The sequence below is a fragment of the Pelomonas sp. Root1444 genome, from assembly GCF_001426885.1.
Classification (GTDB): domain Bacteria; phylum Pseudomonadota; class Gammaproteobacteria; order Burkholderiales; family Burkholderiaceae_C; genus Pelomonas.
Map to the genome: position 1 here is coordinate 14,220 of NZ_LMFP01000008.1, position 111,723 is coordinate 125,942.

Genomic DNA, 111,723 nt, shown 5'->3' on the forward strand with positions numbered 1-111,723 from the left:
ACTGACCATGGACTGGATCCTCCTCACCGAACAAGCCCTCAACGGCCTCCAATTCGGCCTGATGCTCTTCCTGCTCGCCGCCGGCCTCACCCTCGTGTTCGGCATCATGGACATGATCAACCTGGCCCATGGCTCGCTCTACATGGTTGGCGCCTACCTCGCCGCCGCCGTCGCTGCAGCCACCGGGTCCTTCCTGCTTGCCGTCCTCGCAGCACTCGTGGGCACCGCCGTCCTCGGCATGGCCCTCGAAGTCACGCTGCTGCGCCGCCTCTACGCCCGAGACCACCTCAGCCAGGTTCTCGCCACCTTCGCCCTCATCCTGATGCTCAACGAAGGCGTGCGCATCCTCTGGGGCGACCAGCCGCTGATGCTCAACACACCCGCCGCGCTGTCCGGCCCCGTCGAGCTGCTGCCCGGCCTGCACTACCCCGCCTACCGCCTGCTCATCATCGGCGTGGGCCTGGCCGTCGCGCTGCTGCTGTGGGTGCTGGTCACGCGCACCCGCTACGGCGCGTGGGTGCGCGCCGGCGCGTCCAACCGCCCGATGGCCACGGCCATGGGCGTCAACATCCGTGCGCTGTTCACCGCCGTGTTCGGCTTCGGCGCGGCGCTGTGCGCGCTGGCCGGCGCGCTGCTCGGGCCGCTGCTCGCGGTGCAGGTGGGCATGGGCGAAAGCATCCTCATCCTCGCCTTCGTCGTCATCGTCGTCGGCGGCATCGGCTCCGTGCGCGGCGCGCTGGTCGGCTCGCTGCTGGTCGGCGTCGTGGACACCGCCAGCCGCACGCTGCTGCCCGCCGCGCTGCGCCAGCTCGCCTCGCCCGACGTCGCGTCCAACCTCGGCCCGGCGCTCGCCTCCATCCTCATCTACGTGCTGATGGCCGCCATCCTGTTCTGGAAGCCGCGCGGCCTCTTCCCTGCGCATGGCTGACACACGCGCCCTCCACCACCGCGGCCTCGGGCGCTGGACCTGGGCGCTGCTGGCCGCGCTCGCCGCGCTGCCGCCGCTGCTGCAGGCCGCGGGCCTGGAGTTCTACACGGTGGTCGCGACGCGCATCCTCGTCTTCGCCATCGCCGCGTCCAGCCTCAACCTCATCCTCGGCTTCGGCGGCCTCGTGAGCTTCGGGCATGCGGCCTACATCGGCCTGGGCGCCTACACGGTCGGCGTGCTGATGGACGCTGGCATCACCTCCGCCTGGATCGCCTGGCCCGCGGCCATGGCGGTCAGCGCGCTGGCCGCGGCCGTCATCGGTGCCATCAGCCTGCGCACGCGCGGCGTGTACTTCATCATGATCACGCTGGCCTTCGCGCAGATGTTCTATTTCCTCGCCGTGTCGCTGAAGGCCTATGGCGGCGACGACGGCCTGCCGCTCGCGCAGCGCTCGGTGCCCGGGTTCGGCCTCGACCTGAAAGACGACGCCAGCTTCTACTGGGTGGCGCTCGCGCTGTTCGCCGCCGTGATGCTGGGCCTGCAGCGGCTCGTGAACTCGCCCTTCGGCTGGCTGCTGCAGGGCGCGCGCGAGAACGAGGTGCGCGTCGCCGCCGCCGGTGGCCGCGTGTTCGCCGTGCGTTGGCAGGCCTTCGTGCTGGCGGGCGCACTGGCCGGCCTGTCGGGCGCGCTGCTGGCGAATCTCAACGGCCTTGTCACGCCGCACCTGATGCACTGGTCGCAGTCCGGCCAGCTGATGGTGATGGTCATCATCGGCGGCGCGGGTGCGCTGTGGGGCGGGCCGCTGGGCGCGCTGGCGCTGCTGCTGCTGGAAGAGCTGTTGTCGGGGGTCACGCTGCACTGGCAGCTGGGTCTGGGCGCGTTGCTGCTGCTGGTCGTGCTGTACGCGCCCCGTGGCCTCGCAGGAGTGTGGCGCCGTGCTTGAGGTCAAACAGCTCGTCAAGCGCTTCGGCGCGCTGGCCGCGACCGATGGCGCCAGCTTCGACGTGCGGCCCGGCGAACTGCATGCGCTGATCGGCCCGAACGGCGCCGGCAAGACGACGTTGATCCACCAGATCTCCGGCGCGCTGCAGCCCGACGCTGGCGCCATCGTCTTCGACGGCCAGGACGTCACGCGCCAGGGCATGGCACGCCGCGTGCAGGCCGGCCTGGTGCGCAGCTTCCAGATCACCAGCCTGTTCAAGCCCTGCACCGTGCGGGACAACCTCGTGCTGGCGGTGCTCGCGCGGCGCGAGGGTGCGCCGTCGTGGTGGCGCAGCGCACGCACCGATGCGGCGGCGCAAGCGGAGGCCAACGCCTTGCTCGCGCGGGTCGGCCTGCACGCACAGGCGGACCGCATCGCCGGTGAGTTGGCGCATGGCGAGCAGCGCCAGCTCGAAGTGGGCCTGGCCCTGGCCGCACGGCCGCGCTTGCTGCTGCTGGACGAGCCGCTGGCCGGCATGGGCCCGGACGAGTCCGCGCGCATGGTGGCGCTGCTGCAGGCGCTCAAGTCGCAAGGCCTGACGCTGCTCCTCGTCGAGCACGACATGGACGCGGTGTTTCGCCTGGCCGACCGCATCTCGACGCTGGTCGGCGGCCGGGTCATCGCCAGCGGCTCGCCCGCGGCCATCCGCGAGCACCCCGAGGTGCGCCGTGCCTACCTGGGCGATGAGCTGGAGGCTGCGTCGTGAGCGCGCTGCTGGAGGTCGACGAGCTGCAAGCCGGCTATGGTGCCAGCCAGGTGCTGTTCGGCATGCAGCTGACCATGCGCCCCGGCGAGGTCGCCACGCTGCTGGGCCGCAACGGCATGGGCAAGAGCACGCTGCTGCGCTGCCTGTGCGGCTGGCTCCAGCCCACGGGCGGGCGCATCCGCTTCGCGGGCCAGGACATCACCGGCTGGCCGGCCGACCGCATCGCGCGGCTGGGCCTGGCGCTGGTGCCGGAGGGGCGGCAGGTGTTCCCCAACCTGAGCGTGCGCGAGCACCTCGACGCCTTCGCCGCCAACCGCAGCGGCGCGCGCGAGCCCTGGACGACGGCGCGCGTGTTCGAGCTGTTCCCGCGCCTGGCCGAGCGCGCCGGCCATTCGGGCCAGCAGCTGTCGGGCGGCGAGCAGCAGATGCTGGCCATCGGCCGCGCCCTCGTCACCAACCCGCGGCTGCTGGTGCTGGACGAAGCGACCGAAGGCCTGGCGCCCTTGGTGCGCGAGGAGATCTGGCGCTGCCTGGACCTGCTGCGCGGCGCGGGGCAGACCATCCTCGTCGTCGACAAGTACGTGCAGCGGCTGATCCGCCTGGCCGACCACCACACGCTGGTGGAGCGCGGCCGCGTCGCCTGGGCCGGCCCGTCGGCCGCGTTGGCTGCCGAACCGGCGCTGTGGCAAAAGCATCTGGGGGTTGGACCATGAGCGGCTTCGCCTACCAGCGTGAACAGCTCGTGCGCTTCGGCCATTGCGATCCGGCCGGCATCGCCTACTACCCGCGCTATTTCGAGATGCTCAACGAGCTGATCGAGGACTGGTTCGCGCACGACCTCGGCCTGCCGTTCGACGTGCTGATCGGCCAACGCCAGGTCGGCATGCCCACGGCGCAGCTGGACACGCGCTTCCTGCGCGTCAGCCGCCACGGCGACCGGCTCGTGCAGCGCATCCGCATCGAGCGCCTGGGTGGGGGCTCGATGACGCTGCGCGTCACGTTCGACGGTGGTGACGGCATGCGCGTCGAGTTCACGCAGGTGCTGGTCTGCACTTCGCTGGCCACGCACAGGCCGCAGGCCTTTCCCGACGACCTGCGTGCCGCGCTGCAGCGCTCGCTCGCCGCACAACAGGAGACAACCCCATGATCAAGCAAATCCTGCAGCCTGCCGGCTGGACCCAGCCGCGCGGCTATGCCAACGGCGTCGCGGCCAGCGGCCGCCAGGTGTTCGTCGCCGGCCAGATCGGCTGGAACGAGCGCTGCGAGTTCGACAGCGACGACTTCATCGCCCAGGTGCGCCAGACGCTGCTCAACATCCGCGCCGTGCTGACCGAGGCGCAGGCCCAGCCCGAGCACATCGTGCGCATGACCTGGTACCTCATCGACAAGCGCGAATACATCGCCCGCGGCCGCGAGGTGGGCCAGGCCTACCGCGAGGTGCTGGGCCGCGACTACGGCATCGCGATGAGCGCCGTGCAGGTGGCGGCGCTGATGGAGGACCGGGCCAAGGTGGAGATCGAGGTCACGGCGGTGGTGCCCGCCGCGGCGCCCTGAATCGCATGCAGCGCGGGAGCGCCGGGCGGCCTCAGCCCTCGGCGGCCCGCACGAGGGACCGCGTGTAGGCGTGCTGCACCTCGCCGGCGATGAGCGCGTCGCGTTGCAGCGTCTCCACGATGCGCCCCTGCTGCATGACGGCCAGCCGCTCGCACAGATGGGCCACCACGCCCAGGTCGTGGCTGACGAGCAGGTAGGTCAGGCCGTGCCGCCCGCGCAGGTCGGCCAGCAGGTTCAGCACCTCGGCCTGCACCGACACGTCCAGCGCCGACGTCGGCTCGTCCAGCAGCAGCAGCGGTGGCCGCAGGATGAGGGCGCGGGCGATGGCCACGCGCTGGCGCTGGCCGCCCGAGATCTGGTGCGGGTAGCGGAAGCGGAAGTGCGGCGGCAGGCCGACCTGCTGCAACGCCTCGTCGATGCGCTCGTCGATGCGGTCCAGCCCGTGCACGCGCAGCGGCTCGGCCAGCGTCGTGCGCACGGTGTGGCGTGGGTGCAGGGAGCCGTACGGGTCCTGGAACACCATCTGCGCGCGCCGTGCATGCGCCCGGCTGCGTTCGCCGCGATAGGCCTCGCCATCGATGGCGACGTCGCCCTGCCAGTGGTGGTACTGCCCGGCCAGGCAGCGCAGCACGGTGGTCTTGCCCGAGCCGGACTCGCCGACCAGGCCGAAGGCCTGCCCCGGCGCCACGTCGAAGCTCACGCCATGCAGCACGGTGCGCGCCTCGCCGCCCTCACCGAAGGCCAGGCGCAGGTCGCGCACGGACAGCATCGGCGCGGTCATGCGGCGCTCCACGCGGCGTCGCGCTGCAGTACCGGCAGCACGGCGCGGGGGTGGCGCAGGCTGGGCAGCGACGCCATCAGGCCCCGCGTGTAGGGGTGGCTGGCCTGCGGCAGGTCGGCAGCGGCCAGCGTCTCGACGATGCGCCCGGCGTACATGACCAGCACGCGGTCGCAGAAATGCTTCACCAGGTTCAGGTCATGGCTGATGAAGAGCAGGGCCAGGCCCTGCTCGGCCACCAGTTCGTCCAGCAGGCCGAGCACCTCCTGGCGCACCGAGACGTCCAGCGCCGAGGTCGGTTCGTCGGCGATCAGCAGTTGCGGGCGCTGCGCCAGCATCATCGCGATCATCACGCGCTGGCCCATGCCGCCCGACACCTCGTGCGGGTACTGCGCGGCCACTCGCTTGGGCTCGCGGATGCGCACGCGCGCCAGCAGGGCTTCGACGCGCTCATCGCACTCCGCGCGCTGCACCTTGCCGTCGCGCTGCACCGCCTCGCCGATCTGGCGACCGATGCTCATGACCGGGTTCAGCGAGTATTTCGGGTCCTGCATGATCATCGACAGCCGCCGGCCGCGCAGGGCTTGCATGTCGCGCTCGCCGGCCCGCAGCAGGTCGATGCCGTCGAACTGCAGCCGCTCGGCGCTGATGCGGGCCTGCTGTGGCAGCAGCTTCAGCAGCGCGCGGCCGACGGTCGTCTTGCCCGAGCCGGATTCGCCGACGACGGCCAGCTTCTCGCGGCCGAGCGTGAAGGACACGCCGCGCACCACCGGCACGGGCGCTGCGGGCGTGCCGTAGGCCACTTGCAGGCCCTGGACCTGGAGCAGGGGGGCGGCAGTCGTCATGAACTTTGGCGCGGGTCGAGCGCGTCGTTGAGGCCGTCGCCGAGCAGGTTGAAGGCCATGCTGACGGCCAGGATGGCCGCACCCGGGGCGGCCACGGTCCACCAGCTGTCCAGCATGTAGCGGCGGCCTTCGGAGATCATCGAGCCCCACTCCGGCAGCGGCGGCTGCGCGCCCAGGCCGAGGAAGCCCAGGCCGGCCGCCGTCAGCACGACCGAGGCCATGTTCATCGTCAGCCGCACCAGCACTGAAGGCAGGCACAGTGGTGTGAGGTGGCGCCACAGCACGCGCAGGTGCGAGGCGCCCTGCAGCTGGGCCGCGACGATGAAGTCGGCATGGCGCAACGTCATGGCTTCGGCGCGAGCCAGGCGCGCGATGGCCGGCCAGGCGGTCAGCGCGATGGCCAGCACCGCGTGGTCCAGCCCCGGGCCCAAAGCCGCAACGAAGGCCAGCGCCAGCACCAGGCTGGGGAAGGACAGGAACACGTCGGCCACGCGCATGCACAGCACGTCGACGCGGCCGCCGAAGTAGCCCGACACCACGCCGATGGCCATGCCCAGCGGGCCGACGACGACCGTCACCAGCGTGACGATGAACAGCGTGATGCGCGTGCCGTGCACGAGTCGGCTGAAGACGTCGCGGCCGAACTCGTCGGTGCCGAACCAGTGCGCGGCGCCCGGCGGCAGCAGGGCGGCGTCCAGCTGCTGGCGCAGTGGGTCGTGCGTGGCGATCCACGGCGCGAACAAGGCCACCAGCACCAGCAGCGCGATGACGGCCACGCCGATCGCCGTGAGCGGGTTGCCGAGGAGCTTGCGCGCGGTGGCGGCGGCTTCCACGCGCCAGGCCTGCCAGGGGCCAGCCGGCGCGGGGAGGGCGGAAGTGGTCATGAGCGGGCCCTCGGGTCGAAGACGCGGTAGAGCGTGTCGGCAGTCAGGTTGAGCGCGACGAAGAGCAGGCCGATGACCAGCACCGAGCCCATCACCGCGTTCATGTCGCCCAGCAGCAGGCTGCCGGTCAGGTAGCTGCCGAAGCCGGGCCAGCCGAACACCGTCTCCACCAGCACGGCGCCTTCCAGCAGGCCGCCGTAGGCCAGCGCGAGGATGGTCAGCAGCTGCACGCGGATGTTCAGGAAGGCATGGCCCCACACCACCTGGCGGCGGCTCAGGCCCTTGACGCGCGCGGTGGTGATGTATTCCTGGTTCAGCTGCGCCAGCATGAAGCTGCGCGTCATGCGGCTCAGATACGCCATCGAGTGCAGCCCCAGCACGCAGGCCGGCAGCAGCAGGTGGCGCAGCGCGCTCTGCAAAGCCGCGGTGTCGCCCGCCAGCAGCGTGTCGACCAGCATCAGGCCGGTGAGGCGCGGCACCGCGCCCTCGAAGCCCAGGCCGATGCGGCCGATGCCGCCGGCCCAGCCCAGCCAGGCGTAGAACACCAGCAGACCCATCATGCCGAACCAGAACACCGGCGTGGAATGACCTGCCAGGCCCACGACGCGGGCGATGTGATCCGGCCAGCGCTTGTGGTGGCTGGCGGCCCAGACGCCCAGCGGCACGCCCAGCAGCGCGCCGAGCAGGATGGCCAGCGTGGCCAGCTCGATGGTGGCGGGCAGCACGCGTGCGAGGTCTTCGGTGACGGGGCGGCCAGTCAGTAGCGCGCGGCCCAGGTCGCCCTGCACCAGGTCGCCGAGATAACGGCCGAACTGCACCCACAGCGGCCGGTCCAGGCCGAGCTGCCTGTAGACCTGCTCGTAGGTCGCGCGGTCCGCGTCGGGGCCGACGATGGCCAGCACCGGGTCCAGCGGCATCACGCGGCCGATCATGAAGGTCAGCAGCAGCAGGCCCAGCAAGGCCAGGCCGGCGCTCGAACCGCCGCGAATCCATTTCACGCTCATGAGCGGCGGCCTTCCTTGCAGACCTCGCGCAGCCGCGTCGCGCCGCTCGGGTGGCCGTGGTAGCCGCGGACCGCGCGCCGCAGCACCTGCGTGTCGAGCATCTGCGCGATGGGCTGGATGGCGCCGACCTGGGCGTCGAAGCGCTGCTGCGCCTGGCGATAGAGGTCGGCCTGTGCGGCGGCGTCGGGCGTCAGCAGTGCGCGCTCGATGAGGCCGTTCAGCGCGGCGTCCGCATAGCCGGTGCGCCAGCCCTGGAAATTGCTCAGGCGCGCGCTGTCGCGGTTGTCGGGGTTGTAGACCAGTGCGCGCAGGCTGGAGTGCGGATGCGCCTCGGCGCCGCCGCCGCCGCGGCCCACGACGATCTCGAAGCTGCGCTCGCGCATCGAGCCGTACACCTGGTTGCCAGTGCCCGGCAGGATGCTGGCGCGGATGCCGCCCTGCGCCAGTGTGGCCTGCAGGCTGGTGGCGATGCCGGTGAAGGGCGCCTCGGCGACGACGCGGATGGTCGTGTCGAACCCTTCGGGCAGGCCCGCCTCGGCAAGCAGCTTGCGCGCGGCTGCAGGGTCGAAGCGGTAATCGGGCTGCGGCAGCGAAGCGGGCAGGCCGGGCGGCACGGGCCGCATCTGCAGCTCGCCGTAGAAGGGCAGCACGCCGCTGGCGACGCCCTGGAAATCGATCAGATGACGCAGCACCGCGCGGCGCACGCGCTCGTCGGCATAGCGCGGATGGCGGGCGTTGACGGCCACGTAATACATCGTGGCACGGCGCACTTCCTCGACGACGAGGTCGGGCCGCTTCGCCAGCGCGCGCACGTCGGGCGCCGACATGCCGCCGGCCACGTCCAGGTCGCCGCGCATCAGCATCAGCCGCAGCGTCTGCGACTCGGTCATGTGGCGGAACACGACGCGGCGCAGCTTGGCGGCCGGCTGCCAGTGGTGGGCCGCGCGGCGCATCGTCAGCAGCTCCTTGGGCCGCCATTCCTCCAGCTCGAAGGCGCCGGAGCCGGCGGCGTGCGTGGTCAGCCAGGCGTTGCCGAGGTCGCCGCGCTGCTCGTGGGCCAGCACGGCCTCGCGGTCGATCACATAGCCGCTCATCGAGGTGGCCAGCGTCATCAGCACCAGCGTCGGGTCGGTGGGTTGGGGCAGGTCCAGCACCAGCGTCTGGGCATCCTCGGCGCGGATGTGGGTGGCCGCATTGGCGGCGGTGAAGCCGTAGCTCTTCCAGACCGAGGCCAGTGCGAGGTTGAGCTTCAGCACCCGGTGCAGCGACCAGGCCGCATGCGCCGCCGTCAGCGGCCTGCCGCTGGCGAAGCGCACGTCGGCGCGCAAGTTCAGCGTGATGCGCCGGCCGCCTTCGCCGACGCTCCACGATTGCGCGAGGCTGGGGCGCAGCCGCGTCGCATCGGCGGCCTCCACTTCGAGCAGGCTGTCATACAGATTGCAGGCGACGGTGGCCGCATCCAGGCCCGTGGCGGCCGCCGGGTCGAGCGAGAGCAGGTTGTTCATGCTCATGCCGATCAGCAGCTGGTCGTCGGGCGAGCCGGCGTGCGCGGTGCCCCAGCCGGCGGCGAGCAGCGCGGGCAGCGCGAGCAGAGGGCGGCGGCGCAGGGGCCGCTGGGATGCCAGGAACATGGCGGCGCGCTCAATAGGTGGCGACGGTGTGGCGGGCGATGTAGTCGAAGTTGATGTCCTCGCCGAGGCCCGGGCCCTTGGGCAGCGCGACGAAGCCGTCGGCGTCCATCGGGTCGACGATGGCGTTCAGATAGGCCGGCACCTCGTCGTAGTCCAGGAACGGGTGCAGCAGCCCGCGCTCGTACCAGCGGCAGTTGCGGATCGCACCACAGACGGCGAGGTTGGGCGCGCCGTTGCCGTGCACCTCGCAGTTCATGCCGAAGGACTCGGCCAGGTGGGCGACCTTCATCGTCGGGCCGATGCCGCCGCAGCCGGTGACGCCGGCGCGCAGGATGTCGCTGGCGCCGGCCTTGACCCAGTCGGCGCGCGCGTAGTGCTTGCCCGACAGGCTCTCCGGGCCCAGCAGAGGCACATCCAGCTGGCCCGCCAGCCAGGCGTAGGACGCCGTGCTCTGCTCGTTCATCATTTCCTCGAACCAGGCGAACCCCAGCTCCTCCAGCGCGCGGCCAATGCGCAGCGCGTCGGTGCGGCTGTACTCGTGATAGCCGTCGAGCATGAGCTCGATGTCCGGGCCCACGGCCTCGCGCACAGCGGTGCAAGCCTTGATGTCCATGCCGGGGTTGGGCGCGAAGGACACCGGCGGCATCCAGGTGTGCAGCTTGATGGCTTTGTAGCCACGCTCCACCAGCCGCAGCGCAAAGGCGGCGTACTCCTCGGGCGTGGACAAGCCACCGGCCAGCTCGTCGCCGCACATGGTGCTGCCGTAAGCCGGCACCTTGTCGCGGTAGCCGCCGAGCAACTGGTGGACCGGCACACCCAGCGTGCGGCCGATCAGGTCGAACAGCGCGCTGTCCACCGCGCCCAGCGCGCGGTCGGTCAGCTGGCCGGCGCTGCCGCGCTGCCAGTGCTCCAGCTCGCACCAGAGCTTCTCGCGCTGCAGCGCGTCGCCGCCCACCAGCACGCGGCGCACGAACTGGTCCAGCACATGCGGCCGCACGACCTGCGGCGGGGCGAAGCAGTGGCCTTCGACACCGTCGGTGCTGCGGATGCTCAGCAGCGCCAGCCTGGCCTGGCTCAGCGGGCCCGGGTGGGAGTGGCCGGCCGCGTCCACCGAGCGGCGCGTCGGGTGGGTGAACTCGACGGCGCGGATGCTTTCTATCTTGATCATTTGATTATCAACGTCAGTCGTCTGATGACTTGCAGTGTAGGGTTGCTCGGCACGGATGCCAATGCACATTGGGGAAATTCGCCTTAGTTCAGGGTTTCCGATGATTCGCATGATTTTTCGGCTCATATACTGAAGTCAGTCGTCAGACAACTAGGCGAACTCCAACGAACTGCCGTGACCACTTCCGCCCAACCCGCCAGCCGCTCCACCAGCTTGTCCCAGCGCATCGTCGACGCGCTCTCCGAGCGCATCGCCAGCGGCGTGCTCAAGCCCAACGAGAAGATGCCCACGGAGCCTGCGCTGATGCAGGAGTTCGGCGTGAGCCGCAGCGTCGTGCGGGAGGCCATGTCGCGCCTGCAGGCCGGCGGCCGGCTGCGAACCCAGCAGGGGGTGGGCAGCTTCGTGCTGGCGCCCAAGGTCGAGAACCCGCTGCTGCAACCGGTGGCGGCCGCCGAGCTGAAGATGCAGCAGAAGCTCGCCATGCTGGAGCTGCGCCTGAGCCTGGAGCCCGAGGCGGCCGCGCTGGCGGCGCAGCGGCGCACGCCCGAACAGCTCGCCGCGATGGAGCGGGCGCTGAAGGACTTCGACATCCAGCGCAGCACCGGCGAGGCCACGGCCGAGGCCGACTTCCGCTTCCACGAGCTGCTGGCCCAGGCCACGGGTAACGAGTACTTCGCCCATGTGCTGCATTCGCTGAGCAGCGCCACCATCCCGCGCCATCTGGCGGCGGCCGCCACGCCCCGCCGCGGGCGCCCGCCGAAGGTGGCGCGCTTCGGCGAGCCGTCGCCCGAGCTCCGCCCGGGCAAGGACATCACCTCTCGCGAGCACCACGCGGTGCTCGAGGCCATCCGACGCGGCGATGCCGCAGCGGCGCGCGCGGCCATGTTCATCCACCTGAACAACAGCCGCGAACGCATGAAGAACGCCAGCCGTTGAGCGCCGCGCCGAGCGCGCGGCCGACCCCATACCTACAGCCCACCGGAGACAAGACGTGCGCCACCTCACATCCCGCCCCACCGCCATCGCACTGGCCTTGGGCAGCCTGATCGCAACCGCGCCGCTGGCCCAGGCGCAGACCGCGCAGACCCAGGTCGTCGAGCGCGTCGAGATCACCGGGTCCATCATCCGGCGCTCGGTCAAGGACGAGAGCGCGCTGCCGGTCTCGTCCATGAAGGCGGTCGAGCTCGACCAGCGGCTGAACACCGAGCTCAAGGACATGATGCTGGAGCTGCCGCAGGCGAGCTCGCTGGGCAGCTATGCCGGTACGGCCGGCCCCATGACCAGCCTGCGCGGCTTCGGCCCCATGCGCACGCTGACGCTGCTGAACGGCCGCCGCCTGGCCAAGGAGCCGCTGACCAACCAGTACGTCAGCGTCAACGTGATCCCGCGCATGGCCATGAGCTATGTGGACATCCTGCGCGACGGCGCCTCCTCCAGCTATGGCTCCGACGCCATGGGCGGCGTGCAGGCCTTCTACACGCTGGGCAGCTACAAGGGCGTGGGCATCAAGCTCGAGACGGTCCGGCCGGAGCGCTCCGGCGGCGGCGCCAGCCGGGCGCTGGGCCTGATCGGCGGCATCGGCGACCTGGCCACGGACGGCTGGAACGTCTATGCCGCGCTCGACAAACAGCACCGCGACGTGCTGCCGCGCTCGGCCCGCCCCGAGCTGACCGACGGCTCGGCGCTGACGCAGCTGGGCATCAGCACGGCCCCCGGCCTGGGGGCCAACGCCACGCCCGGCAACTTCACCGACCCGACCCACCCGACCGCCGCGCTGCGCACCGTCCGCTACAACCCGATGTACGCCGGCGGCTGCCTGCCGCCCTACTCGGTGCCCAGCACCTCGGGCGGCCGCCAGACCTGCTTCCTGGACGCCAACACCCAGTACACGGCCTTCAACAACCGCAACGACATCTTCAACTTCTTCACCCAGGGCAAGCTGCAACTGCCGGGTGACCACCAGCTCACGGTCGAGTTCAACCACAGCCAGTACGAGGTCGACCAGTACAACAACCCCGCCGCGCCGACGGTGCGCCTGGCCAGCACCCATCCCTACTACCCCGGCAACGGCAAGGTGCCGGCGGTGCCGGGCCTCAACCTGGCCGGCCGGCCCATCGACGTGCTCTGGTCGGTCGCCGACGCCGGTGCACGCATCCGCAACGACGTGCACACCAACGACCGCATCGTGCTCACCGGCGAGGGCACGATCGGCGCCTGGGACTACCGCGCCGCCGTCAACCATGGCCGCTCGCAGCGCGAGACGCAGGCAGGCGATGGCTGGCTGCGCGTCAGCGGCATCGCGAGCGTGCAGGGCACGACCTCTCGCACGCTCTTCCTCGACCCCAAGCTCAACCCCTTCGGCCTGCAGGACGCCGACGGCCTGGCCCTGCTGGGCAAGGCGTCGATGACGGGCCAGACGCTGCGCCTGCACAAGGCGGAGAACACCAGCATCGACGCGACCTTCTCGCGCAGCCTGATGAAGCTGCCGGGCGGCAGCATGATGCTGGCGCTCGGCGCCGAATTGCGCCGCGACGCCTGGAAGGCCGTCGGCCTGGCCAGCAACGACGTGTCCCCGGCGTTGAACGGCCAGATCGACCTGCTGGGCGGCGACAACCTCGCCAGCGGCGCCACGTCCGCCACCAGCACCCGCATCAGCCGCGACATCACCTCCCTGTTCGCCGAGCTGGACGTGCCCATCCGCAGCGACCTGACGCTGAACGCCTCGGTGCGCGGCGACAAGTACGGCGACCTGGGCGAGACCACGGTCAACCCCAAGCTCAGCGCGCGCTGGACACCGGTCTCCAACCTTGTGCTGCGCGCCTCCGCCAACACCGGCTACCGCGCACCCAGCCTGCCCGAGATCTACACCAAGGAAACCGAGCGCACCGCCATGGCGGTGTTCAACGACCCGCTGCTGTGCCCGACCGTCAACGGCGTCGCCACGCCCAAGCCAGGTTACGCGCCGGAGCAGGTCTGCAGCCTGACCGGGTACACGCAGATCACCAAGGTGCCCAACAACGCCGGCGTCAAGCCCGAGACCTCGCGCAGCCTGACCTTCGGCGTCGCCTTCGAGCCGGTGAAGGACCTGACGATGACGCTGGACTACTGGCGCACGCAGATCGACAGCGTCATCGGCAACCGCGCCATCGACTACATCCTGGCCAACCCGTCGGTCTATCCGGGCCTGTTCCTGCGCAACCCCGACGGCACGCTGGGCGTCACCAGCGCCAACGGCTTCAAGGATGCGGTCGTCAACACGCCCTCCAACGTCGGCTCCATGCGCGGCGCGGGCCTGGATGGCAGCCTGAAGTACAGCTCGCCTCGCCAGGACTGGGGCCGCGTCACCGCGGGCGTCGACATCGCCTACCTGACACGCTGGGACGCACGCTCGGAGGGCGTCAACAACGGGGACTGGGTGTCGGCGCTGGGCTTCTTCAACGATGTCGTGCCGGTCAACCCCAACGCCGGGCTGTCCAACGCCACGCGCGGCCTCAACAACCGCTGGCGCCACACGGCCTCGATCGCCTGGGAGGGGCGTGAATGGCTGGTGCAGCTGTCGCAGCGCTACCAGAGCAAGCTCTACGACCAGAACCTGCCGGCCGTCACCGGCGCCGGCACCAGCGGCCCGCGCGACGTGAGCCCCTACGAGCAGTTCAACCTGCTGGTGCGCTATTCGGGCTTCAAGAACCTCAAGCTGTCGCTGGGCGTGAGCAACCTGCTCAACGACCAGCCGCCGCTGACCAACCACAACGCCTACCGCGGCTACCTGACCAGCGTGGCCGACGTGCTGGGCCGCGCCTACGTGCTGACCGCCGACTACCGCTTCTGACCGGATGAACTCTTCCTGGCGTCTTCCGTCGCGTGGGGTTGCGCCCACGACGACGGCGAGACCTTGAGGCCCCTGGCTGTTGCCAGGGGCCCTTTTTTAGGCCGCCAGTGCCGCCCGGGCGGGTGCTTCGGCGTAATGGCTCAACTGCATCGTGAACTGCGCCCGCCCCGAGCTGAGCGCGCGCAGCTGCCCGATGTAGCCGAACATCCGCGCCAGCGGCACGTGGGCCGTCACGACGGTCGCGTTGCCGCGCGCATCCTGGCCTTGCACCTGGCCGCCGCGGCGCAGCAGGTCGCCGATGACGTCGCCCAGGGCTTCGGCCGGGGTGATGACCTCGACGGCCATCACCGGCTCCAGCACCACGGGCGCCGCCTTCAGCACCGCCTCGCGCAGCGCGGTCGCGGCCGCCAGCTCGAAGGCCAGCGCCGACGAGTCACGCACGTGGGCGCTGCCGTCCACCAGCACGGCCTCGAAGTCCAACAGCGGATGGCCCGCGAACGGGCCCGCCTGGGCGGCCTTGCGGATGCCGGCCTCGACCGCCGGGATGAACTCGCGCGGGATCGCGCCGCCCACCACCGTGCTCTCGAAGCGGATGCCCGTGCCGCGCGGCAGCGGCGTCACGCGCAGCGTCAGCTCGGCGAACTGGCCGGGTCCGCCGCTCTGCTTGCGGTGCACGTGGCGAACCTCGGCCGCGGCCGTGATCGTCTCGCGGTAGGCGACCTGCGGGCGGCCCACCTGCACCTCCACGCCGAAGCGTGAACGCAGCTTCTCGACGGCCACTTCCAGCTGCAGCTCGCCCATGCCGGACAGCAGCGTCTGGCCCGAGTCGGCGTCCTGGCGCAGGCGCAGCGACGGGTCTTCGCGCACGAGCACACCCAGGCCCTTCGCGAGGGCCGCGGTGCCTTCCTGGCTGCGCGCCTCGATGGCCACGTCGATGACGGCCTCGGGCACCGCGATGCTTTCCAGCACGGGCGCGTCCTTGGTGGACGCCAGCGTGTGGCCGGTCAGCGTGTCCTTCAGGCCCACGACGCCCGCGATGTCGCCCGCGACGAGTTCGTCGCGCTCGACGCGCCGGTCGGCATGGATCTCGTACAGCCGCGCGACGCGCTCGGGCTTGCCGGTGCTGGCGTTGAAGACCGTATCGCCACGCTTCAGGCCGCCGCTGTAGACGCGCACGAACACCATGGCGCCGTGGTCGTCGGCGGTCAGCTTGAACGCGAGGGCAGACAGCGGGCCATCGGCCGGAGCGGCGCCAGCCGCTTCAGCGGGCGCAGGCAGGTAGGCCACGACGGCGTCCAGCAGCGGTTCCACGCCACGGTTGCGGAAGGCCGAGCCGGCCAGCACGGGCACGAAGGCGCCCGCGATCGTGCCGCGGCGCAGCGCCGTACGCAGGTCGTCGACGGGCAGCGCCGCACCGCGCAGCCAGGCGTCCAGCAGCGCGTCGTCCTGCTCGGCGGCGGCTTCCAGTAGCAGCGCGCGGGCGGCCTGGGCGGCGGGCAGCAGCTCGGGCGTGATGGCGTCCACGCGCGGCGGGGCCGTGGCGTCGTCGCGGTCCCAGACGAGGGCCTGCATCGTCAACAGGTCGACGACGCCGCGGAACTCGCCCTCGGTGCCGATGGGCAGCTGCAGCGGCAGTGCACGCACGCCCAGGCGCTCGCGCAGGGACGCGACGACGCGCTGGAAGTCCGCGCCGACGCGGTCCAGCTTGTTGACGAAGGCGATGCGTGGCACGCGGTACTCGTCCGCGAGGCGCCAATTGGTCTCGGTCTGCGGCTCCACGCCTGCCACGCCGTCGAAGACGACGATGGCGCCGTCCAGCACGCGCAGCGAGCGGCGCACCTCGAGGTTGAAGTCGATGTGGCCGGGCGTGTCGATCAGGTTGATCTGCGTGCCCTGCCAGTGCACGGTGGTGGCCGCGCTGTGGATGGTGATGCCGCGGGCGCGTTCCTGCGGGTCGAAGTCCATCGTCGTGGCGCCGTCGTGGACTTCGCCGATGCGATGGTTCTCGCCCGTGTAGAACAGGATGCGTTCGGTGGTCGTGGTCTTGCCGGCGTCGACATGGGCGATGACGCCGATGTTGCGCAGCTTGCGGAAGTTGTTCGAGTTCATGGTGGATTCCTGATGCGGTGACTGTTGCCAGCCCCCGGCGGAAACCACCTGGCAGGGCTAGCGCAAAGGCAGGACGCCGAAGCGCAGACGCGACGAAGCCGCGCTCCGGCGCTCGGGAATCGTGGCGATCAGCTTGTCGAAGGTGCGCGTGCGCATGGCGTGAACTCAGGTCGGCAAAAAACAAAACCCCGGGAGGTGCGAGCCTGCCGGGGTGGGTGGGACCGGAAGGCGTGGCGCCTTCCGAACACGGTCGAAGGGCGTCTCAGGTGTCGAGGCGGGCTTGGATCGTGTGGTTGAACTTCATGATGGGTGCCATTGTGAGCCGACCCGAACGGGCCTGTAGCGTGTGGGGGATTTCATTCATCCCTTGTTCGGCTGACATGTCTTCTGAGATGCGCAGCCGTCTCGCTCGAACCCCGGGCCAGCATGTCGGCCACGGTGCCCTCGAACATGACCCGCCCTCCCGCCTGTCCTGCCTCCGGCCCCATGTCGATGAGCCAGTCCGCGCGGGCGATCACGTCGAGCTGGTGTTCGATGACGATGACCGCGGCGCCGCGCTCGATGAGCCGGTCGAACAGCCGCAGCAGGCGGTCGATGTCGGACAGGTGCAGCCCGGAGGTGGGTTCGTCGAAGACATAGAGCCGGCCGGACTGGCCGAGTTCCGTGGCCAGCTTCAGGCGTTGCCGCTCACCGCCAGACAGGGTGGAGAGCGGCTGACCGAGCGAGAGGTAAGCCAGCCCGACTTCGTCGAGGCGGTCGAGCGCCGGGCGGATGTCGTCTTCGTCGAAGAAGGCCTGCGCCTCGGCGACCCGCATCGCCAGGACTTCCCCGATGTGCTTGCCACGCAGGCGGTACTGCAGCACTTCGTCCGTGAAGCGCCGGCCCCGGCACCGCTCGCAGATGCTGACGATGGGTTCCATGAATGCAAGGTCTGTCTCCGTGGTGCCGAGGCCCTTGCAGACCGGGCAGGCACCGCCCGAGTTGGCGCTGAACAGCGACGCGCTGGCCGCGTTGGCCTTGGCGAAGAGCTGGCGGATCGGATCGAGGATGCCCGTGTAGGTCGCCGTGTTCGAGCGACGGGAGCCGCCCAGGGCGCCCTGGTCGATGCACACCGCCTCGGGGTAGGCGCGGACGAAGGCACCGTTGATCAGGCTGCTCTTGCCCGAGCCGGCGACGCCGGTCACCACGGTGAGCGCGCCCTCCGGGATGGCGACGCTCACGTCCTTCAGGTTGTGCAGGTTGACATGCTTCAGGGGCAGCCATCCCGTCGGCGCGCGCGGGGCCCTGTTGACCCGCACGGGGCGCGACAGGCAGCGGCCCGTCGGCGTGTCGGCCTCGCGGAGTGCCGCGACGCTGCCCTCGAAGACCACCCGGCCGCCGGCGTCCCCTGCCCCTGGCCCGATGTCGATGACGTGGTCGGCCATCGTGATGACATCGGGGTCGTGTTCCACCACCAACACGGTGTTGCCCTTGTCGCGCAGGTGGCGCAGCAGCGTGCCCAGGCGCGCGACGTCCCGCGGGTGCAGGCCGACGCTGGGCTCGTCGAAGATGTAGCTCATGTCGCTCAGGCTGCTGCCGAGGTGCCGGACCATCTTCACGCGCTGGGACTCGCCGCCCGACAGGCTGGTGGTCTCGCGGCCCAGGCTCAGGTAGCCCAGGCCGATGTCGATCACGTGCTGCAGCCGGTAGGCGATCGCCGGCACCAGCGTGGCCGCGAGAGCCGCATCGACAGTGCGCACGATAGGCAGCAGCTCGGCCACCTCCAGCGCGCACCAGTCGGCCAGGTTGCGGCCGTCGATGCGGCAGCTCAACACCTTGTCGTTGAGGCGCGCCCCGTGGCATTGCGGGCACGGGCCTGCCGTGACCAGCCGATCCCATTCCGCGCGGTCCAGGCCCTTGATCTCGTCGACGTTGCGGCTGAGGAAGTTGCGGCGGATGCGAGGCAGCACGCCCTCGTAGCGGCTCGTCGGCGGCCAGCCCGGCCCGGGGTTGCTGACCGGGACATCCTGCGCATGCAGCAGCGTCTGCCACTCCGCGTCGCTGAAATCCTTCAGCGGCTTGTCGTTGTCGAACAGGCCGCTGGCCACGTAGCGCTTCCATCGGTAGCCACCCACCGCGAAGGCGCTGAAGCGGATGGCGCCCTGGTTGAGCGACAGCCGCCGGTCGAACAGCCGCTCCACGTCGACGGTGTCGACCTTGCCCAGGCCTTCGCACCGCGGGCACATGCCGTCGGGGTGGTTGAACGAGAAGACGTTGGCGTAGCCCACGAAGGGCTGGCCGATGCGCGAGAACAGCAGCCGAAGCAGCGCCAGGATGTCGGTGGCCGTGCCGACGGTCGAGCGCGCATTCCCGCCGAGGCGGCGCTGGTCGATGACGATGGAGGCGCAGAGGTTCTGCAGCGAATCGGCGTCAGGTTGGGCGTGATGCGGCAGGCGGTGCCGCACGAAGGTGGAAAAGGTGTCGTTGAGCTGCCGCTGCGACTCGGCCGCGATGGTGTCGAAGACGAGCGAGGACTTGCCCGAGCCCGAAACGCCGGTGAACACCGTGATGCGTTTCTTGGGAATGTCGACGCTGATGTTGCGCAGGTTGTTCTCCCGCGCGCCCACGACGCGAATGACATCGGTGGGATCGGACGGTTTCATCGGCACGCCATGGGGTTGGGATCGGCCCTTGCGGCAAACGACATGCCGGGCCGCAGCCGCCGTGGCCCATCACAGCAGCTTTGTGCAGCCTCAGGCCGTGGCCGCCTGCGGCTGCACCGGCGCTGCATAGCTGCGCACATAGTCCTCGTGCCGCGGCAGCTGCACCAGCTGGCGGGCGACCTGCTTGCGGATCTCGCCGAGGAAGTGGCCCAGCTCGTCGTCGCCCATCAGGTCGGCGGTCGGGTGGTGGGCACCGGGCGTGAGGCCCTGGCCCAGCATGACCTGGATCCACGAGTTCTCGCCGAACAGCTCGTGCGGTGCCTTGAACACGCGCGCGGTGTCGCTGAACATCTGGATGCGGTGGGCCAGGGACTGGGGCACGTCCATGGCCGCGCAGTGCTGCCACAGCGGCGCGTCGCGGCGGTTCGTCACCTTGTAGTGCAGGATGATGAAGTCGCGGATGTGCTCGATCTCGTCGCGCACCTGGCGGTTGTATTCGTCGATGTCGGTCTGGTGGATGCCGCCCGCCGGGAAGCACTGCATCAGCCGCGTGATGCCGCGCTGGATCAGGTGGATGCTGGTCGACTCCAGCGGCTCCAGGAAGCCGCTGGCCAGGCCGATGGCGACGACATTGCGCTTCCAGGTCACGTCGCGCTGGCCAGGGGTGAACTTCAGCACGCGCGGCTGCATCAGCGCCTCGCCTTCGATCTTCTGCAGCAGCATGGCCCTGGCTTCGTCGTCGCCGAGGTATCGGCTCGCGAACACCAGGCCGTTGCCGACGCGGTGCTGCAGCGGGATGCGCCACTGCCAGCCGAACGGGTGCGCGATGGAGCGGGTGTAAGGCACGGCCTCGCCGACCGAGGCGGTCTGCACCGCGACGGCGCTGTCGCAGGGCAGCCAATGCGACCAGTCCTCGAAGCCCACGCCCAGCGTCTGGCCGAGCAGCAGCGAGCGAAAGCCGGTGCAGTCGATGAAGAAGTCGCCCTCCACCTCGCTGCCGTCGGCCAGGCGCAGGGCGCGGATGTCGCCATCGTCATGCTGCAGGACCTGGGCGATCTTGCCCTCGATGCGCTGCACGCCATGGCCTTGCGAGATGCCGCGCAGGAAGACCGCGTAGCGCGAGGCGTCGAGGTGGAAGGCGTAGTTCAGGCCGTTGCGCGGCAGGTGCGCGAAGCGGTTCTCGAGGCCGGCACGCAGCTCCAGGCAATAGTCGCCGTAGTCGCCGTGCGGCACGCGCTGCTCGCCGCGCTGCCTTGCGGCCAGCCAGAAGTGCTGGAAGCCAGCCGTCCAGTGGTCCTTGCCGGTCAGGCCGAAGCTGTGGACATAGTCCTCGCCGACATTGCGCCAGTTCTCGAACTGGATGCCGAGCTTGAAGGTGGCCTGCGTGGCGGCCATGAACTCCTGCTCGTTGATGCCCAGCAGCTGGTGGTAGGTCAGCAGCGTCGGGATGGTGGCTTCGCCGACGCCGACGGTGCCGATCTCGTCGGATTCCACGAGGCGGATCGCCAGCCCCTTGCCGAGCACCTTGGACAGCAGCGCGGCGACCATCCAGCCGGCGGTGCCTCCGCCGGCGATGACGACGCGACGGACGGGGCCGGTGCGCAGGGGGGCGTTCGTGTGTTGCATGGTCAACGCTTCAATCGGTTGAGGAGGTGGGCGCGCATCGCGCGGGCGCCCGCGTCGTCCAGCGGCGCCAGCGCATGGCGGGCGTGCGCGGGGATGTGGGCGACCGCGCGGTCGCCGTCGTCGAAGATGTAGTGGTCGAACAGATGGCGCCAGCTGCGGCGCTGCTCCGGCGGCAGGCCGCGCATCGTCAGCAGCGCCAGCATCAGCGCATTGATGGGCGAGTCCATGTAGTCGGGCGTGCGGCGCCACCAGTAGTTCACCAGCAGGTTCAGCGCGGACAGGGCCTCGACGTGGTGCCACCACATGCTGGGAATGAACAGGGCATCGCCCGGCTCCAGCTCGGCCTCCTGCCCGTGCGCCAGGGCCTCGCGGAAGCGCGGGTGGCGGTCGAAGTCGGGGGCGTGGAAGTCGACCAGGCTGACGGCCTGGCCCGCGGGTGTGAAGTCCAGCGGGCCGACATAGAGGTTGTCGATCTGCTCGGGCGGGAACAGCGTGAAACGGCGCCGGCCGGCGACGACGCAGGCGACGTTGTCGGGCAGGTCGAAATGGGCCGAGATGCGGCTGCGGTTGCCCAGCCACAAGCTGACGATGGGGTCGTCCACCGCCAGCCCGAGGTCGTTCTCGGCGCGAAAGCCCGGCAGGCAGGTGTCGACGCTCGTCGCGCCGATGTAGAGGGCCGGCGGCTGCGGCGCGCCCAGCAGCTGCATCAGCGAGCCCAGCACGACGTCGAAGCGGCCGACCTTGCGCTCGAAGTTGAAGCCGGTGAAGTCGTCGTTGTAGAAGAGCCGGCCGCCGGCCTCGGGCGGCGCGAGCATGACGCCGACGGTGGCGTCGCGCCAATGGCCCAGCAGGTAGCCGGCGAGCGCCTCGGGCGATTGCAGGCCGGCCTGCACGGCGGGCCAGTCGCGCACCAGGCCGCGCAGCACCAGCGGCTCGGTGGCCGTGAGGATGTCGTCGCCCAGGTCGGCCGGCTTCAGGCCGGTGCGTTCGCGGATGGCTTGCATCAGGCTGGCTGCATCAGGCGGTTGCGTCGGTCGATGAGGTCGCGCCAGCGCGACATCGAGGCCAGCACCATGTGGATGGGCACGAGATGGCCGGCGCGGCTCAAGCGCTCCAGTGCTTCGCCCGGCAGGGCCGCGAGGCGCTCCTCGTGAAGGGTGTAGTAGCCCGACAGCCGCCCCTCGCTGCCGTCCTCGAGCTCGATGTCGAGCACGAAGGCCTCGAGCAGGTTCAGCGACAGCAGCGCCGCGGTGAGCTCGCGCATCTGCTGCATGCCGTGATGCAGGGCGAGCAGCAGGGCGTTGATGCGGTCCAGGAAATCGCTGCTGCCGCCGTGGGGCAGGAAGACCGCCTGCGTGCCGGCCGCGGGGCCCGCGGCGATGCGGGGGCTGGCCAGGTCGACCTGGATCATCAGCGCCTGCTCGCCCATGCCGATCAGGAAGGGTTGGCGCTCAACAGCCATGGGCAGGTAGTGGGCGTCCCATTGCCCGTCGGACAGGAAGAGGTTCTGGCCCGGCTCCAGGCCGAACAGCGCGACGGCGTTGAACTGGGTGCCGTCGGCGCTTTTCTGGAAGACGATGGGGTAATGGGCCTGGGCGTTGCGGAACTCTTCGGGCACCAGCAGCGCGGACTGCACGGCGTCGCCGAAACGCGCGCCGTGCCCGGTGTGGATGTGCAGGCCGGCGTGCGCTACGTTGTCGAGCTGGGCGGGTTGGGTCATCAGATGTGCGGCAGCCCGCTGCGGATGATGTGGTCGATGAGGGCGCGGTGCTTCGGCAGGCCGCCGAGCATGCGACGGGAGAGGGCAGCGGCGGCCTGCAGATGCGGTGCGGCGGCCTGCGCTGCCGCGGGCCTCGCGGTCGATTCTGGACGAAAGCCCATGCCGTACAGCACGTACTGGTAGCTGGCCCAGGGAAACACCTCATCGATGCGCCCCAGGTCCAGCCGCGACGGCGGGCGCTCGCGCCACAGCGGCAGCAGTTCGCGCAGCGCCTCGGGCCAGCTCGCGGGGTCGCGGTGCTCGCGCCAGTAGGCGCTGTCGTCGCGCTGGCTCAACGCGTAGTGCAGCTTCAGGAAGTCGATGACACGGCGCCAGCGGTAGGCGAACACCTCGTTGAAGCGGCGTGCCAGCGTGGGCAGGGCGGCGCGGTCGGCAGGCAGCGACTCGCTGATCCATTGCACGCTGAGTTCGACCATGGCCAGGGCCGAGGCTTCCAGCGGCTCGATGAAGCCGCTGGACAGGCCGATGGCCACGCAGTTGCCCACCCAGAAGCGTTCCCGGTAGCCGGGCGTGAAGCTGATGGGCCGCATGGCGGGCAGCGGCTGTGGCGCGCCCGTGGCGCGCAGGTAGTGGCGCAGCGCTTCGGCGGCTTCGTCCTGCGTCGCGTGGCGGCTGGCGTAGACGGCACCGACGCCGCGCCGCTGCGGCAGGCCGATGTCCCAGATCCAGCCCTTGGACCAGGCGGTCGCGATGGTGCAGCTGGCCAGCGGGGCGTCCGGCTCGGCATGGGGCACCTGCATGGCCAGGGCGGCATCGTTGAAGAGCACGTCGCGCTGCTCGACCAGCGGCACGCCGTGGTGCCCGCCGATCAGCAAGGAGGGCAGGCCGGAGCAGTCGATGAAGAGGTCGGCCGCCAGGTCGCCGCTGGTGCGCGTGCGCAGCGCGGCGACGCTGCCATCAGCGGCGGGCAGCACCGCTTCGACGTCGTCGACGATGTGTCGGACGCCGCGCTTGCCGACGGCGTGGCGGCGCAGCAGTTGGCTGAACTTGCCGGCATCGAAGTGGTAGGCGTAGTTCGCCACCGCGGCGAACTGCGGCGTGGCCGCCTGCTTGGGCGCCAAGCCAGCGTCGCAGACAGCGGTTTGCGGGCAGACGACCTCGGCGAAGGGGCGGTCGGCATGTTCGGCCAGCCAGGCCGCAACGAGGTCAGCCTCGCCGCAGCCGGTGGGCAGGGTGAAGGGGTGGTGGTAGCGATCGCCTTCGCGGCCGCTGGCCCAGCCGTCGAAGCGCGAGCCCTGCTTGAAGCTGGCGTCGCATTCGCGGATGAGGTCGACCTCCGAGATGCCGATGCGGCGCAAGGTGTCGCGCATCGACGGCCAGGTGCCCTCGCCGACGCCGATGGGCGGCGTCGAGGCGGACTCGATGAGGGTGATGCACAGCGGACCGTCGGGCCCGCCGTGTTCGGCGGCCAACAGGCCGGCCACCAGCCAGCCCGCGGAGCCGCCGCCCAGCACGACGATTTGACGCAGTCGAGTATTCACAAGCGGGGTCTTCAAACAAAAAGGGCCGCTCGCGCGGCCTCGCCCATCGGCGAACAAGGGCGGCGCCCCCGCGGACGGGAGGCCGCCGAACCAGCCGGTGTCAGAACTTGTAGCGCGCGCCGATCATGAAGCGGCGGCCGGTCTGCGTGACCATCTGCAGGATCTCCTTGCGGCGCTCGTGCGCGCGCTGGATCTCGTCGGTCAGGTTGATGGCCTCGAACTGGAAGGAGAGCTTCTCGTTCATCTTGTAGCCCAGGCTGAGGTCCACCTGGCCGTAGGGCTCGGTGTAGATCGGGTTGGGCTCGCGGCCATCGTGGCGGCCGGAGAGGAACTTGCCGCGCCAGTTGTACGCAACGCGGGCGCTGTAGGTGTTGTCCTCATAGAAGCCCACGAGGTTGCCCGAGTTGGACAGGCCTTCCAGCGCGAACTGGTCGCCGATCTTGGCGTCCTCGTACTTCAGGCCCGACTTCACGTAGGTGTAGTTGGCCGAGAAGCCGAAACCGTTGCGGAAGGCGTACTGGACATTGACCTCGGCGCCGTTGATGTAGTCGTTGCGCTGGTTGGCCGGCACGGTGATGTCGAACACCGCGATCGGGTCGCCCGGCTGGCCGACGATGGTGCCTTGCCAGTTGCCCTGGGCGTCCTTGTCGCCGCGCGTCACGCCGGGGGCGGTGGCCCGGTTCGTGAAGATCCAGTTGCGGATGCAGGGGTTGTCCGTCGCGGCACAACCCGAAGCCGTGGCCTCCTTGAACAGCGTGCCGCCGATCGGCGTGGGCAGATTGAACGGCGTGCCCTTGACGATGGTGTTGCCGATGTAGTTGCTGATGTTCTTGCGGAACAGGCCCACGGCGACGTACGAGCCCTTGTCGAGGTAGTGCTCCAGCGAGAGGTCGAAGTTCTTGGACTTGAGGGGCTTCAGGCCCGGATCGCCCTGGGCGCCGTTGCCGCCACCGGCGCGCACCTCGTTGAGCGTCTGGCCGCCCTGGATGGCGCCCCAGCCTGGGCGGCCGATGCTTTCGCCGTAGCTGGCGCGCAGCTTGGTGTCGGACGTCAGTTCGAAGTCCAGGTCCAGCGACGGCAGCACGTAGCTGTACTTGCCCTTGAGCTCGGTGAAGCTGGCCGGGCCGTAGGTCAGCGAGAACTCGTTGAACGCGCGCCACGAGATGCCCGTGGCCGTGGGCACGAGCGCGCGGGAGGTGACGTTGGTGCGCTCGTAGCGCAGGCCCAGCGCCGCGCCCACCGGCACGATCCAGTCCCATTCGGTGTTGAACTGGGCGTACAGGCTCTGCGACTTCTCCTGCGTGCGACGGTCGACCGAGCCGGGCTGGGTGTAGTCGGTCGGCGCGCGGTACTTGCCGTTCGGGTCCAGCTTGGCCGCGATGGCGTTGAGCGCGGCAAAGTCGAAGGTGTTGAAGCTGTTGAACATGGCGGAGCTGCCGCTGCCGCCCACGCGGGAGAAGTACTTGCTGATCGAGTCGGGCGTGAAGAGGTCGTCCGGGTAGTCCGCCGCCGTGGCGATGCCGCCCCAGCTGCCGTTCTCGTTGACCGCGAAGGCGGTGCGGTTCTTCACATGCGTCAGCGAGACGCCGAAGTCCAGGTTGGAGGTGTCGGTTAACTTGTAGTTGCTGCGCAGCTGCACCTGGTCCACGTCGGACTTCATGTAGCTGTTGCGGTAGGACGAACCGGTGGCGAGCTGGCGGCTCGTGTCGGACGTGGCACCGGGCAGGCTCCAGACCGGGAAGTCGTTGCTGAAGTCCACCGTCGTCGTGCCGCGGCTGAACACCGCCGAGCCCTGCACGGCATTGGAGCCGTAGGGGCTGTCCGGCTTGGTCACGGCGGTGGAGTGGTGGGCGTCCAGCTCGAACTTCAGCGAAGGCGTGGTCTTCCAGGCCAGGTTCAGGCCGGTGGAGTGGTTGGTGTTCTTCACGGCGAACTGGCCCGAGCCCATTGCAAGGTCGCCGGTGCCGACGCCGTTGACGATCTCCGAATAGATCAGCGGCGCGGCGGCGGGGCCATCGGTCCAGGTGGTGTTGGACGGGCCGAAGCCGAACCAGGCCGAGACGTCACTGCGACGGGACTGCAGCTTGTTCTCGGAGTAGGTGTGGTCCAGTGTGGCGACCACTTCCTTGATCGGCTGGAACTGCAGCGTCAGCTGGCCGTTGACGCGCTCGCGCTTCACGCCGGTGAAGCTGTAGCCGATGCTCTGTGGCGTGGAGTAGACGCCGCTGCCGGTGGGGCGGTTGACGGCCGTGCTGCCCGGGGCGATTTCGCCCCAGCCGCCGCCGTTGGCGGGAATCGTGTGCCAGCCGTTGAACACGCCGGCCTGGTTGTAGCCCAGGTCGCGGCGCTGGTAGCTGCCGGTCACCGCCACGCCGAACTTGCCGTCGGCGAAGACGTTGCTGTAGATGCCCGAGACCTCGGGGGTGACGGCGTCGCCCTTGAGGCGGTCGGGCAGGTTCTGGCCCGACTGGTCCTTGACGAGCTTGATGCCCAGGCTCGCGACCTGCTGCCTGGTATCGAAGGGGCGGGCGGTCTTGATGTTGATGGTGGCGCCGATGCCGCCCGTGGGGGCGTTGGCGCGGGTGGTCTTGAAGACCTCCAGCGCCGAGACCGATTCGGCGGCGAGGTTGGCGAAGTCGAAGGCGCGCGAGTCGGAGGCGCTGGCATCGTTGATGGCGGAGGCCGGCATCTGGCGGCCGTTCAGCAGCACCAGGTTGAAGTCGGGGCCCACGCCGCGCACGGTGACCTTGGAGCCTTCGCCGATGGCCGAGCGGTCGATGGACACGCCGCTGATGCGCTGCATGGCTTCAGCGAGGTTGGTGTCGGGGAATTTGCCGATGTCCTCGGCCACGATGCCGTCCACGACACCATGGGCGTTGCGCTTGAGGTCGACCGAGGATTCCAGGCTGCGGCGGATGCCGGTCACGATGACCGTTTCGAGTTGCTGCGCACCGCTGGCGGCGCCTGCGGGCGGCGCGGCGGCGGTCTGGGCGTGCACCGCAGCGCTGGCGAACAGCAGGCCGCTGGCGGCCGCCAGGGTGGTGAGGCGAAGGGCAGGTCGAGGCTGTCTCATTCTCTTGTCTCCGGAGTTGTGATCTTGTGGCGGTGGCCCCGAAAGGGCTGAAAGCGCTTTCAAGAATAAGCGATTGGAAGCGCTTTCAACCTAGGCAACACCCTTGGTGCGGCGTGCCGGCAACGCCGCAAGCGCGCAAGCGGCGTAGGAAAAGGCATGGCGCCGCGGTGGCGCCGGCTCCAGGGCGGAGGCTTCAGCGCGTCATGCGCCGCGTGCTCTCGCGCGCCACCAGCGCCGGCTCGGGCAGCTGCACCTTGGGCTTGCCGCCGCGCAGCAGCTCCAGCATGGCCGTCGCCGCGCCGACGCCGATCTCGTAGACCGACTGGCGCACGGTGGTCAGCGGCGGCATGGCGTAGCGCGCCATGATGAGGTCGTCGAAGCCGACCAGCGACACGTCGTCGGGCACGCGCAGGTTGCGCCGGTGCAGGCCCAGGCAGGCGCCGATGGCCATCTGGTCGTTGGAGGCGAACAGCGCCGTGAAGCGGCCGTCGCGCTCCAGCAGGCGGCTCACCGCCAGCATGCCGCCGGCCTCGGTGAAGTCGCTCTGCACGATGAGGTTGGGGTCGACCGCGATGCCGGCCGCGGCCAGCGCGTCGAAGTAGCCGTTCTGGCGCTCCACCGCGTCCTCATGGATCAGATCGCCGGCGATGAAGGCGATGCGGCGGTGGCCCTGCTCGATGAGGTGCTGGGTGGCCAGCCGGCCGCCCAGGCGATTGTCGAAGCTGAAGCTGAACAGCTGCGGCCCTTCGAGCTGGCGGCCGACGACGACCATCGGCAGGCTGTCGGCCACCTTGGTCAGCTCGGCGTCGGAGAGCCGGCCGGCCAGCACGATGACGCCGTCGACACGGCGCGACAGCAGGGTCTCGATGGCCTTGCGCTCGTCGTCCTCGTGCCAGTTGCCGGACACGAACATCGGCACGTAGCCGGCCCGCTCCAGCTCGCGCTCGATGCCGAGCAGCGCCTCGCCGTAGAAGGGGCTGGAGATGATCTGCGTGACCACGCCCACCGACAGCGTGCGCCCGCCTGCCAGGCCGCGGGCGACCGGGTTGGGGCGGAAGCCGAGGTCGCGGATGGCGGCCTGCACGGCGTCCTTCTTGGCCTGGCTGACGGCGGCCGTGCCGTTGAGGATGCGCGACACCGTGCTGGGCGACACGCCCGCCTGTTCGGCCACCTGCTCCAGCGTGACGACGCCGTCCGGCCGGCTTGAAGGCGCTTTCATCGGGGGTGGCTTGGTGGTCATCGGCGGCAGGCGGGGGAAGCCGCGAGTTTAGGCTCGCCGCCTGCGGCAGCCTGCCCGGCCGCCCGGTGCGACCGGTTTCAAGGGGGCGTCGCGGGGATGCGGTTCAACGTGGCGAGAAGCAGATCGATGTCGACGGGCTTGACCAGATGGCCGTCGAAACCACTGGCCTCGCTGCGCCGGCGGTCGGCGTCCTGCCCATAGCCGGTCAGTGCGATGAAGCCGCAAGGTGTCTTCAACACGCCGCGCAGTTGCGCCGCCAGTTCGTAGCCGTCCATCACCGGCAGGCCGATGTCCAGCAGCGCGACCTGCGGATGGAAGGCCTGCGCCACGCGCAGCGCCTCCAAGGGGTCGTGCGCGAGCAGCACGCTGTGGCCGTTGGCGCGCAGCAGCATGCCCAGCAGCTCGCCCGCGTCGGCGTTGTCGTCCACGACCAGGATGCGGCGCTGGCCATCGTGGTCGTTCGGGGTCGCGTCGCTGGCGGGCGCCGCGTCGCTGCCAGTGTCCGGGCGCTGGGTCGGCAGCCTGACGATGAACTCGCTGCCGCACCCGGGGCCGTCGCTGCGCGCCTCGACCGTGCCGCCGTGCAGCTCCACCAGGTTCTTGACCAATGCCAGGCCGATGCCGAGACCGCCCTCGGCGCGGTCCATGCCCTGGTGCCCCTGGAAGAACAGCTCGAACACGCGGGGCAGCATGGCCGGCGCCAGGCCCTTGCCGTTGTCGGCCACGGAGATGGCGATGTCTTCGCCGTCGCGCCAGGCGCGCAGCCGCACATGCCCGCCCGGGTCGGTGTAGCGCACCGCGTTGGTCAGCAGGTTGGACACCACCTGGGCGAGGCGCGTGGGGTCGCCGCGCCACAGCATGCCGGTCGGCGGCACGTCGATGGACAGCCGGTGGCGGCGCTGCTCGAACAGCATGCTGGCCATCTCGACGGATTTGGCGAGCACCTGGGCGATCTCGACCGACTCGGTGCGCAGCTCCACCTTGCCGCGCGTGATGCGCGACACGTCGAGCAGGTCGTCGACGAGGCGGATCAGGTGGTCGACCTGGCGCTGGATGATGGCCTGCTCCTTGGCGCTCTGCAGGTCGCCGCGCATCTTCATCAGCTCCAGCGCCGTGACGATGGGCGACAGCGGGTTGCGCAGCTCGTGCCCCAGCATGGCGAGGAACTCGTCCTTGGCCTGGCTGGCGGCCTGCAGCTCATCGAGCAGCCGGGACCGTTCGGCATTCGAGGCCTCGAGCACGCGCCGCCCATGCACCAGCGCCGTCACGTCCACTGCGAGCACCATCACGCCGTAGGCCGCGCCGTCCGGCGCCCGCAGCGGCTCCACGTTGAACTTGAAGAAGCGCTCCGCCGTCGCGTCGGCGGCGGCCAGGTGTGGCCGCACGCTGAGCTCGTCGACGACCACGGGCTGCCCCGTCTCGAACACCCGCTCGAGCATCTTCGGCAGTGCGGTGCCCGCCAGCTCCGGCAGCACCAGGCGGTGCGCCTTGCCCACCAGGTCCGTCCGGCCCACCATCTCGCAGTACAGCGAGTTCGCGAGCCGGAAGACGAGGTCCGGCCCGGTCAGCAGCGCCGCCGCCACCGGCGCACGCATCAGCAGGTTGTTGCGCTCGCGTTCGGTGTGCTCCCGCAGCGACCGGTCGGTGACGTCGCGGGTGAAGCAGCGGGTGTAGACGAGGCGGCCGTTCTCGAAGTAGGCGTTCGAGGTGATCTGCACATGCTTGCGGCCGCCGTCCCGGCAGCGCAGCGTCGCGGGTTGGTCGCGCAGCGTCTGGCCGGTCGCGAGCTTGTGCAGGATGCTCGTGATCAACTGCTGGTCCACATAGAACTCGGCGATGTGGCGGCCGATGTAGTCCCCGGCGGCGTAGCCCAGCATGTCGAGCTCGGCCTGGTTGGCCCACAGGATGATGCCGTCCGCGCCGACGCGGTGCAGGCCCTCGGCCGCGTTGTCGAGGAAATCGGACAGCTCCTTCTCGCGCCGGCGCAGCGTGCGCTCCGCCTCCAGGCGCCGGGCCACCTCGCTTTGCAGGGCGGCGGCCTGCTGCTGCAGCTTGGCGACGGTCGTGCCGACGTCCGCCGAGCCGGCCGGGAAGGCGAAGCTCTCGGCCGGCTGCACCCCCGTGTGCAGCGCGCACACGTGCCGGAACGACTCGGCCTGCTCGCTGCTCGCGAACAGCGCCATCGGGTAGGCGCACAGCAGCGTGAACGTGTGCCGCTGGGCCAGCCGGTTCCAGAACTCCTCCAGCTGGTGGGCCGCCTCGGGCTGACCGTCCGCACACAGCAGCGCGACCATTTCGCCGAAGGCGCGCACGGCGCGCGTGCCCCTGTGGGTGGCGCGGGCGACGACGGCGCCGACCGCCGCCTGGAAGAGGGCTTCGTCCGGACGGCCGCCGACCATGAACTGGGCCAGGGTTTCGCGCGCGTCCAGCGCGATCAGCTCCCCCGGATACCAAGGCTGCGCACTTTGGGCGCCGCCGAAGCCCTGCAGCCGGCGCCCGATGGCGGCCCGATGCTCGGGGGTGGCGATCAGGATGGCGGCGTCTGCGGAGCGCAAGGCGCCGTCCAGAAACTCCGCCACCTCCTCCACGATGAACGCGTCGTCCTCGTAGAACTGGACGAGGTGCGAACCGGGGCTCAAAGCCCGGGGCGCGAGAACGGCATCTTGCAAACTGACCTCCAGCGTCGCAGCGTCCGGAGGGCGCAACGGAAAAATTTGCCGGCGATCTCGCCGGACTCCGGTAAAGCTGGCACGACGCAGTGCCGCCCTGAACCCGGAGCGGTGGGTAAGTGCAAGCCGCGTGCCTGCCAGGCACCCCAGCTGTCGCGCAGCCATTGCCGCGCCTGCCACCGTTACCGCCGGTTCCCTAGGGTTTGTGCTGCTGAGCAATGCGCAACGGGCCACGCACAATTATGAAAGCGCTTTCATGCCCCATGTCCTCCGCCCACGTCATTCCCCGCCGTCGTCTGCTGGCCGCCGCCTTCGTTGGAGCGGTCGGCGGCGCCGCTGCGCCGGCGCGCGCTGCGCCAGCGTCGCCGCTGACCGTTGCGGCCTTCCCGCTCGTCGACGTCATCGCCAAGGACGTTCTCAAGGGCTGGAGCCAGCGCCACCCCGAGATCCGGGCCCAGGTCATCAGCCGCCAGTACGACGACCATCACACAGCCATGACGACCGCGCTGTCGACCTCGGGCCACCTGCCCGACGTCATCGCGCTGGAGTCCAGCTACCTCGGCCGCTTCGCACTGGGCGCCGGCCTGGAGAACCTGTCGGCCCCGGCCTTCGGAGCGGAGCGCTTCAAGGACAGCTTCGTCCGCTTCGCCTTCGAGACCGCGCGCAACCGCGAGGGCGCCATCGTCGCCATGCCGGGCGACATTGGCCCCGGTTCGCTGTTCTACCGCGCCGACCTGCTGGCTCAAGCCGGGCTTAGGGAGGCGGACCTGACGGCATCCTGGGAGGCCTATGTCGAAGCCGGCGCCCAGCTCAAGGCCCGGACCGGCGCCTACCTGATCGGCGACGTGCGGCTGCTGAAGGACATCGTCGTGCGAGCGGGCATCCCGACCGGCGAGGGCCAGTACTTCGACAGCCGGCAGCGCCCGCGCGTGACCCAGCCCAGCTTCGTGCGCGCCTTCGAGCTGGCGCAGCAGGTGCGCCGCCAGGGCCTGGACGCCCGCGTCGAGGTCTGGTTCAACGACTGGGCGGAGATGCTCAAGCGCGGCCGCCTCGCCACCGAGATGTCGGGCGGCTGGATGGCCGGCCAGATGGCCAACTGGGTGGCGCCCGGCACCGCGGGCAAGTGGCGCGTGGCGCAGCTGCCCGAGCACACCTACTGCGCCTACGGCGGCACCTACTACGCCATCCCGCGCCGGTCCGACCCGCGGAAGAAGCAACTCGCTTGGCAATTGATCCAGGAGCTGACGCTGGACAGCCAGCGCCAGCTCGACGCCTTCCGCTCGCAGGACGCCTTCCCCGCGCTGCTGGCCGCGCAGGAGGACGCCTTCTTCGACCAGCCCGTGCCTTTCCTCGGCGGCCAGAAGGCGCGCCAGCTGTGGCGCGACGCCGCGCGGCGCATCCCCGTCGTCAGGATGCACAGGCAGCACAAGTTCGCCGAGGAGGTCGTCAACGCCGAACTCGACAACGTGCTGGAGTACGGCAAGCCCATTGCCCAGGCGCTGGAAGACGCACAGGCGCTGCTGCTTCACAGGGCAAACCGCTGATGAGCCTTCGCATCCCCGCCCGCTGGGCGCCGTACCTGCTGGTCAGCCCCTTCCTGGTCCTGTTCGCGGTCTTCAGCCTGTTCCCGCTGCTGTTCTCGTTGTGGCTGGCCTTCCAGTCCTGGGAGCCCACCAGCGGGCTGGACTCGATGAAGTTCGTCGGCCTCGATAACTTCGTCTTCGCGCTGACCGACGGCTGGTTCTGGAAGTCGCTGCGCAACACGCTGTGGCTGGCGGTCGCGTCCGGCGTGCCGCAGCACCTCGTCGCGCTGCCGCTGGCGGTGTTCCTGCACCAGGGCTTCGGCCGCTGGCGCGGGCTGTTCTCGGGCGCCTACTTCCTGCCCTACATCACGTCCACGGTCGCCATCGCGATGCTGTTCGGCTCGCTGTTCTCGACCGACTACGGCCTCGTCAACCAGGCGCTGCACGCCCTGTTCGGCACCGAGCACATCAACTGGATGCGCTCGCCCGACGCCATCAAGCCGGCCGTCGCCATCGTCGTGTTCTGGCGCTACGTCGGCTTCAACCTGGTGCTGTACCTCGCCGCGCTGCAGACCATCCCGCACGACCTCTACCAGGCCGCCAAGCTCGACGGCGCCGGCCCCTGGCAGCAGTTCCTGCGCATCACGCTGCCCGGCCTCAAGCCCATGATCCTGTTCGGCGTGACGCTCTCCGTCATCGGCGGGCTGCAGCTGTTCGAGGAGCCCTTCATCCTGACCAACGGCAAGGGCGGCGCCGACCAGGCCGCGATGACGGTCGGCATGTACCTGTACCGCCTGGCCTTCGACTTCAGCGACTTCGGCGGCGCCAGCGCGCTGGCCTGGATCATGTTCGGCGTCATCGCCGCGCTGACCTGGCTGACCAACAAGGCCTTCGCAGAGAGGCGGGTGCAGGCATGAAGGCAATGCCCAAGCTCGCGGCCTATGCCCTGGTCGGCGTCGGCGCGCTGATCATGCTGGCGCCGTTCTATTTCATGTTCGTGTTCGCGACGCAGTCGCGCACCGACATCTTCAACGTGCCGCCGCCGCTGTTCTTCAGCGACGAACTGCTCAACAACATCAAGGTGCTGACGACGCGGTTGCCGTTCTGGAAGAACGTCGGCTGGAGCCTCTACGTCGGCCTGATGTCCACCGCGCTGACGCTGCTGTTCTGCTCCATGGCCGGCTACGCGTTCGCGATGCTGGAGTTCCGCTTCAAGAAGCTGCTGTTCGCGCTCGTCATGGCCACCATGATGGTGCCGGCCTTCATGAACATGATCCCCACCTTCATGGTGATGGACGCGCTGGGCTGGATCGACACCCACCGCGCGCTGTACCTGCCCGGCGCGGCCAGCGCCTTCGGCATCTTCCTGATGCGCCAGTTCGCGGCCAGCACGGTGCCCAGGGAACTGCTCAGCGCCGCGCGCATCGACGGCGCCAGCGAGCTGGGCATCTACTGGCGCATCGCGCTGCCACTGATGAAGCCGGCGCTGGGCACGCTGGGGCTCATCACCTTCATCAGTTCGTGGAACAACTTCATGAACCCGCTGATCGTGCTGCGCAGCGCCGACAACTACACGCTGCCGCTGGCGCTGCGCAGCCTCTTCAGCACCACCAGCACCGAGTGGGGCGCGCTGATGGCCGGCTCGGCCATCGCCACGCTGCCGCTGATCGTCCTCTTCGTCATCTCTTCCCGCCAACTGATCGCGGGCCTGACCGCCGGCGCCGTCAAATAAGAACAGTCCATGAATCCTCTGCATCGTCAGTTCCCGCCCGACTTCGTCTGGGGCGTCGCCACCAGCAGCTTCCAGATCGAAGGCGCCGCCCATGAAGACGGCAAGGGCGAATCCATCTGGGACCGCTTCTGCCAACAGCCTGGCGCCATTGCCGACGCCAGCAACGGCGACGTGGCCTGCGACCACTACCACCGCCTCGACGAAGACCTCGACCTGATCGCCGCGCTGGGCGTCAACTGCTACCGCTTCTCCATCGCCTGGCCGCGCGTGCAGCCGCTGGGCCATGGCGACTTCAATCCCAAGGGCCTGGACTTCTACGAGCGCCTGGTGGACGGCCTGAAGCGACGCGGCATCCAGGCCTTCGCGACGCTGAACCACTGGGACCTGCCGCAAGGCCTGCAGGACCGTGGCGGCTGGAACGACCGCGACACGGTGCACCGCTTCGTCGACTACGCCCGCCACGTGCAGGCCCGCATCGGCGACCGGCTGGACGGCCTCACCACGCACAACGAGCCCTGGGTGGTCGCCGTGCTGGGCCATGAGCAGGGTAATTTCGCACCGGGCATCAAGAGCCGCCGGATCGCGGCGCAGGTGTCGCACCACCTGCTGCTCAGCCACGGCCTGGCCTTGCAGGCGCTGCGTGCCGATGGGGCCAGGAGCCTCCTCGGCATCGTGCTCAATCTGTCGTCCTGCATGCCCGCCACCGCCATGCCCGCGGACATCGCCGCCGCCCGGCTGGCCGACTCGCGCGGCCGCCGCTGGTACACCGACCCGCTTTTCAAGGGGCACTACCCCGACGACGTGCTGGCCGAACTCGGCGCCGACGCACCGGTCGTGCAGCCCGGCGACATGGCGGCCATCGCCCAGCCGATGGACTACCTCGGCGTCAACTACTACACCCGCAGCGTCCTCTCCGCCAGCGGCGAGGACTGGAAGGCCGGCGAGCGTGGCCTGCCGGTCTCCGACATGGGCTGGGAAATCTACCCCCAGGGCCTGACCGACCTGCTCGTGCTGCTGCACCGCGACTACCCCGACCTGCCGCCCGTCTACGTGACCGAGAACGGCGGCGCCTTCAAGGACGACGCCGTCGCCAACGGCCGCGTGCAGGACGACGACCGCACCGCCTACCTGCGCGACCACATCGCCGCCGTCGCCAACGCCATGCAGCAGGGCGTGCCGATGGCCGGCTACATGGTGTGGAGCCTGATGGACAACTTCGAATGGGCCAGCGGCTACCTGAAGCGCTTCGGCATCGTGCATGTCGACTACGCCACCCAGGCGCGCACGCCCAAGGCCAGCGCCGAGTGGTATCGGCAGTTTCTGCAAGACTGGCGCCGTTGAGCGCCCTGACAACACAACGACACCGGAGACCCCACATGCCCCGCACCACCCGCGCCGCCAACCCCTGGCGCATCGTCCTGCCCGTCGCCGCCGCCGTACTGACTGCCTGCGGCGGCGGTGGCAGTTCCGCCACGGCCGCGCCCGCCCCGGCGCCGGCGCCGTCCAACAGCTGGAGCCTGGTCTGGAGCGACGAGTTCGACGGCGCCGCCGGCACCGTGCCCAAGGCCGCCCACTGGAACTACGACCTCGGCAACGCCGAGAAGGACGGCTGGGGCAACCACGAGTTCCAGTACTACACCGCCAACGCGCGCAACGCGCAGCATGACGGCGCCGGCATGCTGGTCATCACCGCCGAGAAGGCCACCAACCCCGGCCCCTGCTGGAACGGCAAGCCCTGTGACTACACCTCGGCCCGCATCCAGACCAGCGGCAAGGTGAGCTTCACCTACGGCAAGGTCGAGGCGCGCATGAAGCTGCCGTCGGGGCAGGGCATCTGGCCGGCGTTCTGGAGCCTGGGTGCCGACATCGCCACCAACCCATGGCCGGCGTCGGGCGAGATCGACATCATGGAGTTCATCGGCAAGACGCCCAACGTCACCTACGGCACGCTGCACGGCCCCGGCTACTCGGGCGCCCAGGGCATCGGCAAGCCGCGCGATTTCGGCGTGCCGGTGGCCAACGACTTCCACACCTACACCATCATCAAGCGGCCGGGCGAGATCATCTGGCAGGTCGACGGCGTCGAGTACCACCGCCTCACGCCGGCCCAGCTGCCGGCCGGCGGCACCTGGGCCTTCGAGAAGCCCTTCTTCGTCATCCTGAACCTCGCCGTTGGCGGCGATTGGCCCGGCGCGCCGGACGCGACCACGCCGCTGCCCGCGCGGATGCTGGTGGACTGGGTGCGGATCTACAAGGAGAACTGATCAGGCGGCTTGCGCCGGCGCGAAGCGCGGCGCCCGCCGGGCTTGCGTGGCCTGCTCGAAGTCGTAGGCCATCGCCATCAGCTCGGCCTCGCTCCAGGCCGTGCCGACGAACGACAGGCCCACCGGCAACAGCCCCACATGGCCGGCCGGCACCGTCACATGCGGGTAGCCGGCCGCCGCCGCCGGCGACGTGAAGCCGTTGTCCGGCCGCTGCCGGCGCGCCGGGTCGCTGGGCCAGCCGGGGATGCTGGTGGTGCCGACCAGCGCGTCCAGCCTTTCCTTCTGCAGGACGGCATCCATGCCTTCGGTGGCCGCATAGCGCCGCAGCGTGGCGCGTGCCCGCTGCACCGCGTCGGCGGACATCAGCGCGCGCGATTCGATCGCCTCCAGCACTTCCTGCCCGAAATGCGCCATCTCGCGCGCGGCGTGGGCCTTGTTGAAGGCGATCACGTCGGCGAGGTTGCGGATGGGCGGCTCGACGGGGTACTCGGCCAGCCAGGCCGCGAGGTTGGCCTTCAGGCCATGCACCATCAGCTGCATGCCGCTGTCGCCGTAGCGGTCGCGGTTGGGGATGCGCACCTCCACCAGCGTCGCACCGCGCGACCGCAGCACTTCCAGCGCCTGGGCGAACACGGCGCGCGTGGCGGCGTCGCGCACGAGGTACTCGGTGGCGACGCCCAGCCGCTTGCCGCGCAGCGAGCCGCTGCGAAGCTGCGCCGCCACCGGCCGTGCCTCGGGGGCGCTGGCCATCGCGTCCAGCAGCAGGGCGGCGTCGTGCACCGAGCGGGCCAGCGGGCCGGCTGCGTCCTGCGCATCGCTGATCGTCAGCACGCCGGCCAGGCTGGACCAGCCCACCGTCGGCTTGACGCCGACCAGGCCGCAGATCGATGCGGGGCAGACGATGGAGCCGTCGGTCTCGGTGCCGATCGCCAGCGGCACCAGGCCGGCCGCGACCGCGGCGGCTGAGCCCGAGCTTGAACCGCCGCAGACACGGTCCAGCGCATGCGGGTTGCGCGTCAGCCCGCCCTTGCCGCTCCAGCCGGCGATCGAGTTGAACGAGCGGGCGTTGCACCATTCGCTGAGGTTGCTCTTGCCCAGGATGACCGCGCCCGCGGCGCGCAGGCGCTGCACCAGCGCGGCGTCGCGGCTGCAACGCACGCCGTCCAGCGCCAGCGACCCGACGGTCGTCGGCATGGTGTCGCCCGTGGCGATGTTGTCCTTCAGCACGACAGGGATGCCGTGCAGCGGGCCCAGCGGTTCGCCGCGGCGCCGCTTGCCGTCCAGCGCCGCCGCGATGGCGCCGGCCTCCGGGTTGACCGTGAGCACGGCGCGCAGCATGGGGCCGGCCTGGTCGATCGCCTTGATGCGATCCAGGCAGGCGGCGGTGAGCGTCGCCGCGTCCAGCGATCCATCGGCGATCTGGCTGCACAACTGCGCAACGCTGGCCTGCTGCGGGTCAGGCGCCGCGGCGCGCGACGGCGCGGCCGTGTGGGCGCACGCCGCCACCGCCATCTGGATGAAGTCACGCCGCTCCATGCCGCCCCTTCGCTGTTGATCGGCGCCAAGAATGCCAGATCGGCGTTCCCGGGCCCTGGCGCACCCCTGCCGTTGTGCCGCGACGGCGCGTACGATGGGCTGGAGTCGTCATTCCCACCGTTCCTGTGAGGAGCGCGTCATGGCCGCCGTCAGTCAGCCGATCCGAATGCTTTGCGGGGCCCTGGCTGCCGTCATGTTCGGTGGCAGCGCATACGGCTCATCCTCGCCCGACACGGCGCCGCTGACGCTGCGCCTGGCCCGGCTTGAAGGCGTGCCCGACCAACGCATCGGCGGCGAGATCCTCAAGGTGGCCTATGCCCGGCTGGGCATCCAGGTGCAATTCGTCCCCGTGCCGGCACTGCGCTCGCTGCTGGAGTCCAGCGAGGGGCGGGTCGACGGCGAAGTGCAGCGCATCCTGCTCGTCGAAACCCAGTACCCGACGTTGATCGCGCTCAGGCCGTCCATCAACTTCATCGAGCCGTCCGCCTTCGTCAAGCGGCTGGATTTCAAGGTGCAAGGCTGGCCCTCCGTCGCGCCCTATCGGGTCGGGATCGTGCGGGGCGTCGGCTCGTCCGAAGCCGGCACGCGCGGGATGCGCCGGGTGACGGCGGTGGCCTCCATGGAAGCGCTCATGCGCATGGTCGCCGCCGAGCGTGTCGACGTGGCGGTGAATGACCGCCTCAGCGGGGCACTCGTGCTTCAACAACTGGGGCTGGAAAGCGAGGTGCGCCCTCTGGACCCCCCGCTGCAGCGCGTGGCGCTGTACCACTTCCTGCACGTGAAGCACCAGGACCTGGTGCCGCGCGTCGAGGAGGTGCTGCGCGGCATGGCGGCCAGCGGCGAGCTGGAGCAGCTCCGCGCCCGCGCGGTGCGGGACTTGTTGGAGCAGTACGGGGTCAGGCCTTTGACGCCGAACTGACCCCCGCCGCGCGGCTGATGCGCCGCCGCGCCGCGAGCGCCAGCAGCCCGCCGGCCCACAGCACCACGCTGGCCGGCTCGGGCACCGGCAGCAGCCCGCCGGGGCCGTAGGCCGTGCCGGAGGCGGACAGCACCGAGAAGTCGGTGATCGCCGTGCCGCCGGCGCGCGCGCTGATGCCGGTCAGCAGCGCGCTGCTCATGAACTCCGACGTCAGCGAGCTGCCGTAGCAGCAGGGCGAGACCGACGTCAGCAGGGCCGCTTCCACCTCGAAGGGCTCGCCCCAGCGGATGCCGAAGTTGGCGGTGCTGAGCACCTCGGCCGAGCCCTGGAAGCTGCCCGGTGCCAGCACGAAGCCGCCGGGCAGGCCAGTGCCGCCGCCGCGCAGGTAGGGCGTGCCGTCGTTGACGACCGTGCCCATGAACGAGAACCACGGCCCGTACGCGGCATTGCCCACGCCGTTGCCCACGCGTATGCCCAGGCCGATGTCGCCCTGCTGCGAGTAGGGCGCATTGGGCAGGCTCTTCAGCATGCCGTCGATGAGGAAGGCGAAGTCCACCGAGCCGGCGGTGCCGGTGGCGACACCGGGGTTCGTGAGCGTCAGCGTGTCCTGGAAGCGCGCGAACCCGGCCGTCTGGCGGTAGGTGAACGACGTGGACGCGCCGGTCATCGTACCGCTGGCGGCCACGCCCAGGCGGCCGTAGTCCGCCCGCGCGCGGGCCTCGCCGACGAAGCTGCCGCCGCCGACCGGCGCGTTCACGCTCTGCAGGGCGGCCAGCGGGCCGGACGCGGCGGTCTTGTCCTCGATGCCGCCGCCCAGGCTGCAGGCCGCGAAGCCTTCGGTGGGGATGGCGACGCCGGCGAACCAGCCGCGGCCGATGGTGGGCCCGCTGGTGGCGCAGGCGAAGATGCCGCCCGTGCCCGAGGCGATGCCGCCCACGGCGCCGGCATAGGCCTGCAGTTCCGCGGCCGCGGCGGGCGGGCTGGCCGCCGCGAGGGCACAGAGCCAGAACGCGCAAGCGGTGACACGCGCGTTGGCGCGGGAACGTTGGACGGGGCTGCGCATCGGGGTTCTCCAAGCCGGTGGACCGGCGGCCGATCCTAGGAGCCGGCCCGGCCGGCCGTCACCCCTAAGACGGCCGGGCGTTCAGCGCTTGCCCGGCTTCACTCGCGACAACTCCTCGCCGCCGAAGTAGAGCGCGTCGCGGTCCGTCGTCGCCACGAACGGCAGGCGCTCCACGCGCCCGCTGTCGTAGCGCAGCTCCAGCGTGTAGCCGTCCAGGCGGTAGCTGCCCGAGCGGTCGGGCAGCGTGCTGGCGCGGCGGCGCGAGGAGCCGCCACCGGCGGTGCTGCTGCCGATGGTGGCCGCGCTGCTGTCGTCGTCGTGCGTCACGCTGCCCGCCACCGCGTCGGCGCCTGCGCCCATGCTGCCGACGACGTCGCCGCCCGAGCTGCGCGCAAAGCGGCCGTCGTGGCCGAACTGGATGTCGCGCCGCGAGCGCGCCACCGACCAGGCGGTGGAGTAGGCCGTGTGCACGGCCCAGGTGCCTTCCAGCTTCTCGTCGCGCCGCGCCGGCTGGCGGGCGGTGTCGGCACTCACCTTGTTGACGTGGCGGCTGCCGGTGCGCACCAGGTGGTACTGGCCACGTTCGCGCGTCCAGCGACCCCAGGTGTCGCCCTCGGCGCGCCGTGCGGCGGCGGCGTCGAAGTCCTCCAGCGCCACCGGGGGCAGGCCCTTGCGGTAGCTGCCGTCCTTCAGCAGCAGGTGGTAGTAGGTGCGGACCTGCATGGTCATGCCGCTCCGCTCGTCGCGCCATTCGCGCAGCACGGCCTCGATCTCGCCGGTCTTCAGGCCCTGGCCCTTGGGCGTCACGTGGGCATAGGGGGCGTCGTCGGCGGCGCGCGCGGCTGGCTTGGCGTGCGCGGTGGGCGCGGGCGGCGCAACGGCGGCGCTCTGGCCGACGCAGGCGGGCTCGAGGACGCTGGCCATCTCGGGCACCGCCTGCTTCAGGTAGCCGGCGTCCGCCGACAGCACCGCCTCGGCGAACACCAGCCCGCCCTGGGGGCGCTGGCAGGCCATGCGCACCAGATGCACGGCCCGGCCGCGCGCGTCCACGCCTTCGCCGTTGGCCAGCACCAGCATCGGGCTGGCCTGCCGCGCCGGCTTGAAGCTGCTGCGGTAGCCGGGCAGCGGTGCCAGCCGGCGCGCCTCGAACCACGCCATCAGCGGCTGGGCACCGGCTTCGGCCGGGTAGATGCGCAGCTCGGCCTGCTGGCTGCCGCGGCTGTGGCGGTAGACGTGGACGCCGCTGCCGTCGGCGGGCTCGGCCGTCCAGCCCGCGGGCAGCGCGGCAGCGGTGAAGCAGGTAAGGGCCGCGAGGGCGGCCGTGCAGGAACAGCGGGCAGGCGACGACATGGACTCCGGTACTGCTGACGCCGCGGTTGAGCGGCGCGGGCAGCCTAGCGAGGCCCGGCGGCCGAAAACATCCCCAAGGCGTCGGCGGGCCGTGCGCGCGGCCGCCCGCTCAAACGTCGATGCGCTCCCCGGCCGCATCGAACCACAGCGTCTTCGCGGCATCGAAGCCGAAGCTCACGCTGGCGCCGTCGGCCACCTCCGGCTGGCCCGGCAGCACGGCCGAGACGGTGGTCCCGGCGCAGTTCATCCACACGACATGCTGGTTGCCCAGCGGTTCGACGAGCTGGATTTCCGCCGCAAAGGGCTGGTCGGCGCCCAGCCGCACGTTCTCCGGTCGAACCGCCAGCGTCAGCACCTCGCCCTGCGGGCGCGTGGCCAGCGCGGCGGGCAGCGGCAGCGACAGGCCCGGCGACACGAAGCGGCCGCCTTCGCCCACCTGGCCCTCGATGCGGTTGATGGCCGGCGAGCCGACGAAGCCCGCCACGCGCAGGTTGTGCGGCTTCTCGTAGACCTCGGCCGGCGTGCCGATCTGCTGGATGACGCCCTGGTGCATGACGACGATGCGCGTGGCCAGCGTCATCGCCTCGACCTGGTCGTGGGTCACGTAGATCATCGTGTTGCCCAGCCGCGCGTGCAGCAGCTTGAGCTCGCGGCGCAGGTCGGTGCGCAGCTTGGCGTCGAGGTTGGACAGCGGCTCGTCCAGCAGCAGCACCTTGGCCTCGCGCACGACGGCGCGGCCGATGGCCACGCGCTGGCGCTGGCCGCCGGAGAGCTGGCCCGGGCGGCGCTCCAGCAGCGGCTGCAGCTGCAGCATGTCGGCCGCGGCCGCCACGCGCTTTTCCAGCTCGGCCTTGGGCGTCCTGGCCATCTTCAGCGGGAAGGCGAGGTTCTCCTTCACCGTCATCGTCGGGTACAGCGCATAGCTCTGGAACACCATGCCCACGCCGCGCTGGCTGGGCTCGGCATGCGTCATGTCCTGCTCGCCGATGTGGATGCTGCCGCCGCTGACGGGGTTCAGGCCCGCGATGGTGTGCAGCAGCGTGGACTTGCCGCAGCCCGACGGCCCCAGCAGCACGAGGAACTCGCCGCTGTGGACGTCGAGGTCGAGGCCCTTGATGACGTCGTGGGTGCCGAAGCGGATGCTGAGGTCCTGGATGTGAACGCGGGTCAAGGTGGTCTCCGAGGGTTGTCTGTGTTCTGCAGGATCTGCGCGATCGCCTGCTGCGCCGTCTGCACGGGAATGTCGCGGTTCCAGTAGTCGCTGACGGCAAGTTCCAGCGCCCGCAGCGACTCGGGCGCCAGCAGCATCTCGGTGTTGCCCACCAGGCGGCCGGCATCGCGGAGCGCAGCGGCACCGAGCTGGGCGCAGGCGTCGAGCGTGCGGGTGTCGAGGTCGGTGCGCGCCGGCACCGAGCCCTTGCGCGCGCTGAAGGCCAGCTGCGTGGCCGGCGCGGTGGCCACGCGTGCGAGCAGCTGCTGCGCGGCGCGTGCGCTGCCGTCCTTGTCCTTGGGGAACACCAGCACGTCGCCGTCGACGATGTAGGGCGCGCGCGGCGACAGGCCCGGCGTGCAGCCGAAGTCGCGGCCCGGCTGCTGGCCGGCGGCGGTGAACTCGCCCTTGACCCAATCGCCCATGAACTGCAGGCCGGCGCGCCCGCTGATGAGCAGCGCGGTGCTGTCGTTCCAGCTGCGGCCCGGCGAGGCGGCGTCGACATAACGGCGCAACTTCTTGTAGGTGGCGAGCACCTGGCGTAGCGCGTCGCCGTGCAGCGCCGCGGCGTCGCGGTCGCGCAGCACGGCCAGGTACAGCTCGCGCCCGCCCTGGTTGGCGAGGATGGCGGCGAAGAGGTTGAGGTCCTGCCAGGGCTGGCCCCCATGGGCCAGCGGGATCAGCCCCGCGGCCTGCAGCCTGTCGAGCGCAGTGAAGAGCTCGTCGATGCTGCGTGGCTCCTGCTTCACGCCGGCCTTGGCCAGCGCGGCCTTGGAGCTCCACAGCCAGGCCGGCATGTGGATGCTCAGCGGCGCGGCGTAGAGGTGGCCGTCCACGCGCACGGCGTCCAGCAGCGTGGCGGGCAGCGTCTCGGCCCAGCGCGCTTGCGCGGCGACGTCGTCCAGCGCGTTCAGCCGGCCCTCGCGCGCGAGCTGTCGAAAAGGCTGCGACGGGTTGAACTGCGCCGCCATCGGCGGGTTGCCGGCCTGGATGCGCGCCAGCACGACGGCGCGCGCCTGCTCGGAGGCGACGACGGCCAGGTCGCGCCACCGGCCGCCCGCGGCGCGGTAGGCGTCAGCCAGCGCATGCATGGCGGCGGCCTCGCCGGGGGACGTCCACCAATGCACGACGTCCGCCTGCGGCGCCGCCAGGGCGGCAGTGGGCAGCAAGCCCAGGGCAAGGACGCAGGCGCGGAGCATCCGGCATCATTACCGGCAATTAATAAACTTAATATCGTATTAACCATGAGGGCCGGCCCGGCTACATTGCTGGCCTCATGAACCTGCTGCTCGCCGAAGACGACGCCCTGCTGGCCGATGCGCTGCAGCAGCAACTGCTTAACGCCTCGTTCAAGGTCGAACGGGCCGAGAACGGCGCCGTGGCCGAGTACCTGTTGCGCAAGCAGGACTTCGACATCGCCATCCTCGACCTGGGCCTGCCCATGGTGGACGGCCTGACCGTGCTCAAGCGCGTGCGCGAGGCCGGCCGCACGCTGCCCATCCTCGTGCTGACCGCGCTGGATGCGCTGGAGCACCGCGTGGCCGGCCTGCAGGCCGGTGCCGACGACTACCTGACCAAGCCCTTCGACTTCCCCGAACTCGAGGCGCGCCTGCAGGCGCTGCTGCGCCGCGGCCGCCCCGCGTCGCAGACCCAGCAACTGCGCCGCCTGACGCTGGACCGCGCCGCGCGCCGCGCCAGCGTCGGCGGCGAGCCGCTGGAGCTGAGCCCGCGCGAATGGACGCTGCTGGACCTGCTGCTGGCCGAGCGCGACCGCGTCGTCACCAAGCAGCAGATCGTGGCGGCCTGGGGCAGCGAGGACACGTCGGGCGGCTCCATCGAGGTCTACATCCACCGCCTGCGCAAGAAGCTCGAAGGCTCGGGCCTGGCCGTGCGCACCGTGCGCGGCCTGGGCTACCTGCTGGAAGCCACATCGGCGTGACGAACGCGGCCGGCCGCTCGCTGCACCGGCAACTGCTGCTATGGCTGCTGCTGCCCCAGGCCGTGCTGTGGGGCGTGGCGGCGTTCGGCGCCTACCGCCTGGCCAGCCGCCATGCCGACGAGCTGGTCGACGCCAGCCTGCTGCAGGCGGCCCGCGCGCTGGCGCGCCAGATCAAGCCCACCGCCAGCGGGTTGTTCGTCGACCTGCCGCGCTCGGCCCAGGACATCCTGGCTGCGGACCCCGAGGACCGCGTCATGTACATGGTCAGCTCGCCGCCGGGGCAGCTGCTGCTGGGCGATGCGCGCATGCCGGCACCGCCGCATGCAGGCGAGGCCGGCGAGCCGGTCTTCTTCGACGCGACGGTGCCCGAGCCGATGCGCGTCGTCTCGCTGGACCTGCGGTTGGCTGCCGCGGGCGCCGCCGAGTCGGCCCTGCGCGTGCAGGTCGCCCGCTCCAGCGCGCCGCGCGAGCAGCTGGCGCGCCGCATGCTGCTGGACACGGCACTGCCGCTGTCGCTGCTGATCGCCCTCATGAGCATGGGCGTGTGGGCCGGCATCCGCCGCGGGTTGAAGCCGCTGGCCGAACTGCAGCAGCAGATGGAAGGCCGCCGCGCCGACGCGCTGGACCCCGTGCAGCTGCAGGCCGCGCCGCCCGAGGTGCGGGCACTGGCCGGTGCCGTCAACGAACTGCTGGGCCAGGTGCAGCACAGCCTGGCCACGCAGCGCCGTTTCATCAGCGACGCGGCCCACCAGCTGCGCACGCCGCTGGCCGGGCTGAAGAGCCAGACCGAGCTGGCGCTGGCGGCCGTGGACGGCGTTGCCGACCCGGCACTGCGCCAGCGCCTGGTGCGCGTGCACGAGAGCGCCGTGCGCAGCGCCCGCCTGGTGTCGCAGCTGCTGGTGCTGGCCCGCGCCGAGCCGGACGCGGTGGCGGCGCAGGGCTGGGCGGCGGTGGACTGCGGCCGCCTGGTGCGCGAGGTGGCCGCCGAGTGGGTGCCACGCGCGCTGGCCGCCGGCTGCGACCTCGGCGTGGACATCGCCAAGGAAGGCTTGAGCGTGCAGGGCGTGGAGCTGCTGTTGCGCGAGGCGCTGGTCAACCTCATCGACAACGCGGTGCGCTATGCCGGCGCTGGCGCGACCCTCACCGTGAGGCTGCGCCGCGCCGGCGACGATGTGTGGATGGACGTGGAGGACAACGGCCCCGGCCTGGCGCCCGACCTGCGCGAGCGCGCCTTCGAGCGTTTCGTGCGCGGCGCCACGACGGGTGAAGGCTGCGGCCTGGGCCTGGCCATCGTGCGCGAGATCGCCGAGCGCCACGGTGGCAGCGCCGAACTCCTGCCCGCCGCGCCGCGGGGCTGTATCGCGCGATTGACGCTACCTGCCGCCTGAGTGGGGGTATGCGGCCAACGTCTGCGTGAGCGCCTTGCTGGCCGGTCCCGTTGAGGGCGAGGGTTCAGATCAAATCTTTGACATCCAGCCCGAATGCGAAACCGTTGCCCTCGTGCGCGAGCACCGCGTTGATCTGCGCGCCGTGCCCGGTCGGCTGCACCTGCACGATGCCGAAGTTGAACTGGTTGACCACGTCGCGCAAGGTCGAGGTGATGCCGGGCGCCACCGAGAACGACTCGTCGATGAAGGTGCCGACCAGCGGCTGGGTGTCGTCGATCTGGCTGATGCCGGACGACGTCAGCGACACCGCGCTGGCGTTCTGCAGCTGCGCCTTGAGGTCGAAGATGCAGCCGATATGGATGTCGCCCGAGAGGAAGACCAGCGCGCGCATCGACGCCGCGTTGCGATTGAGCTTCCGTGCCGCGAAGGCCTTCTGGATCAGCTCCTTCTGCTCGGGCCGCGCATAGCGATGCGACCACTGATCGCGCGCCTCGTCCAGGTTCGAGACCTGGAATGCGCCGATGTTGGGTTGCACACCCGTTCGGCTGGCGATCTTGCTGCTGAGGATCGCCTTCACCAGTTCGACCTTGGAGCTGCTCGACTCGGGGTGGAACAGTGCCTCTTCGTCGCCGCGCTTGAACGCTTCAACGTCGTCCGTGCGTTCGCCCATCAAGCGCTGGGTCTGGCCGTCCGGGTCTTGTGACGCGACCGGCGTGGGCGTCACGATCGCGAGCGCGTCGATGTCGTCCGGAAGGTTCGCGAACACCGCGTCGATGAACTGCCATTGACGCAGGCCGAGGATCGGCTTCTCTTTCGCGGGTCGGAACACGTCGCGCTCTCCCCGGCTGTCCAGCACCAGCACCAGCACGCGACCGCAGCGGAACACGTACGGCATGCCCAGCCGCTGGCCGTGCGGGACCGGCGATGCGATGTAGTTCGGAAAGGCCGGGTCGAGTTGCGCCGGGAAGAACGCGTCGCGGTGGTCGCCTGGCAGCGGGTTGCGGCAGCCCTGGAAATGCCAGTACACGTCGCGTGCGTCCTCGAAGAACGCGGTCGACTTGCGGAAGATCGCCGCGCCGCGGTTGAAGCGCGCCGCCATCGTTGGACTGTCGGACGCGAGCGATCCCCAGCCGTCGCGGATGTCGTGGTCATCCCAGACCATGTAGCAGGGGGTATTCGCCAACACACGGCGCACCGGCTCGCGCGACCAGTTGGCGCGGACCTTGTCAGCCATCGCGCGGCGCCGCGTCACCGGGTCGGAACCGAAGTGGCGTTCGAAGATGTCGGGCTCGTCCTCGTCCATGTAGACCTGGTCGCCCATCATGACGACGAACGAGGGCTTGGCATCCTCGACGTGGTCGGCGAAGCGGTCCCAGGCGCCGAGCTGTTCGGCGCCATTGCAGGAGATCACGCTGAACAAGAGGTTCGTCATCGAAGCGGCCGGCGGCATGGTGCGCACGGTGCCGCTCGCGCCCGGCACGAAGCGGCCGGCGCGGGTCACGCGATAGCGGTAGGCGATGTCAGGCTGCAGGCCGGTGACGAAAGCGATCGCGGTGCCGAACTCGACTGCGCCGAACTCGGTGCTCTGAAACGGAAACAGCCCGATGCCTTCAACCCGCAGCGCATAGCGCGACGGGTCGTCGCCGACCTGGATCCAGATGCGGGTGGACGTGTCGTCGGTGTGCCCGATCACCGGCCCCAGTTGCAGGCGGCGCGGGGCTCGACGGGTGACCATGAGCTTCGGTGTCTTCGTTTCGACGGTGGTCCGGCGGTGACCGGTCTGCCATCCGCCTCAGCGCTTGCCGCCGACCGCGCCGCTGCTGCTGCCCGTCAGGCCCTTGCCGATGGTGGCCAGCATCGCTGCGCTGTCCTGGCCGGTGACGCCCAGTTTGATCAACTCCGGCGGCGTGCCCTCGATCTTCTGGCTCTTGAACAGCGCACGCAGCCGCGCCACCTCGGTGTTCTGACGTTCCACCTCGGGCGCGTTCTGCAGCACGGTTGCGATGTCCGCCAGCTTGCTGGCGCCTGCCGCCTGCAGCATCTTCACTTGTGCGCCATCGAGCTGCAGCAGCTTCGCGGCCTCGCTGAGGCCGACGTTGCGTGCGTCGTCGGCCGGCAGCTTGCGGATCGCGTCGACGAAGATGCCCACCACCTTCGGGTCGTTCGCGACGAGTGGCGTTTCCTTCAAGCCGCTGCCGGGGTTGCCGAGCAGGCTGCTCACCTGCTTCTCGATCGTGTTCCAGCGCGTGATGGTTTCCAGCGCGCGGGTTCGCGTCGAGGTGGTCAGTGACGCTGACGCGCTGCGCACGCCGCCGATGTCGAACAGCCCCTGGTTCAGCGGCACGCGGAACAGCGGGCTGACGCTGGCGTTGCTGCCGCTGACGACGAACGCGCCATCCGCTTCGGGCCCGCTGGCGAAGCAGGTGCCGAGGAAGCGGTTCTCGCCGAACAGCACGCCGCGTTCGAGCGGTGAGCGCGCCAATTCGCGCTCGTACTCGTCTCGCAAGGTGTCGAGCCAGACCTCCAGCATGTGCTTGTAGTTGGCGCTGCCGCGCTGCGACGCCCCGGCCGACGCGCCCGGCGACACCACCGACGCGACCACCAGGCTTTCGCCCAGCCGCAGGCCCCAGAGCTGGACCACTGGGCGCTTGAAGGTCCCGCTGGTCAGGCCGCCAATGATGTCGATGTCGAGTTCTTCCAGCGGCGTGCCGGCCGGGAAAGTGCGGTTCAGGTAGTTCACCATGCGCGCGAACTGCAGCAGGGTGCCGTTGAAACGCTCGTCGTAGTTCAGCGGCCCGGGCAGGCTGTCGAGCAGGCAGACTCGGCGCAGCCGGGCGTTGATGCAGAAGTCCGTTCCCTTCGGCACGACGATCACCGCCGTGAATTCCTGGATGCCCTCGATGCCGCTGGAACGCCGGGCCAGCAGCTGCTGGAACCACAGGTTCGGGTCCGAGGGGTCGATCGAGAGCTGCTGCAGCGGCTGCGGCGAGAGTGAGAAGCTCAGATGCGGCGTCCCGACGTACTTCGTCGACAAGAGCGAAATGATGTTCTCCACCCGCGTCGTGTGGCTCAGCAGCTCTCGGCGTTCGTCCGAGGCCTGGCGCGAGGTCGTGTCGACGACCTGCGAGACCGCGCGGTCGCTCCCCACGTCGGTGGTGGTGTTGCGCACCGAGCCGCCCAGCGAGAACGGCCCGAGGCTCAGGCCCGCCGAGGCGCTGGCGGTGGTCGTGCTGGAATGGCTGCGCAGCGATTCGGCCATCTGTGAGCCGCTCTTGCCGATCGCGACGCCGTCCGATTCGCCTTCGTAGGCGTCGGCGCCGATCACGCCGGTCTGCAGCATGCGCCGGTTCAGCGGTGCGGCCGCATGGAAGTACGGGCGGATCGTGTCGGCGGGCGGCGTGCCGTCGACGTTCGGCCGCACCTTCAGGTCGAGCAGCAGGTGCATGCACGGAATGCCTTCGCCAAGAAAGCTTGCCGCCACCTTCGAAAGCTCGGCCGGGAACGACGCCGGCGACACCGACGCGGTGATCTTGACGAACACCAGCCGCTCGTCGGGGAAGGCGCCGGTCAGGTTCGCATCGTCGGGCTCGAAGAAGAACAGCGACATCGCGGTCTGCGCGGGCTCGCCAGTGACCAGCGGCTGCGTCGTCGACGCCAGCTTCCACGGGATCTCGATCGGCGGCAGTGCGGCTTCGGGCTCGGCCATGGTCAGGCTCCTTCGCGTCGGTGCCGCAGCGTTCGTTCCGATTGGTCCGGATCCGTAACGGCCCACGAAAGGTACGAGTGCGTGCCGCCCAGCGCCTCCCCTACGCTTAGGGGAGGCTGCAGAACCCCGCGTTGCAGTTCGATCGCAGCTCAGCTTTAACGGCAACTGGCTGTTTCCCGGAGACTTGCCCAGTCATTGACGCCAGCGATGGCTGGCCAGCCTTGTACGGTGACCCTCAGCGAGCCGGTCGGGCATCCCGCGCGAGAATCGCGGCTCTGCCCCAATCGCGACTCCCATGACCACCCGTACCGTCTACGGCGCCTGCCCCCACGACTGCCCGGACACCTGCGCCATGCAGGTCACCGTCGAGAACGAGCGTGTCGTCAAGGTCCAGGGCCGCGCCGACCATCCCAACACCCATGGCGCGCTGTGCACCAAGGTGTCGCGTTATCCCGAGCGCACCTATCACCCTGAGCGTGTGTTGCATCCGCTCAAGCGTGTCAGCAAGAAGACCGAGGCGCCGGCCTTCGTGCAGGTCAGCTGGGCCGAGGCCCTTGCCGACATCGCGGCCCGCCTGAAGGCGGTGAAGGACCCGCAGTGCATCCAGCCGTACAGCTACGCAGGCACCATGGGCCTGATCCAGGGCGAGGCCATGGCCGGGCGGCTGTGGAACGCGCTGGGCGCCGCGCGGCTGGACCGCACCATCTGCGCCTCGGCCGGCGGGGCGGGCCTGGCCGCCACCTACGGCCACAAGCTGGGCATGCACACGCGCCACTTCGCCGGCGCCAAGCTCATCATCATCTGGGGCAGCAACAGCATCGCGTCCAACCTGCATTTCTGGACGTACGCCAACCAGGCCAAGCGCGAGGGCGCCAAGCTCGTCTGCATCGACCCGCGCAAGACCGAGACCGCCGACAAATGCCACCAGCACATCGCCGTGCTGCCCGGCACCGACGGCGCGCTGGCGCTGGGCCTGATGCATGAGCTGATTGCCAGCGCCTGGCTGGACCAGGACTACATCGACCGGCACGTCGACGGCTGGGCCGAGCTGCGCGGCAAGGCGCTGGACTGGCCGCCCGAGCGTGTCGCCGAGGTCTGCGGCATCACCGCCGAAGAGGTGCGCGGCCTGGCGCGCGACTACGCCACCATCACGCCCGCGGCCATCCGCATGAACTACGGCCTGCAGCGCGTGCGCGGCGGCGGCAATGCCGTGCGGCTGATCGCGCTGCTGCCCTGCCTGACCGGCGCCTGGCGCCACCCCAGCGGCGGCATGCTGCTGTCGGCCTCGGGCTGGAATGCGCCGTTCAAGAACGCCAACCTCGAACGCCCGGACCTGCTGGCCGGCCGCACACCGCGCATGGTCAACATGAGCACCATCGGCGACGCGCTGCTGCAGGCCGACCCGCCGATCGAGGCGCTGATCGTCTACAACAGCAACCCGGTCGCGGTGGCGCCCGAGTCGCCCAAGGTGGTGAAGGGCTTCCAGCGCGAGGACTTGTTCACCGTCGTGCTCGAGCACTTCATGACCGACACGGCCGACCTCGCCGACTACGTGCTGCCCGCCACCACGCAGTTGGAGCACCTGGACGTGCACACCAGCTACGGCCACACCGACGTGGTGATGAACCAGCCGGCCATTGCGCCGCTGGGCGAGGCCAAGCCCAACACGCAGATCTTCCGCGAGCTGGCCGCGGCGATGGGCCTGACCGACCCGTGCTTTGCCGACACCGACGAGCAGTTGGCGGCGCAGGCCTTCACGGCCGACATCGACGTGGCCCTGCTGCGCGAGCAAGGCTGGCAGCCGCTGCCCATCGCCGAGGCGCCGTTTGCAGAAGGGGGCTTCCGCACCCCCAATGGCCGCGCGCAGGCCGCGGGCGCCGACTTCGTGCCCAACTACGAGAGCGCCCGGAGTTCGCCGGAGCTGGCCGCCCGCTACCCGCTGGCCATGATCTCGCCGCCGGCGCGCAACTTCCTGAACAGCAGCTTCGTCAACGTGAAGAGCCTGCGCGACATCGAGGGCGAGCCGCTCATCGAGATGCATGCCGGCGACGCCGCCGCGCGCGGCCTGGTCGACGGCGCGCTGGTCGCGGCCTTCAACGACCGCGGCCGCTACGTTGCCAGGCTCAAGGTCAGCGCGCGTGCGCGGCCGGGCGTCGTCAACGGGCTGGGCGTCTGGTGGCGCAAGCTGGGCGTGCAGGGCAGCAACGTCAACGAGGTCACGCACCAGCGCCTGACCGACATGGGCGAGGCGCCGGCGTTCTACGACTGCCTGGTGCAGGTCGAGGCCGCTTGATCCGTCGGCTGTTGCTCGTTCCGCTGGCGCTGGCCCTGGGCGGCTGCAGCGCCCTGGGCCACTGGAGCCAGGCGGCCAACGGCCATCTGGGCATCGTGCGCGCCGCCAAGCCGGTGGACGACTGGCTGGCCGACCCGGCCACGCCGGCCGACCTCGCCGAGCGCCTGCGCCTGTCGCAACGCATGCGCGATTTCGCCAGCAGCCAGCTGGCCCTGCCGGAGAACAACAGCTACCGCCGCTATGCCGACCTGAAGCGCGCGGCCGCCGTCTGGAACGTCATCGCCGCGCCCGAGTTCGGCTTCACGCTCAAGACCTGGTGCTACCCCATCATGGGTTGCGCCGGCTACCAGGGCTGGTTCGACCTCGACGAGGCGAGGAAGCGCGCCGACGCGCTGAAGGCCGAAGGCTGGGAGGTCCAGGTGCAGCCCATCCCCGCCTACTCGACGCTGGGCTGGAGCCGGCTGCTGGGCGGAGACCCGCTGCTCAACACCTTCATCCGCTATGCCGAAGGCGAGCTGGCCGCCATGATCTTCCACGAGCTGGCGCACCAGCGCGTCTACGCCAGCGACGACACCGGCTTCAACGAGGCCTATGCCAGCGCGGTCGAGCTGCTCGGTGCACGCCAATGGCTGGCCGACAAGCCCGAGGCATTGGCCGCCTTCGAGGCCGGCCGCGCGCGGCGTGCGCGCTTCCTGGCGCTGGCGCGTGAAGGGCGCGAGCGGCTGCAGAAGGTCTACGACGGCCCGGCCGAGTTGCGAGCGCAGGGCAAGGCCGCCGTCATGGCCGAACTGCGCGAGCGCGCGCCGCGCGAGGCGCCGGGCTACGAGGCCTGGTTCCAGCGCGCCAACAACGCCAACTTCGCCATCCTGTCGGCCTACAGCGACCTCGTGCCGGCCTTCGAGCGGCTGTTCGAGCGTGAGGGGCGGGACTGGAGGCGCTTCCATGCGGCTGTCGAGCGACTGGTGCCGCTGTCGCGCGAGGAGCGCCGGGCTACATTGCGGAGCCTTGAAGGAGGCACCCCGCATGAAGCTGACCCTGCGCCGCGTCAAACCCGCTGACGCCGCGGCCATCGCCGAACAGTTTTCCGACCCCGACGTGTTCGGCGGCACGACGCAACTGCCCTTTGCCAGCGAGGAGCTGTGGGCCCAGCGCATCGCCGGCATGAACCCGCCGGCCCCGGGCTCCAACGAACTGGTGCTGGCGGCCGTGCTGGGCGACAAGCCCGTGGGCCTGGCCGGCCTGCATCCGGCCGGCCCCTCGGTGCGCCGCCGCCATGCGATGGGCCTGGGCATCACGGTCGCCAAGGCTGCACAGGGCCAGGGCGTTGGCCAGGCGCTGATGGCGGCACTGCTCGACTACGCCGACAACTGGGCGCAGATCCTGCGCATCGAGCTGACGGTCTATCACGACAACGCGCGGGCGATCCGGCTGTACGAGCGCCATGGCTTCGAGCACGAGGGGCGGCTCAAGGCGTATGCGTTGCGCAATGGCGTTTATGTGGATGTGTTGTCGATGGCGAGGCTGCATCCGAGGCAGCCGTTGGTGCGTGCCGTTGAGCGGTGAAACGCTGCAGGCTATCTCGACACGTCGGTTTTGACGATGTTCACCAAGCCGCCATATGGCGTGCTTGCACACCACGCACTTTTTAGACCCGTGAGTGCAACTGGACTAAAAAGGCCGGCGGGATCCTCTTCCATTGCCTGAACCAGGCGGGCCAAGCGCTTCTCTCCGATGCCAGGAATTTCCCCTGCACTCAACCGGCGTGACCATGCAAGAAGGGCCACCAGAGCGGTTCGAGCACGTACCTGCTTCATGTAAGTGCCGCCTTGGTATTCCCAAATGATCGTGTAAGTGCTCATCGAAGGGTTCGTGTCGTCATCCCGATGCGGCGGCACGCTTGAATCAAGGCAACGCCTGCCCCCGCGCCGCCACATACAGCCGATACCACTCCTCCCGGCTCAGCTGAATCTTCACCGCGTCGCCGCACGCCCGGATGCGCTCCGCATTGCCGCTGCCGATGACCGGCTGAATCCCCGCCGGATGCCGCAGCAGCCAGGCCAGCAGCACGGCATTGGCCGTCGTGCGGTGCGTCTCGGCCACCTCATGCACGACCTTTGCCGCCGCCGAGGCTGTCGGATCGCTGAACCGCCCTTGCGCCAGCGATCCCCAGGCCTGCAGCTGCACGCCGTGTTGCTGCGCGTACTCCAGCGTGCCCGCCCACGCGTCGCCGCCGGGCCGCGTCGCCGCCTGTGGGTCGTTGAAGGTGGTGCCCGCGTCGATCGCGTCCAGCTTGGCCAGGCTGATCTCCAGCTGGTTGGCCACCAGCGGCTCGCTCAACGCCGACTGCAGCCAGCGCATCTGCCCCGCATGCATGTTGGACACGCCCAGATGCCCGACCTTGCCCGCTGCCTTGAGCCGCCCGAAGGCGCGCGCGACCTCGGCGGGCTGCATCAGCGGGTCGGGGCGGTGCAGCAACAGGATGTCGATGTGCTCGACGGCCAGGCGCCTGAGGATGCCGTCGACGCTGGCCTCGATGTACTCGGCGCTGAGGTCGTAACGGCCCGGCGTCGTGTCGTCGCCGAAGCGGATGCCGCACTTGCTCTGCAGCCGCACCTTGGCGCGCAGGCCGGCGTCGCGCTTGAGCAGCTCGCCGAACACGGCCTCGGCCTTGCCTCGGCGGTAGATGTCGGCGTGGTCGAAGAGCTTGATGCCGATGCCCAGCGCCGCTTCGACGGCCGCGTGCGCGTGGGCGACGTCGGCTTCGGTGACCGGGCCGCCGCTCCAGTCGCCGCCCAGGGCCATGCAGCCGTAGACGAGTGGGCCGACGTGTGTCAGGTGGGCGTTCAGGGGCAGCGCGGACATGATCAGGCGATGGACGTGGGGCCGGCATCATGCGCCAGCGACTGACCGGTGCGCCAGCCGAACAGGCCCGCCAATGCTGCGGCGATGCCGGCGATGAGCGCGGTCACGCTGGCCGCTCGCAACAGGTGGCGGCGCCGGCGGCCGTCGCGCCGCGCCTTGCGGGCCGGGTGCTGGGCCAGCTCCTGCACCAGCACGATCTCGCGCTGGCGCTCCTCGATGAGACGGGCCAGATCGCCGGCCTGCTCGAAGCGCCGCACCAGCTCGCGCAGGGCGTCCAGTTCGCGCTTGCGGATGCGCAGGCCCGGTGCCATCAGCGGGCTGCCCAGCGCCCGGGCGCGCAGGAACAGCGCTTTGGCGCCGAGGCGGTCGGGCTGGCAGCCCCAACCGGCGTCCAGGCAACTGGCGAGGTTGAAGGTGGCGTCGGCATGACCCCGGGCCGCGGCGGCCACGTAGAGGGCGAGGCCGCGGGCGGCATCGGGCGCGCCGCCCCAGCCGGCCACGAGCATGCGGCCGAGGTGGAACTGGGCCGTCAGGCTGCCTTCGGCCGCGGCCTGCTCCAGGCGCGCACGGGCCTGCACCGCGTCGCGCGGCAGGCCCAGGCCTTCAAGCTGGCACAAGGCCAGCATCGCCAGGCCTTCGGCATGGCCCGCGTCGGCAGCGACGCGGAACCAGTACACCGCCTGCTCATGGTCGGGCTCGGCCGCGTTGAAATGCGCCAAGCCTTCGTCGAGCGGCTCGAGGCAGTGCCGGTAGGGGTCGACAAGTCGCATGGTTTCTCCCTGCTGCAGCGGGCTTGAGCCCGGCTTTTGGCGCGGAAGTATGCGTGCAAACGGTGGGTCGGAAGGCCGGCCAGATGTGACACGAGGCTTCTCGCGTAGAGTGCGCCGCAAAGAGACCAAGGAGGGCCGCCATGGCCGAAATCCGCATTCACCGAGACCACGACCTGGGCCTGACGAAGGCGCGCGAGATTGCCTGGCAATGGGCCGAGCAGGTCGAAGCGAAGTTCGACATGGAATGCACGGTGCTGGAAGGCGAAACCAGCGACACCGTCGAGTTCACGCGCTCGGGTGTGAAGGGCGAGCTGACGGTCGCGCCCGACCACTTCGAGCTGGTCGCGCAGCTGGGCTTCCTGCTCGGCGCCTTCAAGAAGACGATAGAGGGCGAGATCGAGAAGGAGCTCGACTCGCTGCTGGCTGCGGGCGCCAAGAAGAAGGCGCCGGCCAAAAAGAAACCGGCCTGAGCGCGCAGGCCCGGCCGGTCGTGGATGAGCCGACGGCGTCGGCTTACTTCAGGGACTCGATGAGGTCCACGTACTGCTGCATCGCCTCGTCCTGCGACGTGCCCTTGAGCTCGTTCCACGCGTCCCACTTGGCGCGGCCGACCATGTCGGTGAAGCCCGGGCGCTTGCCCTCGACGTCGCCGGCGCTGCCCTGCTTGTAGAGGGCGTAGATCTTCAGCAGCGTCATGTTGTCGGGTCGCTCCGGCAGATTCTTGGAATCGGCGACGGCGGCTTCGAACTGGTCTTTCAGGCTCACGGGGTTCTCCAGGCTGATCAAGTGCGTCGATTCTCATGACAATCGACTGGCGGCCAGCGAGTTTAGGCCTGCAAGAACAATCAGCGAGGAGACCGATTTGGGCCAGATGAGCGAACGCATGTCCAAGGTGGATACCGCCTGGCTGCGCATGGACACCGAGGCCAACCTGATGATGATCGTCGGGGTGTGGTCCATCCGTCCCGGCATCACGCTCGCCCAGCTGCGCGAGCGCGTGGCCGAGCGGCTGCTGCAGTACCCGCGCTTTCGCCAGAAGGTGGTCGAGGACGCGCTGCTCGGCGCGCAGTGGGTGGCCGACCGCGACTTCGACATCGCCCGCCACGTCATCGCCGAGGTGCCGCTGCCGATGCGCGGCGAGAGCAACGACGAGGTGCTTCGCAAGCGCGTCGCCGAGCTGTGCGCCCAGCCGCTGGACCCGGCCCACCCGCTGTGGCAGATGCAGCTCATCGAGGACATGGGCGACGGCACGAGCGCGCTGATCGCCCGCATCCACCACTGCATCGCCGACGGCATCGCGCTGATCGCCGTCATGCTGTCCATCACCGACGGTGGCAAGGCACCGCCGAAGCGCGCGCCCCGCGCCGAGGCGGAAGAACCCCATGAGGCCGACTGGCTGCTGGACGCCTTCCTGCGGCCCATGACCAACATGACCGTCAAGGCCATCGGCATGACGGGCAAGGGTGTGGCCAAGGGCGTCGACATTGCGATGAGTGGCGCCACGCCGATGGACTCGTCCATGGAGATGGCCCGCATGGGCTACCAGGCGGTGTCCGACGTGGCGGCTTTCGCGCTGATGCCCGACGACTCGCCGACGCGCCTGAAGGGCAAGCCCGGCGCGAGGAAGACCGTGGCCTGGGACGACAGCCTGGCGCTGGACGAGGTGAAGGCCGTCGGCAAGGCGCTGGGCGCGTCCATCAACGACGTGCTGCTGGCCTGCGCGGCCGGCGCCATCGGCCGCTATCTGGCGGACAAGGGCGAGGACCCGGCGGGCAAGGAGATCCGCGCGATGGTGCCCGTCAACCTTCGGCCGCTGGAACAGGCCTGGCAGTTGGGCAACCGCTTCGGCCTGGTGCCGCTGGTGCTGCCCATCGGCATCGCCAACCCCGTCGAGCGACTGTTCGCGGTGCGGGCGCGCATGAACGAGCTGAAGGGCAGCTTCCAGCCGGTGATGGCCTTCGGCCTGCTGTCGGTGGCGGGGCTGCTGATCAAGCCGGTGCAGCACGCGATGCTGAACATCTTCGCCCGGAAGGCGACGGCCGTGATGACCAACGTGCCGGGCCCCGCCGAGGCGCTGAAGTTCTGCGGCTCGACGGTGGAGAAGGTGATGTTCTGGGTGCCGCAGTCGGGCGACATCGGCATGGGCGTCAGCATCCTGACCTATGCCGGGCGGGTGCAGTTCGGCCTCATCACCGATGCCGTGCTGTGCCCCGACCCCGAGGCCATCATCGCCAACTTCGCGCCGGAGTTCGAGAAGCTGCTGATGCTGGCGCTGATGATGCCCTGGGAGCGGTGAACCCCGGCGGGCCGGCTTGGGAGCCTGGCGCTCGGTGCTGCGCTATTTGCCCGAAGCCGAGGCGGCGGTTGTAGGTTTCTTGGCCTTGGGCCGGCCAGCAGCGCTCGGGTAGGCGCGCATGACGAGCGAAGGCTCGGCCTTGTCGAGGTAGGCGGCCAGCTGCTCTTCGGTGCAGGGCTTGGCGTCGCTGTAGTGCCGCATGTCGCCAGGGTGCTTCTCGCCGCGGTACTCGGGCGCGTTGCCGGCCGGCTGGTTCGCGATGAAGCTGGCGTAGCTCTGCGCGCAGCCGGCGCGCAGTTCGGACCGGGCCTTGGTCATGTCGGCGTCGTCGGCAAGAGCGCCGGTGCTGGCCAGGACGAGCGAGGCGATCAGGAGTTTCCGCATGGCATGACCTCTTTGGAGTGCACTGAACTCCAAGATTAGGTCGCCCAGCGCCAAAAACAAAGGCGCTCCGGAGAGCGCCTTGCGTTTGCTGACAGCTGGGCCGCGTCAGAGGCTGAACGGTTCGGCCTTCTCGGCCTTCTTCTTGCCCTTGGTGGTGGGGCGGCCGGCGGCGGTCGGGTAGGCGGCCATCACCTTGGCGGGATCAGCCTTGTTGTCCAGGTAGGCGGCGTACTGCTGCGTGGTGCAGGGCAGCAGCTTGCCGGGCTTGGCCTCGCCCTTGTACTTGCCGTTCGAGTAGACGAACTGGTATTCGTTGGCGGCGGCCGGCATTGCCACGCTGCTGGTCTCGCTGTAGCTCTGGGCGCACTCGGCGCGCAGCTCGGCCTGCTCGGGCGTGGCGTTGTTGGCTGCCTGGGCGGCGGAGCCCACGAAAGCGGTCACGGCGGCGAGGGCAGGGATCAGGAACTTCATGGCGCGGTCTCGTTGAAGGGGTGGCTGATGGGGGCGAAGCTTACGTCGCGGCACCTTGGCCCGCACCCCCGGAAGCACGGGTGGCCGGGTCGTGAACTCCGTCACGACCCGCGGCAGCAGGTGTGACTTATTCCTCGAGTTCTTCCTTGGCCATCTCGACGTCCAGCTGCTCCATCGCATCCATCGCCTCGCAGGCGGCCGCGTCGGCGTACAGCTTCTCGGCTTCCTTCATGCGCTTGTCGCCCTCCAGCATGACCAGGCCGTTGGCGCGCTCGATCATCGCAATGGCGCTGGTGGGGTTGAGCTTCAAGGCCTGCTCGAACATCTTCAAGCCCGTGGCCGTGTCGGCGCCCTGGGTCTTGCCGAGCAGCTTGCCGACCTTGTCGATGACCTCGGCGTGGAAGGCACCCAGCGCGATGTGGGCGTCGGCGTGCTTGGGCGCCAGCGTGATGGTGGTCTCCAGCGCGTTCTTGACCTTGGAGCCCAGGCCCTGGGCCAGCGCCTTGGTGATGCTGATGCCCTGGCCATAACGGCCCAGTGCGTAGGCCTGCCAGTAGTGCGCGTTCGGGTTCTTGGGTTCTTCGGCCTGCTGGGCCTCGGCGCGCTCGGCGATCTCCAGGAACATCTCCAGCTTCACCTTCTCCTTCTTCTCGAGGTAGTTGGCGTAGATGCCCTGGGCCTTGTTGGCGACGGTGATGCCGGCGCCGCCCGCGGCCAGGCCCGCGTCGTAGGCCGCCTGGAAGTCGCCGGCGTGGAAGTGGATCCAGGCCTGCACGACGTCGGCGTCCTTGGGGAAGGGCTCCGCGTCGCCGGCATGCAGCCGCGCCCAGTGCTTCTTCAGCGTGGCCGGCGTGTACACGAACGCGCTGTTGTCGTAGGGGAAGGCGGTCCACTTGGCCATGGCTTTGTCTCCGTCAGGGTTGTGATTGATGGGTCTGGTACTGGCCGGCGAGTTTGTAGAGGTGGTCCTTGGACGCAGGCTCAAGGTAGGGTAGCAGCAGGCTTAAAGCGTGGAAGGCGCCGCGCATCAGCGCCGCGCCGGCGCGGTCGGGCTCCAGCGCATGGCGCGGGTCGCGCACGTATTCGTAGCTCAGCCAGTAGCTCACGACGACGACCATCGCGTTGGCCGTGGGCGCGGCTTCGCGCAGCTCCATCTTCAACGCGCCGCCCAGGTGCAGGCCGGACAGCACGTGCCGCATCGCCTGCTCCTTGGCCGCCAGCAGCGTCTGGAAGTGGGTTTCGAGCCGGCGGTTCTTGAACAGCAGGTCGTTGAGGTCGCGGTACAGGAAGCGGTGCTTCCAGATCAGCTCGAACAGCATGTGGAAGAACAGCCAGGCGTCCTCCACATTGCGCACGTTGTCGGCGGCGGCCAGCAGCTCCTGCAGCTCGGCCTCGTAGCGGCCGAAGAGGGCGTTGACCAGCTCGTCCTTGGCCGGGTAGTGGTAGTACAGGTTGCCCGGGCTGATCTTCAGTTCCGCCGAGATGAGCGTGGTCGACACATTGGGCTCGCCGAAGGCGTTGAAGAGGTCGAGCGTGACCTCCAGGATGCGCTCGGCGGTGCGGCGGGGTTTCTTGGGCGGCGGCATGGGGCGGGAGTGAGCTGCGGGGCATTCTGGCAGTGAAGAGCGGCCAAACGGCGCCACTCCTAGAATTCCGCGCCATGCCGAGCCCGACCCCATCGCCCCCTGCCATTTCGTTCGAGAACGTCAAGAAAACATACCGGGGAGGGCAGCTCAAGGCGCTGGACGGGGTCAGCTTCGACATCCAGGCCGGCGAGTTCTTCGGCCTGCTGGGCCCCAACGGCGCGGGCAAGACGACGCTGATCAGCGTGCTCGCCGGGCTGACCAAGGCCACCGAGGGCCGCGTGCGCGTGATGGGCCATGACGTGGTGGACGACTATGCCGCCGCCCGCAAGGCACTGGGCGTGGTGCCGCAGGAGCTGGTGTTCGACCCCTTCTTCAGCGTGCGCGAGTCGCTGCGCATCCAGAGCGGCTACTTCGGCGTGCACGGCAACGACGACTGGATCGACGAGCTGCTCGCCAACCTGGGCCTGGCCGACAAGGCCAACGCGAACATGCGGCAGCTGTCCGGCGGCATGAAGCGCCGCGTGCTGGTGGCGCAGGCGCTGGTGCACCGGCCGCCGGTCATCGTGCTGGACGAGCCCACCGCCGGCGTCGACGTGGAACTGCGCCAGACGCTGTGGCAGTTCATCGCGCGCCTGAACAGGGAAGGCCACACGGTGCTGCTGACGACGCACTACCTCGAAGAGGCCGAGGCGCTGTGCCAGCGCATCGGCATGCTGAAGAACGGCCGCATCGTGGCGCTGGACCGCACTTCGCAGCTGCTCGCCGGCACGGCGTCGACGATGCTGCGCTTCAAGACCGACGCGCAGCTGCCACCGGACATCGCCGCGCGTGCCCGCGTGACGGGCCGCATCGTGCAGGTGACGGCGCACGACGCCGCTGAAGTGGAGGCCACGTTGGCGGAATTGAGAAAGGTCGGCTGCCCCGTCGAGGACCTGGAGATCGGCCGGGCCGACCTCGAAGACGTGTTCCTGGAAATCATGCAAGGGGAACATGCATGAACGGGGCCTCGACGCTTTTCAAGAAGGAAGTGCTGCGCTTCTGGAAGGTTGCCTTCCAGACCGTGTGCGCGCCGGTGCTGACGGCCGTCATGTACCTGCTCGTGTTCGGCCATACGCTGGAAGACCACGTGAAGGTCTACGACACGGTGGGCTACACGCAGTTCCTGATCCCCGGCCTGGTGATGATGAGCGTGCTGCAGAACGCCTTCGCCAACAGCTCGTCCAGCCTCATCCAGAGCAAGATCACCGGCAACCTAGTGTTCCTGCTGCTGACGCCGCTGTCGCCGGCGGCCTGGTTCGTCGCCTACGTGGGCGCGGCCGTCGTGCGTGGCCTCGCCGTGGGCGCGGGCGTGCTGCTGGTCACCATCTGGTTTGCGCCGCCCGGCCTGGACAACCTCTTGTGGGTGCTGGCCTTCACGGTGCTGGGCGCCGGCCTGATGGGCACGCTGGGCCTGATCGCCGGCCTGTGGGCCGAAAAGTTCGACCAGCTCGCCGCCTTCCAGAACTTCATCATCATGCCGATGACGTTCCTGTCGGGCGTTTTCTATTCGGTGCACTCGCTGCCGGGCTTCTGGCAAGGCATCAGCCACCTGAACCCGTTCTTCTACATGATCGACGGCTTCCGCCGCGGCTTCTTCGGCGTCAGCGACGTGTCCCCATGGCTGAGCCTGGGCGTCGTCGGCGTCAGCTTCGCGGTGACGGCGAGCCTCGCTTTATCGCTGCTGAAGAGCGGCTACAAGATCCGGTCCTGAGTCCTCCCTAAAATCCGGGTTTTTCCCGAGGACCCATGATGGCCGACCCGACACCGCAAGAAGTGCGCGATTTCATTGCTGCAGGTCTGCCCTGCACGCATCTGGAAGTCGAGGGCGACGGCCGCCACTTCTTCGCGACCATCGTGTCGGCCGAGTTCACCGGCCTGACCCGCATCAAGCGCCACCAGCGTGTCTACGCCGCCCTGGGCGAGCGCATGCGCGAGCAGATCCATGCGCTGTCGATGAAGACGCTGGCCCCCGAGGAGTGGACGCAATGACCGGCCTGACCCTCGCGCTCTCCAAGGGCCGCATTTTCGAAGAGACGCTGCCGCTGCTGCGCGCCGCCGGCATCGAGGTGCTGGAAGACCCCGAGACCTCGCGCAAGCTCATCCTGCCGACCAACCACGACGGCGTGCGCATCGTGATGGTCCGCGCCAGCGACGTGCCGACCTATGTGCAATACGGCGGCGCCGACCTCGGCGTGGCCGGCCGCGACGTGCTGCACGAGCAGGCCCTCGCGCAAGGCGGCTCGCACGGCCTGTACCAGCCGCTGGACTTGAAGATCGCCCGCTGCCGCGTCAGCGTCGCGACGCGTGCCGACTTCGACTACGCCGCCGCCGTCAAGCAGGGCTCGCGCATCCGCGTGGCCACCAAGTACACCGAGATCGCCCGCCAGCACTTCGCCGACAAGGGCGTGCACGTGGACCTCATCAAGCTCTACGGCTCGATGGAATTGGCGCCGCTGACCGGGCTGGCCGAGGCCATCGTCGACCTCGTCTCCACCGGCGGCACGCTGCGTGCGAACAAGCTGGTGGAGGTGGAGCAGATCATGGACATCTCGTCGCGCCTGGTCGTCAACCAGGCGGCACTCAAGCTCAAGCGCGACCTGCTGCGCCCGCTCATCGACGCCTTCGCCTCGGCCATCCAACCATGAAGCTTCGCCAACTCTCGACCGCCGCTGCCGACTTCGACGCCGAGTTCGAACGGCTGCGCCATTGGTCGGCCGAGACGGATGCCGCCATCGAGGCCCGCGTTGCCGGGATCCTGGCCGATGTGCGGCAGCGCGGCGATGCCGCCGTGCTTGAGTACACCGCCCGCTTCGACCGCATGACCGTCGGCAGCGTCGCCGCGCTGGAGATCACGCAGGCCGAGTTGCAGGCCGCACTGGCGTCGATCACGCCTGGCCAACGCAGCGCGCTGGAGGCTGCCGCCAAGCGCGTGCGGGCCTATCACGCGCGCCAGCTCGAAGTCTGCGGCCTGAGCTGGAGTTACCGCGACGACGACGGCAACCTGCTGGGCCAGAAGGTCACCCCGCTGGACCGCGTGGGCATCTACGTGCCCGGCGGCAAGGCGGCCTATCCGAGCAGCGTGCTGATGAATGCGATCCCCGCGCATGTGGCCGGCGTGCAGGACATCATCATGGTCGTGCCCACGCCGGACGGCGCGCGCAACCCGCTGGTGCTGGCCGCCGCCGCCGTGGCCGGCGTGCACCGCGTGTTCGCAGTAGGCGGCGCGCAAGCCGTGGCGGCGCTGGCCTACGGCACGGCCACCATCCCGCGCGTCGACAAGATCACCGGCCCCGGCAATGCCTACGTGGCCTCGGCCAAGAAGCATGTGTTCGGCCAGGTCGGCATCGACATGATCGCCGGGCCGAGCGAGATCCTCGTCATCGCCGACGGCACGACGCCGCCGGACTGGGTCGCCATGGACCTCTTCAGCCAGGCCGAGCATGACGAGCTGGCGCAGAGCATCCTGCTCAGCCCTGATGCAGCGTTCCTCGCAGCCGTGCGCGCCAGCATGGAACGCCTGCTGCCCACGCTGCCGCGCGAGGCCGTGATCCGCGCGTCGCTGGAAGGCCGTGGCGCGCTGATCCTGACGCGCTCGATGGAAGAGGCCTGCGAGATCAGCAACGCCATCGCGCCCGAGCACCTGGAGATCAGCGCCGAGCAGCCGCAGCGCTGGGAGCCGCTGCTGCGCCACGCCGGCGCGATCTTCATGGGCGCCTACACGAGCGAATCGCTGGGCGACTATTGCGCCGGCCCGAACCACGTGCTGCCGACGGCCGGCACCGCGCGCTTCTCGTCGCCGCTGGGCGTCTACGACTTCCAGAAGCGCAGCAGCCTCATCGAGGTGAGCGCCCAGGGTGCGCAGTCGCTGGGCGGCATCGCCAGCGAACTGGCCCACGGCGAGGGCCTGCAGGCGCACGCCCGGGCGGCCGAACTGCGCCTGCGTTAGTCAGCCTTCCGAAGACACGAAGTTCGTGCAACACGAACTTCGTGTAATCTCCGGGCCATGAAGAACGTCACCGTGTCCATGGACGACGGCGTGGCCGAATGGGCCCGGCTGGAGGCCGCGCGTCGCAACACCAGCGTGTCCCGCCTGCTGGGTGAACTGCTGGCCGAGAAGATGCAGCACGACGATGTCTACGAGCGCGCGCTGCAGGACTGGTTGCACCGCGAACGGACGTGGTCGTCAGACGGCCAGCCGTATCCCGGGCGAGGCGTCTTGTGAGCGCCCCCGTCTTCGTCGACACCTCCGTGCTGCTCTTCAGCGAGGACGGTGCCCGCCCGGCCGAGCGCGAGCAGGTGCTGGCCTGGCTGCGCGAGCTGTGGTCCGCCCGCACCGGCCGCCTGTCGGTGCAGGTGTTGAACGACTTCTACCTGCTGGCCACGCAGCGCGTGAACCCGCCCATGCCGCAGGGCGACGTGCGCGCCGAGGTGCGCCGCTACCAGCACTGGCGCCCCTGGGCCACGGACCAGGCCACGGTCGAATCCGCCTGGTCGCTGGAAAGCCGCTTCGGCCTGCCGTTCGCCGACGCGCTGGTCGTCGCCAGCGCCAAGGCGCAGGGCTGCACCCGCCTGCTCAGCCTGGCCCTGCCGCATGACGCCGTCTTCGACAGCGTGCAGGTGCTCAACCCTCTCGTGACCGCCCCATGACCGAACCGCTCGCCCAAGCCCTCGCCCAAGCTCTCGTTCAAATACGCCCCGACGTGCGCGCAGCCCATGCCTATGTCGTGCAGCCCAGCGCCGGCGCGGTCAAGCTGGACGCGATGGAGAACCCCTACCGGCTGCCGCCCGAGCTGCAGCAGGCGCTGGGCGAACGCCTGGGTGCGCTGGCGCTGAACCGCTACCCGGCCGAGCGCACTGCAGAACTGGCCCGCGCGCTGGCGCGGCATGCCGGCGTGGGCGACGACGTGGGCGTCACGCTGGGCAATGGTTCGGACGAGCTGATCGGCCTGCTGACCATCGCCATCGCCAGGCCCGGCGCCAGCGTGCTGGCGCCGCTGCCCGGCTTCGTCATGTACGAGGCCCTGGCCCGCCAGCAGCGGCTGGAATTCATCGGCGTGCCGCTGCGGGCGGACGACTTCCAGCTCGACGAAGCCGCCATGCTGGCCGCCATAGCCCAACACCAGCCCGCGCTGGTCTACCTGGCCTATCCGAACAACCCGACCGGCACGCTGTGGGACGCCGCCGTCATCGAGCGCATCGCCCGGGCCGCGCCCGGCCTCGTCGTCATGGACGAGGCCTACCAGCCGTTCGCCAGCGCGGACAGCCTCGCGCTGATGGCCCGCCAGCCCAATGTGCTGGTCATGCGGACGATGAGCAAGTTCGGCCTGGCCGGCGTGCGCATCGGCTACCTGCTGGGTGCGCCCGAGCTGGTCGACCAGATCGAGAAGCTCCGCCCGCCCTACAACATCAGCGTGCTGAACGCCGAAGCCGCACTGTTCGCGCTGGAGCATGCCGACGTCTACGCCGCCCAGGCCGCCGAGCTGCGCCAGCAGCGCGAGCGGGTCTTCAGCGCGCTGCAGGCCATGCCCGGCATCAGTCCGTGGCCCAGCCAGGGCAATATGATCCTCGCCAGGGTGCAGGACGCCGCCGCCACCTTCGCAGCGCTCAAGGCGAACGGCGTGCTGATCAAGAACGTCTCGGCCATGCATCCGCTGCTCGCGAACTGTGTTCGCCTTACCGTCGGGACGCCCGACGAAAACACCGTGCTGCTCCAAGCGCTCGAAGCATGTCTGAACTAGCCCACCCTTCATCGGCACGAACGGCCGAAGTCACCCGCAACACCCGCGAGACGCGTATCACCGTGCGCATCAACCTGGACGGCACGGGCCAATCCAAGCTGCAGACGGGCATCGGCTTCTTCGACCACATGCTCGACCAGATCGCCCGCCACGGCATGATCGACCTGGACGTGCACTGCGAGGGCGACCTGCACATCGACGGCCACCACACTGTCGAGGACGTTGGCATCACGCTGGGCCTGGCGGTCGCCAAGGCCGTGGGCGACAAGGCCGGCCTGACGCGCTACGGCCACAGCTACGTGCCGCTGGACGAGGCGCTGTCGCGCGTCGTCATCGACCTGTCGGGCCGCCCGGGCCTGCACATGGACGTCAAGTTCACGGCCGGCAGCATCGGTGCCTTCGACACGCAGCTGACCTTCGAGTTCTTCCAGGGCTTCGTCAACCATGCGCTGGCCACCGTGCACATCGACAACCTGAAGGGCCACAACGCCCACCACCAGGCCGAGACGATGTTCAAGGCCTTCGGCCGCGCGCTGCGCATGGCGACGACGCTTGATCCGCGCTCGGCGGGTGTGATCCCTTCGACCAAGGGCTCGCTGTGACCCGAACCGTCGCCGTCGTCGACTACGGCATGGGCAACCTGCGCTCGGTGTCGCAGGCCGTCATTCATGCTGCGGAAGGCCAGGGTTTCGCCGTGGCCATCACCTGCGACCCCAATGTGGTGCGTGCTGCGGAGCGGGTCGTGCTGCCAGGCCAGGGCGCCATGCGCGACTGCATGCGCGAGCTGGCCGATTCGGGCGTGAAGGAAGCCGTCCTCGAAGCGGCGGCCACCAAGCCGCTGCTGGGTGTCTGCGTCGGCATGCAGATGCTGCTGGACCACAGCGAGGAGCAGGACACGCCCGGCCTCGGGCTCATCCCAGGGCGCGTGCAGCGCTTCCGCCTCGAAGGCCGGCTGCAGGAGGACGGCAGCCGCTTCAAGGTGCCCCAGATGGGCTGGAACCGCGTGCGCCAGGCCCAGCCCCATGCAGTGTGGGATGGCATCCCCGACGAGAGCTGGTTCTACTTCGTGCACAGCTTCTACGCCACGACGACCGACCCGCGGCACAGCGCCGGCGAAACCGATTACGGCGCTCGCTTTACCTGTGCGGTGGCCCGGGATAACATTTTTGCGACCCAATTCCACCCCGAGAAAAGTGCCGCGCTGGGCCTTGCGCTCTATCGCAATTTCCTTCACTGGAAACCCTGACCGGTGCCCGCCGGCCCGCACCTTCTCGCGCCCTCCCGCCCCCTTCCTCCCTCAGCTCTCCAGCCCCCAGCCATGCTGCTGATCCCCGCCATCGACCTGAAAGACGGTCGCTGTGTCCGCCTCAAGCAAGGCGACATGAACGACTCCACCACCTTCGGCGAGGACCCCGCCGCGATGGCGCGGCGCTGGCTCGATGCCGGCGCGCGGCGCCTGCACCTGGTGGACTTGAACGGCGCCTTCGCGGGCAAGCCGGTCAACGAGCCGGCCATCAAGGCCATCATCAAGGAGGTGGGCGACGAGATCCCCATCCAGCTCGGCGGCGGCATCCGTGACCTCGATACCATCGAGCGCTACCTGGACGACGGCCTCAGCTACGTCATCATCGGCACGGCCGCGGTCAAGAGCCCGGGTTTCCTGAAGGACGCCTGCACCGCCTTCGGCGGCCACATCATCGTGGGCCTGGATGCCAAGGACGGCAAGGTCGCGACCGACGGCTGGAGCAAGCTGACCGGCCACGAGGTCATCGACCTGGCCAAGAAGTTCGAGGATTACGGCGTCGAAGGCGTCATCTACACCGACATCGGCCGCGACGGCATGCTGACCGGCATCAACATCGAAGCCACCGTCAAGCTGGCCCAGGCGCTGACGATTCCCGTCATCGCCTCGGGCGGCCTGTCCGACATCGCCGACATCGAGCGTCTGTGCGTGGTCGAGAGCGAAGGCGTCGAGGGCGTCATCTGCGGCCGGTCGATCTACACCGGCGCGCTGGACTTTGCCGCCGCCCAGGCCCGCGCGGACGCGCTGCTGGCGGCGGCGGGCTGAGACGCCGCCCCTCGCCCAAGGGGTACCTTGGCCGGTCCCCCGAAGGGACGCCGATGCTTGCCGGATTGACCGGCAAGCACATCGGCAGATGGGCCGGCTTGGGAGCGGCCCGGCGCTCGACCCGGAAGAACTCAGCTCCGGCGCCGCAGCGCCAGCAGGCCCAGGCCGGCCAGCATCAGCGCATAGCTCTCGGGCTCCGGCACGGCGGTGACGAAGCTGCGGATCTCGCCGGCGCCAAAGGTCGTCGTGTGGATGTTGAAGTAGGCGTTGCCCGAGGTCAGGTTGCTGATGAGCCGCGCTTCCGCTCCGGCCGCCGTGCCACCGCTGTTCGCCAGGAAGGTGGCGCTGTACTGGTTGGTCTGGGTCAGGTCGATGACCTTCATGTAGCTGCCCGACGACACACCCAGCGGAAAGTCCGGCAGGATGCCGCCCTGCGCGAGCGCCACGCCCGCGGTGCCGGTGTTGGGCGCCGCGGTGCAGCAGTGGATGTGCGCGTTGCTGGTGGTGCCCGACAGGCCGGCCCAGGTGGCGTTGATGAGCAGCGTATGCCCGTCGTCGTCGTACTCCAGCGACAGCGTGCCGGAGCCGGTGGCGCCCAGGGCTTCCGCGGCGAAAGTGCCGGTGAATGTCGTGGAATGCGCCGACACGGCGGTGGCGCTCATTGCCAGGACCGTGGCGAGCAGGGCATGGGAAGGCAGTCTCATCGTCGTCTCCGTGGGGTGGGTTGTGCAGCTGCGATTGGGCAACGCTTGGCCCCGGCTGCGAAGCCCCTAACCATCGAAGGAATAATTCGGCTTCCTTTTCCGTATCCCCGCCATGCTCGCCAAACGCATCATTCCCTGCCTCGACGTCACCGCCGGCCGCGTGGTCAAGGGCGTCAACTTCGTGGGCCTGCGTGACGCGGGCGACCCGGTGGACATCGCCGCCCGCTACAACGAGCAGGGCGCCGACGAGCTGACCTTCCTCGACATCACCGCCACCAGCGACGGCCGCGACCTCATCCTGCACATCATCGAAGCCGTCGCATCCCAGGTCTTCATCCCGCTGACGGTGGGTGGCGGCGTGCGGGCGGTGGCCGATGTGCGGCGGCTGCTGAACGCCGGTGCCGACAAGGTCAGCTTCAACTCCGCGGCCGTGGCGGACCCCGAGCTGATACGCGCCGCGAGTGACAAGTACGGCGCCCAGTGCATCGTCGTCGCCATCGACGCCAAGCGGCGTGCCGATGGCTCTGGCTGGGACGTCTACACGCATGGCGGCCGCAAGAACGTGTGCCTGGATGCCGTCGAATGGGCGAAGCAGATGGCCGAGTTCGGCGCCGGCGAGATCCTGCTGACCAGCATGGACCGCGATGGCACCAAGAGTGGCTTCGACCTCGAATTGACCCGCGCCGTGTCCGACGCCGTGCCCGTGCCCGTCATCGCCTCCGGCGGCGTCGGCTCGCTCGACGACCTGGCCGACGGCATCACGAAAGGCGGCGCCGACGCGGTGCTGGCCGCCAGCATCTTCCACTTCGGCCAGCACACCGTGGGCGAGGCCAAGGCGCTGATGGCGGCGCGCGGCATCCCGGTGCGGCAGTGAGCAAGGGCGCGCGGGACGAGCGCCGGGCCGCCCCAGGCCGGCCCGCATCCCCTCGGGGAAGCGGCACCGGTACGCCGGCGGCGAGGGGCCCGGGTGAAATCCGCATCATCGGCGGCCAGTGGAAGCGCTCCAAGCTGCCCGTGCTCGACCTGCCTGGGCTGCGCCCGACGTCCGACCGCATCCGCGAGACCCTCTTCAACTGGCTGGGCCAGACGCTGACCGGCTGGCGCGTGCTGGATGCCTTCGCGGGCAGCGGCGCACTGGGCTTCGAGGCGGCGTCGCGCGGGGCGGAGGCCGTGGTGATGATCGAGCGCGAGGCGGCGTTGGTGGACGGGCTGCGGGCCAGCCAGAAGCGGCTGCAGGCCACGGCCATCACCGTCCACCGGGCCAATGTGCTGAACTGGATGACGGCCTGCACGGACCGCTTCGACCTGATCTTCCTCGACCCGCCGTTCGCCGACGACCTGTTCGACCGCGCGCTGGCGGCCGCCGTGCCGCTGCTGACCGACGGCGGGCTGATCTACGTCGAGTCTCCCGCCGAGATCCCGCCGCCGGCCGGATTCATTGCCTGGCGCCAGGGCCGTGCCGGGGCCGTGCACTACCAATTGCTGCGTCGCGAGGACAATCGGGGCGCATGACTTCGCGCACCACCATCACAGCCGTCTATCCGGGCACCTTCGACCCCATCACGCTGGGCCACGAAGACCTGATGCGCCGCGCGGCCGGCATGTTCGAGCGCCTGGTGGTGGCCGTCGCCGTCGGCCATCACAAGAAGACGCTGTTTGCGCTGGACGAGCGCCTGGCGATGGTGCAGGCGGCGGCAGCGCCGTTGGGCAATGTCGAGGTCATCGCCTTCGACGGGCTGCTGCGCGATTTCGTGCGTGCCCACGCCGGCCGCGTCGTCGTGCGCGGCCTGCGCACCGGCGGCGACTTCGAGTATGAGTTCCAGATGGCCGGCATGAACCGCAAGCTCATGCCCGAGGTCGAGACCATCTTCCTGACGCCCGGCGAGCACCACCAGTACACGTCCAGCACCTTCGTGCGCGAGATCGCGACGCTGGGCGGCGAGGTGGCGGAGTTCGTGTCGCCGGGGGTGCTGGCGCGCTTGAACGACAAGTTCAAGGAGGGCTGACCCATGGCGCTGATGATTACTGATGAGTGCATCAACTGCGACGTCTGCGAGCCCGCCTGCCCGAACAACGCGATCTCGATGGGCGAGGAGTTCTACCAGATCGCGCCGGACAAGTGCACCGAATGCGTGGGCCACTTCGACGAGCCGCAATGCGTGATGCTCTGCCCCGTCGCCTGCATCCCGATCAACCCGGCCCACATCGAAAGCCGCGAGGCGCTGATGCAGAAGTACCAGCGCCTGACCGCCGCGGCGGCTAGCGCGGAAACAGCGCCTTCAGCACCTGGGCCAGCCTAGCGCCGGCCAGCGTCAGCTGCTGGCGCTTGATGGCCTGCGACTTCGCGGCATAGCCGCCGGGCAGGGTCACGTGCCAGCGCCCCTCGAGACGGGCCGAGAAGGCAAGGCCGTCGAAGGCCATGCCGGCCTGCGCCAGCGACTGCGTGGCCCAGCGGGCGGGCCAGTCGGCGGGGTCGCCCGGCAGAGAGCCGACACGGCGTGCCTCGGCCAGCCAGGCCGCGTCGACTTGCCGCGGCTCGAGTTCGTCGGGCACGTCGTCCCAGAACGCATGCAGGTTCTTCGGCCCCGCCGGCGCGGCGGGGCTCAGCTCGATGCTGTTGCCGCCCACGGTGAAGCTGGCGCGGTCCGGGCCCTGCTTGTCCGGGTCGACGCGCCGGCCGCGGTCGTCGAGGTAGATGCTGCCGACATGCAGGGGCTGGTGGATGTCGCCCGCCAGGTGCACCAGCACGAGCAAGGCCTCGCGCGCGTTCTTGAAGTTGGGCTGGCCGGGTGAAGGCCGGCCCTGCAGCATGAGGATGGCCGCGCGCGAAGCGCCAACCACGTCGTCGCTGCGCGTGCCGGTGAAGCCCAGCAGGTAGCGGCTGCGCTGCACCGCCGCGTCGGTGTAGTGCGTCTGCTTGTGGCAGCTGTCCTCGCCGGCGCCCAGCACGCATTGCCGGTCGTTGCGGCGCACGTAGTCGGCCATCTCGGCGATGCGCGCCGGCGTCTCCAGCGGCGCGCAGGCCGTGTACTTGCCGGGCGTGGGATAGGTGTAGCCCTGGCTCGGCGCGATGCCCTTCACGCAGTCCGCCCAGACGGCCGCCAGCGGCAGCGGGATGCCGCCCAGCAATGCGGCGACGCGGGCCTCGGTCGGGCTGCCCTGGATGAGGCCGGCGGCGATCGTCGCGACGGTCCGGTGGCCGTCCGCGCCCCAGGCGTGGGCAAGCAGGGGCAGGGCGGTCAGCGCAAGGGCGAACAGGCGGCGCATGGCGAGGGTCTCGGGGTTCAGTCGATCAGGCTGGCAATCTTGCCCGGCTGGAAGTGCAGGTCGATGAAATCGGCCAGGCCGTCGAAGACGGCGTCCAGCGGCCGGGCCGCCTGGCCGAACAGCGCCTGCAGCACGGCCGGTTGTTCGAACAGGCCATGGGCGTAGACGCCCAGCACCTGGCCCGCCTGCCAGCCGATGGCCTCGCCGGCGGCATTGCGCAGCGCCACGCGGGGCGCCTCGAACGCCGGGTGGGCGCGCGTGCGGCCGTGGCGGATCTCGTAGCCGCGCGCCTGCACCAGGCTCAGCGGCGCCCAGGGGCCGGTCAGCGGGTCGAAGGCGACGGCGGTGTCGAGCAGCAGCTTCTGCGCCTCGAACACCGTCACCAGCGGCAGCAGCCCCAGGCCCGGCGCGTTGCCGTCCACGCCCACCGTGTCGATGAGCGCTTCGCCCAGCATCTGCAGGCCGCCGCAGATGCCCAGCACCGGGCCGGCATGCGCGTTGATGGCGGCATCCAGCTTCTGCGCGCGCAGCCAGGCCAGGTCGGCCGCGGTGGACTTGCTGCCGGGCAGGATGATCCAGTCCGCGCCGGTCAGGTCTTGCGGCTCGCGCGCCCAGGACAGGCGCACGCCGGGCAGCTGGCGCAGCGGCTGGAACTCGTCGAGGTTGGAGATGCGCGGGTAGGCGACGATGGCGATGTGCAGGCCGGCGCCGGTGCTGCGGTCGTCGAACACGCCGTCCTCCTCCGGCAGGCCGTGGCCGTGCCACATCGGCAGCGTGGCGATGGTGGGCACGTCGGTGAGCAGCTGCAGCTGCTCGGGGCCGGGCGACAGCAGGCCGGCATCGCCGCGGAAGCGGTTCAGCACGAAACCCCGGATCTGCGCGCGCACGTCGGCGGGCATCAGCTGGTGCGTGCCGTACAGATGCGCGAAGGCGCCGCCGCGGTCGATGTCGGTCACCAGCAGGCAGGCGGCGCGGGAGGCGCGCGCGGTGCCGAGGTTGACGTAGTCGCTGGCCGCGAGGTTGATCTCGGCCGGCGAGCCCGCGCCCTCGATGACCACCACGTCGTTCTCGGCCATCAGCTCGTGCAGCGCGGCCTCGGCACGCGGCCACAGGCGGGCGCTGCGTTCGCGCCATGGCAGGTCGGACAGCGTCGTGTCGACCTCGCCCAGCATGACGACCTGGCTGTGCGTGTCGGCCTCGGGCTTGAGCAGCACCGGGTTCATGCGCACCTCGGGCACGCGGCGCGCGGCCAGGGCCTGGAAGTACTGGGCGCTGCCGATCTCGCCCATGCGATCGGCCAGCCCGGGCACGACGCGCGCGTTGTTGCTCATGTTCTGCGCCTTGAAGGGCGCGACCTTGAGCCCCTGGCGCGCGTACCAGCGGCACAGCGCGGTAGCCAGCCAGCTTTTGCCGGCGCCGCTGGTGGTGCCCAGCACCATGACGGCCTTGCCTCGGTGGCTCATGGGCGCACCCTTCGGCCTGCGGCCCGTTCCGCCAAGCGGGCGCGAGCTTGCTTGGGATGGCCCGATGCTGCGCTCATGAGTTCTCTCCTTCGATATCGATCAAGGCCTGCCGCAACGCCTGCTGGGCGGCCGGCGGCTGGGCCGACACACGCACCCAGCCGGGCAGGCCGAACGAGGCGGCGTCGCGCACCTGGATGCCGCGCTCACGCAGCCGCGGCGCCGTGCCGGGCCGCGGCGGGCGGGCCAGCCAGAAGTTGGTGCAACTCGGCAACTGCTGCCATTGGCGGTCGGCCAGCAGCGCGCGCTGCGCGGCGGTCCATTCGCGCAGCCGGGCGCGTGCAGCGGCCAGCCAGGCCTGGGTGTCGTCGTCCAGCCAATGCGTCAGCAAGGCCACGCCCTCGGCCGACAGCACCCAGCTGGGCGCCAGCAACCGCGCATGCGCCCAGGCCGCGTCGGCCGCGGGCGCGATGAGATAGCCCGCGCGCACGCCGGTCAGGCCCAGCGCCTTGTTGGGGCAGACGAGCTGCCAGGCCTGGGGCGGCAGTGGCGGGGCTTGGCCCAGCAGGCGCAGCGGCTCGTAGGCGCGGTCGACGACGACGAGATGGCCGTCCAGCGCCGGCCAGGCCGCGGCGCTCGCGCCCGTCGGGTTGCAAGGCTCGCAGATCCAGACCAGCGCCGGTGCGGTGGGCTGGATGTCGGCGGGCTCGGCATAGGGCTTCGCGGCCAGGCCCAGCGCCTGGGCGGCGACGGCGTAGTCACCAAAGCCCGGCTGCGGCACCCACACCTCATGGTGGCCGGCGCGCATCGCGGCCAGCGTCATGCGGCGTATGCCCTCGGCGCCGCCGGCCGTGGGCAGCACGAGTTCTGCGTCGCTGTCGCCGCCGAGGCGGCGGCGCAGCGCGCGGTACTGCGGGTCGGGGTAGCTGCGGCGGTCGGCGTTCGACACGGCCTGCCACAGCGCGGGTGGCGGGCCGAGCGGGCTGGCATTGGTCGAGAAGTCGTGCATCGGCACCGGCCCACCGTCGGGGCCGCCATGCTCGGGTTGCAGCGGCGCTGCCTTCATGCTCGCAGCGCCCAGGCCAGCGCGGCGATCAGCACGGCGCCCGTGACGACGGCCTGGCTTGCGACGGCACGCGCGGCGTGCAGGTGACCGGCCTGCGCCGGGCCACCGGTCGCGTTCAGCGTGTAGACGCCGGGCTTGGACAGCTTCACGTTCAAGCGCAGCGCCATCGCGGCCATCGGCCAGCCGCTGTTGGGTGACGGCGTGCGGCGCGCTTCGCGCAGCAGCGTCGGCACCGCCGGCGGCATCAGCACCAGCGCGGTCAGTCGCGCCGGCAGCCATGACAGCAGGTCGTCTGCCCGCGCCGCCCATTTGCCGCACCACTCGCGTTCGTCCCGGTAGCCCCACATGGCATCCGCGGTGTTCGCGAAGCGGTAGAGGGCCGCGCCGGGCAGGCCCAGGATGGCGAACCAGAACAGGGGGGCGATGACGGAGTCGTTGAGGTTCTCGGCCAGCGTCTCGATGGCGGCTTCGCGGACTTCGGTGTCCGTCAGCGCCGAGGTGTCGCGGCTGACGAGGCGGGACAGGCGTTGGCGGCCGGCGGGCAGGGATTCTTCGAGCGCGGTTTCGACGGCCATGGCTTCGTCGGCGAGCATGCGCCAGGCGAGCAGGGGCTTGAGGAGCAGGCCGATCAGCAGGGCGGTGGCGAGCAGCCGCCAGGGTGGCGAGTGCCAGGGCTGTAGGGCGAGCAACAGCCAGCCTTCCAGCCAGAGAGCGATGAATGCGGTGGCCGCGGCACCGGTCAGCCAGGCGAGGGCGCCGGCGGTGAAGGCAACGGGTGGGGGCAGCCGCGTCAGTTGGAAGAGGCCGAGGTAGCGGCCCATGCCGACGACAGGGTGCGCCCAGGTGGGCGGTTCGCCGAATGCGCGGTCGATGAGCAGTGCTAGGAGCATGGCTAGCGGCAGTAGCGAGGGCATGAGCATCTTGGCTACTCCTGCTTAGCGGCCAGAGTGGTGCCGGGAGTTGGCGCAAAGCCGCAGCGACGGAGGGCGCTCACACCGCCAGCGATCAATCCTCGATGCCCCGTTGCGCCGGCACCCCGGCCTTGTAGTGGTGCTTCACCAGCGTCATCTCCGTCACCGTGTCCGCCAGCTCGATCAGCTCGGCCGGCGCGCCGCGCCCCGTCAGCACCACGTGCACGTGCGGCGGCCGCTCGCGCAGGCAGGCCAGCACGCCGTCCAGCGGCAGCCAGCCGTAGCGCAGCGGGTACATGATCTCGTCCAGCACCACCAGGAAGTGCTCACCCGCGCGGATGCTGGCCTCGGCCCGCGCCCAGCCCTCACGCGCCAACTGAGCGGAGTGATCGAGGTCCTTGCTCTTCCACGAGAAGCCGTCGCCCAGCCCGACGATGGGCACGCCGAGCTGCTCGAAGACGCGGTGCTCGCCGAAGCGGGCGCTGGGCACCTTCATGAACTGGTAGATCAGCACCGGCTTGCCGCGCCCATGCGCGCGCAGCGCGAGCCCGAAGGCCGCCGTGCTCTTGCCCTTGCCGTCGCCGGTGTGCACCAGCACGAGGCCGCGGCGTTCGGCGGGCTGCTCCAGGCGCTTGTGGTCCAGCGGCGGGGTTTCGATTTCCATGTTTTCAGCCCTTGAAGAAGGCGGCGACCGCCTCGGGGTTGGACGGGAAGTAGTGGTGCACGTAGCTCGCGCGCAGCGAGCCGTGCTGGTAGAGCATCTCGGCCGTCTTGCCGCCGTTGGGGTTGCTGGCCTGGGCGATCGGTGCGAGCGGCGTGTCCAGCGTCGAGTAGTGATAGCTGTGGCCGCGCAGCGGGCCCTCGGGCCAGGCGATGGCCTGCAGGCCCAGCGCCGCGAGGCGGTGCTGCACATGCGCGCGGCCGGGCATCACGCCGGCCATGCGGTGCGCCTCGCCCGCCGCGTCGGTCAGCTCGTCGAGCAGCGCCAGCATGCCGCCGCATTCGGCCAGCAGGGGCTTGCCTTGCGCCAGGTGGGCGGCCATGGCGGTGGCCAGCGTGGGGTGGGCGCCCAGCGCGTCGGCATGCAGCTCGGGGTAGCCGCCGGGCAGCCACAGCGCGTCGCAGGCGGGCAGGGCCTCGTGGCGCAGCGGCGAGAAGAAGGCCAGCTCGACGCCCAGGGCGCGCAGCAGGTCCAGGTTGGCCGCGTAGATGAAGCCGAACGCCGCGTCGCGCGCGATGGCGATGCGGCGGCCTTGCAGCAGCGGTTTCGGCGGCGCGTCGGCCTCGGCCGCGAAGTCCATGGGCTTGAAGGCCAGGCCCGGCCGCAGGCCGGCCTCCCAGGCGTCGGCCCAGGCGTCGAGCTGCGCATCCAACCCCGGCTGCTCCAGCGCCTGCACCAGGCCCAGATGGCGCTCGGGCAGGATCAGCCGGGGCTCGCGCGGCAGCGCGGCGATCAGCGGCAGGTCGTCCGGCAGGCCTTCGCCGAGCATGCGCCCGTGGGCTGCGCTGCCGATGCGGTTGGCGATGACGCCGCAGTGGTGCAGCTCGGGGCGAAAGCGCTGCAAGCCGGTGGCCAGCGCGGCAAACGTCTGTGCCATGGCCGAGGCGTCGATGACGCAGACGACCGGCAGGCCGAAGGCGGCGGCCAGGTCGGCGCTGCTCGGGTTGCCGTCGAACAGGCCCATGACGCCCTCGACGAGGATGAGATCGGCCTCGGCCGCCGCCTGCGCGAGCAGCGACTGGCAATGCGCGAAGCCGCCCATGAAGAGGTCGAGCTGGTAGACCGGCGCGGCGCTGGCGCGCTCCAGGATGCTGGGGTCGAGGAAGTCCGGCCCGGTCTTGAAGACGCGCACGCGCCGGCCGCGGCGCGCATGGCTGCGTGCGATGGCGGCGGTGATGCTGGTCTTGCCCGAGCCGGAGGACGGGGCGCTGATGAAAAGGGCGGGGCAACGACTCATAAAGGCAGGGCGACCCAGCGCCCTTCGATCTGTGCGATGTGCAGGCTGGGGCCGAAGACGCGCTTGAGCGCCTCGTGCGTGGCGGCGTCCGCGGGCGAGCCGGCGTGCACGATGCGGCCGTCGGCCATCAGCACGAGGTGGTCGGCCTGCAGCGCCAGGTGCAGCTCGTGCAGCACGCTGACGACGCTGCGGCCGGCGGCCACGCGGGCCCGCACCAGGGCCATCCATTCGGCCTGGTGGGGCGGGTCCAGGTGGGCAAGGGGCTCATCCATCAGAGTCAGCGGTGCCTCCACCGCTAGGGCCCGCGCCAGCAGCACGCGCTGGCGCTCGCCGCCCGACAGCGACCCGAGCCGCCGCTCGCGCCAGGCCCAGCTCTGCGTGGCCTGCATGGCGGCCTGCACGGCGGCATGGTCGGCCGCGGTGGGCGCGGCCAGCCAGGGCCGGTGCGGCAGGCGGCCCAGCTGCACGACGTCCTGCGCCGTCAGGTCGTCGGCGCCGGTTTCCTGCTGGCCCATCCACGCGAGGTGGCGGGCGCGTTCGCGGCTGGGCCAGTCGGCCAGCGGCCTGCCGGCCAACTGCACGCTACCGTCGCAGCGCTGCAGACCGGCGATGGCACGCAGCAGCGTCGATTTGCCGGCGCCGTTGGGGCCGACGATGGCCGTCCAGCGGGCCTGCGGGATGTCGAGGTCGATGCCGTGGATCAGGTCACGGCCATCGATGCGCACGCGGTCGATGCGGGCATGCAAGGCACTCATCGCTTGGGGGCTCCTCGGCGATGCATCAGCACCAGCAGATACACGCCGCCCAGCAGCGCCGTGACCAGCCCCACCGGCAGTTCCTGCGGCCGGATGAGGCCGCGCGCCAGCACGTCCGCCGCCAGCAGCAGCGCGCCGCCCGCAGCGGCCGACAGCAGGATCAGCCGGCCGTGCAGCATCGGGCACAGCACGCGCACGAGGTGCGGCGCCACCAGCCCGACGAAGGCCACGATGCCGGTCTGCGCGACGGCGGCGCCGGTGGCCAGCGCGAAGGCGAAGATCAGCAGCAGCCGCACCAGCCCCATGCGCACGCCCAGCGATGCGGCGGTCGCTTCGCCCAGCGTCAATGCGTCCAGTGCCGGGCTGGCGACCAGGCCGATGAGGAGGGCCGCCGCGCCGCTGGCGGCCATCACGGCGACGCTGCTCCAGCCCAGCAGCCCGGTGTTGCCCAGCAGGAAGGCCTGCATCGCGCGCAGGATGTCTGGCGCCCACAGCGTGGCCAGGCCGGTCAGCGCGTTCAGCACCACGCCGACGACGACGCCCGCCAGCAGCAGCCGCAGCGTCTGCTCCACGCCGCGCGCGAGCACCAGCGTCAGGCCCACGCCCACCAGCGTGCCGACGAAGGCGATGCCGGTCAGGCCGACGTGGGCGAGCAGCGACGAGGTCTGCGGCGAGACGCCGGTCAGAGCCAGTGCGACGGCGACGGCCAGGCCGGCGCCCGAGGCGCTGCCCAGCAGGTAGGGGTCGGCCAGCGGGTTGCGGAACAGCCCCTGCGCCATCGCGCCGGCCATGCCCAGCAGCGCGCCGGCGCACCACGCGCCGAGCGACCGCGGCAGGCGGATCTCCCACAGGATGACGGCCATGCCGTCGTCCTGCAGGTCCGCCCAGCCGGTGCTGCCGATGAGCACGCCGGCCAGCACGCCAAGCCCGCCGATGACGAGCAGCAGCGTGAGCAGCAGACCGGGACGGACGTTCATCACGGCGCGGTCTTCTCGCGCAGGCACTTGGCCATGATCTGCGCGGCCTCGGCCATCCGCGGACCGGGGCGCGACAGGATGTCGCCGTCCTCGGCCTTGAACACGCAGACGCGGCCGCGCTGGATGGCTTCGATGCGGTCCCAGCCGGGGCGTGCGCCGAGGCCCTCGGAGCCGCGCTGGCCGATCATGATCAGCGCCGGGTTGGCCTTCACGACGAACTCCGCGTTGATCTTGGGGAAGGGGCCCAGCTCGGGCGGGATGATGTTGCCGGCACCCAGCCTGGTGAGCGTCTCGCCCATGAAGGACACGGTGCCCGCGGCGTACAGGCCGCTCGCGACCTCGTAGTACACGCGCACGCCGCGCGCATGCGGCGGCACGCTGCCGGCCGCGGCGGCCACGCCGGCCTCGATGCGGCGCCAGACGCGCTGCGCATCCGCCACGCCCAGCACCTGGCCGATGGTGCCCAGCACCCGCTGCACGTCCTTGTAGGAGCGCGGCTCCAGCGCGATGACCTTCATGCCCAGCGCGCGCAGCCGCTCGGCCACCCGCGATGACACGGCCACCAGCACCACGTCGGGCTTCAGCGCCGCGATCAGCTCGACGTTGGTGTCGTCCATGCCGCCGAGCTTGGGCAGCGCGTTCACCTGCGCGGGGAAGTTGGAGTAGCGGTCCACGCCGACGAGGCGGCCGCAGGCGCCCAGCTCGCAGACGGTCTCGGTCAGCGACGGCAGCAGGCTGACGACGCGCTGCGGCGGTGCCGGCACCTGGGTGACGTGGCCCAGGTCGTCCTTGATCTCGACCGCGCCGGCGGGCAGCGCGAGGGCCAGCAGCAACAGGGCAAACAGGCGTTCAAGCATCGCAAGCGTCCTCGACGGGGCGGGTCCAGGCCTGGCCCGCGACCATCAGTGTGAGCTGCCCGCACAGGCGCGCGACGTCCTGGTTGAGCCGGCCCAGTTCATCGACGAAGCCGCGCACCTCGCGGCCCAGGGGCGACACGCCCCAGCCGACCTCGTTGGAAACGAAGACGACCGGCGAGGCCAGGCGCGGCAGCAGGCCCAGCAGCGCGGCGCGCTCGGTGGCCCAGCCGGCAGCGTCGGGTGCGGTGCCCATGGGCATCAACCAGTTCGTCAGCCACAGCGTCAGGCAGTCCACGACGACGAGCGTGCCTGCGTCATCCGCCTGCTGCAAGGCCGCGCACAGCGCCAGGGGCGCCTCGACCGTCTCGAAGCCCACCGGCCGGGCGGCGCGGTGGTGGGCGATGCGCGCCCGCATCTCGTCGTCGGCGGCCAGCGCGGTGGCGATGACCGCGACGCGGCCGCCGCCGGCCTGCCAGCGCAGGGCCAGGGCTTCAGCGCGGCGCGACTTGCCGCTGCGCTGGCCGCCGACGATGAGGTCGTGTGCGCTCATCGCGGTCCCTACAGCTGCGGCGTCCAGCGCAGCGAGACCAGCGCCGTCATCGGCGCGGAGGCATAGCCGTAGGCCGTGTGGTACTCGCGGTTGAACACGTTGTCGACATTGAACTGCAGCTTCACTTCGCGGCTGACCGCGACCTGTGCGTTCAGGTTCAGCAGCGCGTAGCCGCCGAGCTTGCGTGTGTTGGTCGCGTTGTCGAACCGAGCGCCCGAGGCCTGCACGGCCGCACCGAGCGTCCAGTTGGCCAGCGCCCAGTCGGCGTTGATCGTGCCCAGGCGCTTGGCACGGCGCGCCAGCAGCTTGCCGTCAGCCTCGTTGGTGGGCTTTTGCAAGTCCAGCGTGCCGCGCAGGTTGACGCTCGCGATGTGGGTGGCAGCGGCCAGGCTGAGGCCCTGCAGTCGCGCCTTGGCCACGTTGCGGTAGCAACCGAAGCTGTCCGGGCGGCAGGCGCCGGCCTCGCCAAAGTTGATGAGGTTGCTGATGCGGTTGCGGTAGGCCGTGGCGCTGAACTCGTGATCACCACTCGCCCACTTCAGCCCAGCCTCGACGTTGCGACCGCGCTCGGCGTCCAGCGGCTTCGTGCCGGGCAGGCTCAGGGGCCCGTAGGGCGAGGCCTGCTGATAGATGGTGGGTGCACGGAACGCGTTGCCGACCGACCCCACCACTCGCAGGCCCGGAGCGACCTCGAAGCCCGCCAGCAGCGTGCCGGTGTCCACGTCGCCGAACTGGCTGTCGCGGTCGTGGCGTGCGTGGGCCTGCATGTCGAAGCGGCCCAGCGACAGCAGGTAGCCCAGGCCTGCGCTGTCTCGCTCACGTGTGCGGAAGGCGGTGACGTCACTGTTGTCCAGCTTGTCCTCGATGCGCTCCGCCGTGAAGTTCAGCTGATGGCCGGTGGTGATCTTGTAGAAGCCGGTCAGCGCGACGTTGCGGACGCGCGTCTCGGTCAGGTAGGGCGAGGGCGTGGTCTCGTAGCGGTCGCGCGATTCGCCGAAGCTCAGCTGCGTCTGCAGGTCGGGCGTCCACTGTGCCGTCCAGGCCAGGCGTGCGGCGTCGGCGTCCTGCTTGCTGATGTCGTCAATCAGTGGCCGCGACCTGCTGCCGTCGTACTGGCCATGGGTGTGGCTGCGCATGACCAGCGCCTCGGCGCGCTGCGTGGCGCTGAACTGTGCGCCCACCCGCAGCATGGCCTGGCGCTTGCGGTGGCCGTCGCGGTCGGGGATGTAGCTGAAGGTCGACTCGGGCGTCGTTGCGTTGAAACCGTCGGTGCCCTCGAAGGCGCCGGTCAGCGCGTAGTCGAAGATGCCCACGGTGCCGAAGAGGCCGGCGTCGGCCTTGTAGGTGCCCAGGTTGCCTGCCGACACACCCAGGTCGGCGCTGGTGCGGCCGCTGCCCTTGCGCGTGAAGATCTGCACCACGCCGCCCACGGCATCGGAGCCGTAAATGGCGCTGGCCGGGCCTTTCAGCACCTCGACGCGCTCGATCTGCGACAGCGGCAGCCCCTGCCAGCTGGCACCGCCAGTGGCTTGGGAGTCGACCTTGACGCCGTCGATCAGCACCAGCGTGTGACGGGTATCGGCGCCGCGCAGGAACAACGACGTCGTCCCGGCCGCGCCGCCGTTGCGCACCATCTCCGCGCAGCCGTTGTTGCGCAGCAGGTCCGCGAGGCTCGCGGCGGCCTGGCGTTCGATGTCGGCACGGGTGATGACGGTCAGGTCGGCCAGCACTTCGGACAGTTTCTGAGGCGAGCGCGTGGCCGTGGTGACGACGGTGTCGAGCTTGTTCTGGGCGTGGGCGGACATGGCCAGGGCCAGCGTGGACAAGGCGAGCAGCGACCGATGGGTCGCGGGGAAAGCTTGGGGCATGAGAGCAGACGAACGATCACCCAGCCGTGCTGACCCCCGCAGCAAGGCTGAAAAACGGCCGCTGGCGCGTGCGCGCAGCGGCCCCGTCGTTGGCCGGTATCCGGGCTGGTGGACTGATGGTGTTCGACGCCTTCCCAGCGCCTGCGCGCCAGTGGCTTCTCGGTCGAACATCGAGGCGGGGCCTCGTCCACTTACCGTTGCGGGGACAGCTCAGGTTAGGTTCGCTGCGGTGCGGCTCCCCCTCCTGATTCCCGTTGAACTGCAGCCGCCATGAAGGCGGGCGCGAGCACCAACGGCGCTGATTCTATCGGCCGGCGCTGCTGCCGGTGCCGGAAGGCCGCTTGGGCTTGGCCGTCTTGGGCGGCTTCAGGTAGGTGACCTGCGGGCTGCTGGCCGCCTGGGCGGGTGCCGCCGCCTGCAGGCCGATGTGCGAAGCCTTCTGGCGGCGGGCCTCGGCCTCGCTGGCGCGGCGGGCGGCGGCGAGTGCGGCCGCCTGCTTGGCGTCGGCCAGGTGGCGGTCGCGCGCGGCGCGGCTGTCGGCGGTGCTGGGTTGGTCGAAGTCCACGCTGGCCGGTTGCGCGCCGCCGGGACAGGGCGAGTCGCGCAGGTCGCGGCCGTCGGGGCCGCAGCGGTAGACCTGGGCGCGGTGCACCTGGGTTTGTGCGAAAGCGGGCAAGGCCGCGGCCAGGGCGAGGGTCAGCAGCAGGGGCTTCATGACGCCGGAGTGTCTACCGGCGGCTGCGGTTTGGGGGGCTTGGGGCGCGGCGGCTTGGCGTGAATCTTGGCCAGCGCCTTGTCCATGTCGCCGCGCAGCATCAGCTCAACGGCGGCGTAACTTTTCTCGATGCAGTCCTCCACCGCCTGGCGCTCGGCAAGCGGCGGCTTGCGCAGCACGTAGCCGGCCACCTCGTCCTTGTGGCCGGGGTGGCCTATGCCCAGTCGCAGCCGCCAGAAGTCGCCGCTGCCGAGCTGGGCGCGCATGTCCCGCAGGCCGTTGTGGCCGCCGTCGCCGCCGCCTTTCTTGAACTTCATCTCGCCGGGCGGCAGGTCCAGTTCGTCGTGGATGGCGAGGATCTCGTCCGGCGCGATCTTGAAGAAGCGCGCCAGCGCCGCGACCGACTTGCCGGAGAGGTTCATGTAGGTCATGGGCTGCAGCAGCCAGATCGGACCGGCGGCACCGGGCGCGTGGTTCACGCGGGCCACCAGGCCGTGATAGGCCTTGTCGGGTGCCAGGCTCACCTTGAGGCCGCGGGCCAGGCCGTCTATCCACCAGAAGCCGGCGTTGTGGCGGGTGTCTTCGTATTCGGCGCCCGGGTTGCCCAGGCCCACCATCAGCTTGATCATGCCCGGCATCCTAGCTTTGGCGTCCAGAAACGCTCTAGCTACATTCGGTCGGGAAACTCGCCGGCAATCAGGAGTGGACCGAATGCAGAACAAGCATGCCAAACGCAGCAGGTCGGCCGGTGCAGCCCGGGCATGGGTGTTGATCGCCGTCGCCATCGCCGCCCTCGCGCTGGCGGGCTGGTGGTGGAAGGGCCGCGAGGCCAGCGGCGCGGACGGACCTGCGAGCGCGGCATCGGCAGCCTCGGGCGCCGGCCGCGGTGGCAGCAGCAGTGGTGGGCGCTTCGGCCGCACGGGGCCGCAGCCGGTCTCGGTGGCCAGCGTGCAGCGGCGCGACCTGGCCGTCGCCATCGACGCCATCGGCAGCATCGCCGCGGCCAACACCGCCGTCGTGCGGGCCAAGGTCAGCGGCGAGTTGAAGGCCCTCTATTTCAAGGAAGGCCAGCCGGTGAAGGCGGGGCAGCTGCTGGCGCTCATCGACCCGCGGCCTTTCGAGATCGCGCGCGACCAGGCCCAGGCGGCGCTGGCACGCGACCAGGCGCAGCTGGAGAACGCGCGCGCCGACCTGGCCCGCTACCGCGACCTCGTCGCGAAAGAGGCGGCGCCGCGCCAGCAGCTCGACACCCAGCAGGCGCTGGTGCGGCAGCTGGAGGCGACGCTGCTGTCCGACCAGGCGGCGCTGGATAACGCCAGGCTGCAGCTGTCGTACACGCGCGTCACCGCGCCCATCGCCGGCCAGGCGGGCCTGAAACAGGCCGACCTCGGCAACACCGTGACGCCGAGCGACGCCAACGGCCTGCTCAGCATCGCGCAGACCCAGCCGGCGGCCGTCGTCTTCGCCGTGCCGGACGCGCGCCTGCCGCGCATCCGTCAGCAGCTGGCCGCGCAGCAGCCGCTGGCCGTGCAGGCCTGGGACCGCGAGCACCGCAACAAGCTGGCCGAGGGCCGCGTGGACAGCACCGACAACGCCATCGACGCGACCACCGGCACGATCAAGGTCAAGGCCTTGTTCGACAACAAGGACGGCAACCTCTTCTCCAACCAGTTCGTCAACGTGCGCCTGCAGCTGGACACGCTGAAGGACGTGCTGGTCGTGCCCACCGCGGCGGTGCAGCGCGGCGCGCCGGGCACCTTCGTCTACCTGGTGGCCGACGGCACCGTCGCGCTGCGCAAGGTGCAGCTGCTGGCGACCGACGGCGAGGCGACGGCGGTGCAGGGCGAGCTGAAGCCGGGCGACCAGGTCGTCATCGACGGTGCCGACCGGCTGCGCGACGGCGGCAAGGCCGAGGTCATCCAGGCTCCGGCCGCGGGCGCCTCGGCGGCCAGCGGGCGCGAGCGCGGCCGCAACCGGCAGCACGGCGCGTCGGCGCCGGCAGGCGCATCGGCAGCGTCGCGCTGAGGCCGGCGGCATGAACCCGTCCCGCCTCTTCATCGCGCGCCCGGTCGCGACCTCGCTGCTGATGCTGGCCATCGTGCTGGCCGGCGCGCTGGCCTACCGGCTGCTGCCGGTGTCGGCGCTGCCCGAGGTCGACTACCCGACCATCCAGGTCACGACGCTCTACCCCGGCGCCAGCCCGGACGTGATGACGTCCTCGGTCACCGCGCCGCTGGAGCGCCAGTTCGGCCAGATGCCCGGGCTGGCGCAGATGTCGTCCACCAGCTCGGGCGGTGCCTCGGTCATCACGCTGCGCTTCGAGCTGAGCCTGGCGCTGGACGTGGCCGAGCAGGAGGTGCAGGCGGCCATCAACGCCGGCAGCAACCTGCTGCCCACCGACCTGCCGATGCCGCCGGTCTACAGCAAGGTCAACCCGGCCGATGCGCCGGTGCTGACCATCGCGGTGTCGTCCACCACGCTGCCCGTCCCGCGGGTGCACGACCTGGTGGAAAGCCGCCTGGCGCAGAAGATCTCGCAGGTGCCGGGCGTGGGCCTGGTGGGCATCGCGGGCGGGCGCCGGCCGGCCGTGCGCATCCAGGCCAACCCGGGTTCGCTGGCGACGCTCGGCCTGTCCATCGACGACGTGCGCACCGCCATCGCGGCGGCCAACGTGAACCAGTCCAAGGGCAGCTTCGACGGCCCGCTGCGCGCTTCGACGCTGGACGCGAACGACCAGCTGCGCAGCGCGGCCGAGTACGCCAACCTCGTCATCGCCTACAAGAACGGCAACCCGGTGCGGCTCAAGGACGTGGCCGAGCTCGTCGACGATGCCGAGAACCTGCGCCTGGCGGCCTGGGCCGGCCAGGCGGGCAAGTCCTCCGTGTCGGCGGTCATCCTGAACGTGCAGCGCCAGCCGGGCGCCAACGTCATCGAGACGGTGGACCGCGTGCGCGCCGTGCTGCCGCAGCTGCAGGCCAGCCTGCCGGCATCGCTGGACGTGCAGATCCTGTCCGACCGCACGACCACCATCCGCGCGTCGGTGACCGACGTGCAGCACGAGCTGCTGTTCGCCGTCGTGCTGGTCATCGGCGTCATCTTCGTCTTCCTGCGCAGCCTGCCGGCGACCATCATCCCGGCGGTCGCGGTGCCGGTGTCGCTGGTGGGCACCTTCGGCGTCATGTACATGGCGGGGTTCTCGATCAACAACCTGACGTTGATGGCTTTGGTGATCTCGACCGGCTTTGTCGTCGACGACGCCATCGTGATGATCGAAAACATTGCCCGTCACCTCGAAGAGGGGAGGGGCAATGTTTCGGCGCAGGCTCATGTCGGCGAAGCCGACGTGAAGGGCGCGACAGCGCCCGGCCGCAGCCCAAACATCGCGCGGCATATGGAAGAAGGGGGCGAGGGCGTCAGCGCGTATGAAGCCGCGCAGACGGGCTCCAAGCAGATCGGCTTCACCATCATCTCGCTGACGGTCTCGCTGATCGCCGTGCTGATCCCGCTGCTGTTCATGGGCGACGTCGTCGGCCGCCTGTTCCACGAGTTCGCGATCACGCTGGCCGTGTCCATCCTGATCTCGGCCTTCGTGTCGCTGACGCTGACGCCGATGATGTGCGCGCGGCTGCTCAAGCACGAGCACGAGGATAACCACGGTCGGCTGTGGCGCGCCGTGGGCAAGGCCTTCGACGACATCATTGCCGCGTACGGCCGCATGCTGAACTGGGTGCTGGACCGCTCGGCCGCGACGCTCGTCGTCTTCCTGGCCACGCTGGGGCTGACGGCGGTGCTCTACCTGCTGGTGCCCAAGGGCTTCTTCCCGGTGCAGGACACGGGCCAGATCCAGGGCATCACCGAGGCGTCGCAGGCCACGTCGTTCGCCGCCATGGCCGAGCACCAGCAGCGCCTGGCCGAGCGCGTGCTGAAGGACCCGGCGGTGGAGAGCGTGTCGTCCTTCATCGGCGTGGACGGCGGCAACACGACGCTGAACCAGGGCCGGCTGCAGATCGCCCTCAAGCCCAAGGCCACGCGCGGAGCCAGCGCGGCCGAGGTGGCCCGCCGCCTGACCGACGCCGCGGCCGAGGAGCCCGGCATCGCGCTGTACCTGCAGCCGGTGCAGGACCTGACCATCGAGGACCGCATCGCCAAGACGCAGTACCAGTTCACGCTGTCCTCGCCCGACGCCGCCGAGCTGAGCCGCTCGACCACCGCGGTGCTGGAGCGGCTGCGCGGCCTGCACCAGATCGCCGACGTCGCCAGCGACCAGCAGGAGCAGGGCCTGCAGGCCTTCGTCGACATCGACCGCGACGCGGCCGGGCGGCTGGGCGTCAGCGTCGCGGCCATCGACAGCGCGCTGTACAGCGCCTTCGGCCAGCGGCTGATCTCCACCATCTTCACGCAGAGCAACCAGTACCGCGTCGTGCTGGAGGTGGCACCCAGCTTCCGCGAGGGCCTGGACGGCTTGCGGCGCCTGTACGTGCCCGGCGCGAACGGCGTGCAGGTGCCGCTGAGCTCGGTCGCGCGCTTCAGCGAGCGGCTCGCGCCGCTGGCCGTCAACCACGTGGCGCAGTTCCCGTCGTCCACCGTGTCGTTCAACCTCGCGCCGGGCGCGTCGCTGGGCGAGGCGGTCAAGGCCATCCGCGCCGAGGTCGATGCGCTGCAGCTGCCGCTGAGCGTGGAGACCCGCTTCGAGGGCGCGGCGCTGGCCTTCCAGGCATCGCTGACGAGCACGCTGCTGCTCATCCTCGCGGCCATCGTGACGATGTACATCGTGCTGGGCGTGCTCTACGAGAGCACCATCCACCCGCTGACCATCCTGTCCACGCTGCCCTCGGCCGGCCTGGGTGCGCTGCTGGCGCTGCTGGCGTTCCGGCTGGATCTGGACATCATCGCCATCATCGGCATCGTGCTCTTGATCGGCATCGTCAAGAAGAACGCGATCATGATGATCGACTTCGCGCTGGAGGCCGAGCGCGACATGGGCATGACGCCGCGCGACGCCATCCACCAGGCCTGCCTGCTGCGCTTCCGCCCCATCCTGATGACGACGATGGCCGCGCTGCTGGGCGCCTTGCCGCTGATGCTGGGCACCGGCGTGGGGAGCGAGCTGCGCCACCCGCTGGGCGTGGTCATGGTGGGCGGCCTCATCGTCAGCCAGCTGCTCACGCTGTTCACGACGCCGGTCATCTACCTCGGCTTCGCGGGGCTCGCTGCAAGGCTGCGCAAGCATCGCCATCGCGCTGCGGAGGCACGGGCGTGAACCTGTCGCGCGTCTTCATCGAGCGCCCCATCGGCACGGCGCTGATCACCTGCGGCATCGCGCTGGCCGGCGCCATCGCCTACCTGCTGCTGCCCATCGCGCCGCTGCCGCAGGTCGAGTTCCCGACCATCTCGGTCAGCGCGTCGCTGCCCGGCGCCAGCCCCGACACGATGGCCGCGACGGTCGCCACGCCGCTGGAGCGCACGCTGGGCAGCATCGCCGGCGTCACCGAGATCACCTCCTCGTCGTCGCTGGGCAGCAGCCGCGTCACGCTGCAGTTCGACCTCAGCCGCGACATCGACAGCGCGGCGCGCGACGTGCAGGCCGGCATCAACGCGTCGCGCTCGCTGCTGCCCAGCGGCATGCCGAGCAACCCGACCTATCGCAAGGTCAACCCGGCCGACGCGCCCATCATGATCGTGGCGCTGACGTCCGACACGCTGACGCGCGGCCAGATGTACGACGCCGCGTCCACCGTGCTGGCGCAGCGGCTGTCGCAGGTCGACGGCGTGGGCCAGGTGACGGTGGGCGGCGGCGCGCTGCCGGCGGTGCGCATCGAGCTGGACCCGAACAAGCTGTCGGCAACGGGCATCTCGCTGGAGCAGGTGAGGGCGGCCGTCGTCGGCACCAATGCCAACCGGCCCAAGGGCATGCTGGAGGACGACCAGCGCTACTGGCAGATCGCCGCCAACGACCAGGCCCGCCTGGCCAGCGAGTACGCGCCGCTGGTGCTGAGCTACAAGAGCGGCGCGGCGGTCCACCTGCGCGACGTGGCGCAGATCGACGACAGCGTGCAGGACCTGCGCAACGACGGCCTGGCCAACGGTCGCTCGGCCGTGCTGCTGATCCTGAACAAGGCGCCCGGCGCCAACATCATCGAGACCGTCGACACCGTGCGCGCGCTGCTGCCGCAGTTGCGCGCGTCCATCTCGCCGGCCATCAACGTCGACGTCGTCATGGACCGCACGTCCACCATCCGCGGCAGCATCAAGGAGGTACAGCGCACGCTGGCCATCTCGTTCGGGCTGGTCATCGTCGTCGTCTTCATCTTCCTGCGGCGCTTCCGCGCGGCGCTGCTGCCGGCCGTCGCGGTGCCGGTGTCGCTGGCGGGCACCTGCGGCGTCATGTACCTGCTGGGCTACAGCATCGACAACCTGTCGCTGATGGCGATGACGGTGGCGACCGGCTTCGTCGTCGACGACGCGATCGTCGTGCTGGAGAACATCTCGCGCCACATCGAGCGCGGCGTGCCGCCGCGCGAGGCGGCGCTCAAGGGCGCGAAGGAGATCGGCTTCACCGTCGTCTCCATCTCGTTGAGCCTGATCGCCGTCTTCATCCCCATCCTGGCGATGGGCGGCATCGTGGGGCGGCTGTTCCGCGAGTTCGCGGTCGTGCTGTCGGTGGCCATCCTCGTGTCCATGCTCGTGTCGCTGACGACCACGCCCATGATGGCCGCGACGCTGCTCAAGCCCCAGGCGGAGGCGAAGCAGCCCGGCCGTTTCGGCCGCAAGCTGGCCCGCCTGCAGCGTGCGCTGATGCGCGGCTACCGGCGCTCGCTGCGCTGGACGCTGCGCCACCAGCCCGTCGCGCTGCTGGTGCTGGCCGGTGTCGTCGCGCTGAACGTGCACCTGTACCTCACCATCCCCAAGGGCTTCTTCCCGCAGCAGGACACCGGCCTGATGACCGGCGGCGTGCAGGCCGACCAGGCCAGCAGCTTCCAGTCCATGCAGCTCAAGCTGCGCACCTTCCACGACATCGTGCGCGCCGACCCGGCCGTGGCCAACGTGACCGGCTTCACCGGCGGCGGCCAGCGCAACAGCGCCAACATGTTCATCAGCCTGAAGCCGCAGAGCGAGCGGCAGGAGAGCATCGACGCCGTCATCGCCCGGCTGCGCGGCAAGCTGGCCAAGGTGCCGGGTGCCAACATGTTCATGGCGCCGGTGCAGGACATCCGCATCGGCGGCCGCCAGTCCAGCGCGTCGTTGCAGTACACGCTGCAGTCCGACAGCCTGGCCGACCTGCGCACCTGGGAGCCGCGCATCCGCCGCGCGCTGACCGAGGTGCCCGAGATCACCGACGTCAACACCGACCAGCAGGACAAGGGCACGCAGACCTCGCTCGTCGTCGACCGCGATGCGCTGGCGCGGTTGGGGCTGACGATGAGCGCCTTCGACAGCACGCTGAACAACGCCTTCGGCCAGCGCCAGGTCGGCGTCATCTACAACCCGCTGAACCAATACCGCGTCGTCATGGAACTCGCGCCCGTCTGGCTGCAGAGCCCGCAGACGCTGGACCGCCTGATGCTGACCGGCAGCGGCGGCCAGCAGGTGCCGCTGTCGGCGGTCGCGCGCGTCGAGACGACCAGCACGCCGCTGGCCGTCAACCACCAGAGCGGCACACCGGCCAGCACCATCAGCTTCAACCTCGCCGAGGGGGTGTCGCTGTCCGCCGCGGTCGACGCGATCAACGACGCCGTCGCCCGCAGCGGCGCGCCGGTGTCGGTGCGCGGCAGCTTCCAGGGCACGGCGCAGGCCTTCCAGGCGTCGCTGAAGTCGCAGCCGCTGCTCATCCTCGCGGCCGTCATCACCATCTACCTGGTGCTGGGCATGCTCTACGAGAGCCTCATCCACCCCATCACCATCCTGTCGACGCTGCCCTCGGCCGGCGTCGGCGCGCTGCTGGCGCTGATGCTGTTCAAGACCGACTTCACCATCATTGCGCTGATCGGCGTGATCCTGTTGATCGGCATCGTCAAGAAGAACGCCATCATGATGCTGGACTTCGCCATCTCGGCCCAGCACGGCGCGGCCGAGCGCGGCGCGCGGCTGTCCTCCGGCGCGGCCATCTACCGCGCGGCGCTGCTGCGGCTGCGGCCCATCCTGATGACGACGGTGGCGGCCGTCTTCGGCGCCGTGCCGCTGGCGCTGGGCCACGGCGAAGGCGCCGAGCTGCGCGTGCCGCTGGGCATCTCCATCGTCGGCGGCCTGCTGCTGAGCCAGCTGCTCACCCTCTACACCACGCCCGTCGTGTTCTGCTGCATGGACCGGCTCAGCCGAAAGCGCCGCATGCCCCCACGCACCGCCGCCTCCACCGCACCGGCCACGGCCTGAAGCCCATGTCCAAGAACGCACTCGCCCCGCTGCTGCTGGCCTTGCTGCTGGCCGGCTGCGCCGTCACGGCGCCCAACCCGCCGGCCGAGCCGGCGCCGCCCGCGGCCTTCAAGGGCTCGGCCGACTGGCAGCGCATCGCCCCCGACGTCGTCGTGCCCGAAGCCTGGTGGACGCTGTTCAAGGACCCGGTGCTCGACGGCCTGCAGGCCGATCTCGTCGTCGGCAACCAGAACCTCGCGGCCGCGCTCGCGCAGGTCGCGTCGGCCCGCGCGGTGCTGAAGGCCAGCAGCTCGGCCCTCTGGCCCACGCTGTCGCTGGGCGGCGGCACGACGCGCTCCGCCTCGGTGGCGGACGACGGCGGCCAGCGCCGCGTGGCCACGTCCAACTCGCTGACCGCCAACGCGGCCTGGGAACTCGACCTCTGGGGGCGGCTGTCCACGGGCATCAAGGCGGCAGGTGCCAGCTACCAGGCCAGCCAGGCCGACTTGGCCGCGCTGCGCCTGTCCGCCCAGGCGACGCTGACGCAGAGCTACTTCGCGTTGCGCACCGCCGAGGCCCAGCAGGCGCTGCTGCAGCGCACGGTCACCGCCAACGAGCGCGCGCTGGAGCTGACCCAGGCCCGCTACGCCAGCGGCGTTGCCGCGCAGACCGACGTGCTGCAGGCGCGCACGCAGCTGCGCAGCGTGCAGTCCCAGCTCGCGGACATGCGCGCCCAGCGCGCGCAGCTGGAGCACGCCATCGCGGCGCAGCTCGGCAAGCTGCCGGGCCAGTTCCAGCTGGCGCCCAGCGCCAGCCTGCCCGAGCTGCCGCCGGTGCCCGACCTCGTGCCCTCGACGCTGCTGGCCCAGCGCCCCGACATCGCGGCCGCCCGCGCCCGCCAGGTGGCGGCCTACGCGCAGATCGGCATCGCCGACGCGGCCTTCTTCCCGTCCATCGACCTGTCCGCCAGCGCCGGTTACCGCGGTGCGTCCTGGTCCAACCTCGTGTCGGCGCCCAACCTGCTGTGGAGCATAGGCGCGGCGGTCGCCGCCCCGCTCTTCGACGGCGGCCAGCGGCGCCTGGCCAGCGACCAGGCCCGCGCCTCCGCCGACGCCGCGACGGCCAACTACCGCCAGGCCGTGCTGACGGCCTTCCAGGAGGTCGAGGACAACCTCGTCGAGCTTGCAGAGTCCGGTGCCTCGCTGGCGCTGCAGCGCGACGCCTTCGAGGCGGCCGAGCGCAACCTCGACATCGTGCTGGCCCAGTACCGTGCCGGCACGGTCAGCTATCTCAACGTCAGCACGGCCCAGGCTTCGCTGCTGTCGGCCGAATCCAGCGTCCTCGCCTCGCGCAACCGCCAGTTGGTGGCGGCCGACCTGCTGTTGAAGAACCTGGGTGGGCGGTTGCCGACGCGGCCATGAAAAAAGGCTCCAGAGATTGACTCTGGAGCCCTTCGACGTTGGCTGGAAGCCCGAAGAATTACTTCTTCTTCTTCTTGCCCTTGGCGTCGTCGGCGGCCGGAGCGGCGGCGACGATCACTTCTTCGGCCACAGGAGCGACCGGCGTTGCGACGACCGGGTTCGGCTTGCCGTGCGTGACGACCTTGATGCCGGCCGGCAGCTTCACGTCATTGACGTGCAGCGAGTGACCTTGGGTCAGGCCGGACAGGTCCACCTCGATGAACTCGGGCAGTTGCTGGGCCAGGCAGGTGATCTCCAGCTCGGTGATCACGTGGTTGACCGTGCACTTGTCGGTCTTGACCGCGACGGAGTTCTCTTCACCGATGAAGTGCAGCGGCACCTTCTTCGTGATCTTGGTCGTGGCGTCCACGCGCTGGAAGTCGCAATGCAGGACTTGCGGCTTGAACGGGTGCACCTGGAAGTCACGCAGCAGGACTTGCGTGACCGAGCCGTTCAGCTCCATGTCCAGCAAGGAGCTGTGGAAGGCTTCCTTCTTGAGGGCGTGGTACAGCGCGTTGTGATCGAGCTCGATCAGTGCGGGCTCACCAGCGCCATAAACGATACCGGGCACCTTGCCGGCGACTCGCAGGCGGCGGCTCGCTCCGGTCCCCTGCAGCTTGCGCTCAAAAGCGACGAACTTCATGGTTTTCTCCAAAAAGAGAAACGGCACCCGCGACCAGGCACCGTTGAAAAGCCGTCTTTCGACGGCGGCGGAATCCGGATCAGAAGTTGTTGTTCTGCTCCGAGGAAAGGGAGGGCCCCGCTTGCGGGAGGGACCCTACTCGGACTGATCAGAAGTTGTCGTTCTGCTCCGAGAAAAGGGAGGGCCCCGCTTGCGGGAGGGACCCTACTCAGACTGACTAGAAATTGTTGTTTTGTTCCGAGAAAAGGGAGGTGACCGATTCGCCATCGGAAATACGGCGGATGGTCTCGGCGAACAGGAAGGCCACCGACAGCTGGCGGATGTTCTTGCAGGCCTTGGCCGCATCGGTCAGCGGGATGGTGTTGGTGATGACGACTTCGTCGAGCTGCGAGCCGGCGATGCGCTCGATAGCCGGGCCCGACAGGATGGGATGGGTGCAGTAGGCGAACACGCTCTTGGCGCCGCGCGCCTTCAGCACCTCCGCCGCCTTCACCAGGGTGCCGGCCGTGTCGATCATGTCGTCCATGACCACGCAGTTGCGGCCGTCGATGTCGCCGATGACGTGCATGACCTCGGAGACGTTGGCGGCCGGGCGGCGCTTGTCGATGATGGCCAGGTCGCAGCCGAGCTGCTTGGCCAGCGCGCGGGCGCGCACGACACCGCCGACGTCCGGGCTGACGACGACGAGGTTGCTGTAGTTGCGGCTCTTCAGGTCCGACAGCAGCACGGGCGACGCGTAGATGTTGTCGACCGGGATGTCGAAGAAGCCCTGGATCTGGTCGGCGTGCAGGTCCATGGTCAGCACGCGCTCGACGCCGACGGTCTCCAGGCAGTTGGCGACGACCTTGGCCGAGATGGGCACGCGGGTGGAACGCGGGCGGCGGTCCTGGCGGGCGTAGCCGAAGTAGGGGATGACGGCCGTGATGCGGCGGGCGCTGGCGCGCTTGAGCGCGTCGGCCATGATCAGCAGCTCCATCAGGTTCTCGTTCGTCGGCGCGCAGGTGGGCTGGATGACGAACACGTCACGGGCACGCACGTTCTGCTGGATCTCGACGGTCACTTCGCCGTCCGAGAAACGGCCGACCACCGCCTTGCCCAGCTCGAGGCCGAGATGGGTCGCGATCTCCTGGGACAGAACCGGGTTCGCGTTGCCGGTGAAGAGAACCGTGTTGAGCAGCACTGGGCTTCCTTGGATCGGTGGCCCGCTGAAGAAGAGCCGGTTCAGCGAAATACGGAAAACATTTGGCAGGGGAGGAAGGACTCGAACCCTCGCATGTCGGAATCAAAATCCGATGCCTTGACCAACTTGGCGACTCCCCTACACAGGACCCGGCCGAGCGGCCGAACCCTATAAACCTTGTCAGCCGGCCCAGCCCGCGAGCGGGTGAGAACCTAAGCTGCGGCAGATTCGACCGGTCCACCCTTCAGGCTGAGCCTGAAGCAATGTCGCCAGGGACTGGTCGTCCTTGCCATCTTTTCCATCCTCGGCGAGTACCGAGAACACCGCAGCGCCAGAGCCCGTCATCCGGGCGTTGCCGAATTGCTTCGACATCAGCGCCACCGCGTCTCGCACTTCACTGCTGATTTCTTCGGCGGCGGGCTGGAGGTCGTTTCGACCAAAGCCTGCAACCAGTCTTTCTGCAGTTCCTGCCAGGGCGGGAAAGCCCGCGACTATAGCCAGGTTTTCGGACCTTGCCAAGCTCGGGCTTGAAAAGATGTCCTTGGTCGCCAGTCCGGCCGGGCCCTTTAGCACCGCGAAGCGCTGTTCGGGCAGGGCCAGCGGATGCAGAACCTCGCCGATGCCTTCGACAAAGGCAGGGCCGCCGCCGAGGAAGAAGGGCACGTCGGCGCCGAGCTTCAGGCCGAGGGCCATCAGCCGCTCCAGCGGCAGGCGCAGGCCCCAGAGCCGGTTCAGCGCGAGCAGCGTCGTCGCCGCATCCGACGAGCCGCCGCCCATGCCGGCACCGGCGGGCAGGCGCTTCTCCAGGTGGATGTCGGCGCCCAGCGTACAGCCGGTATCGAGCTGCAGCAGCCGCGCGGCGCGCAGGCACAGGTCGTCCGCTGGCAGGTCGCCGCCCAGCACGTCGTGGCGCTGCAGCGCGCCGTCGCCGCGCACCTCCACATGCAGCGTGTCGGCCCAGTCGACGAGCACGAAGAGCGACTGCAGCAGGTGATAGCCGTCGGCGCGTTTGCCGACGATGTGCAGGAAGAGATTCAGCTTGGCCGGCGCGGCCAGGTCGTACAAGGCTTTCACGAGCCGTCGTCCAGCCGCGCGCGCAGCGTGACGACCGGGTCGGCCAGGCGGGTGGCGACGAGCGCCGGCAGCTTGGGCTCGATGCGCCAGCCGAGCTGCTCGAAACCGCCGGCCGTCTTCTGGTGCGGCGCGGCCGGCCAGGGGCGGGCCTGCAGCCAGTCGAACAGCGCGGCGACAGGCACGGCCTCGCCGAGCAGCTCGCGGGTCAGTGCGTCGAGGTCGTCGAACTGGCGCTCGTCCCCCGGCGTCTGCAGCATGACGCGGCCCGGCCGCCATTCGGCGCGGGCCACCAGGGCACCGAGCGGCGAGGTCAGCTCCAGCCGGCCAGCCTGCGGGCCGCCGAAGAGCTCGAAGCTGGCCGCGCCGCCGGTGCCGCGGTTGTGCACATTGCCGGCCACCGTCACGCTGATGCGGCCGCTGAGCCGCGCTTCCTGCACCGCGGCGGGCGGCGCCTTCTGCAACTGCGCGCAGCCGGCCAGCGCCAGCGCGAGCACCAGTGCCGCGGCCCTCAAGGCTTCACCTTCAGCCGGTCCAGCGTCTCGCGCAGCGCCTCGTTGGCCGGGTCGCGCTGGGCGGCATCGGCGAACACGCGGCGCGCTTCGTCCTGCGCGCCGCTGGCCCACAGCACTTCGCCCAGGTGGGCGGCGATCTCGGCATCCGGCCGGCCGGCCATCGCCTGGCGCAGCAGCTTGGTGGCCTCGGGCAGGTTGCCCAGGCGGAACTCGACCCAGCCCAGGCTGTCGACGATGAAGGGCTCGCCGGGCGCCAGCTTCAGCGCGCGCTCGATCAGTTCCTTGGCCTCGGGCAGGCGCTGGTTGCGATCGGCGAAGGAATAGCCCAGCGCGTTGTACGCATGGTGGTGGTCAGGCTTGAGCTCGATGACACGGCGCAGCTGCGCCTCCATCTCGTCGAAGCGGCCGAGCTTCTCGCTCATCATGGCCTGCTCGTAGATCAAGTCGGTGTCTTCCTTGAAGCGCTCCGTCCCGGCCTTCAGCACGCCGGCCGCCCCGGCGTAGTCGCGCTGCTCGCGCAACAGCTGGGCCTCGGCCAGCACGGCTGCGCGCGTGTCGGCATCACCAGCATCGGCCGCGGGGCGCAGCAGCTTGCGGCCCTCGGCGAGCTTGCCCTGGCGGGCCAGCAGGCTGGCGCGGCGGAACTTCACCTCGATGCCGCCGCCGTCGACCTTCTGCAGCGCCGCCTCGGCGGCCTTGAAATCGCCGCGTTGCTCGGCCGCCTGCGACAGCATCAGCCAGGCGCTCTGCCGGCCGTCGGCGCGGGCCTTGATCTCGTCGTCGGTGCCGGCAGCCGGCGTGTCCAGGCGCTTGAGGCTCTCCCTCAATGCGGCCTCGGCGGCAGGCAGGTGCTTGAGTTCCAGCTCGATGGCGCCCAGCGCCAGCCAGGCGGCAGGGTTGTCGGGCGTCGCCCCGGTCAGCACGCGGAACTCGCGCGCCGCATCGCCGGGCCGCTGGGCCTTGATGAGGGCGCGGCCATAGGCCTGGCGCAGCGCATGCTGGTCGGGCTTTTGCTGCAGGCGTTGGGTGATCAAGCTCTCGGCCTGGGGCTCGGCCGGCAGCAGGTCGACGGCGAGCTGCATCGCGTCGTCGCTGTCGGGCAGCAGCTGGTTGAGCTCGCGGGTCAGGGCCAGCGCGCGGGCGTTCTCGCCCGCGTTGATCGCGAACCGCGCTTCGGTGTAGAGCGCCGCGGGCTTGAGCGGGCCGGTCTGCGCCTGCAGCACGGGTGCCAGCGCCGCCAGCACGGCCTTGGGGTCGGGCGAGCGCTGGAAGAGGCGCGGCAGCGCCGCGATGAGACCCGGGCGCTGCACGTCGGGCGCCACCTTCAGCAGCGTGGCCAGCGGCTGCGGCACCTCGGCCGGCTTGTTCAGCAGGGCCAGCAGCTGCACGGTGGTCTGATACGCGTCCACCGAGGTCGGGATGGTGTCGGCCCAGCTGCGCGCGGCCAGCAGCGCCTGATCGCCGGCGCGAGCCTGAAGCGCGATGTTGACGACGCGCTTGAACAACTCCTCGTCGCCGGTGCGGCGCGCGGCGTCCAGCAGCACCTGGAAGGCCACGCCGGCCTGGCCGCTGTTCAGCTCGAGCTCGCCGATCAGCAGTTGGTAGAACAGCGGGGCGTCCATCGCCGAGTTCGTGAACGGCGTGGAGGGGGCCTCCTGGGCATGGGCTTGCAGCCCGAGAAGCAGGGCGGCGGCGCAGGCGATGCGGCGGACGGGGAACGGCATTCAGACTCCGAAAGCAGGCGCTGATTATGATTTCCGTCCCATGCCCGAGTTACCCGAGGTCGAAGTCACACGCCGCAGCTTCGCGGACGCCATCCACGGGGCCCGGGTGACCGGCCTGCGCCTGGGAAAACCGCTGCGCTGGCCCATCGGCGTGGACCCCGAAACGCTGCTCGGCAGCCGCGTCGGCAGCGTGCAAAGACGGGGTAAATATTTGTGGCTTCCGCTCGATGGGAGCGGCGGGCTGCTGATGCACTTGGGCATGTCGGGGTCGCTCGCCTTCCTCGACACGGCGCCTGCCCCCGGCGCACACGACCATTTCGACCTGCACACCGATCGCGGCCTGCTGCGGCTGACCGACCCGCGCCGCTTCGGCGCCGTCGTCTGGGCCGCGGGGCTGCAGGCCGAGCCGGTGGCGACGCTGCTCGGCGGCCTGGGCCTGGAGCCCTTCGACGACCGCTTCGACGGGCTGCACCTGCATGCCGCCTTGGGCGGCCGGCGCGTGGCCATCAAGCAGGCGCTGCTCGCGGGCGACATCGTCGTGGGCGCCGGCAACATCTACGCCTGCGAGGCGCTCTTCATGGCCGGCATCGACCCGCGCCTGCCCGCGGGCAAGCTCAGCCGCCCGCGCGCCGACAAGCTGGCCGCGGCCGTGCGCACCGTGCTGGGCCAGGCGCTGGAGGCGGGCGGCACGACGCTGCGCGACTTCCGCGACGCGCATGGCGTGGCGGGCAGCTTCCAGATGCAGGCGCAGGTCTATGGCCGCGAGGGCCAGGCCTGCCGGCGTTGCGGCACGGCCATCAAGCGCATCGTGCAGGGGCAGCGCTCCACCTTCTTCTGCCCGGCATGCCAGAAGCGTTGATCTCGGACTTCGGCAAGACCGTCGTCGCCTGGCAGCGCCGCCACGGCCGCCACACGCTGCCGTGGCAGAACACGCGCGACCCCTACCGCGTCTGGCTGTCGGAAATCATGCTGCAGCAGACCCAGGTCGTGACGGTGCTGGGCTACTACGAGCGCTTCCTGGCGCGCTGGCCGCGCGTCACCGACCTGGCCGCGGCCACGCTGGACGAGGTGCTGGCGATGTGGGCGGGCCTGGGCTACTACAGCCGCGCGCGCAACCTGCATGGCTGCGCCAAGGCGGTGGCCGAGCTGCATGGCGGCGAGTTCCCGCGCAGCGCGGCCGGCCTGCAGACGCTGCCGGGCATTGGCCGCTCCACGGCCGCGGCGGTGGCGGCCTTCTGCTTCGGCGAGCGCGTCGCCATCCTGGACGGCAACGTCAAGCGCGTGCTGTCGCGCGTGCTCGCCTTCGACGGCGACCTGTCCAGCAGTGCCGCGGAGAAGACGCTGTGGAACCACGCGACCGAGCTCCTGCCCGCGCAGGACGTCGACCGCTACACCCAAGGCCTGATGGACCTGGGCGCGACCGTCTGCACCGCGCGGTCGCCCAACTGCCTGATCTGCCCGGTGCAGCCGCTGTGCCGCGGCCGGCAGGAGGGGGAGCCGACGCGCTTCCCCGTCAAGACGCGCAAGCTCAAGCGCGGCCGGCGCGAGAACTGGTGGCTCTGGATCCAGGACGCCGGGGGCCAGGTCTTGCTGCAGCAGCGTCCCGGCACCGGGGTCTGGGCGGGGCTGTGGACCCTGCCGATGTTCGACGACGAGGCCAGCGCCCGCGCCGCGGTCGCTGGCGCGAGCCCCGAGACGCTGCCGCGCATCGAGCATGCGCTGACGCATTTCGACTGGGTGCTGCACACGCTGCGCGCCGACGCGCCCGCGGCGACGGCTCCGACGGGCACCTGGGTCGCCCGGGAGAAACTCGCGCATTACGCGCTGCCCGCGCCGCTGAAGAAACTGATCGAGGAGAGCTGAATGAAAGCCGAAGTGAAGAGCGGCGTCGAGTATTCGCTGATCACGCTGCTGGTCGCGGGGCTGTGCCTGTGGCAGCTCATCAGCGGCGCCAACGAGGACGACCCCTCGCCGGCCAAGATGACGCTGATGGGCCTGGGGCTGATGATCGCCGGCGCCATGCATTGCGTGTTCATGATGCAGCTGGTGCGGCGCACCGGGCGCGCCTTCGCGCCGTGGTTCATCGCCATCGTCATCTTCATGCCGATCGGCACGGCCGTGCTGCTGGCCCTGTTGCTGGGCGAGTCCGAAACGCCGGACGGACCGGCCTCGCCTTAGAACAGCGTCGCCAGCCGCCGCACGGCGTCCTCTGACTGGGCGCGGTCGGGCCGCAGGTCGTCGCTGCCGAAGTCGTGTTCGCCCATGGCGGCGATGAGCAGGCCGTCGCGGCGCGGCAGCGCGACGACGTTCTGGCCGCGGTAGATCAGCGCGTAGTCCACCTCGGGCTGCGGGATCAGGCGCGCCGTCTGGCCCCGCACCGGCGTCATGCCGGTGTCGCCCAGCAGTGCGCGCGCGCCGTCGCCGGTGCAGTTGACGACGAGGCGCTCCGGCAGGCGGGCGAAGTCGCGCGGCTGGCGAAACTCGCGCTGCACCAGCTCGCCGCCATCGCGCGCGAAGTCGTCCAGCAGCAGGCGCTGGTAGGCCGGGATGTTGAACACCAGCTGCGTGAAGCGGCGTGCCTGGCCGGCGCGGAAAGGGTGCTCGCCCGCCTCCAGCGCCTTGCCGAGCGGGCGCAGGTCGGCGATGCGCGGATGGAGGTCGGGATAGTCCGGTTCGCCGACATGGCCGGGCAGCGCCGTGTCGAAACCCTCGTTGGACACGACATAGCCGTCATGCCATTCGACCGGCCCGGACGGCAGGCCGAGGTAGCCCTGATGCACCTTGAAGGACGCCCGCGCCATCGCCTCCCAGCCGGCTGTCCAGGCCTCGCCGGCGTGCTCGCTGGCGACGATGCGCGAGTCCGGCGTCCACAGGCCGGTGGCTGCGGACGAGTGCACGCGCGGCGGGCGGTCCTTGGCATACAGGCGCACCTTGAAGCCGGCCTGCTGGGCCGTGCGCGCGGTCGTCAGGCCGATGGCGCCGCAGCCGATGACGGCAATGCGCTCGCCAGGCTTGGCGGCGGCCTGCACCAGCGCGAGCGCCCGCTGCGCCGAGCCCCACGACAGCGACCACCCGCTGCCGCCATGGCCATAGTGGTGGACGAGCGTCTTGCCGAAGCGGCGCTCGGCCTCGATGCGCGGCCCCTGGGCCCGGAAAGGGCGGATGCCGACGGCGATGTCGATGATGCGGTCGGGGCTGACCCGCATCGCGGCGGGTGCGCGTGGTGGTGCGAAGTCCAGCGCGGCGGCAGGCAGGGCGAGGGCGGCTCCGCCCGCCGCGAGCAGGTGGCGTCTTTGCATGGTGGTCAGTCGATGCGTCGGGCCAGCGACTTGCGGATCAGCGCGGCGTCGCGCAGGCGGTTGGCCGAGCCGTCGGCGTCCAGCAGCACCACGGTGACCGGGCGCTTGCCGTTCATGATGCGCATCGCCAGGCAGCGGCCGGCCTCCTCGGTGTAGCCGGTCTTGGAGACGCGGATGTTCCAGCCCTTGGCGCCCACCAGGCGGTTGGTGTTGCGGATCTCGCGCTGCCGGCCGTCCACCGGCACCTTGGCCTTCTTGACGCTGGTGATGCGCTCGATCTCGCCGTAGCGCGCCGCGGCCGCGGTGATGGCGGCCATCTCGGTGGCGGTCGAGGTGTTGGACGGTGACAGGCCCGTCGGCTCGGCGATGGACGTGCGGCTCAGGCCCAGCGCGCGGATCTTGGCGTTCACGGCCTTCACGAAGCCCGCCTCGCCCCCGGGGAAGGTGCGCGCCAGCGCCGCGGCGGCGCGGTTCTCCGACGCCATCAACGCCATCTCCAGCGCCGCCTGGCGCGACATCTGCGTGCCCACGCGCACGCGGGAGCGGCTGTGCTTGAGCGTGTCGACGTCGTCGTCGGTGATGCGCAGCTTCTCGTTCGGGTCCAGCTTGGCGTCCAGCACGACCATGGCGGTCAGCAGCTTGGTCAGCGAGGCGATGGGCACGACCGCATCGGCGTTGCGCGCCATCAGCACCTTGCCGGTGGCGTCGTCGATGACGACGACGTGCTTGGCATTGACCGGCAGGCGCAGCTGCTGGGCCGGCGACGCATCGGCCGGCGTCGCTCCGGTGGCCGTGGCCGTGACGGCGGTGGGCTCGGGTGCGTCGGGCTTGTCGCGGCCCTTGGCCTGCACGACGAAGCTGGTCGCTGCGATCAGCAGGGCCGGCAGGGCCAGCTTCCAGCCGGTGGCCTGCGGCTTGGGCGCCAGCAGGCGCTCGATGCGGCGCAGCAGGTCGCCGCCGCCGGCAGCCAGCGCGACGGCCGGCGCCGCATGCGGCTGCAACTCGCTGAGCGCATGCAGGGCCAGCGCCAGGCGGCGTGAATCGCCCAGCAGCGCCGCCGAGATCTCGTCGGCCACCAGCTCCCGCTCGGCGCGCATGCGGGCCGACAGCCACCAGACGACCGGATGGAAGAAGAACAGTGCCTCCACCGCGCTCTGCAGCAGGTTGGCGAGGTAGTCCCAGCGCCGCACATGGGCCAGCTCGTGCGCCAGCAGCGCTTCGAGCAGGTCCACCGGCAGGCGGCTCAGCAGCGCGGCGGGCAACAGCACGCAGGGCCTGAGCATGCCGACGGTGATGGGGCCGGCCAGTTCGGGCAGCAGGCGCAGGCCGACCGCGCGACGCAGGCCCAGGCCGCGCGCCAGCCCGTCCAATCGCGCCTGCCACTGCGCCGGCGCCGGCGTGCTGCGCCGCCGCGCACGGTGCACCCAGGCCAGGCCGAGTGCCAGCCGCGCCAGCATCAGCCCGGTGCCCAGGGCCCAGGCGGTGACCAGGGCTGGCAGCTGTTCGAGGACCGCCGGCAGCTCGCCGGTGAACTCGACATCCGCCGGCGCGAGGTCCAGGCACTGCGCCAGCGGCAAGCCCAGGCACAGCCCCAGGCTGGCCGCGCAGACGGCATAGCGCCAGCGCGCCGAGGCGCCGCGCAGCAGGCCCAGCAGCAGTGCCGCGCCAGCGCCGATGACGGCGCCCTGCCAGACGAAATTCAACAGCGCCCAGCCCCAGGCGTTCATCGCAAATTCAAGGCTCATGCCCCATCTCCGTTCTTGGTCAGCAGCTGGCGGATTTCCGCGCGCTCTTTCGCGCTGACATGGTTTTTCAGGGCCGCCAGCACCAGGGCCTTGCCCGAGCCGGCGAAGGCCTTGGCGATGAAGTCCTTGACGAGGGACTGCTGCAGCTTGTCCTGCGCATGCACCGGCGCATACAGATGCGGGCGCAGGCTTTCGTCGCGGCTCAGCAGGCCCTTGCCGTGCATGACCTGCAGCTGCCGCAGCACGGTCGCATAGGTCGCGTCGGGTCGGTCGGGCAGGAGGGCCTCGTGCACGGTCTTGGCGTCGGCGGGGCCCAGGCGCCACAGCACCTGCAGCAGGTCCAGCTCGGCGGCCGTCGGGCGCGCAGTGGCGGTGGTTCGGGCGTTCATGCTTCGCAGCATAAACGTTCTAGAACACATGGTCTAGAATTTTTATTCTATCGAGCGTCCAGCTCGCGGTGCCGCTTCAGCACGTGGCCGTGATGGCTGAACTGGCGCGCCAGCATCTCGACGAGATAGACCGAGCGATGCTGGCCGCCGGTGCAGCCGATGGCGACGGTGAGGTAGCTGCGCTGGTCGGCGGCGAAGTTGGGCAGCCAGCGCGACAGGAAGCCCGCGATCTGGCCCATCATCAGGCCGACCTCCGGCTGCGCCGCCAGATAGGCGGCCACCGGCGCATCGCGGCCGGTCAGCGGCCGCAGCTCGCGGTCGTAGTAGGGGTTGGGCAGCACGCGCACATCGAAGACGAAATCCGCGTCGCTGGGCACGCCATGCTTGAAGGCAAAGCTCTCGAACACCAGCGTCAGCTTGCTGCCGGCGTTCGGACCGACCAGGTCGCCCAGCCAGGCGCGCAACTGGGCGGGGCGCAGCTGGCTGGTGTCGATGACGGTGGACTCGGCCTTGAGGCCGCCCAGCAGCTCGCGCTCCAGCTGGATGGCGTCGAGCAGCAGGCGGTGGCTGTCCTCGCTGCCGTCCTGGGCGCGGTCGCCTCGCAGCGGGTGAGGGCGGCGCGTCTCGGAGAAGCGCCGCATCAGCGCTTCGTCGCTGGCATCCAGGAAGACCGAACGCACCGACACGCCGCGGGCGCGCAAGTCCTTCAGCAGCGGCAGCATCAGCGGCAGCGAGCCGGCCGAGCGCACGTCCACCGCGATCGCGACGCGGCGTTCGCCGCGCTGCTGCTCGAGCTGCAGGAAGTCCAGCAGCAGCTCGGCCGGCAGGTTGTCGACGCAGAAGTAGCCGGCGTCCTCCAGCGCATGCATGGCGACGGACTTGCCGCCGCCGGACATGCCGGTCAGCAGCACCACGTCGCCTTGCAGCTCGGGTTCCGCGCCCATGGGCGCAGCTTCCGCTTCGCGGGTCATGACTTGGCCTTCTTCGCCTTGGGCGGGCTGGTCGATGCGGCGAGCATCTCCTCGGCATGGGCGAGGCTCGTGGACGACAGCCGCTCGCCGCCCAGCATGCGGGCGATCTCGGCGACGCGGGCCTCGCCGGACACCGGCGACACGCGGCTGGCCGTCGCACCGTCCTGCAGGCTCTTGGCGACGACGAGATGGTGGTCGGCGCAGGCGGCCACCTGCGGCAGGTGGGTGACGGCCAGCACCTGGCGCCGTCCGTCCGCCGCATGGCCCAGCTGCTTCATCAGCCGGCCCACGGTCTCGGCCACGGCGCCGCCGATGCCGACGTCGATCTCGTCGAAGATCAGCGTGCCCGGCGCCTGCCCGTTGCCGTTGGCGTTGGCGGCCTGGCTGGCGGTCACGGCGATGGCCAGCGCGATGCGCGACAGCTCGCCGCCCGAGGCCACCTTGGCCAGCGGCCGCGGCGTGCTGCCGGCGTGGCCGGCGACGAGGAACTCTGCCGACTCTGCGCCATAGCTCTGCGGGCCGTCGGTGGGCTGCAGCGCGATGTCGAACTGGCCGCCGGCCATGCCCAGGTGCTGCATCGCGGCAGTGACGGCGGCCGCGAGCTGCGGGGCGGCCTTCTTGCGCGCGCGGCTGGCGGCCTGGGCTTCGGTGTCGAAGGCCTTGCGTGCGGCGGCCAGCGCGGCCTCTAGCTGCGCCGGGTCGCTGGCGGCGTCCAACGCGGCCAGTTCGGCGCGCCACTGCGCCAGCAGCGCCGGCAGCTCGTGCGGCTGGCGGCGGTAGCGGCGCGCCAGCGTCATCCAGGCCGACACGCGTTCGTCCAGCTCGGCCAGGCGGTCGGGGTCGAGGTCGGTCTTGTGCAGGTAGGTCGCCAGCGTGTGGCTGGCGTCCTGCAGCTGGGCCTGCACGTCGCGCAGCGCCTGCACGGCGGGCAGCAGGCGGGCGTCGTGGTCCAGCACGCGCTCCAGCTGGTCCAGCGCGCCCCCGGCCAGCGACTGCGCGCTGGGCTCAGCCTCGTCCAGTGCGTCCAGCGCCGACTTGGCCGCGTCGATCAGCGACTGGCCGTGCGACAGCCGTCCGTGCTCGGCGTTCAGCTCCTCCCACTCCCCCTCGGCGGGTGCCAGGCCATCCAGCTCGCCGATCTGCCAGGCCAGGCGCTCGCGTTCGCGCAGCGCCTCGGCTTGCAGGCCCTGCGCCTTCTGCAGCGCCTCGGCCGCCTGCTTCCAGGCGGCATGGGCGCGGGCCAGCGGCGCGGTGTCCAGGCCGGCGAAGCCGTCCAGCAGCTCGCGCACGGCCGCCGGCCGGGTCAGGCCTTGCCAGGCATGCTGGCCGTGGATGTCGAGCAGGTGGTCGGCCAGCTCGCGCAGCTGCGTCAGCGTGGCCGCGCCGCCGTTGATCCATGCGCGGCTCTTGCCCGCGGCGTCGATGACGCGGCGCAGCAGCAGCGCGTCGTCCGCGTCGAAGCCGGCTTCGTCTAGCCACGGGCGCAGGTGCGCGGGCGTGTCGAACTCGGCGGTGATCTCGGCCTTGGCGGCGCCCTCGCGCACCACGCCGGCGTCGCCCCGGCCGCCCAGGGCCAGTTGCAGCGCGTCGATCAGGATGGACTTGCCCGCGCCGGTCTCGCCGGTCAACACGGCAAAGCCGGGCTCGAAGGCGAGCTCCAGCGTGGGGACGATGACGAAATCCTTGAGGCTCAGGTGCCGCAGCATGGGTCAGGCTCTAGACGTACCAACGCAGTTTGCGACGCAGCGTCGCGTAATAGCTCCAGCCCTTGGGGTGCAGGAAGCGCACCTGGTGCTGGCTGCGCCGCACGGTGATGGTGTCGCCGTGCAGCAGGCTGGCGAGGCTCTGCATGTCGAAGTTCACCGAGGCATCCCGCCCCGCGACGATCTCCATGCGCACCTCGCCCAGGTCGGGCAGCACGATGGGCCGGTTGGACAGCGTGTGCGGTGCGATCGGCACCATCAGCCAGCCGGCAATGCTGGGGTGCAGGATGGGCCCACCGGCAGAGAGTGCGTAAGCCGTGGAGCCCGTCGGCGAAGCCACGATGAGGCCGTCGGCCCGCATGTTGGCGACGAACTGCTCGCCGACCTCGATCTTCAGCTCCACCATGCCCGACGTCGCGCCGCGGCTCACGACCACGTCGTTCAGCGCCAGGCCGGAGAAGATGGGCTCGCCGTCGCGCCAGACTGCGCCCTCCAGCATCGCCCGCGGCTCCACCTCGTAGTCGCCCGCCAGCACCGGCGCCAGCGACTCGCGCCAGCGCTCGATCGGGATGTCGGTGATGAAGCCCAGCCGGCCCTGGTTGATGCCGACCAGCGGGATGCCGTGGCGGGCCATGTCGCGCGCGAAACCCAGCATCGTGCCGTCGCCGCCGATCACCACCGCCAGGTCGCACTGCCGGCCCAGTTCGTCGTTGGGCAGCGCCTCGTAGCCGGTCAAGCCGGTGTTCAGCGCGGTGTCCGCTTCGAGCGAGACGTCCAGCCCATGGCTGCACAAAAATTGGGCAATCTCCTCCAGCACCGGGCCGATGCCAGGCGCCTGATGCTTGCCCACGATGGCGACATGTCTGAAGCGCTCGGCCATGCGGCAAATTACACCACATGGGTATCGCCTCTCCGCCCGGGAAAAGGGGTGTCCATAGAATGCGGACATGCTCGACGAGCGCTCCAAATCCCTGTTGAAGACCCTGGTCGAACGCTACATCGCGGACGGGCAGCCGGTCGGCTCGCGCACGCTGTCCAAAGCCTCGGGCCTGGAACTCAGCCCCGCGACCATACGCAACGTGATGGCCGACCTCGAAGACCTGGGCCTCATCGCCAGCCCGCACACCAGCGCCGGCCGCGTGCCGACCGCGCGCGGCTACCGCCTCTTCGTCGACACCATGTTGACGGCCCAACCCGGCCTCATCGGCGTCGAGACGGCCCAGCTGCAGCCCGACCAGCCGCAGCGCGTCATCGCCAGCGCGGCGCAGATGCTGTCCAACCTGTCCAGCTTCGTCGGCGTCGTCACGGCGCCCAAGAAGCCCAGCGTCTTCCATCACATCGAGTTCCTGCGCCTGGGCGAGCGCCGCGTGCTCGTCATCCTGGTCTCGCCCGACGGCGACGTGCAGAACCGCGTCATCTTCACCGCGCAAGACCTGAGCCAGGGCGAACTCGCCGAGGCCAGCAACCGGCTGAACGCCGGCTACGCCGGCCTGACGCTGGAGGCCGTGCGCGAGCGCCTGCGCCACGAGGTCGATGAACTGCGCGGCGAGATCGCCGGGCTGATGAGCGCGGCCGTGCAGGTCGGTTCCGAGGCCATGGCGCAGCAGGAAGAGCGCGTCGTCGTCTCCGGCGAGCGCAACCTGCTGACCGTGCAGGACTTCAGCCATGACATGGGCAGCTTGCGCCGCCTGTTCGACCTCTTCGAGCAGAAGACGCAGCTGATGCGGCTGCTCGACACGTCCAGCCGCGCCGAGGGCGTGCGCATCTACATCGGCGGCGAAAGCCAGGTCGTGCCGTACGAGGAGCTGTCCATCGTCAGCGCGCCCTACGAGGTCGACGGCCAGGTCGTCGGCACGCTGGGCGTCATCGGCCCGACGCGCATGGCCTACGACCGCATGATCCAGATCGTCGACATCACGTCGCGGATGGTCGGGCAGGCGCTGTCTCAGCGTTGAGCCAACGCTGACTAGAATCCGCGCCTCCTCCCCGGGGGCCGTTAGCTCAGTTGGTCAGAGCAGAGGACTCATAATCCTTTGGTCATTGGTTCAAGTCCAATACGGCCTACCAAAATGCTTAGAAAACAATAAGTTGCCTGCGATGGTGGCACCGCCAGCTTGATGCTGGCGCTTGCGTGCCGCGCCTTGTATGAAATGCCCCGCTACCGCCAGGAGCGATACGTGTGTACTGCGGGCTGGCGGCATGGCGCTTCTGCGCGGGGCTTGATGCGACTGACGAATGGCATCATCGTCCGGGAAAGTCACGGCGAGGCGGTATCACTCCGCCTGCCATGCTCAAACGAACTCGACGTGCTTGCGCAGCGGCAACTCGCGGATGCGTTGCCCCGTCGCCGCAAAGATGGCATTGGCCAGAGCGGGAGCCGCAGGCGGCACGCCAGGCTCACCAATGCCTTTGATGCGCCCGGTCGTCTGCAGCGCCTTGGTCAAGATCTGCGGCGTCTGATAGAGGCGCGGGCTTTGATAGGCGTCAAAGTTGGTCTGCTGCGGCGCGCCGTCGGCGTACGTGAGCTCACCCGTCATGGCATGGCCCAAGCCCCAGATCACCCCGCCCGTCAGTTGCGCTTCGAGGTTCACAGGGTCAAGCACCTGACCAACTTCGGCAACCACGAAGACTTTGTCAATACGGATACCCTTGGCCGTGGCCGTGACCTCCACCACCTCGGCCACGGGTACGCCGAAGGACAGCGTGAAGGCGAGTCCGCGCCCACGTCCCTTGGGCAGTGGCGTGCCCCAGCCAGCCATCTCTCCCACAGCCTGAAGTACACGCTTGGACGGTTCGTGTGAGCACAGACGCAGGCGCTCCGCCAGCGGGTCGGCGCCGGCTTCGAGGATCAACTCGTCCAGGAAGCACTCGTGCAAAAAGCCGTTGCCCGACGCCCCCACCGATCGCCATGAACTGACCTGCACCATCTCGGGCACACGGTAGCCGGTGACCCGGTAGTGTGGGATGGCAAAGGGCTGGTCCCAAGCGCCGGCCACGATGGCCATGTCGGGGCCTGGCGTCGGCAGGTTCTGCCGCCCCAGTTGCGATGTGTTGACCGACTGCGCGGCGATGCTCAGATCGTAGGCCTGCACCTGACCTTTCGCCGCGATGCCACGTGCGCGGGCAATGGCCAGCGGGCGAGGGAAATCGTGGGTCATGTCCTCCTCACGGCTCCAGGTCATCTTGATCGGTACGCCCGGGTGCGCCTTGGCGAGTTCCACTGCCTGGCGCACGTAGTCCTCTTCCAGCCGGCGACCGAAGCTGCCGCCCATGATCTGAACGTGAAGGTGGATGTTCTCTTCGGCGAGTCCGCTCACGGCCGCCGCGCCCGCCACAACGAAGCGGGGAATCTGCGTGCCGGTCCAGATGTCCAGTCGCCCGTCCTTGAGCAGCACGACGGCATTCATCGGCTCCAGCGGCGCATGGGCCAGGTAGGGCACGCGGTACTCAGCCTGAAGCACCTGGTTTGCCTGCGCAGCTTTGAGGACGGACTCGACATCGCCTTCGTCCTTCTGCCGGCTGTCGCGGCGTTCAGCGGTGAACGAATCCGCCGCCTGCTGGAACATGGCGTCCGTCGTCAAAGGGTACGGTGCAGCGCCCCACTGGATCTCAAGCAGGTTCGCGGCCTGGAAGGCGCGCCAGGTGTTGTCGGCGATCACGCCCACACCCTCGGTGATCGGCACGACCTTCAGCACACCCTTAGCGGCTTCTGCCTTCCTGGCATCAAAGCCCTTGACGCCGCCGCCCCGGCGCGGGTTTGTGCGCACGGTGGCGTACACCATGCCCGGCATGCGCAGATCGATACCGTACATCGCCGTGCCGGTGGACTTGGCCGGGATGTCGAGTCGTTGCATCGGCTTGCCGAGCAGCTTCCATTGACTGGCGGGCTTGAGGCTCACGTCCGTTGGCGGGGTGAGCTTGCCCGCAGTGGCAGCCAGCGCGGTATAGGGCAGGCGCTTGCCGTCCGGCGTGATGACATGACCGTCGGCGGTCTTCAGATCCACGACCGGCACGCCGGTCTGCTGCGCCGCCGCGGCCAGCAGCATCTGCCGTGCGACCGCGCCCGCCACACGCAATCGGTCGAACGCGTCGGGCACGGTGGACGAGCCCCCGGTGACCTGGATGCCGAGCAACTTGCCCATGGGTCCCGCCGCGCTGCGGCCGCTGCGCGCCATGAAGGTGTCGCTCGTGGCCGCGATGGGAAAGGCCTCGGCCATCACGGTGCCGTTGTAATACGCCGCACTCGGCGGTCCGGGCTCGACTTCGAACTGCCCCCAGGCCACGTCCAGTTCCTCGGCGATCAGCGCTGCCTGCACCGAGTACGCTCCCTGGCCCAGATCGGCACGCGGGGTGATGAGGGTAATGCCGCGTGCATCGATGCGGACATACGGGTTGAGCGTGGCGGCGCCGTCGGGCAGGTCCTTGAGCAACGGGTTGACAGGCTCACGCTTGTAGAGATACGTGCCGACCGCCATGCCGGCGGCCACCGCCCCCGCGCCGATCAGGAAAGTGCGCCGGGCAATGCGTGCAATGTTGGCCATGGTTCAAGCCGCTTTCATACGCGAAGCGGCGGTCTTCACCGCCTGACGGATGCGTGGATAGGTGCCACAGCGACACAGATTGCCCGAGAGGGCGTGGTCGATCTGTTCGTCCGTCGGGTTCGGCTCGCTGGCCAGGAAGGCCGCAGCCGCCATCATCTGGCCCGCCTGGCAGTAGCCGCACTGGGCGACCTGGTGCTCGATCCAGGCCTGCTGCACCGCGTGCAGCGCGCCCGGCCGGCCAAGGCCTGCGATGGTGGTCACCGGCGCCTGTACGGCGCCCACGGGCATCGAGCAGGAGCGCACGGCAGTGCCGTCGACATGCACGGTGCAGGCGCCGCACTGGCCCACGCCGCAGCCGTACTTGGGGCCGGTGATCCCGAGCTCATCGCGCAGCACCCACAGCAGCGGCATCTCTGGTTCAACATCGACCACATGGTCCTTGCCATCGACGATCAGTTTCATTCTGGTGTTCTCCGGTTGACGGAAATGTGGAACTCAAGCTTCCCCGCGAAGGGGACTACGACATGTCGAATCACCAGGAGATCACGAAGCTGTCGCAGCGCGGCTTGACGGGATACGTGAAGGTCGTCTGTGCCACGACTTCCAGCGCAGCGGTCAGCGATCCTGTCGTCTTCTGTTCCTATGTAGACGATGACAACATGAGCGCACTGTACGTGAATATGTTGTCGCCGTAAACAATGTGTTCGTTGTCTACATTACTTAAAATGCGACGGCCAACCCACTCATGAGCCCCGGGAAACCGCGGATGTCGCCCCCCTTGCCGTCATCAAGAAAGACACCGACCACGACGCTTGACGCCGGCGACAGGCCCTATCACCACGGCGACCTGCGGCGGGCGATCGTCGAGACCGCCTCAGCGATGCTGCGCGAGGACAAGGGCTGGAAGTTCACGTTGCGTGAGGTGGCGCGTCGGGCAGGTGTCAGCCATGCTGCGCCCTACAAGCACTTCCCCGACAAG

103 protein-coding genes, 2 tRNA genes and 1 riboswitch (1 of these 106 cut by a window edge) are annotated in these 111,723 nt (G+C 70.1%); of the genes, 47 read left to right on the top strand and 58 right to left on the bottom strand.

The annotated features are described in order from the left end of the window. The first annotated feature begins 7 nt into the window (after positions 1–7). From ASD35_RS09850 to ASD35_RS09875, 6 genes are read left to right on the top strand one after another with little or no spacing between them, the layout of a single operon-like run. A complete protein-coding gene (locus tag ASD35_RS09850) occupies positions 8–928 on the top strand; it encodes a branched-chain amino acid ABC transporter permease (RefSeq protein WP_056874766.1) in 921 nt (306 codons plus the stop codon). Further along, complete coding sequence (locus ASD35_RS09855; RefSeq protein ID WP_056874767.1) at positions 921–1,871, top strand: branched-chain amino acid ABC transporter permease; 951 nt, start codon at positions 921–923, stop codon at positions 1,869–1,871. The genes ASD35_RS09850 and ASD35_RS09855 overlap by 8 nt, the downstream gene beginning before the upstream one ends. Next, on the top strand, positions 1,864–2,616 hold the full coding sequence (locus tag ASD35_RS09860; protein ID WP_056874972.1) for an ABC transporter ATP-binding protein: 753 nt from the start codon (positions 1,864–1,866) through the stop codon (positions 2,614–2,616). The genes ASD35_RS09855 and ASD35_RS09860 overlap by 8 nt, the downstream gene beginning before the upstream one ends. Positions 2,617–2,621: 5 nt before the next feature. After that, the gene (locus ASD35_RS09865) at positions 2,622–3,329 is read left to right on the top strand and encodes an ABC transporter ATP-binding protein (RefSeq protein WP_056874973.1); all 708 of its coding nucleotides are present in this window, start codon (positions 2,622–2,624) and stop codon (positions 3,327–3,329) included. Then, the gene (locus tag ASD35_RS09870) at positions 3,326–3,763 is read left to right on the top strand and encodes a thioesterase family protein (protein ID WP_056874768.1); all 438 of its coding nucleotides are present in this window, start codon (positions 3,326–3,328) and stop codon (positions 3,761–3,763) included. Before ASD35_RS09865 ends, ASD35_RS09870 begins: the two co-directional genes overlap by 4 nt. Next, positions 3,763–4,170 (top strand): RidA family protein, encoded by a 408-nt coding sequence (locus ASD35_RS09875; RefSeq protein ID WP_056874974.1) that lies wholly within the window; start codon positions 3,763–3,765, stop codon positions 4,168–4,170. Before ASD35_RS09870 ends, ASD35_RS09875 begins: the two co-directional genes overlap by 1 nt. Before the next feature lie 31 nt (positions 4,171–4,201). On the opposite strand, the gene ASD35_RS09880 is transcribed toward ASD35_RS09875, so the two are convergent. Genes ASD35_RS09880 through ASD35_RS09905 form a run of 6 tightly spaced genes read right to left on the bottom strand, consistent with a single transcriptional unit; the run spans position 4,202 to position 10,480 of the window. Further along, complete coding sequence (locus ASD35_RS09880) at positions 4,202–4,951, bottom strand: ABC transporter ATP-binding protein (RefSeq protein WP_235538302.1); 750 nt, start codon at positions 4,949–4,951, stop codon at positions 4,202–4,204. After that, a complete protein-coding gene (locus ASD35_RS09885) occupies positions 4,948–5,793 on the bottom strand; it encodes an ABC transporter ATP-binding protein (protein ID WP_056874769.1) in 846 nt (281 codons plus the stop codon). Before ASD35_RS09885 ends, ASD35_RS09880 begins: the two co-directional genes overlap by 4 nt. Continuing rightward, on the bottom strand, positions 5,790–6,677 hold the full coding sequence (locus tag ASD35_RS09890; RefSeq protein WP_056874770.1) for an ABC transporter permease: 888 nt from the start codon (positions 6,675–6,677) through the stop codon (positions 5,790–5,792). The genes ASD35_RS09885 and ASD35_RS09890 overlap by 4 nt, the downstream gene beginning before the upstream one ends. Beyond that, entirely contained in the window at positions 6,674–7,681 is a 1,008-nt protein-coding gene (locus ASD35_RS09895; protein WP_056874771.1) for an ABC transporter permease, read from the bottom strand. Before ASD35_RS09895 ends, ASD35_RS09890 begins: the two co-directional genes overlap by 4 nt. Further along, positions 7,678–9,312, bottom strand: a complete 1,635-nt coding sequence (locus ASD35_RS09900) for an ABC transporter substrate-binding protein (protein ID WP_056874772.1) — start codon at positions 9,310–9,312, stop codon at positions 7,678–7,680. The genes ASD35_RS09895 and ASD35_RS09900 overlap by 4 nt, the downstream gene beginning before the upstream one ends. A gap of 10 nt (positions 9,313–9,322) precedes the next feature. Then, on the bottom strand, positions 9,323–10,480 hold the full coding sequence (locus ASD35_RS09905; protein WP_235538303.1) for a mandelate racemase family protein: 1,158 nt from the start codon (positions 10,478–10,480) through the stop codon (positions 9,323–9,325). A 174-nt stretch (positions 10,481–10,654) separates the two neighbouring features. Here ASD35_RS09905 and ASD35_RS09910 point away from each other — a divergent pair, with 174 nt between their 5' ends. Both ASD35_RS09910 and ASD35_RS09915 read left to right on the top strand, forming a co-directional pair. Beyond that, positions 10,655–11,416, top strand: coding sequence for a FadR/GntR family transcriptional regulator (locus tag ASD35_RS09910; RefSeq protein ID WP_235538304.1), 762 nt, complete (start codon positions 10,655–10,657; stop codon positions 11,414–11,416). Between the two features lie 55 nt (positions 11,417–11,471). Then, positions 11,472–14,309: a TonB-dependent receptor domain-containing protein gene (locus ASD35_RS09915; protein WP_157275479.1), complete on the top strand. Its 2,838-nt coding sequence runs from the start codon at positions 11,472–11,474 to the stop codon at positions 14,307–14,309. 96 nt (positions 14,310–14,405) lie between these two features. Here ASD35_RS09915 and fusA read toward each other — a convergent pair whose 3' ends face one another. The 9 genes from fusA to ASD35_RS09960 form a co-directional block, all read right to left on the bottom strand. Next, the gene (gene fusA / locus ASD35_RS09920) at positions 14,406–16,418 is read right to left on the bottom strand and encodes an elongation factor G (RefSeq protein ID WP_056874775.1); all 2,013 of its coding nucleotides are present in this window, start codon (positions 16,416–16,418) and stop codon (positions 14,406–14,408) included. 356 nt (positions 16,419–16,774) lie between these two features. Beyond that, positions 16,775–19,060 (bottom strand): excinuclease ABC subunit UvrA, encoded by a 2,286-nt coding sequence (locus ASD35_RS09925; RefSeq protein ID WP_056874776.1) that lies wholly within the window; start codon positions 19,058–19,060, stop codon positions 16,775–16,777. A 90-nt stretch (positions 19,061–19,150) separates the two neighbouring features. Continuing rightward, the gene (locus tag ASD35_RS09930) at positions 19,151–20,686 is read right to left on the bottom strand and encodes a tryptophan halogenase family protein (RefSeq protein WP_056874777.1); all 1,536 of its coding nucleotides are present in this window, start codon (positions 20,684–20,686) and stop codon (positions 19,151–19,153) included. Positions 20,687–20,688: 2 nt separating this feature from the next. Further along, positions 20,689–21,690: a cupin-like domain-containing protein gene (locus ASD35_RS09935; protein ID WP_056874778.1), complete on the bottom strand. Its 1,002-nt coding sequence runs from the start codon at positions 21,688–21,690 to the stop codon at positions 20,689–20,691. After that, a complete protein-coding gene (locus ASD35_RS09940) occupies positions 21,690–22,406 on the bottom strand; it encodes a SapC family protein (RefSeq protein ID WP_056874779.1) in 717 nt (238 codons plus the stop codon). Before ASD35_RS09940 ends, ASD35_RS09935 begins: the two co-directional genes overlap by 1 nt. Continuing rightward, positions 22,406–23,947, bottom strand: a complete 1,542-nt coding sequence (locus ASD35_RS09945) for a tryptophan halogenase family protein (protein ID WP_056874977.1) — start codon at positions 23,945–23,947, stop codon at positions 22,406–22,408. Before ASD35_RS09945 ends, ASD35_RS09940 begins: the two co-directional genes overlap by 1 nt. A 100-nt stretch (positions 23,948–24,047) precedes the next feature. Further along, positions 24,048–27,020, bottom strand: coding sequence for a TonB-dependent receptor (locus ASD35_RS09950; RefSeq protein WP_056874780.1), 2,973 nt, complete (start codon positions 27,018–27,020; stop codon positions 24,048–24,050). A 193-nt stretch (positions 27,021–27,213) separates the two neighbouring features. After that, a complete protein-coding gene (locus ASD35_RS09955) occupies positions 27,214–28,239 on the bottom strand; it encodes a LacI family DNA-binding transcriptional regulator (protein WP_056874978.1) in 1,026 nt (341 codons plus the stop codon). 98 nt (positions 28,240–28,337) lie between these two features. After that, positions 28,338–30,929: an ATP-binding protein gene (locus tag ASD35_RS09960; protein WP_235538305.1), complete on the bottom strand. Its 2,592-nt coding sequence runs from the start codon at positions 30,927–30,929 to the stop codon at positions 28,338–28,340. Positions 30,930–31,192: 263 nt separating this feature from the next. Here ASD35_RS09960 and ASD35_RS09965 point away from each other — a divergent pair, with 263 nt between their 5' ends. The 5 genes from ASD35_RS09965 to ASD35_RS09985 are packed head-to-tail and all read left to right on the top strand — an operon-like array spanning position 31,193 to position 36,448. Then, a complete protein-coding gene (locus ASD35_RS09965) occupies positions 31,193–32,473 on the top strand; it encodes an ABC transporter substrate-binding protein (RefSeq protein WP_157275480.1) in 1,281 nt (426 codons plus the stop codon). Then, complete coding sequence (locus ASD35_RS09970) at positions 32,473–33,369, top strand: carbohydrate ABC transporter permease (protein ID WP_056874782.1); 897 nt, start codon at positions 32,473–32,475, stop codon at positions 33,367–33,369. Before ASD35_RS09965 ends, ASD35_RS09970 begins: the two co-directional genes overlap by 1 nt. Further along, positions 33,366–34,184, top strand: coding sequence for a carbohydrate ABC transporter permease (locus ASD35_RS09975; protein ID WP_056874783.1), 819 nt, complete (start codon positions 33,366–33,368; stop codon positions 34,182–34,184). Before ASD35_RS09970 ends, ASD35_RS09975 begins: the two co-directional genes overlap by 4 nt. A gap of 9 nt (positions 34,185–34,193) precedes the next feature. Further along, positions 34,194–35,525: a GH1 family beta-glucosidase gene (locus ASD35_RS09980; RefSeq protein WP_056874784.1), complete on the top strand. Its 1,332-nt coding sequence runs from the start codon at positions 34,194–34,196 to the stop codon at positions 35,523–35,525. A gap of 35 nt (positions 35,526–35,560) precedes the next feature. Continuing rightward, positions 35,561–36,448: a family 16 glycosylhydrolase gene (locus ASD35_RS09985; protein ID WP_056874785.1), complete on the top strand. Its 888-nt coding sequence runs from the start codon at positions 35,561–35,563 to the stop codon at positions 36,446–36,448. Here the strand turns inward: ASD35_RS09985 and ASD35_RS09990 are convergent, their stop codons facing one another. Beyond that, complete coding sequence (locus ASD35_RS09990; RefSeq protein WP_056874786.1) at positions 36,449–37,984, bottom strand: amidase; 1,536 nt, start codon at positions 37,982–37,984, stop codon at positions 36,449–36,451. A 139-nt stretch (positions 37,985–38,123) separates the two neighbouring features. Between ASD35_RS09990 and ASD35_RS09995 the strand changes: the two genes are divergently transcribed. Continuing rightward, positions 38,124–38,903 carry an ABC transporter substrate-binding protein gene (locus ASD35_RS09995; protein WP_200956031.1) on the top strand — a complete coding sequence of 260 codons (780 nt, stop codon included), beginning with the start codon at positions 38,124–38,126 and terminating at the stop codon, positions 38,901–38,903. On the opposite strand, the gene ASD35_RS10000 is transcribed toward ASD35_RS09995, so the two are convergent. From ASD35_RS10000 to ASD35_RS10015, 4 genes are all read right to left on the bottom strand, one after another. Next, positions 38,881–39,966 carry a hypothetical protein gene (locus ASD35_RS10000; RefSeq protein WP_056874788.1) on the bottom strand — a complete coding sequence of 362 codons (1,086 nt, stop codon included), beginning with the start codon at positions 39,964–39,966 and terminating at the stop codon, positions 38,881–38,883. The genes ASD35_RS09995 and ASD35_RS10000 overlap by 23 nt on opposite strands. Before the next feature lie 81 nt (positions 39,967–40,047). Continuing rightward, the gene (locus tag ASD35_RS10005; RefSeq protein WP_056874789.1) at positions 40,048–41,316 is read right to left on the bottom strand and encodes a hypothetical protein; all 1,269 of its coding nucleotides are present in this window, start codon (positions 41,314–41,316) and stop codon (positions 40,048–40,050) included. Positions 41,317–41,425: 109 nt separating this feature from the next. Beyond that, positions 41,426–42,487 carry an ABC transporter ATP-binding protein gene (locus ASD35_RS10010; protein WP_056874790.1) on the bottom strand — a complete coding sequence of 354 codons (1,062 nt, stop codon included), beginning with the start codon at positions 42,485–42,487 and terminating at the stop codon, positions 41,426–41,428. Next, a complete protein-coding gene (locus ASD35_RS10015; RefSeq protein ID WP_056874791.1) occupies positions 42,484–43,725 on the bottom strand; it encodes an ABC transporter substrate-binding protein in 1,242 nt (413 codons plus the stop codon). Before ASD35_RS10015 ends, ASD35_RS10010 begins: the two co-directional genes overlap by 4 nt. A 77-nt stretch (positions 43,726–43,802) precedes the next feature. Here ASD35_RS10015 and ASD35_RS10020 point away from each other — a divergent pair, with 77 nt between their 5' ends. Further along, complete coding sequence (locus ASD35_RS10020; protein ID WP_056874792.1) at positions 43,803–44,465, top strand: response regulator transcription factor; 663 nt, start codon at positions 43,803–43,805, stop codon at positions 44,463–44,465. After that, the gene (locus ASD35_RS10025) at positions 44,462–45,853 is read left to right on the top strand and encodes a sensor histidine kinase (RefSeq protein ID WP_056874793.1); all 1,392 of its coding nucleotides are present in this window, start codon (positions 44,462–44,464) and stop codon (positions 45,851–45,853) included. Before ASD35_RS10020 ends, ASD35_RS10025 begins: the two co-directional genes overlap by 4 nt. A gap of 64 nt (positions 45,854–45,917) precedes the next feature. On the opposite strand, the gene ASD35_RS10030 is transcribed toward ASD35_RS10025, so the two are convergent. Together ASD35_RS10030 and ASD35_RS10035 are read right to left on the bottom strand one after the other, a co-directional pair. After that, on the bottom strand, positions 45,918–47,546 hold the full coding sequence (locus ASD35_RS10030; RefSeq protein WP_056874794.1) for an alkaline phosphatase D family protein: 1,629 nt from the start codon (positions 47,544–47,546) through the stop codon (positions 45,918–45,920). Between the two features lie 99 nt (positions 47,547–47,645). Further along, positions 47,646–49,559: a hypothetical protein gene (locus ASD35_RS10035; protein ID WP_056874795.1), complete on the bottom strand. Its 1,914-nt coding sequence runs from the start codon at positions 49,557–49,559 to the stop codon at positions 47,646–47,648. 295 nt (positions 49,560–49,854) lie between these two features. On the opposite strand from ASD35_RS10035, the gene ASD35_RS10040 reads away from it, so the two are divergent. The 3 genes from ASD35_RS10040 to ASD35_RS10050 are packed head-to-tail and all read left to right on the top strand — an operon-like array spanning position 49,855 to position 53,415. Further along, complete coding sequence (locus tag ASD35_RS10040; RefSeq protein WP_056874796.1) at positions 49,855–51,852, top strand: molybdopterin-dependent oxidoreductase; 1,998 nt, start codon at positions 49,855–49,857, stop codon at positions 51,850–51,852. Positions 51,853–51,863: 11 nt separating this feature from the next. Next, on the top strand, positions 51,864–52,910 hold the full coding sequence (locus ASD35_RS10045) for an aminopeptidase (protein ID WP_235538306.1): 1,047 nt from the start codon (positions 51,864–51,866) through the stop codon (positions 52,908–52,910). Beyond that, positions 52,876–53,415 (top strand): GNAT family N-acetyltransferase, encoded by a 540-nt coding sequence (locus tag ASD35_RS10050; protein WP_056874797.1) that lies wholly within the window; start codon positions 52,876–52,878, stop codon positions 53,413–53,415. Before ASD35_RS10045 ends, ASD35_RS10050 begins: the two co-directional genes overlap by 35 nt. Positions 53,416–53,426: 11 nt before the next feature. Here the strand turns inward: ASD35_RS10050 and ASD35_RS27110 are convergent, their stop codons facing one another. From ASD35_RS27110 to ASD35_RS10060, 3 genes are read right to left on the bottom strand one after another with little or no spacing between them, the layout of a single operon-like run. Then, a complete protein-coding gene (locus tag ASD35_RS27110; RefSeq protein WP_157275482.1) occupies positions 53,427–53,711 on the bottom strand; it encodes a hypothetical protein in 285 nt (94 codons plus the stop codon). A 43-nt stretch (positions 53,712–53,754) separates the two neighbouring features. Continuing rightward, on the bottom strand, positions 53,755–54,714 hold the full coding sequence (locus tag ASD35_RS10055) for an aldo/keto reductase family oxidoreductase (RefSeq protein ID WP_056874798.1): 960 nt from the start codon (positions 54,712–54,714) through the stop codon (positions 53,755–53,757). 2 nt (positions 54,715–54,716) lie between these two features. Continuing rightward, positions 54,717–55,484: a tetratricopeptide repeat protein gene (locus tag ASD35_RS10060; protein WP_056874799.1), complete on the bottom strand. Its 768-nt coding sequence runs from the start codon at positions 55,482–55,484 to the stop codon at positions 54,717–54,719. A 140-nt stretch (positions 55,485–55,624) separates the two neighbouring features. Here ASD35_RS10060 and ASD35_RS10065 point away from each other — a divergent pair, with 140 nt between their 5' ends. Continuing rightward, positions 55,625–55,954, top strand: coding sequence for a polyhydroxyalkanoic acid system family protein (locus tag ASD35_RS10065; RefSeq protein WP_056874800.1), 330 nt, complete (start codon positions 55,625–55,627; stop codon positions 55,952–55,954). Positions 55,955–55,997: 43 nt separating this feature from the next. Here the strand turns inward: ASD35_RS10065 and ASD35_RS10070 are convergent, their stop codons facing one another. Next, a complete protein-coding gene (locus ASD35_RS10070; protein WP_056874981.1) occupies positions 55,998–56,249 on the bottom strand; it encodes an acyl-CoA-binding protein in 252 nt (83 codons plus the stop codon). Between the two features lie 106 nt (positions 56,250–56,355). Here ASD35_RS10070 and ASD35_RS10075 point away from each other — a divergent pair, with 106 nt between their 5' ends. After that, positions 56,356–57,780 (top strand): wax ester/triacylglycerol synthase family O-acyltransferase, encoded by a 1,425-nt coding sequence (locus ASD35_RS10075; protein ID WP_082580067.1) that lies wholly within the window; start codon positions 56,356–56,358, stop codon positions 57,778–57,780. Between the two features lie 42 nt (positions 57,781–57,822). Here ASD35_RS10075 and ASD35_RS10080 read toward each other — a convergent pair whose 3' ends face one another. From ASD35_RS10080 to ASD35_RS10095, 4 genes are all read right to left on the bottom strand, one after another. Then, complete coding sequence (locus tag ASD35_RS10080; RefSeq protein WP_056874801.1) at positions 57,823–58,164, bottom strand: hypothetical protein; 342 nt, start codon at positions 58,162–58,164, stop codon at positions 57,823–57,825. A 105-nt stretch (positions 58,165–58,269) separates the two neighbouring features. Then, on the bottom strand, positions 58,270–58,635 hold the full coding sequence (locus ASD35_RS10085) for a hypothetical protein (RefSeq protein WP_056874802.1): 366 nt from the start codon (positions 58,633–58,635) through the stop codon (positions 58,270–58,272). A 127-nt stretch (positions 58,636–58,762) separates the two neighbouring features. Then, positions 58,763–59,536, bottom strand: coding sequence for a hypothetical protein (locus ASD35_RS10090; RefSeq protein ID WP_056874803.1), 774 nt, complete (start codon positions 59,534–59,536; stop codon positions 58,763–58,765). A 13-nt stretch (positions 59,537–59,549) separates the two neighbouring features. Beyond that, positions 59,550–60,221: a TetR/AcrR family transcriptional regulator gene (locus tag ASD35_RS10095; RefSeq protein ID WP_056874804.1), complete on the bottom strand. Its 672-nt coding sequence runs from the start codon at positions 60,219–60,221 to the stop codon at positions 59,550–59,552. 74 nt (positions 60,222–60,295) lie between these two features. Between ASD35_RS10095 and ASD35_RS10100 the strand changes: the two genes are divergently transcribed. The 11 genes from ASD35_RS10100 to hisA all read left to right on the top strand — a co-directional run bounded on the left by ASD35_RS10100 (position 60,296) and on the right by hisA (position 68,066). Next, positions 60,296–61,219 (top strand): ABC transporter ATP-binding protein, encoded by a 924-nt coding sequence (locus tag ASD35_RS10100; RefSeq protein WP_056874805.1) that lies wholly within the window; start codon positions 60,296–60,298, stop codon positions 61,217–61,219. Continuing rightward, a complete protein-coding gene (locus ASD35_RS10105) occupies positions 61,216–61,971 on the top strand; it encodes an ABC transporter permease (RefSeq protein ID WP_056874806.1) in 756 nt (251 codons plus the stop codon). The genes ASD35_RS10100 and ASD35_RS10105 overlap by 4 nt, the downstream gene beginning before the upstream one ends. 38 nt (positions 61,972–62,009) lie before the next feature. After that, a complete protein-coding gene (locus ASD35_RS10110) occupies positions 62,010–62,249 on the top strand; it encodes a BolA family protein (protein WP_056874983.1) in 240 nt (79 codons plus the stop codon). Next, positions 62,246–62,905: an ATP phosphoribosyltransferase gene (gene hisG, locus ASD35_RS10115; RefSeq protein ID WP_056874807.1), complete on the top strand. Its 660-nt coding sequence runs from the start codon at positions 62,246–62,248 to the stop codon at positions 62,903–62,905. Before ASD35_RS10110 ends, hisG begins: the two co-directional genes overlap by 4 nt. Continuing rightward, entirely contained in the window at positions 62,902–64,206 is a 1,305-nt protein-coding gene (gene hisD / locus ASD35_RS10120; protein ID WP_056874808.1) for a histidinol dehydrogenase, read from the top strand. Before hisG ends, hisD begins: the two co-directional genes overlap by 4 nt. Before the next feature lie 57 nt (positions 64,207–64,263). Then, complete coding sequence (locus tag ASD35_RS10125) at positions 64,264–64,482, top strand: hypothetical protein (RefSeq protein ID WP_056874809.1); 219 nt, start codon at positions 64,264–64,266, stop codon at positions 64,480–64,482. Further along, the gene (locus ASD35_RS10130; protein WP_056874810.1) at positions 64,479–64,907 is read left to right on the top strand and encodes a PIN domain-containing protein; all 429 of its coding nucleotides are present in this window, start codon (positions 64,479–64,481) and stop codon (positions 64,905–64,907) included. Before ASD35_RS10125 ends, ASD35_RS10130 begins: the two co-directional genes overlap by 4 nt. Beyond that, the gene (hisC, locus tag ASD35_RS10135; RefSeq protein ID WP_056874811.1) at positions 64,904–65,998 is read left to right on the top strand and encodes a histidinol-phosphate transaminase; all 1,095 of its coding nucleotides are present in this window, start codon (positions 64,904–64,906) and stop codon (positions 65,996–65,998) included. Before ASD35_RS10130 ends, hisC begins: the two co-directional genes overlap by 4 nt. Beyond that, positions 65,986–66,600, top strand: a complete 615-nt coding sequence (gene hisB / locus ASD35_RS10140) for an imidazoleglycerol-phosphate dehydratase HisB (RefSeq protein ID WP_056874812.1) — start codon at positions 65,986–65,988, stop codon at positions 66,598–66,600. Before hisC ends, hisB begins: the two co-directional genes overlap by 13 nt. Further along, the gene (gene hisH, locus ASD35_RS10145) at positions 66,597–67,244 is read left to right on the top strand and encodes an imidazole glycerol phosphate synthase subunit HisH (RefSeq protein ID WP_082580068.1); all 648 of its coding nucleotides are present in this window, start codon (positions 66,597–66,599) and stop codon (positions 67,242–67,244) included. Before hisB ends, hisH begins: the two co-directional genes overlap by 4 nt. 72 nt (positions 67,245–67,316) lie before the next feature. Next, positions 67,317–68,066, top strand: a complete 750-nt coding sequence (gene hisA / locus ASD35_RS10150; RefSeq protein WP_056874813.1) for a 1-(5-phosphoribosyl)-5-[(5-phosphoribosylamino)methylideneamino]imidazole-4-carboxamide isomerase — start codon at positions 67,317–67,319, stop codon at positions 68,064–68,066. Positions 68,067–68,197: 131 nt separating this feature from the next. Here the strand turns inward: hisA and ASD35_RS10155 are convergent, their stop codons facing one another. Further along, a complete protein-coding gene (locus ASD35_RS10155; RefSeq protein ID WP_082580082.1) occupies positions 68,198–68,770 on the bottom strand; it encodes a CHRD domain-containing protein in 573 nt (190 codons plus the stop codon). A gap of 112 nt (positions 68,771–68,882) precedes the next feature. On the opposite strand from ASD35_RS10155, the gene hisF reads away from it, so the two are divergent. Genes hisF through ASD35_RS10175 form a run of 4 tightly spaced genes read left to right on the top strand, consistent with a single transcriptional unit; the run spans position 68,883 to position 71,070 of the window. Further along, a complete protein-coding gene (gene hisF / locus ASD35_RS27115; RefSeq protein ID WP_056874815.1) occupies positions 68,883–69,644 on the top strand; it encodes an imidazole glycerol phosphate synthase subunit HisF in 762 nt (253 codons plus the stop codon). Then, a complete protein-coding gene (gene rsmD, locus ASD35_RS26555) occupies positions 69,641–70,282 on the top strand; it encodes a 16S rRNA (guanine(966)-N(2))-methyltransferase RsmD (protein ID WP_157275483.1) in 642 nt (213 codons plus the stop codon). The genes hisF and rsmD overlap by 4 nt, the downstream gene beginning before the upstream one ends. After that, positions 70,279–70,776 carry a pantetheine-phosphate adenylyltransferase gene (gene coaD / locus ASD35_RS10170; protein ID WP_056874816.1) on the top strand — a complete coding sequence of 166 codons (498 nt, stop codon included), beginning with the start codon at positions 70,279–70,281 and terminating at the stop codon, positions 70,774–70,776. The genes rsmD and coaD overlap by 4 nt, the downstream gene beginning before the upstream one ends. 3 nt (positions 70,777–70,779) lie before the next feature. Next, positions 70,780–71,070: a YfhL family 4Fe-4S dicluster ferredoxin gene (locus tag ASD35_RS10175; RefSeq protein ID WP_056874817.1), complete on the top strand. Its 291-nt coding sequence runs from the start codon at positions 70,780–70,782 to the stop codon at positions 71,068–71,070. Here the strand turns inward: ASD35_RS10175 and ASD35_RS10180 are convergent. From ASD35_RS10180 to pth, 13 genes are all read right to left on the bottom strand, one after another. Continuing rightward, complete coding sequence (locus tag ASD35_RS10180; RefSeq protein WP_056874818.1) at positions 71,030–72,037, bottom strand: S1/P1 nuclease; 1,008 nt, start codon at positions 72,035–72,037, stop codon at positions 71,030–71,032. The genes ASD35_RS10175 and ASD35_RS10180 overlap by 41 nt on opposite strands. A gap of 17 nt (positions 72,038–72,054) precedes the next feature. Next, entirely contained in the window at positions 72,055–73,500 is a 1,446-nt protein-coding gene (locus ASD35_RS10185; RefSeq protein ID WP_056874819.1) for a cobyric acid synthase, read from the bottom strand. Between the two features lie 73 nt (positions 73,501–73,573). Next, complete coding sequence (locus ASD35_RS10190) at positions 73,574–74,563, bottom strand: aminotransferase class I/II-fold pyridoxal phosphate-dependent enzyme (protein ID WP_056874820.1); 990 nt, start codon at positions 74,561–74,563, stop codon at positions 73,574–73,576. Beyond that, entirely contained in the window at positions 74,560–75,453 is an 894-nt protein-coding gene (cbiB, locus tag ASD35_RS10195) for an adenosylcobinamide-phosphate synthase CbiB (RefSeq protein ID WP_082580069.1), read from the bottom strand. Before cbiB ends, ASD35_RS10190 begins: the two co-directional genes overlap by 4 nt. 115 nt (positions 75,454–75,568) lie before the next feature. Beyond that, positions 75,569–76,138 (bottom strand): cob(I)yrinic acid a,c-diamide adenosyltransferase, encoded by a 570-nt coding sequence (cobO, locus tag ASD35_RS10200; protein ID WP_056874821.1) that lies wholly within the window; start codon positions 76,136–76,138, stop codon positions 75,569–75,571. A gap of 4 nt (positions 76,139–76,142) precedes the next feature. Next, a complete protein-coding gene (locus tag ASD35_RS10205) occupies positions 76,143–77,432 on the bottom strand; it encodes a cobyrinate a,c-diamide synthase (protein ID WP_056874822.1) in 1,290 nt (429 codons plus the stop codon). Next, positions 77,429–78,187, bottom strand: coding sequence for an ABC transporter ATP-binding protein (locus tag ASD35_RS10210; RefSeq protein ID WP_056874823.1), 759 nt, complete (start codon positions 78,185–78,187; stop codon positions 77,429–77,431). Before ASD35_RS10210 ends, ASD35_RS10205 begins: the two co-directional genes overlap by 4 nt. Then, on the bottom strand, positions 78,184–79,164 hold the full coding sequence (locus tag ASD35_RS10215; RefSeq protein ID WP_056874824.1) for an iron ABC transporter permease: 981 nt from the start codon (positions 79,162–79,164) through the stop codon (positions 78,184–78,186). Before ASD35_RS10215 ends, ASD35_RS10210 begins: the two co-directional genes overlap by 4 nt. Beyond that, positions 79,164–80,021, bottom strand: a complete 858-nt coding sequence (locus tag ASD35_RS10220; RefSeq protein ID WP_056874825.1) for an ABC transporter substrate-binding protein — start codon at positions 80,019–80,021, stop codon at positions 79,164–79,166. Before ASD35_RS10220 ends, ASD35_RS10215 begins: the two co-directional genes overlap by 1 nt. After that, a complete protein-coding gene (gene cobU, locus ASD35_RS10225; protein WP_082580070.1) occupies positions 80,014–80,571 on the bottom strand; it encodes a bifunctional adenosylcobinamide kinase/adenosylcobinamide-phosphate guanylyltransferase in 558 nt (185 codons plus the stop codon). The genes ASD35_RS10220 and cobU overlap by 8 nt, the downstream gene beginning before the upstream one ends. A gap of 8 nt (positions 80,572–80,579) precedes the next feature. After that, positions 80,580–82,439: a TonB-dependent receptor domain-containing protein gene (locus ASD35_RS10230; protein ID WP_082580071.1), complete on the bottom strand. Its 1,860-nt coding sequence runs from the start codon at positions 82,437–82,439 to the stop codon at positions 80,580–80,582. A 73-nt stretch (positions 82,440–82,512) separates the two neighbouring features. Next, positions 82,513–82,748: riboswitch (cobalamin riboswitch) on the bottom strand. Further along, on the bottom strand, positions 82,744–83,154 hold the full coding sequence (locus ASD35_RS10235) for a hypothetical protein (protein WP_056874828.1): 411 nt from the start codon (positions 83,152–83,154) through the stop codon (positions 82,744–82,746). Its footprint overlaps the riboswitch before it by 5 nt. Next, positions 83,151–83,783, bottom strand: coding sequence for an aminoacyl-tRNA hydrolase (gene pth, locus ASD35_RS10240; protein WP_056874986.1), 633 nt, complete (start codon positions 83,781–83,783; stop codon positions 83,151–83,153). Before pth ends, ASD35_RS10235 begins: the two co-directional genes overlap by 4 nt. Positions 83,784–83,865: 82 nt before the next feature. Here pth and ASD35_RS10245 point away from each other — a divergent pair, with 82 nt between their 5' ends. The 4 genes from ASD35_RS10245 to ASD35_RS10260 are packed head-to-tail and all read left to right on the top strand — an operon-like array spanning position 83,866 to position 92,924. Then, positions 83,866–85,179: an MdtA/MuxA family multidrug efflux RND transporter periplasmic adaptor subunit gene (locus ASD35_RS10245; protein WP_056874829.1), complete on the top strand. Its 1,314-nt coding sequence runs from the start codon at positions 83,866–83,868 to the stop codon at positions 85,177–85,179. Between the two features lie 10 nt (positions 85,180–85,189). After that, positions 85,190–88,414 (top strand): efflux RND transporter permease subunit, encoded by a 3,225-nt coding sequence (locus ASD35_RS10250; RefSeq protein ID WP_056874830.1) that lies wholly within the window; start codon positions 85,190–85,192, stop codon positions 88,412–88,414. After that, on the top strand, positions 88,411–91,524 hold the full coding sequence (locus ASD35_RS10255) for a multidrug efflux RND transporter permease subunit (RefSeq protein WP_056874831.1): 3,114 nt from the start codon (positions 88,411–88,413) through the stop codon (positions 91,522–91,524). The genes ASD35_RS10250 and ASD35_RS10255 overlap by 4 nt, the downstream gene beginning before the upstream one ends. Before the next feature lie 5 nt (positions 91,525–91,529). Next, on the top strand, positions 91,530–92,924 hold the full coding sequence (locus ASD35_RS10260; protein WP_056874832.1) for an efflux transporter outer membrane subunit: 1,395 nt from the start codon (positions 91,530–91,532) through the stop codon (positions 92,922–92,924). Between the two features lie 58 nt (positions 92,925–92,982). On the opposite strand, the gene ASD35_RS10265 is transcribed toward ASD35_RS10260, so the two are convergent. From ASD35_RS10265 to ASD35_RS10290, 6 genes are all read right to left on the bottom strand, one after another. Next, the gene (locus ASD35_RS10265) at positions 92,983–93,606 is read right to left on the bottom strand and encodes a 50S ribosomal protein L25/general stress protein Ctc (RefSeq protein WP_056874833.1); all 624 of its coding nucleotides are present in this window, start codon (positions 93,604–93,606) and stop codon (positions 92,983–92,985) included. A gap of 217 nt (positions 93,607–93,823) precedes the next feature. After that, positions 93,824–94,786, bottom strand: coding sequence for a ribose-phosphate pyrophosphokinase (locus ASD35_RS10270; RefSeq protein WP_056874834.1), 963 nt, complete (start codon positions 94,784–94,786; stop codon positions 93,824–93,826). A 63-nt stretch (positions 94,787–94,849) separates the two neighbouring features. Further along, positions 94,850–94,926 (bottom strand) — tRNA-Gln (locus ASD35_RS10275). A gap of 40 nt (positions 94,927–94,966) precedes the next feature. Further along, positions 94,967–95,860 (bottom strand): 4-(cytidine 5'-diphospho)-2-C-methyl-D-erythritol kinase, encoded by an 894-nt coding sequence (locus ASD35_RS10280; protein WP_056874835.1) that lies wholly within the window; start codon positions 95,858–95,860, stop codon positions 94,967–94,969. Then, positions 95,857–96,372, bottom strand: a complete 516-nt coding sequence (locus ASD35_RS10285) for an outer membrane lipoprotein LolB (protein WP_082580073.1) — start codon at positions 96,370–96,372, stop codon at positions 95,857–95,859. The genes ASD35_RS10280 and ASD35_RS10285 overlap by 4 nt, the downstream gene beginning before the upstream one ends. Then, positions 96,369–98,096 carry a tetratricopeptide repeat protein gene (locus tag ASD35_RS10290; RefSeq protein ID WP_056874837.1) on the bottom strand — a complete coding sequence of 576 codons (1,728 nt, stop codon included), beginning with the start codon at positions 98,094–98,096 and terminating at the stop codon, positions 96,369–96,371. Before ASD35_RS10290 ends, ASD35_RS10285 begins: the two co-directional genes overlap by 4 nt. 40 nt (positions 98,097–98,136) lie before the next feature. Here ASD35_RS10290 and mutM point away from each other — a divergent pair, with 40 nt between their 5' ends. From mutM to ASD35_RS10305, 3 genes are read left to right on the top strand one after another with little or no spacing between them, the layout of a single operon-like run. Beyond that, positions 98,137–98,955 (top strand): bifunctional DNA-formamidopyrimidine glycosylase/DNA-(apurinic or apyrimidinic site) lyase, encoded by an 819-nt coding sequence (mutM, locus tag ASD35_RS10295; RefSeq protein WP_056874838.1) that lies wholly within the window; start codon positions 98,137–98,139, stop codon positions 98,953–98,955. Then, positions 98,940–99,959, top strand: coding sequence for an A/G-specific adenine glycosylase (mutY, locus tag ASD35_RS10300; RefSeq protein WP_056874839.1), 1,020 nt, complete (start codon positions 98,940–98,942; stop codon positions 99,957–99,959). The genes mutM and mutY overlap by 16 nt, the downstream gene beginning before the upstream one ends. Further along, entirely contained in the window at positions 99,960–100,274 is a 315-nt protein-coding gene (locus ASD35_RS10305; RefSeq protein WP_056874840.1) for a hypothetical protein, read from the top strand. On the opposite strand, the gene ASD35_RS10310 is transcribed toward ASD35_RS10305, so the two are convergent. Genes ASD35_RS10310 through ASD35_RS10335 form a run of 6 tightly spaced genes read right to left on the bottom strand, consistent with a single transcriptional unit; the run spans position 100,271 to position 107,083 of the window. Further along, entirely contained in the window at positions 100,271–101,395 is a 1,125-nt protein-coding gene (locus ASD35_RS10310; RefSeq protein WP_082580074.1) for an FAD-dependent oxidoreductase, read from the bottom strand. The genes ASD35_RS10305 and ASD35_RS10310 overlap by 4 nt on opposite strands. 5 nt (positions 101,396–101,400) lie before the next feature. Continuing rightward, positions 101,401–103,140: a M56 family metallopeptidase gene (locus ASD35_RS27120; protein ID WP_157275485.1), complete on the bottom strand. Its 1,740-nt coding sequence runs from the start codon at positions 103,138–103,140 to the stop codon at positions 101,401–101,403. Beyond that, positions 103,137–103,529, bottom strand: a complete 393-nt coding sequence (locus tag ASD35_RS10320; protein ID WP_056874988.1) for a BlaI/MecI/CopY family transcriptional regulator — start codon at positions 103,527–103,529, stop codon at positions 103,137–103,139. The genes ASD35_RS27120 and ASD35_RS10320 overlap by 4 nt, the downstream gene beginning before the upstream one ends. A gap of 47 nt (positions 103,530–103,576) precedes the next feature. Beyond that, complete coding sequence (gene rapZ / locus ASD35_RS10325; RefSeq protein WP_056874842.1) at positions 103,577–104,500, bottom strand: RNase adapter RapZ; 924 nt, start codon at positions 104,498–104,500, stop codon at positions 103,577–103,579. Next, positions 104,497–106,206 (bottom strand): DNA repair protein RecN, encoded by a 1,710-nt coding sequence (gene recN, locus ASD35_RS10330; RefSeq protein ID WP_056874843.1) that lies wholly within the window; start codon positions 106,204–106,206, stop codon positions 104,497–104,499. Before recN ends, rapZ begins: the two co-directional genes overlap by 4 nt. A gap of 10 nt (positions 106,207–106,216) precedes the next feature. Further along, positions 106,217–107,083: an NAD kinase gene (locus tag ASD35_RS10335; protein ID WP_056874844.1), complete on the bottom strand. Its 867-nt coding sequence runs from the start codon at positions 107,081–107,083 to the stop codon at positions 106,217–106,219. A gap of 67 nt (positions 107,084–107,150) precedes the next feature. Here ASD35_RS10335 and hrcA point away from each other — a divergent pair, with 67 nt between their 5' ends. Together hrcA and ASD35_RS10345 are read left to right on the top strand one after the other, a co-directional pair. Continuing rightward, a complete protein-coding gene (gene hrcA / locus ASD35_RS10340; protein WP_056874845.1) occupies positions 107,151–108,158 on the top strand; it encodes a heat-inducible transcriptional repressor HrcA in 1,008 nt (335 codons plus the stop codon). A 35-nt stretch (positions 108,159–108,193) separates the two neighbouring features. Continuing rightward, a tRNA-Ile gene (locus ASD35_RS10345) sits at positions 108,194–108,270 on the top strand. A gap of 224 nt (positions 108,271–108,494) precedes the next feature. On the opposite strand, the gene ASD35_RS10350 is transcribed toward ASD35_RS10345, so the two are convergent. Beyond that, on the bottom strand, positions 108,495–110,744 hold the full coding sequence (locus tag ASD35_RS10350; RefSeq protein ID WP_056874846.1) for a xanthine dehydrogenase family protein molybdopterin-binding subunit: 2,250 nt from the start codon (positions 110,742–110,744) through the stop codon (positions 108,495–108,497). A 3-nt stretch (positions 110,745–110,747) separates the two neighbouring features. Next, entirely contained in the window at positions 110,748–111,206 is a 459-nt protein-coding gene (locus ASD35_RS10355; RefSeq protein ID WP_056874847.1) for a (2Fe-2S)-binding protein, read from the bottom strand. A gap of 26 nt (positions 111,207–111,232) precedes the next feature. Here ASD35_RS10355 and ASD35_RS10360 point away from each other — a divergent pair, with 26 nt between their 5' ends. Both ASD35_RS10360 and ASD35_RS10365 read left to right on the top strand, forming a co-directional pair. Then, positions 111,233–111,439, top strand: a complete 207-nt coding sequence (locus ASD35_RS10360) for a hypothetical protein (RefSeq protein ID WP_056874848.1) — start codon at positions 111,233–111,235, stop codon at positions 111,437–111,439. A 71-nt stretch (positions 111,440–111,510) separates the two neighbouring features. Beyond that, positions 111,511–111,723 carry the 5' portion of a TetR/AcrR family transcriptional regulator gene (locus ASD35_RS10365; RefSeq protein ID WP_056874989.1) on the top strand. The gene runs 432 nt beyond the window's last position, so 213 of the gene's 645 nt are visible here — the first part of the coding sequence; the start codon lies at positions 111,511–111,513; its stop codon lies beyond the right edge, outside the window.

Coding starts and splice junctions, on each gene's coding strand:
- coaD (WP_056874816.1), top strand. CDS start 70,279: ATGACTTCGCGCACCACCATCACAGCCGTCTATCCGGGCACCTTCGAC.
- ASD35_RS10185 (WP_056874819.1), bottom strand. CDS start 73,500: ATGAGCCACCGAGGCAAGGCCGTCATGGTGCTGGGCACCACCAGCGGC.
- ASD35_RS10075 (WP_082580067.1), top strand. CDS start 56,356: ATGAGCGAACGCATGTCCAAGGTGGATACCGCCTGGCTGCGCATGGAC.
- ASD35_RS10000 (WP_056874788.1), bottom strand. CDS start 39,966: ATGCGCAGCCCCGTCCAACGTTCCCGCGCCAACGCGCGTGTCACCGCT.
- ASD35_RS10060 (WP_056874799.1), bottom strand. CDS start 55,484: ATGCGACTTGTCGACCCCTACCGGCACTGCCTCGAGCCGCTCGACGAA.
- ASD35_RS10095 (WP_056874804.1), bottom strand. CDS start 60,221: ATGCCGCCGCCCAAGAAACCCCGCCGCACCGCCGAGCGCATCCTGGAG.
- ASD35_RS09955 (WP_056874978.1), bottom strand. CDS start 28,239: ATGAAAGCGCCTTCAAGCCGGCCGGACGGCGTCGTCACGCTGGAGCAG.
- ASD35_RS10305 (WP_056874840.1), top strand. CDS start 99,960: ATGAAAGCCGAAGTGAAGAGCGGCGTCGAGTATTCGCTGATCACGCTG.
- hisB (WP_056874812.1), top strand. CDS start 65,986: ATGTCTGAACTAGCCCACCCTTCATCGGCACGAACGGCCGAAGTCACC.
- ASD35_RS10190 (WP_056874820.1), bottom strand. CDS start 74,563: ATGAAGGCAGCGCCGCTGCAACCCGAGCATGGCGGCCCCGACGGTGGG.
- hisC (WP_056874811.1), top strand. CDS start 64,904: ATGACCGAACCGCTCGCCCAAGCCCTCGCCCAAGCTCTCGTTCAAATA.
- ASD35_RS10020 (WP_056874792.1), top strand. CDS start 43,803: ATGAACCTGCTGCTCGCCGAAGACGACGCCCTGCTGGCCGATGCGCTG.
- rapZ (WP_056874842.1), bottom strand. CDS start 104,500: ATGACCCGCGAAGCGGAAGCTGCGCCCATGGGCGCGGAACCCGAGCTG.
- ASD35_RS10265 (WP_056874833.1), bottom strand. CDS start 93,606: ATGAAGTTCGTCGCTTTTGAGCGCAAGCTGCAGGGGACCGGAGCGAGC.
- ASD35_RS10055 (WP_056874798.1), bottom strand. CDS start 54,714: ATGTCCGCGCTGCCCCTGAACGCCCACCTGACACACGTCGGCCCACTC.
- mutM (WP_056874838.1), top strand. CDS start 98,137: ATGCCCGAGTTACCCGAGGTCGAAGTCACACGCCGCAGCTTCGCGGAC.
- ASD35_RS10205 (WP_056874822.1), bottom strand. CDS start 77,432: ATGAGTCGTTGCCCCGCCCTTTTCATCAGCGCCCCGTCCTCCGGCTCG.
- ASD35_RS10260 (WP_056874832.1), top strand. CDS start 91,530: ATGTCCAAGAACGCACTCGCCCCGCTGCTGCTGGCCTTGCTGCTGGCC.
- hisD (WP_056874808.1), top strand. CDS start 62,902: ATGAAGCTTCGCCAACTCTCGACCGCCGCTGCCGACTTCGACGCCGAG.
- ASD35_RS10350 (WP_056874846.1), bottom strand. CDS start 110,744: ATGGCCAACATTGCACGCATTGCCCGGCGCACTTTCCTGATCGGCGCG.
- ASD35_RS10235 (WP_056874828.1), bottom strand. CDS start 83,154: ATGAAGCCCCTGCTGCTGACCCTCGCCCTGGCCGCGGCCTTGCCCGCT.
- hisF (WP_056874815.1), top strand. CDS start 68,883: ATGCTCGCCAAACGCATCATTCCCTGCCTCGACGTCACCGCCGGCCGC.
- recN (WP_056874843.1), bottom strand. CDS start 106,206: ATGCTGCGGCACCTGAGCCTCAAGGATTTCGTCATCGTCCCCACGCTG.
- ASD35_RS10085 (WP_056874802.1), bottom strand. CDS start 58,635: ATGAAGTTCCTGATCCCTGCCCTCGCCGCCGTGACCGCTTTCGTGGGC.
- ASD35_RS10065 (WP_056874800.1), top strand. CDS start 55,625: ATGGCCGAAATCCGCATTCACCGAGACCACGACCTGGGCCTGACGAAG.
- ASD35_RS09890 (WP_056874770.1), bottom strand. CDS start 6,677: ATGACCACTTCCGCCCTCCCCGCGCCGGCTGGCCCCTGGCAGGCCTGG.
- ASD35_RS10335 (WP_056874844.1), bottom strand. CDS start 107,083: ATGGCCGAGCGCTTCAGACATGTCGCCATCGTGGGCAAGCATCAGGCG.
- ASD35_RS10050 (WP_056874797.1), top strand. CDS start 52,876: ATGAAGCTGACCCTGCGCCGCGTCAAACCCGCTGACGCCGCGGCCATC.
- ASD35_RS09975 (WP_056874783.1), top strand. CDS start 33,366: ATGAAGGCAATGCCCAAGCTCGCGGCCTATGCCCTGGTCGGCGTCGGC.
- ASD35_RS10320 (WP_056874988.1), bottom strand. CDS start 103,529: ATGAACGCCCGAACCACCGCCACTGCGCGCCCGACGGCCGCCGAGCTG.
- ASD35_RS09980 (WP_056874784.1), top strand. CDS start 34,194: ATGAATCCTCTGCATCGTCAGTTCCCGCCCGACTTCGTCTGGGGCGTC.
- fusA (WP_056874775.1), bottom strand. CDS start 16,418: ATGAACTCGAACAACTTCCGCAAGCTGCGCAACATCGGCGTCATCGCC.
- ASD35_RS27120 (WP_157275485.1), bottom strand. CDS start 103,140: ATGAGCCTTGAATTTGCGATGAACGCCTGGGGCTGGGCGCTGTTGAAT.
- cobO (WP_056874821.1), bottom strand. CDS start 76,138: ATGGAAATCGAAACCCCGCCGCTGGACCACAAGCGCCTGGAGCAGCCC.
- pth (WP_056874986.1), bottom strand. CDS start 83,783: ATGATCAAGCTGATGGTGGGCCTGGGCAACCCGGGCGCCGAATACGAA.
- ASD35_RS09885 (WP_056874769.1), bottom strand. CDS start 5,793: ATGACGACTGCCGCCCCCCTGCTCCAGGTCCAGGGCCTGCAAGTGGCC.
- ASD35_RS10250 (WP_056874830.1), top strand. CDS start 85,190: ATGAACCCGTCCCGCCTCTTCATCGCGCGCCCGGTCGCGACCTCGCTG.
- ASD35_RS10040 (WP_056874796.1), top strand. CDS start 49,855: ATGACCACCCGTACCGTCTACGGCGCCTGCCCCCACGACTGCCCGGAC.
- ASD35_RS10035 (WP_056874795.1), bottom strand. CDS start 49,559: ATGGCCGAGCCCGAAGCCGCACTGCCGCCGATCGAGATCCCGTGGAAG.
- cobU (WP_082580070.1), bottom strand. CDS start 80,571: ATGAGCGCACACGACCTCATCGTCGGCGGCCAGCGCAGCGGCAAGTCG.
- ASD35_RS10015 (WP_056874791.1), bottom strand. CDS start 43,725: ATGCTCCGCGCCTGCGTCCTTGCCCTGGGCTTGCTGCCCACTGCCGCC.
- ASD35_RS09990 (WP_056874786.1), bottom strand. CDS start 37,984: ATGGAGCGGCGTGACTTCATCCAGATGGCGGTGGCGGCGTGCGCCCAC.
- hrcA (WP_056874845.1), top strand. CDS start 107,151: ATGCTCGACGAGCGCTCCAAATCCCTGTTGAAGACCCTGGTCGAACGC.
- ASD35_RS10310 (WP_082580074.1), bottom strand. CDS start 101,395: ATGCAAAGACGCCACCTGCTCGCGGCGGGCGGAGCCGCCCTCGCCCTG.
- ASD35_RS09880 (WP_235538302.1), bottom strand. CDS start 4,951: ATGACCGCGCCGATGCTGTCCGTGCGCGACCTGCGCCTGGCCTTCGGT.
- mutY (WP_056874839.1), top strand. CDS start 98,940: ATGCCAGAAGCGTTGATCTCGGACTTCGGCAAGACCGTCGTCGCCTGG.
- ASD35_RS10210 (WP_056874823.1), bottom strand. CDS start 78,187: ATGAGTGCCTTGCATGCCCGCATCGACCGCGTGCGCATCGATGGCCGT.
- ASD35_RS10100 (WP_056874805.1), top strand. CDS start 60,296: ATGCCGAGCCCGACCCCATCGCCCCCTGCCATTTCGTTCGAGAACGTC.
- ASD35_RS10180 (WP_056874818.1), bottom strand. CDS start 72,037: ATGCGCCGCCTGTTCGCCCTTGCGCTGACCGCCCTGCCCCTGCTTGCC.
- ASD35_RS09950 (WP_056874780.1), bottom strand. CDS start 27,020: ATGAGACAGCCTCGACCTGCCCTTCGCCTCACCACCCTGGCGGCCGCC.
- ASD35_RS27110 (WP_157275482.1), bottom strand. CDS start 53,711: ATGAGCACTTACACGATCATTTGGGAATACCAAGGCGGCACTTACATG.
- ASD35_RS10110 (WP_056874983.1), top strand. CDS start 62,010: ATGGCCGACCCGACACCGCAAGAAGTGCGCGATTTCATTGCTGCAGGT.
- hisG (WP_056874807.1), top strand. CDS start 62,246: ATGACCGGCCTGACCCTCGCGCTCTCCAAGGGCCGCATTTTCGAAGAG.
- cbiB (WP_082580069.1), bottom strand. CDS start 75,453: ATGCTCCTAGCACTGCTCATCGACCGCGCATTCGGCGAACCGCCCACC.
- ASD35_RS10155 (WP_082580082.1), bottom strand. CDS start 68,770: ATGAGACTGCCTTCCCATGCCCTGCTCGCCACGGTCCTGGCAATGAGC.
- ASD35_RS09935 (WP_056874778.1), bottom strand. CDS start 21,690: ATGCAAGCCATCCGCGAACGCACCGGCCTGAAGCCGGCCGACCTGGGC.
- ASD35_RS10355 (WP_056874847.1), bottom strand. CDS start 111,206: ATGAAACTGATCGTCGATGGCAAGGACCATGTGGTCGATGTTGAACCA.
- ASD35_RS09900 (WP_056874772.1), bottom strand. CDS start 9,312: ATGTTCCTGGCATCCCAGCGGCCCCTGCGCCGCCGCCCTCTGCTCGCG.
- ASD35_RS10290 (WP_056874837.1), bottom strand. CDS start 98,096: ATGCCGTTCCCCGTCCGCCGCATCGCCTGCGCCGCCGCCCTGCTTCTC.
- ASD35_RS09995 (WP_200956031.1), top strand. CDS start 38,124: ATGGCCGCCGTCAGTCAGCCGATCCGAATGCTTTGCGGGGCCCTGGCT.
- ASD35_RS09850 (WP_056874766.1), top strand. CDS start 8: ATGGACTGGATCCTCCTCACCGAACAAGCCCTCAACGGCCTCCAATTC.
- ASD35_RS10090 (WP_056874803.1), bottom strand. CDS start 59,536: ATGGCCAAGTGGACCGCCTTCCCCTACGACAACAGCGCGTTCGTGTAC.
- ASD35_RS10105 (WP_056874806.1), top strand. CDS start 61,216: ATGAACGGGGCCTCGACGCTTTTCAAGAAGGAAGTGCTGCGCTTCTGG.
- ASD35_RS09895 (WP_056874771.1), bottom strand. CDS start 7,681: ATGAGCGTGAAATGGATTCGCGGCGGTTCGAGCGCCGGCCTGGCCTTG.
- ASD35_RS10245 (WP_056874829.1), top strand. CDS start 83,866: ATGCAGAACAAGCATGCCAAACGCAGCAGGTCGGCCGGTGCAGCCCGG.
- ASD35_RS09985 (WP_056874785.1), top strand. CDS start 35,561: ATGCCCCGCACCACCCGCGCCGCCAACCCCTGGCGCATCGTCCTGCCC.
- ASD35_RS10125 (WP_056874809.1), top strand. CDS start 64,264: ATGAAGAACGTCACCGTGTCCATGGACGACGGCGTGGCCGAATGGGCC.
- ASD35_RS09905 (WP_235538303.1), bottom strand. CDS start 10,480: ATGATCAAGATAGAAAGCATCCGCGCCGTCGAGTTCACCCACCCGACG.
- ASD35_RS10005 (WP_056874789.1), bottom strand. CDS start 41,316: ATGTCGTCGCCTGCCCGCTGTTCCTGCACGGCCGCCCTCGCGGCCCTT.
- ASD35_RS10220 (WP_056874825.1), bottom strand. CDS start 80,021: ATGCTTGAACGCCTGTTTGCCCTGTTGCTGCTGGCCCTCGCGCTGCCC.
- ASD35_RS09925 (WP_056874776.1), bottom strand. CDS start 19,060: ATGAAACCGTCCGATCCCACCGATGTCATTCGCGTCGTGGGCGCGCGG.
- ASD35_RS09870 (WP_056874768.1), top strand. CDS start 3,326: ATGAGCGGCTTCGCCTACCAGCGTGAACAGCTCGTGCGCTTCGGCCAT.
- ASD35_RS10215 (WP_056874824.1), bottom strand. CDS start 79,164: ATGAACGTCCGTCCCGGTCTGCTGCTCACGCTGCTGCTCGTCATCGGC.
- ASD35_RS10175 (WP_056874817.1), top strand. CDS start 70,780: ATGGCGCTGATGATTACTGATGAGTGCATCAACTGCGACGTCTGCGAG.
- ASD35_RS10230 (WP_082580071.1), bottom strand. CDS start 82,439: ATGCCCCAAGCTTTCCCCGCGACCCATCGGTCGCTGCTCGCCTTGTCC.
- ASD35_RS10080 (WP_056874801.1), bottom strand. CDS start 58,164: ATGCGGAAACTCCTGATCGCCTCGCTCGTCCTGGCCAGCACCGGCGCT.
- hisA (WP_056874813.1), top strand. CDS start 67,317: ATGCTGCTGATCCCCGCCATCGACCTGAAAGACGGTCGCTGTGTCCGC.
- ASD35_RS09940 (WP_056874779.1), bottom strand. CDS start 22,406: ATGACCCAACCCGCCCAGCTCGACAACGTAGCGCACGCCGGCCTGCAC.
- ASD35_RS09855 (WP_056874767.1), top strand. CDS start 921: ATGGCTGACACACGCGCCCTCCACCACCGCGGCCTCGGGCGCTGGACC.
- ASD35_RS09970 (WP_056874782.1), top strand. CDS start 32,473: ATGAGCCTTCGCATCCCCGCCCGCTGGGCGCCGTACCTGCTGGTCAGC.
- ASD35_RS09965 (WP_157275480.1), top strand. CDS start 31,193: ATGTCCTCCGCCCACGTCATTCCCCGCCGTCGTCTGCTGGCCGCCGCC.
- ASD35_RS09930 (WP_056874777.1), bottom strand. CDS start 20,686: ATGCAACACACGAACGCCCCCCTGCGCACCGGCCCCGTCCGTCGCGTC.